Below are 109,223 nucleotides of genomic sequence, written 5' to 3'. Positions count from 1 at the left end.
CGCGACCACTTCGGGAGCCACTCCGAGCCGCTCGGCGAGGTGCCAGCGCAGTTCACGGGGCGAATGGTAGTTGTATGAGGTATCGATGAGGTGGCTGAGATCGATGTCCTGCGCATCACGCGACGTCGTCTGCTTCAGCTTTCCTACCTTGAATGTCGCTGCATCGGTGATGGGCGAACGGACGCCGCGGCGCCGGGTGTATTCGAACAACATGTTTTCTTGTGATCTTTCAGATTTTCTTGGTGTGCAGAACAACGAGCTTAGCTCCGTGTTCCGTAAGTCAGAGGTTTGAAGGGTGGGAGGGATGCCATCCTCAGCGAACTCGTCTCCCCAGAGGAGATCGTCGGGATGGCGGCGGACACGGCGCTCGATCGCCGATGGTGACGCCAGCCCCGAGGGCTGGCGCCGGGGGCGTCAAGCCGCCTGGAGGTTACCAGCCGAGTCCTTGCCGCTGCGCTTGTCGGTCTGGATCTCGTAGGAGACCTTCTGACCTTCAATGAGATTGCGCATTCCCGCGCGCTCGACGGCGGAGATGTGAACGAACACGTCCTTGCCGCCGTCATCGGGCTGAATGAAGCCGTAGCCTTTGGTTTCGTTGAACCACTTAACAGTGCCGGTATTCACGAATAGAACCTCGTATCGTTCGTTGACCAAAGACGTGCATCTGCTCGAGATACCCGGCGCCGGTCCTCTTTTACATTTGACGGGATCAGCAGGTCGTGAGACGTGCGATGCACGTTGCGTTCGGCTCACTGATGCCCGCTGTCCTCCATGTAGGCTGATTGTGCGGCGGCAACAAGGCACCCGGCTCGATCTTGCCTGCCGCACCGGCACGCTGCACTCTCATGGGACTCCGATCGGACCCCGTGTTTTTCGGTCCGCGACATGCATATATGGGACCTGTTCCAGGCAGTTAGGCGACGCAATTAGGCGGTTCATGGCGGGCATCTCGGTTTCCCTCGAAGGCGCGAACATCCAGCTCTCATTCCAGAAGGACGATCAGGCCACGGCCGTCGTCATGGATGCGCGGGCGGCCCGTGCGCTCGTGCGTGCGGTGGGACAGCTGCTGACCGCGATCGACGAGCCGGACGATGTCGACCTGCCGGACGATCTGAGCGACGAGGATATCGCCATGCTCGAAGTCACCTCGTCCGCCATCGAGGTCGGCACCGACGAGCAGGGACAGGCCGTGGTCGCCTTGCAGGCCGGGGCGCTTCCCCCCTTCCAGCTGCGCCTGACGGACGAAGAGGCCCGCCACGTGGTGACGAGCCTCTCTGAAATCCTCAGTGCGCCCCGGGACGTGCGCGCGTCACACGGGGATCACTAGACCCCTCGATCACATCCTGACGCCGGGGTCGGTCGGTCCGCCCGGCAGATAATCGGGCTCGGAGCCCGGCCCCTTCGGCTCGTCGACGCCGGGATCGTCGACAGGATACGGGGTCCGTGGTCCGGTCGGGCCGATATCCGGCCCTTCATCGGGCGGCAGCGGCGGCGGTGGCAGGTCACCGGGGATTCCGCCCGGCAGCGGCTCGGGGATCGGTAGGCCTGGATTGGCCATTCAGCGTCTCCTTCGCTTCTAGGTGGATCGCGCTTCTAGGTGGATCGCGTTCCGACGTTAAGTCGGTCGTCTTTCGGACCAACCCGCCCCGATCCTCGCCAGTTCCAGCAAAGCATGAATTCGAGCCTTGTGCTGCCGCCGTGGCTGCATTGCGCCTCGGCCCGCCCAGGAACCTGCCCCAGCCGCCACCGGTTCTTCCGCTACCTCTTTGAACACATGCGGAGATCTGCCATGGCCGACATCAAGCAGTCGAAGGTTCTCATCGTCGCGACAGACGGTTTCGAGGAAACCGAGCTCACCGTTCCGCTGCAGAATCTCAGGGGGGCCGGAGCGAGCGTCGTCGTCGCATCGCCGAAATCACGCGAATCGCGGGAATCCATTCGCGGCTGGGACAAGACCGATTGGGGCAAGAACGTTGCGGTCGACAAGGATCTCGAAGACATCGACCCGGCCGATTTCGACGCGCTCGTCCTCCCCGGCGGTCAGATCAACCCGGACAAGCTGAGGCTCGAGCCGAAGGCCCTGGAGGTGATCAAGGCCTTTCTGACGTCCGGCAAGGTCGTGGCCGCCATCTGCCACGCGCCCTGGCTGTTGATCGAGGCCGGTGCCGTGAAGGGCCTGAACCTGACCTCGTTCTCATCGATCAAGACGGACGTCATCAATGCCGGCGGCCAGTGGCACGACGAGGCGGTGGTGACCGACAAAGGGATCGTCACCAGCCGCAATCCGGGCGACCTCGACGCGTTCTGCGCCAAGATCGTCGAGGAGATCCAAGAGGGTAACCACGGCGCTCGCCAATTGGCCGCCTGACACCGGGCTTACGCTCCGCCCGCCCCGAAACGGGCGGGCTCTTCGACTCAGCCCCGCGATGACCCGACTTCGCCGGTGACTTCCAGCACCAGACCGGAGGAGAGCGGACGACCGTACTCGTCCTCGACATCCACGGTGATGCGGTGACTGCCGGCCGGGATGTCCCCGTCGAGACGTGCCACCCAGATATGGCTCGAGGGCTCCGCCTTCACCCAGGGTTTCTTCGCCTCGGGATAGCGGAGGTAGACCTCGTTCACGAACGGATCGGGGCGTCGCGTCCGCACCATCGCGACGGCCGGGCCGCTGCCGATCCGATAGGAGACCCGCGTGCGCGGGCCGCCGTCGAAGACGTTCACCACCAGATTGGTGGCGGAGAGGCTCTCTCGCGGCACCGGCGACCGCAGGGTCTGCATCGGCCGGTAATCGCGCAGGACCTCGCCCGCGCCGCCGCGATACTGGCTCTCCAGAACGATCCGCATCCCCTCGTCCGGCTCGCCCTGGGCCGGGCGGTAGCGGGTCGTGTAGCCGGCGCCGTCCACCGACAGGACATGAAAGCCATTCGGTGTTCCGTCGCGGCTGTCGGCCGAGGGGATCCCGGTGCGGGAAGAGGGGCCGCTCCACCACGAGCCCGAGACAGCGGTGAGGACGTGGTGATGGTGGCTCCCCGCGCCGCCCGCACGGGGATAATGATGCTCCGTCGTGTGAGTATGGCCGGCGAGGCTCAATACCGGGCGGTCGCCCAGAAGGTCCAGCAGGCGCTCGCGGTCCATCACGTTCTGGCGCGGATCGTCCGGGTTGAGGTCGGTGTAGAGCGGGATATGCATCGCGATGACCACGAGGCGATCCTTGGGCGTCTGCGCCAGCATGTTGGCGACGAAGGCGAGCTGGCGTTCGCCGATGCGCCCTTCGTAGCGCCCTACCCCATCGCCCGCCCCCGATGCGGCGCCGAGATAATGGACAGTGTCCAGCATCAGGAACAGCGCCTTGCCGTGGTGGAAGGCGTAGTACGGCGCTCCGTAGACCCGCTTGAAGGTCTCGCGGCTGTAGCGTGCGTCGGGCGCCTCGAAATTGAGATCGTGATTGCCGCCGATATGGAACCAGGGAATGCCGATGCGCCCCATGATGCGGTTCGAGCGGCCGTAGAACGAGAGATCGTCGAACAGGATGTCGCCCGTGGTCATGCCGAAGGCGGCTTTCGTCCCCAGGACGCGGGTCACCGCCGTATCGCGGACATGGCCGAGTTCCACCGGGCTCTCGGGCTGAGGATCGGTGAACAGGATCACCTCGAAGGCATCCGGTTCCGCCTGGCGCGACAACGCGAAATCGATGGAGGCGGGAAGCGGTCCCGTCGGGTCGATGCCCCGATAGCGCAGCCGCAATTCGGGCGGCGTCCCTTGCGGTTGGTGGAGGTAGCTGAAGCGCGGGATGTTGTTCTCGTCGCGCGGCAGGGCAAAGCCCGACGGCTTGACCACAAAGACGGTGTCGCCATCCGACACATCGAGGCCGTAGCGGCCCTGACGATCGGTGAGGACCACGTCCCGGCCGTTGGAGACGGCGACATCCGGGATGCCGATCCGTTCGCCGGAGACACTCTCGTAGACCATGCCCGTCGCACGCTCCGACGCCCGGGCGGAACTGGCCGACAGCGCCAGTGCGGCGGCGCCTGCCATGGTCTGGCGGCGGGTCAGAGCGGATCGGTCCATCATGCGAAAGCCTGTTGCAACGGGTCGGCCACACCGAACCACGTGCCTTTGACCATCGCGTGACGCTTCCGGCGAGCGTCGCCCGTTCAATGCGTGGCGACGGTCTTCTCGACTTTGGGCTTGGTCACGGCGGCCCCGGAGATCAACTCGCCGAGACGCTTCTGGTCGAGCCCGCGTGTCACGTCCACGAGGCGATCACCGGCGGGGGATTCGACGGCTCTCACGGGGATCGACCCCGTCGCCACCGGGTCCTTCATCGCTGCCACCGGCACGGCGGACAGCGCGGGCTCGCGTTGGAGGCGCATGGCCCAATGGGCGGCGGTGGAAAGCGCGGCAATGGCGACGATCGCCTTGGTGCCGTTGGTAAGAAGGCGGCGCATGAGGAGGAGCCCGAGACTACGCGGAGGAACCTGGCCGGTTCCCCGGCCCGTCTCACTTGTGCGTGAAGTCGGTAAACCAATCCGCTCAAGCACTCGTCCGGCACTTGTCCTGAAATGGCTCGACAAGCTGAGCGCGCAATGAGCGTGGGCCATCAGCCACGGCGACGGTTCCTGTTCCCCGCACTCGTGACACACCTGACGCGACCCGGCCCACCAGGCCTCACAGGATCGACGCAGAGAACTGGTCCGCATCGCCCCGTCACGGCAAGCCCTGCAGCCACGCAAGTCCGAGAGGGTTCGCGAAACCGTCGAACGCATTAGCCGCGGGGACCGCCGATGTAGACATCCTACACCGAGCCGGCAACCGATCCGGCTGCATAGGGCCCTTCCGCCGCAGGCTCGTCCGCTGGCGGAACACGGGACTGGATGGGATCGGCCTCGGCGAGGCTCGTCCATGTCGGCATTCCCGGCTCACGCCGGGGACAGCATCACTGCAGCGAAGAACGGTGAGGATATTCCCACCGCTCCGATCGAAGCGGGTTTCGACCGCGCTGCCTCATGGCACCGGGTTGGTGTTGGTCGGCGCTCGACGTCTCAGCTCAGCGAGCCGCAGAAGCGCTGGATGCGGGTGCAGGCCTCTTCCAGCGCCGTGTTCGACGTGGCGTAGGAGATGCGCAGGTTCGGTCCGAGGCCGAAAGCCGAGCCGTGAACGGCGGCGACACCCTCGGCCTGGAGCAGTTCCAGCACGAAATCCTCGTCCGATTCGATGACCTTGCCCGACGGCGCCTTGCGCCCGATCGTCTCCGCGCAGGACGGGTAGACGTAGAAGGCGCCTTCCGGCGTCGGGCATTTGAGGCCCTTGGTCTGGTTCAGCATGGAAACCACGAGGTCGCGGCGCTCATGGAAAGCGGCGCGGAAACGGGCGAGATGCTCCTGCGTGCCGTCGAGGGCCGCCACCGCCGCCCATTGCGAGATCGAGGAGGCGCCGGAGGTCTGCTGGCCCTGGACGAAATCCATCGCCTTGATGAGGTGCTCGGGACCGGCGGCGTAGCCGATGCGCCAGCCCGTCATCGCATAGGCTTTCGAGACGCCGTTCATGGTCAGCGTCCGGTCGTAGAGGCCGGGCTCGACCTGGGCCGGCGTGACGAACTCGAAATCGCCGTAGCAGAGGTGCTCGTACATATCGTCCGTGAGCACCCAGACATGAGGATGCCGCATCAGGACGTCGGTGATCTTCTTCAGCTCGTCGCGGGCATAGGCCGCGCCGGAGGGGTTCGACGGCGAGTTGAGGATGATCCACTTGGTCTTCGGCGTGATCACCCGCTCCAGTTCTTCCGGCTGGAGCTTGAAATCATGCTCCATGTCCGTCTCGGCGAAGACCGGCGTGCCGCCGCACAGCACGACCATCTCCGGATACGAGACCCAGTAGGGGCGCGGGATCACCACCTCGTCGCCGGGGTTCAGCGTGGCCAGGAGCGCGTTGTAGATGACGTGCTTGCCGCCGGTGCCGACGATGGTCTGCGACGCTTTATAATCGAGGCCGTTCTCGCGCTTGAACTTCCGCACGATCGCTTCGCGCAGGGGCACGATCCCGGAGACCGGCGTGTACTTGGTCTCGCCGCGACGGATCGCGTCGATCGCCGCCTCCTTGATGTGGTCGGGCGTGTCGAAATCGGGCTCACCCACCGACAGGCTGATCACGTCCATCCCGCCGGCTTTCAGCTCACGGGCCTTCTGCGTCATCGCGATGGTGGCGGACGGCTTCACCTTGGACAGGGCGTCGGCGAGAAAGCCCATGATGGTCTACTCCGATCACGTCAGATGGGCGCCGATACGCGCCTCTTCAAAAAGCGCGCGGACCCTAATCCCGGAGCTGTGAGCCGGCAAGGCTGCCGGACACGTCAAAGCGGCCACCCCTGGCGCGATGACGCTCCGGGATGGCCGCTTCGTACTGATGAGGACAGATGTGCCCTGAGGTCAGATGCCGCCGAAGACCCACCGGAGCTTCGACAGGAACCCTCCGCCGGATTTCGCAGCGCGGGTCGCCTCCGGCTCGTCCTTCTCCGCTGCGGAGGCCTTGTCCGCATGGATCAGCCCGAGGGCCGCCGTATCGGTGGTCTCGCGGTCGATGAGGATGAACCCGCCGGTATCGCGGTTCGCCGCGTAGGCATCGATGGCCACGGCGCGGTCCAGGCTCAGGGTCACGTCCGCGATGTCGTTGGCCACGAGGCGGGCGGCCGGGACGGGATTGCCGCTCTCGGGATCGATCCGCGTATGGATGGTCGTGACGGTGGCGTTCACCGTCACGGTGCCGATCTTCGCGAGCAGGGTGGCGCCGGGCAGGAGTTCGGTCTCGGCCGCCCAGAAGAGACGGGCGTCGAAACGGTCGCTCACCCGCATCGGGGCATCGGCCGTGACGATTACCGAACCGCGCGAGGCGTCGATCTCGTCGGCGAGGACCAGGGTGACGGACTGACCTTCCACGGCATGCGGCAGGTCGCCATCGGCGGTGTAGATGCGGGCGATGGTGGAGGTCCGGCCCGAAGGCTCGACGATAATCGCGTCGCCAGGGGCGACGCGGCCGCTGGCAATCAGGCCCGAGAAGCCGCGGAAGTCGGAGTTCGGACGGTTCACCCACTGGACCGGAAGACGGAACGGAGCGGCCTGCTCCTCGACCCGAACCGGCACTTCTTCGAGGTACTGGAGGAGCGGCGTTCCCGTGTACCAGGGCACGGCGGCGCCGGGCAGGACGACGTTGTCGCCGTTCTTGGCGGAAAGCGGGATGGGCCGGATCTCGGTGAAGCCGAGGGGCGCGGCGAACGCGTCGAACGCCGCCGTGATCTCCTCGAACTTGCCCTGCGACCAGCCGACCAGATCCATCTTGTTCACCGCGAGGGCGACGCGCTTGATCCCGAGCAGCGAGACCAGCAGCGCGTGGCGCCGGGTCTGGCGGGTGAGACCCTGCCGAGCGTCCACCAGGATCACGGCGACATCGGCCGTGGAGGCACCGGTCGCCATGTTGCGGGTGTACTGCTCGTGACCGGGCGTGTCGGCGACGATGAACGAGCGCTTGTCGGTGGAGAAGAAGCGATAGGCGACATCGATGGTGATGCCCTGCTCGCGCTCGGCCTGGAGACCGTCCACGAGGAGGGCGAGGTCGATCTCGGCGCCCTGGGTGCCGTGCTTGCGCGAATCGCGCTGCAGCGCCGTCACCTGATCGTCGAAGATCTGCTTGGTGTCATGCAGGAGCCGGCCGATCAGGGTCGACTTGCCGTCGTCGACGGAGCCGCAGGTGATGAAGCGCAGCACTTCCTTGCTCTGGTGGGCGGCGAGGAAGCTGTCGTAGCCGAAGGCTTCGGGTGACTGATGGATCGTCATCTTAGAAATACCCCTCCTGCTTCTTGCGCTCCATGGCGCCCGACCCGTCCTTGTCGATCACGCGGCCCTGACGCTCGGAGGTCCGGGCGGCCAGGGTCTCGCCGATGATCTCGGGCAGGGTCGCGGCATCGCTCTCGACGGCGCCGGTGAGCGGGTAGTCGCCCAGCGTCCGGAAACGCACGGACAGGTTCTGCGGGGTCTCGCCGGGGTTCAGGGGCAGGCGGTCGTCGTCGACCAGGATCAACTGGCCGTCGCGCTCCACCACGGGGCGGGGCTTGGCGAAGTAGAGCGGCACGATCGGGATCTGCTCCTGCTCGATATAGAGCCAGACATCGAGCTCGGTCCAATTCGAGATCGGGAAGACGCGCAGGGATTCGCCGCGCTTCTTCTTGAGATTGTAGAGGTGCCAGGGCTCGGCGCGCTGGCGCTTCGGGTCCCAACGATGCTGGGCCGTCCGCAGGGAGAAGATGCGTTCCTTGGCGCGGGACGCCTCCTCGTCGCGGCGCGCGCCACCGAAGGCCGCGTCGAACTTGTGCTTGTCCAGCGCCTGACGCAGGCCCTGCGTCTTCATCACGTCGGTATGGACTTCGGAACCATGGCTGATCGGACCGATGCCCCGGGCCAGGCCGTCCTGGTTGGTGTGGACGATGAGATCGAGACCGAGCTCCTTGGCGCGCTGATCGCGGAACGCGATCATCTCCTTGAACTTCCACGTCGTATCGATGTGCATCAGCGGGAACGGCAGACGGCCCGGTGCGAAGGCCTTCAGCGCCAGATGCAGGAGCACCGACGAATCCTTGCCGATCGAATAGAGCATCACCGGGTTCTCGGTCTCGGCGACCGTCTCCCGCATGATGTGAATGCTCTCGGCTTCGAGACGCTGCAGGTGAGTCAGACGCTCGGGCAGCGTGGCGGCCAGGGCGGTGGCGGCGCTCATCGGGCCATCTCCAGATTGCTGTTGCGGGGTGTAGATTCGAATGCGGCGGCTTCCTGGCCCGGCTGAACGTTCGCCTCGGGCTGGTGCACGTGGAGGCCGCATTCCTTCTTGGATTCCTGCTCCCACCACCAGCGGCCGGCGCGTTCGGATTCACCAACCTTGATGGCACGCGTGCACGGGGCGCAGCCGATCGAGGGGAAGCCGCGATCGTGCAGGACATTGTAGGGGATGTAATTGTCGATCACGAAGCGGTCGACATCGGCTCTGGTCCAATCCGCCAGCGGATTGATCTTGATGAGACCACGCACCTCATCCGCCTCCGCCAGGGGCGTATCGGCGCGATTGGCGGATTGGCCAGCCCGCAGGCCCGTCAGCCAACCGGCGGCGCCGTCGAGGGCCCGGCCCAGCGGCTCGACCTTGCGGAAGCCGCAGCAGGCCTGCCGGGCGGCGACCGAGTGGCGGAAGCCGTTGATTCCCTCGTCGCGGACGAAAGCCTCTTCGGCGAGCCGCTCCGGCGCATAGGCCTGGATGCGGATGCCGTAGGCCGATTCGGTCTCCGCCCATACATCGTAGGTCTCGGGAAAGAGCCGTCCGGTATCGAGCGTGACGATCTCGGTCCGCCCCTTGGCCATGGCGAGGGCGTGGGTCAGAGCCTGATCCTCGATGCCGAGGCTGGTCGTGAAGACCAGTCGGCCGGGGATCGCGGCTTCGATCGCGCGGATCCGGCCCCGCAGATCGAGGCCGGCCATCGTGGACGCGAGGTCCCGCGCCGTTCGTTCCAGGGAATTGCTCATCTGCGGTGCTCGATACGACTGCCTTAAAGATGCCTGCTTGTCTGACGCCTGAAATGTTCGCTATAACGAACGCTGTCAAGGCATAGCGGCCATCGCGGCGCGGCATTCCCACGCGGACGCCGCTATGGTTTGCAAAGGCGTGGCGACCGGATTGGTTGCCTGTCGAAGGAATATCCTTCTCAATTCGCCGGTCGACGTCGTGCCTCCGCGCACCTCGGCGCCGCCGATCGGAACTGCTTAGCGAGGTCAATATGGACGCGATCGATCTGAAGATCCTTGCACTGCTGCAGAACGACGCCACGCTGTCGATCGCGACGATCGGAGAGAAGGTCGGCCTGTCTCAGACGCCCTGCTGGAAGCGTATCCAGCGCCTCGAAGCCGATGGCGTGATCGACCGCAGGGTCGCGGTTCTCGATCCCGTCAAGCTGGGTCTCGGCCTCACCGTCTTCGTGTCCATCGAGACGTCGGACCATTCCCGCGATTGGCTCGAGCGCTTCGCCTCGACCGTCGCCGCCATGCCCGAAGTGCTGGAGTTCTACCGCATGGCGGGGGATGTGGATTACATGTTGCGGGTCGTTGTCGCTGATATGCAGGCTTACGACACATTCTATAAGCAGCTCATCGCCACCTTGCCGCTCAAGAACGTGACGTCGCGCTTCGCCATGGAAAAAGTGAAGTCGACAACGGCACTTCCGCTTCCGGCCGCTCCCTCGAACGGTCGTTTCACGCCAACCCTCTCGGTCGTGGCGGGAGAATAAAATTCTATATTGCGCTGCAAGGATAGGCAGCTCCTTCTACCCCGACGTCGTTCTGTAAAACGGACATCCCGTTGACAGCCGGCCTCTCAGGACGACATGGCTTACCGATGGCACGACAAGCGATCCTTCCCCAAACCGCCCCGTTCAACGACAGCGAACGCGCGAGCCTCGACTCGGTCCTCGGCGGAGCGACGCCGATCCAACGCGCCTGGCTCGCGGGCTTTCTCGCGGGGTTGGATGCGGCCGGCGGCCAGAATGCCGTGGCACCCGCAGCGCCGCCGAAGGCATCCGAGCCGTTGACGATCATCTACGCCAGCGAATCCGGCAATTGCGAAGCGCTGGCCGGCACCGTGGCCAAGCTGGCCAAGAAAAGTGGCTTTAAGCCGAAAGTGGTGGATTTCGCCGACCTCGACATCGCGACGCTGCCCGGCGCGAAGAACGTGATCGCCATCGCCGCCACCTGGGGCGAGGGTGAGCCTCCGGCCCGCGCCACCCGCGCCTATAACGAATTGATGGGCGACGGCGCCCCTCGCCTCGACGGCGTGAATTTCGGCGTGCTGGCGCTCGGCGACACCTCCTATGTGGAGTTCTGCGCCATCGGGAAGGCGCTCGATGCGCGGTTCGAGGCGCTGGGCGGAAAGCGTAGTGTGGACCGCGCCGATCTCGATCTCGATTTCGACAAGCCCGCCGCCGATTGGATCAAGAACACCCTGAAGGCTCTGGCGCCCGCGCCGAGCGCCGACAACGTCGTGGCGGTCGATTTCGCCGGCCGCGCCGCCGTCGAGGACGACGATGCCGAGCCGAGCCGCGAACCGGTCGTGGTCGAGGTGGTGGATCACATCAACCTCAACTCGTCGCTTTCGGACAAGGAGACGATCCACCTCGCGCTCGAATTCCCGGACGGTGCCCCCGCCTACGAACCCGGCGATTCGCTGGAGATCTACCCGGAGAACGATCCGGCCCTGGTGGAGGAGATCCTGAAGGCGACGAATCTCTCAGGGGACGAGAGCCTGCGCAGGGCGCTCCTCGCGGAGCGCGACATCACCACCTTGTCGGCCACCACGGTGGAGCGATTCGTGAAGGCGACGGGCCATTCCGAAGCGCAGAAGCTCATCGACAGCGGTGAGGTGAAAGCCTGGATCGAGGGTCGCCACCTCATCGATCTCATCGAGACCTTTCCCGCGACGTTCTCGGCCGAGCATCTCAACACCATCACGCGGCCCTTGCCGCCGCGGGCCTATTCCATCGCTTCCTCGCGCAAGGAAGTGGGCGACGAGGTCCATCTCGCCATCGTCGCCGTTCGTTACGACAGCCATGGCCGCTCCCGGTCGGGCGTCGCCTCGGTCCATGTGGCCGACCGGATCAAGAACGGCGCCAAGCTGCGGGTGAAATTGAAGCCGAACCGGCATTTCCGCCTGCCGCAGGACCCGGCCACCGACATCATCATGGTGGGTCCCGGCACCGGCGTCGCCCCGTTCCGCGCCTTCGTGCAGGAGCGCCGCGCCATCGAGGCCACCGGTCGCTCGTGGCTCTTCTTCGGTGACCGCCACTTTACCCACGACTTCCTCTACCAACTCGAATGGCAGGACGCCCTGGAAGACCGCTCGTTGACGAAGATCGACGTCGCCTTCTCCCGCGACCAGCCAGAGAAGATCTACGTGCAGGACCGCATCCGCCAGCACGCCAAGGAAGTGGTGGAATGGCTCGATGGCGGCGCCAGCTTCTATGTCTGCGGCGATGCGAACCGGATGGCCAAGGACGTGCGCAACGCCGTCGTCCAGGCCTATGCCGAGGTCAAATCGCTGAGCGACACCGATGCGGAAGCCGCGGTGGCGGCGCTGGAGCGAGCCCATCGCTACCAGCAGGACGTCTACTAGGGCGCGTTGTTCCTCCCCCGCTCAAATGGGGATGCACATGCGGCGCCCAAATATGAATTGAAAAGACCGGATCATCGCCATGGACGACCTGACTCCTCCCCGCACCTACGAGACCCCGCCGACGACCCGTCCGATCGACGAGGCCGACGCGGCCCGCGAGGCGGGCCTCGCGCATAACGAGCACATCAAGATCGCGAGCGGCTTCCTGCGCGGCACCCTGGCGGATGGCCTGCTCAAGCATGCCACCGGGGCGATCTCCGAGGATGACGGCCAGCTCGTGAAGTTCCACGGGATGTACCTGCAGGACGATCGCGACCTGCGCCCCGAGCGTACCAAGAAAAAGCTCGACAAGGCCTACAGCTTCATGATCCGCCTGCGCATTGCCGGCGGCGTCGTGACGCCCAAGCAATGGCTCGTCCTCGACAACATCGCCACCACCTACGCCAACGGCACGTTGCGGGCGACGACCCGCCAGACCTTCCAGTATCACGGCGTCATCAAGTCGAACCTCAAGCGGACCATGGCCGCCATCGACGCGGCCCTGCTCGATACCATCGCGGCGTGCGGCGACGTGAACCGCAACGTCATGGCATCGACGAATCCGGCCCAATCGGGTGCCCACAAGGCGGCATACGATCTCGGCAAGGCGATCTCCGACACGCTCCTGCCGAAGACCAATGCCTGGCGCGAGATCTGGCTCGATGGCGAGAAGGTGATCGGCGGCGAACCGGAATTCGAGCCCGTCTACGGCAAGACCTACCTGCCGCGTAAGTTCAAGATCGTCATCGCGGTGCCGCCGTCGAACGAAGTCGACGTCTTCGCCCATGATCTCGGCTTCATCGCGATCCTCGACAAGAAGAACAAAGTCACCGGCTGGAACGTCACGGTCGGCGGCGGCATGGGCATGACCCATGGCGAGCCGGACACGTTCCCGCGCACCGCCGATGTGATGCTGTTCTGCAAGCCGGACGAAGCGGTGCGGGTCGCCGAGGCGGTGATGACGGTCCAGCGCGACTGGGGCAACCGCAAGAACCGCAAGAACGCCCGTCTGAAATACACGATCGAGCGCTATGGCCTCGCAGCCTTCCGCGCCGAGGTGGAGAAGCGCTTCGGCAAGCCCCTCTCCGACCCGAAGCCCTTCACCTTCACGGGCAACGGCGACCGCTTCGGCTGGACCGAGGGTGACGATGGCCGCCACCACCTGACCCTCTACGTCCCATCGGGCCGCATCAAGGACGATCTCGGCGACGGGCCGAAGCTCCTGGCGGGCCTCCGCCGGATCGCGGAGATCCACGAGGGCGACTTCCGCCTCACCGGCAACCAGAATGTCATCATCGCCAACGTGCCGTCCGAGAAGCGTGCGGAGATCGAGGCGCTGGTGGACGAGTACGGGATGCAGAAGGGCGCCAGTGCCCTGCGTCGCAATTCCATCGCCTGCGTCGCCCTGCCGACCTGCGGATTGGCGCTCGCCGAGAGCGAACGCTACCTGCCGGACCTGATGACGGAACTGGAGGAGAGCCTCGCCTCGCATGGGCTGCAGGACGACGAGATCACGATCCGCATGACCGGCTGCCCCAATGGCTGCGCCCGGCCGTTCATCGCCGAGATCGGCTTCGTTGGTCGCGGCCCGGAGCGCTACCATCTCTATCTCGGTGCCGCCTTCGATGGTTCGCGCCTCGGCAAGCTCTACGCCGAGGACGTCAGCAGCTCCGAGATCAGGACCATCCTCGATCCACTCTTCGCGGCCTATGCGCAGGGCAAGACGGCGGGCGAGCGCTTCGGCGACTTCCTCATCCGCGCCGGCTATGTCGAGAAAACCTTCAACGGACCGGACTTCCATACGAAGACCGGCGCCCTGAAGGCTGTTGCCTGAACCGACCTTCCTCCGTGCATTGCTTCGCCAATGTTGCAGTGCACGGGGATTTGTCTTTACGGCCAAGCTCAGGTGGGGACCGAATATAAGTTCGAGACGCCTGAACTCTGACGCGGCTTAGCGGTTGATCTGGAGATTCGACCGGAGGCTGCGATGGCCAAGCACGAAATCCTGAATTTCTTCGAACATCGCCGCGACGGCGCCTGGATCTGCGTGAAGCCCTTCACGCTGACGACGAAGCAGACGAGCGTCGATATCCGGCAGGGCATGCGGTTCGATTACGGCAAGCGTGTCGGCGGCGTGGACCTGGCCGAGTATCTGGAACAGCTCGGATCGCAGTTCGGCTCGTAAACGCACGCCCGCGAGCCGGCCGCGATATGAGCGTCCGCTTCGGCCACGGCCCATGTGTATCGTGAGCCCGACGTTCGTTATTGCAGTCCTCTTCGACCCATCTCTTCGCGGGAACGCCGACGGTCCCGGCCTCCTGTCCGGAATGTCGTATCACTGACGGCGCGTAGGCCGCCCCGCAATCGTGGATCGTCGCCGTCAGCGATCCCTGGGCGGTAAAGACACGAGTGGCTCCGGACATCCCACGCGGTGTCCCGACGTGCGCCGGCCACCACCTCAAATCCATCGTTCATGATGGTCCGATGAGACCTTCCGCCGACCTCACCGTTTCTTGGATGAGCCGCTTCGATTTAGCGCTGGGATCATTCCTGCGCCGTTCATCTGTTCCGTGCGATGATCCACTGTTCAACGCCGTGTTTTTGACGGCTGGAGGCAGGAGATTTAGGGTCCGTTTATGACAATCACCGTCGACCCGTTGCAGGCGAGCCTGGAAGACGCGGCCCCCACGACACGATGCAGGATTCTGGCGACGGCCGAGCGTTTCTTTCGCGAGATCGGCTACCAGAAGACCACCGTCTCCGACATCGCCAAGACGCTCCGGATGAGCCCGGCCAATGTCTATCGGTTCTTCGAATCGAAGAAAGCCATCAACGAGGCGGTGGTCGAACGCGTCACCCGTGAGGTCGAGGCGCTGATCGCGGGCATTGCCGTGGCTCCCGGCCTCAGCGCGGACCAGCGGGTCGCGGAAATCATCCGGGAGCTTCACCGCGACTGTATCGAGCGCTGCAAGGACAACCCGCGCATCCATGAGATGGTGGAAGCCGCCATGACGGAGAGTTGGGGGGTGTGCCGGCACCATATCGACCGGATCGGCGCGGCATTGGAGCGGGTGGTGACGGACGGCGTCCGCAGTGGCGAGTTCCAGGTCGAGGATCCCGCGACCACCGCCGCGTGCCTGCACGTGGCGATCACGCGCTACTGCCATCCCGTCCTGGTGAGCCAATACCCCAATGCGCCGGCGCCACCCATCGACGCGATGATCGCCTTCCTGTTGCGGGCGCTCCACGAACCCGCCGGGACCACCACCCCGGTCAAGGCCAGGGAACCGGCCGAGCCGCTGTAGCGCGCCGAGATCATCAGCCCATCTCGGCGAGGATCGCCTGCGCCGCGGCGCGAGGATCGGCGCTCTGGGTGATCGGCCGGCCGACGACGATGTGATCGATCCCCACCGCCATGGCGGCCGCCGGCGTCAGAACGCGCTTCTGGTCGCCGAGATCGTCACCTGCCGGGCGGATGCCGGGCGTCACGATCAGCCGCGACGGGCCGATGGCGGACCGTACGGAGGCTGCTTCGACGGCACTGCAGACGATGCCGCCGATCCCGGCCTCGGCCGCCTGCCTTGCGCGCAAAGCCACCAGATCCGCGATGGGCATGGCGTAGCCCGCCTCGTCCGCGTCGGCCTGATCGTAGGAGGTGAGCACGGTGACGCCGAGGATCGTCGGCCCGCCCCGGCCGGCACCCCGAACGGCGGCGCGCATGGTCTGCGGATAGGCATGGACGGTGAGGAAGGTCGCGCCGAGGTCGGACAGCGCCCGGACGCCATCTTCCACGGTATTGCCGATATCGTGCAGCTTCAGGTCGATGAAGACCTTCAGGCCCGCTCGCGAAAGCCGCTGCACCAGGGGAAGGCCACCGGAATAGGCCAGCCGGTACCCGATCTTGTAGAAGGTCGCGGCATCGCCGATGCGGTCCACTAGCGCCTCGGCCTCGGCCGCGCTCGGCAGGTCGAGGGCGACGATGAGGCGGTCTCGCGGATCGAAGGCGGCGTGGGACATGGAGGGCTCCGGGGGATCGGGTGACGGATCGCCGCCACGGCGCTCCATGTCAACGCGGGCGGCCCGGTCACCCACGCGTCATCACCCGGGAAACCTCCTCCTTCAGCACCGGCAGCAATTCGGCCTCGAACCACGGATTGGTCCGGAGCCAGCCGTTGTTCCGCCAGGACGGGTGCGGCAAGGGAAGCACGCGCGGCCGGCGCGGCTCATCGAGAATGGTTCGCCAGTTGCGCACCATGGCGGTGAGCCCGCCCTCGACCCGGCCGAGATGCCAGGCTTGCGCGTATTGGCCGATGACCAGGATGAGCTCCATCTCGGGCAGGCCCTCGAACAGCGTATCCCGCCAGCGTTCGGCGCATTCACGGCGCGGCGGCTTATCGCCCCCCTTCGCGTCGAGGCCAGGGAAACACGCCCCCATGGGCACGATGGCCAGCCGGCTGGCGTCGTAGAAATCCGGCTCGGACAGGCCGAGCCACGACCTCAGGCGGATGCCGGACGGATCCATGAACGGGACACCGCTCTTGTGCGCCCGGTTCCCCGGAGCCTGGCTGGCGATGCAGAGACGCGCCGAACTCGAGCCCTGGACGATGGGTTTAGGCTCCTGCGGCAGGGGCGCGCCATAGAGCGGCGCGTCGCGGCACAGGCGGCAGGCGCGGAGGGACGCGGCGATCGATTCGAAGGAGGTCATGCGTCGTGACAGGTAGTATGAACAGGGGATCCTGGGAGTACGGGACGTGGGAACGAGAGGCCGCACCCCGCGCTTGAATCGTCTGAGGAGCCCACGACGACGGCCTCCCCCACGAGCATGCCCTACCGAGAAACACAGGGAGTACCCCATGGCCTTCATCACCGCGCAGGATGGCACCGGCCTCTACTACAAGGATTGGGGTCACGGGCGGCCCGTCGTGTTCCTCCACGGTTGGCCCCTCGACGCGGATATGTGGGAATATCAGATGGTACCCGTGGCCGAGGCGGGCTTCCGGACCATCGCGTATGACCGCCGTGGGTTCGGACGCTCGGAGCAGCCGTGGCAGGGCTACGATTACGATACGTTCGCCGACGACCTGAAGGCGGTGCTGGACGCGCTCGACCTCACCGACGTGACCCTGGTCGGCTTTTCCATGGGGGGCGGAGAGGTAGTGCGCTACCTGTCGCGGCACGGCAGCGACCGGATCTCCCAGGCGGTCCTGATCTCGGCGGTGACGCCGATGATGCTGAAGACCCCGGACCATCCCGACGGCGTGGATGCCGGCGTGTTCGAGGAGATCATCGACGGGCTGAGGATGGACCGGCCGTCCTTCCTCGCCAATTTCAACAAGGGATTCTTCGGTGCCGGCATGTTCACCTCGCCGGCATCGCCCGAGATGATCGCCTGGGCCGGCCAGGTCGCCATGCTGGCCTCTCCCAAGGCCACCATCGCCTGCGTGAAGGCCTTCTCCGAGACCGATTTCCGTCCCGACATGGCGAAGGTGACGGTGCCCTGCCTGATCATCCATGGCGATGCCGACCAGACGGTGCCGATCGACGTCACCGGAAAGGTCGCGGCCTCAGCCGTGCCGAGCGCGGAATTCGAGATCTACGAGGGGGCTCCACACGCGATCCCGCTCACCCATCACGAGCGTCTGACGACGGACCTCATCGACTTCCTGAGGCGCTGACGCCGCCGCGACTGGCGGAGGCCCGCTCTCGATCGGGCTCAGACCCCCTTCAACCCGCTCAGGTCGAGGGGCAGCGAGCGCAGCCTCTGGCCCGTCGCGGCAAAGATCGCGTTCGAGATCGCCGGGGCGATGACGGGCACGCCCGGCTCGCCGATGCCGGTCGGGGCAACGTCGGAGGCCACGATATGGACCTCCACCACCGGCATCTCGCTCATGCGCGTCGGCTCGTAGGCGTCGAAGTTCTTCTCCTGCACCACCCCGTCCGTCAGCGTGATCCTGTTGCGCAGCACGGAGGAGAGCGCGAAGCCCACAGACCCCTCCACCTGGGCGCGGATCACGTCGGGGTTGACGGCGATGCCCACATCCACCGCCGCGACGATGCGGTTGACCTTCACATGGCTCCCATCCGCCGTGATGTCGGCCACCATCGCCACGTAGGAGCCGAAGGATTCGTGCGCCGAGATGCCGAGGCCCTGCCCCTTGCCGCTACTGCGCTTGGCCCAATCCGCCTTCTCGGCGGCGAGCTTCAGGACGGCGGAGAGGCGCGGCGCGCCGCCGAGCATCCCGAGGCGGTAAGCCAGCGGGTCGGCCCCTGCGGCATGGGCCAGCTCGTCGATGAACACCTCCATCGCCTGCGCCGTATGGGTGTGGCCCACCGAGCGCCACCACAGGACGGGAACGCCCTCACGGGCGTTATGGACCTCGAACCGGTAGGCCGGGATGGCGTAGGGCGTGTCCGATGCGCCCTCGACGGTGGTGGAATCGACGCCGTTCTTGACCAGCATCGCCTCGAACGGCGAACCGATCATGATCGATTTGCCCACCATCCGGTGCTGCCAGCCGGTGACGGCGCCCTTGGCGTCGATCCCGGCCTTGAGGGTGTGGAGCACCATCGGGCGGTAATAGCCGCCCGCCATGTCGTCCTCGCGGGTCCAGACCAGATGGACCGGTGCCTTGCCGCCGGTCGCCTTCATGATGGAGGCCGCCTCGGCGATGTAATCGGCCGTCGGCGTCGCCCGTCGCCCGAACGATCCGCCGGCCCATTGGGTGTGCAGCCTGACCTTTTCGGCCGTCACGCCGAGGGTCGCGGCGGCGACCGCCTGTTCGATCGTCTGGAATTGCAGGCCGGCATAGATGTCGTAGCTGCCGTCGGATGCGCGCTCGATCGTGGCGTTCAGCGGCTCCATGGCGGCGTGGGCGAGGTAGGGGAAGGTGAATTCCGCCTCGATGACCTTGGCCGAACCGGCGAGAGCGGCGGCGGGATCGCCCTTCTCCGACGCGACGATTCCGGGGCGCTTGGCCGTCTCGCGATACTCGGCGAGGATCGTGTCCGAGGAGCGCTTCTCCGCAGCGCTCTCATCCCAGGTGACCGAGAGAGCGTCGCGGCCCTTCATGGCCGACCACGTATCCTTGGCGAGAACGGCGACGCCCGTGGGGATCGTCACCACGTCGATGACGCCCGGCACCGCCCGCGCGGCCTTGTCGTCGACCTTCGATACAATGCCGCCGAAACGCGGGGCATGCGCCACCACCGCCGTCACCTGGCCCGGCCGGCGGATGTCCATGGAATAGATCGCAGTGCCGTCGGTCTTGGCAGCGGAGTCGAGGCGCGGACGCTTCTTGCCGATATGGACCCATTGGCTCGGGTCCTTCAGCTTCGGCTGCTGTGGCACGGGCACCGCCGCGGCGGCTTCCGCCAGGGCGCCGAACCGCTCCTCGCGCTTCGAGGCGAGATGGCTGACCGTGCCGTTCGAGACCGTGATCTCGGAGGCCGGGACGGACCATTTCTCGGCCGCCGCGGTGACGAGCATCGCGCGGGCGGCGGCACCGGCCTTGCGAAGCTGGAACCAGGAATTGGCCACGGCGGTCGAACCGCCGGTCCCCTGGATCGGCCCCATCAGAAGGTTGTTGTAGAGCTTCGCATCGGCGGGTGCGAAGGCCACGCGCACGCGCGACCAGTCGGCATCGAGTTCATCGGCCAGGATGGTGGCGAGACCCGTCGTATTGCCCTGCCCCATATCCAGATGCTTGATCAGTACGGTGACGGTGTCATCGGCGGCGATCCGCACAAAGGCGTTGGGTTGAGCGGGGGCTGAGGAGAGGTCGGGCCCGGCCGCCGCGCGCACCGGCTTGGCGGGGTCGAGGGTGAAGCCGATCACCAGGGCGCCGGCCGCGACGCCGGCTCCGCCAAGGAAGGCGCGGCGCGACGGACGGGGGGCGGCCGCCTCGGATTTGGTCTGACGGACCTTCAGCATGGCTTCCTCCAGGGCGACGACGGCGGGCATTGCATGGGTTCAGGAGTGTGCCGGCCCTTGGGCCGGCCTTCGGTGCGGATCAGGCGAGGGAGCGCGCGGCCTCGTGGATCGCGGCGCGGACACGCTGATAGGTGCCGCAGCGGCAGATGTTGCCATCCATGGCACTGTCGATCTCGGCGTCGCTCGGCTTCGGCGTGGTCGAAAGCAGACCGATGGCCGACATGATCTGACCCGATTGGCAATAACCGCACTGGACCACATCGAGGCCGCGCCACGCGGTCTGGACCGCCTCCGCCACCCGCCCGGACACACCCTGGATCGTCGTGATCTTCGCCTCGCCCACATCGCCGATGCGGGTCTGGCAGGAGCGGACGGGCTGACCGTCGAGATGCACCGTGCAGGCGCCGCATTGAGCGATGCCGCACCCATATTTCGTACCGGTCTTGCCCAGATGATCGCGCAACGCCCAGAGGAGCGGCATGTCGGGATCGGCATCGACTTCATGCGACGCACCGTCGACATTCAGCTTCAGCATGACATCTCTCCGACTTTAAGTTCGACTACTTCTAAGTACTGAATCGACCTGGGAAATGTGCGCTTTCGCACACCAGGCGGGCAGCCGGATCGGGGCCTGCATAGGTGCCAGCGGAGTGAAGCCACGCGATTTAGAGACAAGTGTTCGGATCGCGGCAGGCCGTTCTTAACGTATCTGGCGCACCTTGTCCTTGTCGCTGCACCGACAGGCCGAGGTCCTTTCGACCTCCGTTTTCCCTCGCAAGATCCCCAAGACGGTGATGTCGGACCTGACAGCGGAGATGGTTCAGCGTGGACGCGGTCCTTCGGCACCGGAATCCGTTCGCCGCCGCAAAGTGGCCCGAGACATCCGTTCTGCACGCGAGCGGCTGACCTCGACGAACGGGCTCGAACGCGCTTTCGATTACGAGCTGCTCCGGATCTACGCCGAGTACCGCTCGGGGGCCGGGCTGACCCATGCCGTCCTGGGCCTCGTCATCGCCGGGGCGTCCTCCCTGTGGGTGCCGATTCCCGTCGCCCTGTCCTGGGCCGTCTGCCTGATCTGCGGCGTCGGCCTCTCGATGGGATTGACCAAACATTTCCTCCGGCAATCGGCGGACACCGTCTCGGTGAGACGCTGGCGCAGCGCCTTCATGTTGAGCGAGATCGTCCAGAGTTCGGCATGGGCCCTGATGATCCTCGTGGCCGCGCCCAGCGCCCGCATTTTCGTACTGTTCGGCCTCGTCATCGCCGCCGCGGTGGCCGCGATGCTGGCGGCGACCCTGCCCGCCGCCGCCGCCGCCGCGCTGCTCCCGCTGATCCTGGCGGCGCTCTCCCTGCTGGCGTTCTCGCAGGACATGGACACGATCCTGCTCGTCACCATGGTGGTCGGATCGCAGATCTTCTTCCTCGGGCTCGCCCGCCGCGTCTACGCGTCGGCCGTGGGGGCGCTGAAATCGCAGGCGGAGAAGGACGCGATCTTCATCGAACTCGAACAGGCGAAGGGCAATTCCGACGAGGCGCGGCGACGCGCCGAGGAGGCCAATCTCGCCAAGTCACGTTTCCTCGCGACCATGAGCCATGAATTGCGGACGCCGCTGAACGCCATCCTGGGGTTCTCGGAGGTGATGAAGAACGAGGTTTTCGGCGCCCACGTGGCTCCGTCGTACAAGGAATATGCCGGCGACATCCACGATAGCGGGATGCACCTGCTCAACCTCATCAACGAGATCCTCGACCTGTCGCGCATCGAGGCAGGGCGCTACGAGCTCAACGAGGAGGCGATCCAGCTCGCCCATGCGGTGGACGAGTGCCGCCACATGGTCGCCTTGCGGGCGCGTGGAAAGGGTCAGGCCTTCCACGAATTCATCGATCCCGCCCTCCCCCGCATCTGGGCGGACGAGAGGGCCTTGCGCCAGATCGTGCTCAACCTCCTGTCCAACGCGGTGAAATTCACGCCGCCAGGCGGCGACATCACGATCAAGGTCGGGTGGACCGCGTCGGGCGGGCAATATGTCAGCGTGAAGGATAGCGGGCCGGGCATTCCCGAGGACGAACTCGGCACGGTCATGTCGTCCTTCGGTCGCGGCTCCCTGGCGATCAAGACCGCCGAACAGGGGTCGGGTCTCGGCCTGCCCATCGTGAAGGGGCTGGTCGACCTGCATGGCGGCAACTTCCACCTGAAGTCGAAGCCGCGCGAGGGGACGGAGGTCGTCGTGATCTTCCCGGCGAGCCGCGTGATGGACACGCTGCCGGCCCTCAACCTCCCCGAGGAGGCGGATTCGGGGACGACCCTGCGCGGCCGCCGAAGCGCGGCCCGCGCAGCCTGAACCGGGCTGGAGCCGCGCGAAGTCGAGATCCGCGCGGCGGGTCGCGCCGGTTTATGCCTCGCTGCGCCCCGATACTCCCGCCTGGGCGAAGGTCGCCATGTCGCGATGGCAGGCGAGCGCGCCTTTCAGGAGACCGATGGCGAGGGCGGCGCCCGACGCTTCGCCAAGCCGCATGCCGAGAGCCAGCAGCGGCACCAGTCCGAGGCGTTCCAGAACCTCCGCATGGGCCCCCTCCGCCGAGACATGGCCGGCGAGGCAATGGTCCAGCATCGTGGGATCGATGGCGTGGAGGATCGCTGCGGCCGACGTCGCCACATAGCCGTCGATGACCACGGGGATGCGTTGCATCCGCGCCGCCAGGATGGCGCCGGCCATCGCGGCGATCTCGCGGCCTCCGAGGCGCGACAGCACCTGAAGCGGGTCGTCGAGATGGCCGGAATGGAAGGCCAAGGCGGCCTCCACGGCCGCGACCTTGCGCTCGATCCCGGCCGCATCGACACCGGTGCCACGCCCGACCCAATGCGCCGCCTCGCCACCGTAAAGCGCCGCGTAGATGGCCGCCGCGATGGTGGTGTTGCCGATTCCCATCTCGCCGAGGCCGAGGCAATCCGTGCCGGCGGCGATGGCCTCCATCCCGAAGGCCATGGTGGCGACGCATTCCTTCTCGGTGAAGGCCGGCCCTTCGCAGATGTCGCCGGTGGGAAGGTCGATGGCGAGGTCGAAGACCTTGAAGCCGAGGCCGTAAGCGGCACAGAGCTGATTGATCGCGCCGCCGCCCGCCGCGAAATTGTCGAGCATCTGGCGGTTCACCTCCGCCGGGAAGGCGGAGACACCGCGCTTGGTGACCCCGTGGCTGGCGGCGAAGACGCAGACGAGGGGGCGGTCGAGGCTGGGCTGGCCCTTGCCCTGCCAGGCCGCGAGCCATTCGACGAGGTTCTCGAGGCGACCCAGCGCACCGGCCGGCTTCGTCAGCAGCGCATCCCGCTCGCGCACCATCGCGACGGCATCCCGGTCCGCGCCCGGCACGGAGGCGATCAGGCGGCGGATGTCGGAGAACGGCGTCTGGTCGGAATGATCGTGGGTCGGGGGTGTCTGGGTCATCGCGCGAAACTTGCCTTGGGTCTCGGCGCGTCCGGTATGGCGGCCTGCCTGTGGGGCGAGCTATAACCAACGGGGCGCGAACGGTGAAGGCAGGCCTCCATGACACAAGGCCGGGATCTGGAACCGGAAGACACGTTTCCGGGCGCTTCGTTGGCCTACGATCTCGCTATGTGCCTGCGGTTCTATTCGAGGCTACCGGTGCCGCGCCTTCCCGGCGAGGGCGACCCGCATCGCTTGCCCGACTTCCGCACCCTGCCGCGGCTGCTGCCAGTGGCGGGTCTCATCCTCGCCCTGCCCTCCGCGCTGATCCTGCTCGTCGCCTGGGGGCTGGATCTCGGGCCGTTCCTGGCGGCGACCCTGGCCGTGGCGGCGGGGACGCTGGTGACGGGGGCGCTGCACGAGGACGGTCTCGCGGACGTGGCGGACGGGTTCGGCGGCGGCACGACGCGCGAGCGCCGCATCGAGATCATGCGCGACAGCCGGATCGGCGCCTATGGCGGCGTCGCCCTCGTCCTGACCCTCGCCCTGAGGATCGGAGCATTCGCGACCCTTCTCGATCGCACCGGGGCCATGGCGGCGATGGCCCTGCTGCTGGCCGCGTCCCTTTCGCGCAGCGCCGCGCTCGCGCCGATGGTGCTGCTCGGCCCCGCCCGTCCCGGCGGGGCGGGCGCGTCGGTGGGCGTGCCCGATCGCCGGACCATCGCAATCGTCGCGTCTCTTACCCTCGTCTTCGTCGCGATTGGCTGGATCGCCGGCTTGCCCGTCCTCGGGATGGTGCTGATGCCCGCCCTGGCGCTGGGAGCATCCCTCAGCCTCACCGCCCTGGCCCGCGCCAAGATCGGCGGCCAGACCGGCGACGTCATCGGAGCCTGCCAGCAGGTGGCGGAGATCGCGGCGCTTCTCGGCCTCGTGGCGACGGTCCCGCGCTGACCATGGCACTTTGGCGCTTGATCGCGACCCACGCCTGAGGGCATGGAACGGCCATGACCCAGCCTGTCGCCCCGAGGGCTTCGAGCCCCTGCACGAAGCTCTGCATTCTCGACGCGGCGACCGGGCTCTGCGAGGGCTGCGGACGCACGCGCGAAGAGATCGGGATGTGGGGCTCGCTGTCGGAGACGAAGCGGCAAGCCATCATGGCGACCCTCGGACATCGCCTCCGCGCCGCTTATCCACAGCGTGGGAAGGCCGTGGCCGGGCCATGATCTACGCCGCCCTCGCGATCCTTCTCGGCATCGTCGCCTTTCTCGTCCTCTCGGATGGTGAGAGCACGGTGGCCGGGCTGGACAAGGACCAGCTCGCACGCCTCGCCTTCAGTGGAACCCTGCTGACGATCTTCCTCGCCGGGTTCTGGCATCGGTTCAGCCAACAGATCGGCACCAACCTGAAGGCGCTGCTGTTCTGGGCCGCCCTCACCGTCGCCCTGGTCGCGGGCTACGCCTACAAGGAGGAGGCCGGGGATGTCGGCAATCGCCTTGTCGGGACGCTGCGGCCCGGCAGCGCCGTGACGTCTGGCGATGGAAGTGTCACGGTCAACCGCCGGGCGGACGGGGCTTTCTCCGTGCGGGCAGAGGTGAACGGCCGTGCCCAGGTCTTCCAGTTCGATACGGGCGCGAGTTCCGTCGTGCTCACGGCGGAGAACGCGGCCGCCATCGGGATCGCGCCGCCGGAATCCGACTTCTCGATCCGGGTCTCGACCGCCAACGGCACCGCGATGGCCGCCCCCGTCTATCTCGACAGCCTCACCGTGGGCACGATCACCGAACGGCGTGTCTCGGCCCTGGTGAGCCGCCGCGGCGCATTGTCGGGCAACCTCCTCGGGATGAGCTTTCTCGACAGGCTCGGCTCCTACGAGGTGCGGGGCGACCGGCTGGTATTGCGCCCGGTCCGATAGGGTGGCCCGCGCGATATCGACTTGAGCCCTGGTTTCGCGTCAGCCGTTCGAGGATGCGGACGCGCTCGACGGCGGGAATGCGTAGCGAAGGTAGGCCCGGACGAAGTCGGGCATCGACCCGGGGTCGATCTCGTCGCTGGACGCGACCGTGATGAAACCAGCCAGTTCCGGCTCGATCTCGGCGAGGCGATGGCGCTCCATGTCCTGCCGCAGTGTGTTTGCCTGATCGGGGAACGTCACGGGTCGCAGAAACGCCGCCTGGCTCTTTCCGCGAAGCAGAAGCCATCGGTTCCGCGCACCGGCCGGAAGTGCCATGCCGGTCTCCTCGACGAACTCGCGCTCCGCGCTGCCGGCCAGATCGACCGTATCGCCGTCACGCACGTCGTCGAGATCCGGCGTGCCGCAGGGGAAATAAGCCTGCCCGGCATTGGCCGTGTGAGCGCCCATGACACCGAGAAGCACGGCGCCATCCGACCCGTGAGGGGCAATGGCCGCGAAGGCGTTCAGCACGGTCGGGTCGGGCGAGCCCAGGTCCTTGTAGGTGATGAAGCTCGCGTAGGACGTCTCGAACAGCTCGACGGAACAGGATGCCCCTTCGAGCCGGCACGATCTCGCGAGGAGGACGCGTCCGTCGAACAGCCCGGACCGCGCGGCGCAGCGGCGACGCCAGTTCTCGGAGATGAGAGCCGCGTTGTCCCGCGCCCATTCCCATGCGAACGGCACCAGACGTGCCGTCACCCCCTCGATCCGCGTGAGGGTGAAGCCGTCAGACAAGCAAGGTCCCCTCGCTCATCACTACGGCCGAACCACCGATCTCGACGGATTGGAGGGCTCCGGATTCGATGACCAGTTGGAGCGCGATCTCGCTCGGTCGGCCCATGGCGACCCCCTGGCGGATCAGGACATCGTGCTCGCCGTCACCGAGAGGCTCGAACTCCATCATCACGCCGGCAAAGGCCGCGGCGGCGGACCCCGTCGCCGGGTCCTCCATCACGCCGAGATGCGGCGCGAACATCCGGGTCTGGAAGCGGAGGCCGAGGCCTTCCGGGTCGACGGCGTAGAGGTAGAGCGCCGTCTGAGGATCCAGCGTAGAGAAGGCGGCGAGGTTCACACGTGCCGCGTCGAGTTTCGCCCGCGTATTGACCGGCACGAACAGGAAAGCCGGCCCTGCCGTTTGCCGGCTCGGCACGTGGCGCCCAAAGCCGATATCCTGCGTCTCCAACCCGATCATCTGCGCGAGGAGCGTCGCGTCCGGTCCCTCGCCATCGTATTGCGGCAGGATCGGGAGCTTGAAGCGCCCACGGCCGCGCCCCTCGCCGGCCTCAACGACGCAGGCCACGGTGCCGATCGTCTCTTCGAGACCGAAGGCGGTGGCGTCGGTGAGTCCGGATTTCGCATCGTGCAACGCCAGCAGGATCGCCGCCCCGAGCGTCGGGTGGCCGGCGAACGGAAGCTCGCGCGTGGGCGTGAAAATGCGGAGGCGGGCCTTGTGGCGTGCCTCCGTCGGCGGAAGCACGAACACCGTCTCGGACAGGTTGAACTCGCCCGCGATCCGCTGCATCGCCGCGTCGTCGAGCCCTTCCGAATCCAGCACCACGGCCAGCGGATTCCCGGCAAAGGGCGTGTCGGTGAAGACGTCGAGGGTGACGAAGCGGCGGCTCATCGGCTTTTCCTTTTCGTTGACCATCAGATCGGCTCTACGGGAAACGTCTCGCTGGGTGCCACGAACTCGTCCTGCGCGTCGACGGTGAGGATCTCGCGCGAACCCGCCTCGGCCGTGCGGCGCAGGAGGCCGTAGACCGAAGCACCGGCCATGCCCAAAGCCAAAGCCGCCGAGCCGGTGCGGGCGTAATGGACGAGGAACAGGGCCGCGATGGCGTCGCCCGCGCCGTTCACGTCGAGGTCGAGGCGCGGCGTGCGCAGGCGCCAGAACAGGCCACCCTCCCCCGCCATCAGGTCGATGGACTCGGACGGGGTGTCCTCGGTGACCAGGGACGTCACCAACACGACGCGCGGCCCCAAAGCCTGGATCGCCGCCACCGCGGCCTTGGCCTCGCCGAGTGTGCCGGTAGGCAGGCCCGACAGGAAGTTCAGTTCGAACTGGTTCGGAGTGACGATGTCGGCGGCGGGCAGGGCCTGATCCCGCAGGAATTCAGGGATGCCGGGGCGGACATAGATGCCTCGCCCGGTATCGCCCATCACCGGATCGCAGCAATACAGCGCCTTCGGGTTGGCGCTCCGCACCGCCGCCACGGCCCGCACGATGGCGGTGCCGATATCGGCCGAGCCCATATAGCCGGACAGGACGCCGTCGCATTGCCCGAGCATGCCGCGCTCCGCGATGCCGAGCACGAGGTCCTCGATCATCGGCCCATCGAATACACGGCCGCGCCAGGCGCCGTAGCCGGTATGGTTGGAGAACTGCACGGTATGGATCGGCCAGACCTCGACGCCGAGCCGCTGCATCGGGAACACCGCCGAGGCATTGCCCACATGGCCGAAGGCGACGTGCGACTGGATCGATAGAATTCTCATCGGCGTATTCGGCCTTGCTTCGACGGGTGCGAGCGCGACGGGCAGCGTCGTAGCCGGTTTTGTCCCACGGTGCATTCACAACCGACGTGAGGCCCCCCTCGTGACGAGATCGACTCTTGCCGGAATCGCGGCCTTCCCGCACATCGGGCGCGACGAGCAGGGGCATCCATGGATTTCGAAGCGCTGAAGACCACGATCCTGACCTTCGTGGAGACGCACAAGGAATGGGCACCCCTCATCATCGCGGTGCTCGCCTTCTGCGAATCGCTGGCCTTCCTGTCGATCCTGGTCCCCGCCACGGTGCTGCTGGTGGCCATCGGCGCGCTGATCGGTGCCAGCGGTATCCCGTTCTGGCCGATGGTGATCGCGGGCGGTATCGGCGCCGGGCTCGGTGATTGGGTGTCCTACGAGATCGGCCGCTACTTCCAGCACGGCGCCAAGTCGATCTGGCCGATGAGCCGCTATCCGCAGATGGTCGCCAAGGGCGAGGATTTCTGCCGGCGCTACGGCGCCTGGGGCATCGTCATCGGCCGGTTCATCGGCCCGGCCCGCGCGGTGGTGCCGCTCATCGCCGGGATGTTCGAGGTGCCGCGCCTGCCGTTCCAGCTGGCCAATTGGAGTTCGGCCTTCGTCTGGGCCTTCGTCTGGCTCGCGCCGGGCGCGGGCGTCATCAGCTTCTTCAACTCCTGACGCCGCATGCGCCGGTTCCCGCCCGAACGCATCGTCTGCCTGACCGAGGAAACCGTCGAGACCCTCTATCTGCTGGGTCAGGAGGACAGGATCGTCGGCGTGTCCGGCTATGCCGTGCGGCCTGCCCGCGTCCGCAAGGAGAAGCCGCGCGTCTCGGCCTTCACCAGCGCCGACCTGCCGAAAATCCTCGCCCTGCAGCCGGATCTCGTCCTCGCCTTCTCCGACATGCAGGCCGAGATCGTCGCCGACCTCGCCCGCGCCGGAATCTCGGTCCATCTCTTCAACCAGCGCGACGTCGCCGGCTGCCTCGCGATGATCCGTACCGTGGGCGCTTTGGTCGGCGCCGGCGAGAAGGCCGACGCGCTGGCCCAGGGTTACGCCCACCGCCTCGGCGCCGCCGCCCTCGACAATGCCGGCCCGCCCCGCCTGAAGGTCTATTTCGAGGAATGGGACGAGCCGATGATCTCTGGCATCGGCTGGGTCTCCGAACTCATCGGCTATGCCGGCGGCGACGACGTCTTTCCCGACCTCGCCCGCCAGCCGGCGGCCAAGGACAGGATCGTCACCTCCGAACAGGTGATCGCCGCGCAGCCTGACGTCATCCTCGCCTCGTGGTGCGGCAAGCGGGTGAACATGGCGCGGATCCGCGAGCGGCCGGGCTGGGATGTGATCCCCGCCGTGGCGGCGGGACGTATCCACGAGATCAAGTCGCCTCTGATCCTGCAGCCCGGGCCGGCGGCGCTGACCGACGGGTTCGACGCGATCCGCGCCGCACTGGCGGGCGGGCAGGCTGCCGCAGGTGACAAGGGCGGGCCGACCTGATTCCCTGGCGGACCAGTCGATTCGAGACCGCACTCTCCCCAAGCGACGCCATCCCCAAGCGAAGCCATTCCCAAGCGAAGCAATGTCAGCAGCCCTCGCCCATCTCGTTCTGCCGCCGGACCGCCGGCAATCGGCGACCGCGCTCCAGGTCCAGCGCGGGGTCCGCCGGCTGTTCGCCGACCTCGGCCATGTGACGATCCCGGAATTCTCCCTCGCCAATGGCAGGCGGGCGGACATCATCGCCCTGTGCCCGGCCGGCCGGCTGACCATCGTGGAGATCAAATCCAGCGTCGCCGACTTCCGCGCCGACAAGAAGTGGCCGGATTACCGGGACTATTGCGACCGCTTCTATTTCGCCGTTCCCGATTCCCTCCCCGAAGGACTGACGCCCGACGAGGCCGGGCTGATCATCGCCGACGGTTACAGCGCCGCGATCCTGCGCGACCCGGTCGACCATGTGCTGAGCGGCGCCCGCCGCAAGGCGGTGACCCTGCGCTTCGCCCATTCCGCCGCACGGCTGCTTCACTCGCTCGCCGATCCTGGCGCGGTGCGGGAGGGGGCGCTTTAACCAAGCAGGAAGCTGCCCCAGTCTTGTCAGCCAGTTTCCCCCGGGATCGGCCTACCGCCCGCTTCGCCGCGCCGAGACCAGCGCCAGGGCGGCGAGATCCTTGTCGCCGTCGCCGTGGCTGACGGCGTCGATGAGGTTGTCGCGCAGCACGCTGGCGAAAGGCATCGGTACGCCGGCCTGACCCGATGCCGCGAGGGCGAGGCCGATATCCTTGAGCCCGAGCCTCAGACCGAAGCCCGGCGGTTCGTAGCGCCCGGCGGCGATGGATGCGCCGTAGCCCTTGTAGACCGGCGAGGCGAACAGCGTGTTGGTGAGAAGGTCGAGGAGATCGGCACCGGCGACGCCATGCCCTTCGGCGAAGGCGGCGGCTTCGCCCATGGCCTCGATGGCCGCGATCAGCATGAAATTGCCCGCGAGCTTCACCGCATTGGCCCGATACGGCTCGGTTCCGAAGGGCCAAGTCTTCGTACCGAGGGCGCCGAGCAGCGGTTGCGCCAGCGCGATGACGGCCGGGTCTCCGGCGACGACGATGTTCAGGGCACCGTTCTGTGCCACGTCCGGCCTGCCGAAGACGGGGGCGGCGATATAGGGCACGCCGGCCCGCTCGTGGATTGCGGTGAGCTCCTGCGCGAGCGCCACCGAGATCGTGCTCATGCTGAGATGCAGGCCGGGCCGCGTGCCGGAATCGAGAAGTCCGCCCTCCACGATCACCGAACGCAGGGCCGCGTCGTCGGCGAGCATGGTGATCGCCGCATCCCCGGTGAAGGCGTCCGCTGCACTACGCGCGACTGTCACCCCATCGAGACCGTCGGCGGCGGACGCGGTCCGGTTCCAGACCCTCACCCGGTGACCGCCCCGGACGAGGCTCTGCACCATGCCTCGGCCCATCCGGCCCAACCCGATCACGCCGACATCCATCCGAGGGCTCCCTGTGTTCGTCCCGGTTCAATGGCCGTTGAGAAATTCGATCATCGTGGCGTTGAAGCGATCGGTCGCTTCCATATGGACGAGGTGGCCGACACCCTCGAAGACGACTGCGCGCCCGTCCGGCATCCGGGCCGCCAGGCTCTTGGCATGGCCGGCATTGTCGCCCATGGCGGCACGCAGGTTCTCGGGTGCGAAGGGCTTGCCCGGTGCGTTGCGATCGTTTGCGCCCATGATGAACAGGGTCGGCGCGGCGATCAGCGGGATCTCGTGCACCACCGGCTGGCCCCAGATGATCTGGTAGGAATTGACGAAGGATTGGAGCCAGCGCGGATATTCGCCCGAACCCTTCACGCGCTCGCGGATCGCTACGAAGGGCTCGATCGCCGTGGAGGGCAGCGACAGCGCGTAATTCGTCATCAGCTGGCGCCGGTAGACGTCCGCGGTGACACCGCCCTCGATGCGAAGAAGCGTGTCGTTGGAAACGGGCGGGACGGTGAAGCGGTAATCCTCGAGACCGATCGGCGCTTCGAGGACGAGGCTGTTCACCCGGTTCGGCGCGTTTCGGGCAAGTCGGGCAGCCAGCATACCGCCCATGGAATGCGCGACGACATCGACGCGCGGGAGATTGAGCGCATCGAGAAGCGATACGGTTTCCGCCGCCATCACGTCGAAGCTGAACGGTCCCACCGGCTTCGACGATTTGCCGAAGCCGAGCTGGTCGGGGACGACCACGCGGTAGCCCGCCCCCGCCAGGGCACCGATCACCGGCTCCCAGTAACTCGACGGGAAATTGCGGCCGTGCAGCAGCAGAACGGTGCGTCCGTTCGGTGTCCCTGTCGGCGTGACGTCCATATAGGCGAGGCGCTGCCGCTCGTTGTCCCGCGTCAGGTCGAGAAACCAGACGGGGTGGGGATAGGCAAAGCCCTCCAGGCCAATTCCCAGGGGCCCGGCATCGTCGGCTCGCGTGAGAGAAGGCGTGACCGCCAGAAGGAAGCCGAGCAGGAAGGTCGCCAGACGCATGTGATCCCCGGTGGAACGCCTCGATGATGTCTTTGCGATCGATGGGTGACATAGGGCACTTGCCGAAGCGAGCAGGGATCGTTCACGGCTCTGTGCGATGACGCACGAGGCAGACCCTCTCAATAACGGTGGAGCCGGATCGCGGCCCGGCGCGAAACCCATGGATGGTCTGCCGGTGCGAGAGCGCATGCTTGCGCTTCTCGCCATCGGACTCGCCATGACCATGGCGGTACTGGACGGGGCCATCGTCAACGTGGCGCTGCCGGCCATGGCAAAGGATCTCGGGGTCAGTCCCGCTTCCGCGATCTTCGTGGTCAACGCCTTTCAGATCGCCGTGACCGCGTCGCTGCTGCCACTGGCCTCCCTCGGCGACATCCTGGGCTATCGGAAGGTCTATCTCGCCGGCCTCGTCGTGTTCGTCGCGGCCTCCCTGGCCTGTGCGCTGTCGACCTCCCTGCCTGGGCTCATCGTCGCCCGGATCGCCCAGGGGCTCGGTGCGGCCGGCATCATGAGCGTGAACATCGCCCTGGTGCGCTTCATCTATCCGCATCGCATGATCGGCCGGGGGGTCGGCAACGTGGCGCTCATCGTCGCCATGGCCTCGGCGACCGGCCCGACCGTCGCCGCCGCGATCCTCTCGGTGGCGACCTGGCCCTGGCTGTTCCTGGTCAACCTGCCCGTCGGCCTCGTGGCCCTGGCGGTGGCCGCGCGGACTCTGCCGGTGACGCCGGTGAGCGGGGCCCGGTTCGACATCCCGAGCGCGCTCCTCAACGCCCTCACCTTCGGCCTACTCATCATCGGACTCGATGGAATCGGCGAGGCGAATGGGCGCTGGCTCGCCCTTGCCGAGATCGCCGCCGGGCTCGCGGTCGGTACCGTCTTCGTCCTGTATCAGGCCCGGCTCGCGACACCCCTGCTGCCGGTGGACCTGCTGCGCATTCCTGCCTTCGCCCTGTCGATGGTGACCTCCATCGCCTCGTTCGGGGCGCAGATGATGGCCTATGTCGCCCTGCCCTTCTATTTCCAGGACGCGTTGCACCTCTCCGCCACCGAGACCGGTTTCCTGATGACGCCCTGGCCCATCGCCATAGCGATCACGGCGCCGATCTCCGGCCGCCTCGCCGACCGGTACGCGCCGGGTGTTCTCGGCGGAATCGGCTTGGCGCTCATGGCCGGTGGCATCGCGGCGCTGGCTTTGCTCCCCGCCGCCCCAACGCTCGTGGATATCGCCTGGCGGCTGACCGTCTGCGGCATCGGCTTCGGATTGTTTCAGGCACCGAACAACAAGGTGATCGTCACGAGCGCTCCGCGTTCGCGCAGCGGTGGAGCCAGCGGCATGCAATCGACGGCGCGGCTGACGGGGCAATCGCTCGGCGCGGCCCTCGTCGCCGTCATCTTCGGGCTGACCCATGCCAGCGGAACGGAAGTCTCCATCGGGGCAGCGCTCTGGTGCGCCTGCGCCCTGTCAGCGGCCGGTGCCGTCTCCAGCATCCTGCGGCGCCAGCCGACGGGCTGATCCCCCCAAACGCAGCCACCCATCGCCTGAGGCGTTGATCGACGAGGCTGCCAACGGAGGAAGACATTCATGGACATGAATCTGAAGGGGCGGCGCGCCCTGGTGACCGGCTCGACCGGCGGCATCGGCTACGGCATCGCCAAGGCCCTCGCCGAAATGGGCGCCACCGTCGCCGTCAACGGGCGCACACCGGACCGGGTCCGGGCGGCGATCGGGCGCTTGACGGAGGAGACCGGCACGACGGCGTTCATCGCGGCCCCCGGCGATATCGCCACGGCGAGCGGCGCGGAAGCGGTAGTGAAGGGTTTGCCGGAGGTCGATATCCTGGTGAACAACACCGGCATCTTCGAACCGAAGCCGTTCTTCGAGATCCCCGACGGCGATTGGCTTCGCTTCTTCGAGACCAACGTGATGAGCGGCATACGCCTCTCGCGGGCCTACACGCCGGGTATGGTCGAGGCCGGATGGGGGCGGGTCGTCTTCATTTCCAGCGAGTCGGGCCTGAATATCCCGGTCGAGATGGTCCATTACGGCATGACGAAGACCGCGCAGCTCGCCGTGTCACGGGGCCTCGCCGAGACGGTGGCCGGAAGCGGAGTGACCGTGAACAGCGTGCTGCCCGGGCCGACCCTGTCGGAGGGCGTCGCCGACTTCATGGCGAAAATGGCGAAGGATACCGGCGAGGTCGATCTCGACAAGCTGGGACGGGACTTCGTCGCCGAGCACCGCTCGACCTCGCTCATTCGTCGCTTGGCGACGGTCGAGGAGGTCGCCAGCATGGTCGCCTACATCTGCAGTCCGGCCGCCAGCGCCACCAGCGGTGCGGCCCTACGCGTCGATGGGGGAGTGATCCGTCACATCGCCTGAGCGCAATGCTCTCGGGTCGCTAGCGGACGCGCCGAAACTCACAGAGAGCCTGCCCGGCGCCACTCGAGCGCCGGGCCGCACCGGCATCAGGCCGACTTGAGATGGGCAGCGAGGTGCTTGTTCATCTCGAACATCGTGCACTTGTCCTTGCCGAAGACCTTCTTAAGCTTGTCGTCGGCCAGGATCTCGCGCTTGTTCTCGGGATTCTGGAGATTGTGCTTCTTGATGTATTCCCAAACCTTGCTGACGACCTCGCCGCGCGGAAGCGCTGCGGAGCCGACGACGGCCGCGAGTTCCTCGGAGGGCTTCAGCGGCTGCTGCAGCGCGTTGGGCTTAGCGGCGCCTTCAGCCTTCGGAGCAGCGGTCTTCTTGGCAGCGGCCGGCTTGTCGGCTGCCTTGGTGGTGGTCTTGGTTGCCATGAGTTCCTCCGGTTTTTGGCTTTGAGCGCCGTCACGCCCACGGCCAAGGGCCTCGGAGCGCATAGCTGCAACAACTAAGCGGTGCTGAGAGCGTTCCAAGAGGGAATCACGTAGACCCACCGCCCATCCACAGAAGGGACGGGGATAGCGGGGATATTGCAAGCCCACGAAGGCGGGAGCACGGACTTCCGTCCCGACGCGATCAGATCCGCATGACGGCCGCTCCCTCTATGATCGTCATCATGGACGACAGAGCGGCCCGGCGGCATCGAAACGGGCATCGTCCGAAAAACCTGTCGTCCGACAATGCGTTAGGAAGACAACCGAGTCGTTCCGAGGCCTTCGCTGTGCGGTTCGCGAGAGAAGCGCCGCATGATCCAGTGGTAAGGAGAGGATCGGGTCTGCGCCGGGTGGCAGGACGGTACGTCGCCGGACGACGCCACATTGCGGGAGCGTGCAATCTTTTTTCGTTCCTCCCCCGGAATCGCCGCATCTGCGCGATCTCGGAACACCGCCCAGACACGACAGAGAACGATCCCTTAAGCGCGACGAGGAACACTGAGGGTATGTTCATCGCAGCCATTGCCCTCGCCCTCGTCGCTTCCGGCGCGCTCCTCGCTGGCCTGACGGGACTCGTCGCCGCCGAAGGTCGGGTCGATACCGACACGCGTGGTGCCGATCTCGTCTGACCGGCATCGTTGCCAGCACACACGACAACGCCGCCGATGGGGGCTCCATCGGCGGCGCTTTTAGAATCCGTCAGTCGCGTCGCGCGGTTCTAGAATTTCCCGCCGAGGCCGACACTGCCGCCCGACCCCATCTGTGGGGCGAGCCCGCCGGAGCTCGAACGGCTGGTCGTTTCGCCCTCGATGTCCTCACGGCGAATCCGGCGCTCCGCCTCTGCCTGGGAGCGGGTCTGGCCGCCGGCCGATTTCGGCAGGTCCAGGCGCCGCGTCGGAGCCGTCTGGAGCGGCGCCCCATCGGGATCGACCTCGGCCGCCCGTGCGCGCTGAGCGCCGGGCACGGCACCGCGCATGGAGGGCGGAGGACCGACTTCGCTCTCAGGCATGACGCCACCGCCGCCGGACAATGCCTGGCAACCGCCCAAAGACGCTGCAAGAAGCGCCAGAGCGCAGGCTTTCGACGGGATACGCATCGACGAGTTCCTCAAAAGTATTCCACCTCAGTTCGCGCGGGTGGTTCGGCACGCTTGCGCGCATCTCTACGATGCACAAAAGGCGAAAACCAGACGATCACAGGGCTTTCGTCATACCTCGCGCGGCGGACAGGGAAAAATTCCGTGTCGGCGGGCGCCGGTTCGCCTGGACAGCTTCCGCGCTGCACGCCACCATGACCGCCACGGTCCGGTTCTTGCCAATCCGTGATCGGGACGAGCCGCTCCTCTGCCGATCGGTTCGCCGTCATCCACAACTTCGCCTTGGTCCGCTCTCATACGCCTTCCCACTCCATGCCAGGCGAGAACATCTCGGGATGGCCGAGGTCGAGCGGGAGCCGGCGACATGCTTCTTCGGGGAACGCACGTGTTCAGAACTGTCCGGCTGGTTGCCGCCGCGTCGATCACCCTTTGGGCCGCGGGAGCCGCAGCAGAGGGAACCGCTCCGGCTACCGGCGCGGCGAGCGACGCGTCTCCGGCCGCGCCCGCGGCACCCGCAACCCCAGTCTCGCCGCCGGTGCCGCCACCGCAGATCACCGCACCGGCACAGCCGGCGGCTGCCCCGCCCGTACCGGCCACAGGGACACCCGCGACGGTTCTGGATACCCAGGATTACGAGGGTGTGCTCGGCAAAGCCGTGCGCAGTTCCACCGGCGAGGATATGGGTCGGATCATCGACATCATCCTCGACAAGGATGGTCGGCCACGCGCCGCCATCATCGATTTCGGCGGCTTTCTCGGCGTAGGCTCGCGCAAGATCGCGGTAGACTGGCGCGCCATGCGTTTCTCGCCGGATGGTAAGCCGAGCCGCCTCGTCCTTCAGCTGAGCCGGAACCAGGTTCGCGTCTCGCCGGAATACAAGCCGGGCGATCCCATCGTGGTCCTCGGCCCGGCGAGCCCGAGCGTTCCGCCCGACGGCGACGCGGCGGCCGGCCAAGCGGCTCCGCCCGCTCAGGTGGCCCCTGCACAAGTCGCTCCCGCGCAAGTTCCGGCAGCGCCAGTCCCGGCAGCGCAGCTCCCTGCGGTTCAGCCCCCCGCCGCACCGACTCCGGCGGCTCCGGTTCAGGCTCCCGTCACGCCGCCGTCTACCCCTGCGGCCACTCCCATGCCAGACAAGCCGGCTGAGAAATCGCCGGACAAATGACGGCATCCCGCTCGCAGAATCGACGCGTCATCAAACCCCGCGAAGTGCCCCGGTCGGAATTCCGACCGCGAGGGGTTCCCCGGCGTGACGCCTATACCGAGATGCCGGGAGAGGCTTCGACCGACATGCAGGCCGTTTCGGTGAGAAGCAGCCGCGGGCTCGACGCCTTCGCGTTCTTCGTCGCGAACCTCCAGACCGGGTTCGGTCCGTTCCTCGCCGTGTACTTCACGCAGGCGCAATGGACGCAATCCGACATCGGTTTCGCCCTCACGGTGGGCAGCCTCGTCAGCCTGCTCGGTCAGGTGCCGGGCGGTGCTTTTGTCGATGCCGTTCGTTCGCGACGCTTCGCGGCGGGGCTCTCGGTCGTGGCGATCTCGCTCAGCGCCTTCGCCCTCGCCATGTGGCCGAGCTTCCTCATCGTTCTGCTCGCCATGGCGGCCCATTCGGCCGCGAGCTGCATCCTGACGCCGGCCATCGCGGCCATCAGCATCGGGTTGGTGGGTCATAAACGTGCCGGTGAACGGCTGGGGCGCAACGCGAGCTTCTCGGCGCTCGGCAACGCGGTCGCGGCGGCGTTGATGGGAGCTTGCGGCTACTACCTGTCGAACGACGCAGTGTTCTACCTCACCGCCTTCCTCATGATCCCGACCCTGATCGCGCTCTCGTTCATCCGTCCGGGCGCGGCACCGCTGCAGGCCCGCCAAGCCGAGGCGGTGGAGTCGGGGCCGAAGGAAAGCGCGCTGAAGGCCATCGTCACCAATCGCCCCCTCCTGTGCTTTGCCGCCTGCATGACCCTATTCTTCCTGGCCAACGCCGCCATGCTGCCTCTCGTGGGCAGCATGTTGACCCTGCGGGCCAGCGAAACCGCCACGGCGCTCATCGCAGCCTGCATCGTGGTGCCCCAGGTCGTCCTAGCGATTTCCGGCCCGGCGGTCGGGCGGGCCGCCGAGAAATGGGGCCGCCGCCCGCTCCTTCTCATCGGCTTTGCCGCCCTCCCGATCCGCGGCCTGCTCTTCGCCTATACCGACAGCCCCGAACTCCTCGTGGCGATCCAGGTCTTCGACGGCGTCTCGGCGGCCGTGTTCGGGGTCATGGTTCCCCTCGTGGTCTCTGACGTCACGCGCGGCACCGGCCGGTTCAACCTCGCCCTCGGTGCGGTCGGAACCGCCATGGGGATCGGCGCCGCCCTGTCGACGTCGCTGGCCGGAATCATGGCCGACCATCTCGGCAGCCGCAGCGCCTTCCTCGGCCTCGCCATCGTGGGTCTGGCGGGCTTCGCCCTCCTCGCCCTGATCATGCCGGAGACCCGTCAGGTGGAGCCGACCTGATGGGGTTACGGCATCGAATTCGCTTGCCGCTCAAGACCCGTTCAGGTTTCCTCGGTATAAGAGCGCAAGCTTGACGGCAGCCTGCAACGCTTGGACGAGATTTGCGTTGCGACCTATAGGTTCACGGTTCCGTGCTGCCTGCTTGCAGGGTCACGTCAGAATCCGACAGTTAAGAATGAGCACCGGGATGGTCACCCATATGGAAGACCTCTGCGTCTATGCCGACAGGCCCTTCGCCTTCGTCTCCCGTTACCTGAAGCGGCGGGCCCTTCCCCATCTGGTCATCCTCTGCGCTGTCCTTGGAGCCGTCGCTTTCTCCGTGAGCACGGATTACGCGCTGAAGGGCGTCGTCGATGCCCTGAGCAAGGGGCCGGATGCAGGCCTGATCTGGGGCGCACTGGCCGTCCTCATCGCCTTCATCGCCGCCGACAACATGCTCTGGCGCGTGGCGAGCCTCGTCGGATCCTTCACTTTCGTCGGTGTGACGGGCGATATCCGCCGCGACCTGTTCCGGCACATGACCGGGCATTCGCCGTCCTTCTTCGCCGACCGGCAGCCCGGAACTCTCGCCTCGCGCATCACCGCAACCTCGAACGCGATCTTCACGGTCGAGAACATGTTCGTGTTCAACGTGATGCCACCTTGCGTCGCGGCCTTCCTGTCGATCGTCTATATCGGCACCGTCAACCTCACCATGGCGGGCGTCCTGGCCGGCATCTTCGCCGCCGTCGTCATCCTGATGTTCAAGATGGCGGCTGCGGGAAAGCCGCTCCACCACGACTTCGCGGCCAAAGCCGCGAGCGTGGATGGCGAGATGGTGGATCTCGTCGGCAACATGCCGCTGGTCCGCGCCTTCTCGGCGTTCAAGCGGGAATACAAGCGCTTCGACGGCACCATCGGCGTCGAGATGCGGTCGCGTCGCTCCTCGCTGCTCTACCTCGAGAAGCTTCGGATCGTTCACGCGATCCTCACGGTCTTCGCGGTGCTCGGCCTGCTCTATTGGGCCATCACCATGTGGGAAGCGGGCCAGGCCACGAACGGACAGGTGGTCCTCGTCTGCACCCTCGGCATCCGTATCCTCGCCGCCACGCGCGACCTCGCCGTCGCCTTGGTGGATGCGACCCAGCATACGGCCCGGCTGTCGGAGGCCCTGCATACGCTGCTTCAGCCTCACGATCTGATCGACCATCCCGAAGCGATGCCGCTTTCGGGCACCGGGGCCGAGATCGAGTTCGATCACGTCGCCTTCTCGTATCCCGATGGCCGCGCGGTCTTCACGGATTTCAACGTCAAGATCGAGGCCGGGCAGCGCATCGGTCTCGTGGGCAAGTCGGGTGGCGGTAAATCGACCCTCTTCTCGCTGCTCCAGCGCTTTTACGAGGTCCAGAGCGGGAAGATCCTGCTCAATGGTCAGGACATTAACCGGGTGACGCAGGATTCCCTGCGCGAAGCCATCACGGTGGTGCCCCAGGACGTGTCGATGTTCCACCGGACGCTGCGCGAGAACATCCGCTACGGCCGGCCGGACGCGTCGGACGAGGATGTCTGGAAGGCCGCTGCGGCGGCGCATTGCACCGACTTCATCGAGGCATTGCCGGAGGGCTTCGACACGATCGTGGGCGACCGGGGTGTGAAGCTGTCCGGCGGTCAGCGCCAGCGCATCGCCATCGCCCGCGCCATCCTGAAGGATTCGCCGATCCTGCTGCTCGACGAGGCGACCTCGGCGCTCGACGCCGATTCAGAGGAGGCGATCCGGCACGCCCTGGCCAATCTGATGAAGGGGCGGACCGTCATCGCTATCGCGCACCGTCTCTCGACGCTGAAGGATTTCGACCGGATCGTGGTGCTCGAAGGCGGGCGCGTCATCCAGGACGGTTCGCCGGACAAGCTTACCCACCTCGACGGGTTCTACCGCGAGTTGATGAAGAAGGAATCGATGTCGATGGCGCTCGCCGCCGCTTGACCGATCAGGCGGGTGGCGACACACCGAACCCTTTGATCGCGCGGATGACCGCCGCCGCGCGATAGGGCTTCTGGAAGAACACCGCGCCGCCTACCATCCGGGGCGGGGTGTGAGAGAAGCCGGTGGCGTAGATCACCGGCAGGGCCGGACGGATGTCCCGCGCGGCTTCGGCGAGTTGCCATCCATCCATCGCCCCCGGCAGACGGATGTCCGTGAACAGGATGTCCACCGGGTCGCCACGCTGCAGGATATCGAGGGCGGTTTCTGCGGTGACAGCCGGGATCACGTCATATCCGACCTCTTCGAGATGGGCGGTGATAACGTCGAGAAGCATCACCTCGTCCTCCACGATGAGAATACGGACAGCGGACGCTGGATGGTGCATCGACGGCTCCGTTCGGATGAGACTCGGTTAGGATGCCCATGACGGCCACGTTCGCCGCCACCGGTCGAACCGTTGGCGCTCCCCGAGCGTCGCGGCGGGCCTGACGACCAGCATGAACGACCCGGGTGGAATCGGGAATCACCACAGCGTGGTCCGGCATCGAAGTGCCAGACCGCAACCGTGTTTCGCTACTCGACGACGAGCTTGTAGCTTTGGCCCGCCCGGATGACGGCACCCCGCTCCAGCTCGTTGAGGACGAGGAAGCGGTCGAGGGGACGATCGGGCACCACCATCCTGCGCGCCATCTCGTCGGCCGTATCGGCCGGCCCGGCGACGACGACCTGGATGCGCAGCGGGCGCAGGGACTTCACTTCGTCGGGGCCGACGCCGGACAGGCTCTCCGTCCAGCGACGGAACGCGCCATCGGGATCCGTGCTGCCCTTGGCGGCCATGATCATGCGGAAGGTTGTCTCCCCGACCCGGACAGCGGCGAGGCGGAAGGTCCAGTCCTTGCCGCGCGACATCGCCGTGACTGCGGAGTTGCCGGCGATCATCCGGTTCTCCACCGAACTCGCCTCGATGCTGTCGCTCCAGGTTGCGCGCAGCACCTCCTCCAGGCTCTGGCCGACATGGCTTTCGACCTGATCAAACAGAAGGCGACGGCTCCCCTCCCCGGTGGCGCCGAGGACGGCGTTCCGCGTGTTCTCGATCGTGAATCCCTCCGGTACCTCGAAGGCGATGCCGAGGCTCGGATGGAGGAAGCGGCGGCCCTTGACGATCCCGTCGCCCGGATTGTCGCCATAGGCGATGCCGTCGATGGCCGCGAGGTAGCGGGCACGCTCATCGACGCCGAGGCCGGGCGCGCCGATCAGGCGGGCGGCACGGGTGACGAGGTTGATCCGCTCGCTGGTACCGGGATGGGTAGCGAGCATGTCGGGCTCGCCGGCCATGCCCGTCCCGGTCTTCATGTTGGTGGTGCGATTGAGCGAGTTGAGGAACCGGCCCGCACCGAACGGATCGTAGCCGGCCCGCGCCAGGGTTCGGACACCGATCCCGTCCGCCTCGAGCTCCTGATCGCGGGAGAACCGGGCCAGGGCGAATTTCGACTGGTTCTGCAATTGGGCGCCGGTGGCCGGATCGTTGAGCACGTCGGCGACGACCCGGCTTACCAACTGCGAGCGCAGGGCCAGTTCGGTGCGCGCCGTGGCATGGCGCAGGGTGACGTGGGCGATCTCATGCGCCAGCACGGCGGCGATCTCGGACGTATCGCTGGCCAGCGCCAGCAACCCCCTCGTCACGTAGAGCCGGCCATTGGGCAGGGCGAAAGCATTGATGACCGGCGAGTCGAGAAGCGTGACCGCGTAGGTCTCCTCCGGACGGTCGGTGGCCTTCACCAGACGGTCGGTCACCTCCGTCAGCAGGCGCAGAGCCGCCGGCGAACGGTATTCCCCCCCGAAGGAAGCCACGAGCTTGGCATGGTCGGCATCCGAGGCAGTCCGCTCCCGGCCCGTGGTGCGGGGTGCCTCCACCGGGACCTTGATCGCGGCCGGCTGCAACAGGGCGCCGGTCTGGTCGGCGCCGCAGCCCACCAACAGCGGCAGGATGAGCGTCGACATGAGCAGGCCGCTTCGGCCAGCCCAGATTCCGCGATGTCGAGTGTGCCCCCCGCTCATTCCGTTCAGCGCCGAAGCGCCCGCTCCTCATCCAAAACTTCGATCATGTCTGCGCTTGCGATGTCGAGGGTGGGTCCGCGCCAAGACTCGACGACACCGCGAACGCGGACGAGGCGCCCGCGTAGCGTCGCCGCACTCAGACCACGTTCACGCAACTGGCGCCAAGTGCGCTTCGACACGGTGACCGTCAAGCCATCTTCACCCCGCTTGGCGAAATCCACGTAGGTCCGGGCCGACCGCTCGCCGACATTCACGACCCTCCCTTGCGCCACGATGAAACGACCGGTCGCTTCGCGCAACGCGCCACCCTCTCGGCCCTCACGCACGCCCGTGCGCCAAAGCCCCCTCGCCGCTCCGCGAGCCTCGGTTTCGAGGCTCAGCAGCGCCGGTCTGCACAGCGTGTCGCGTTCGCCGGCATCCACATAGGCAAGTCCCTCCGCGATCAGCCCACCGGCAAGGTCCACCGCCTCGTCGAGAACGGCCGCATCGACCTGCGCGCGTCCCCAACGGTCGGCCTCGCCGCGCGGCACGAGCTCCAGCGGACGGTCTCGATGCCGGAGAAGCCAGGCACGGGCCGCGCCATCATCTTCCACCGGCCAGCGAATGCCGCCCAGAATCGCGCGACTGCCCGATGCCAGGATCAACTCGCCGCGCTCGCCGACTCCCGTGAGCGCATCCTGTCGCGTCGAACCGGCCCGGCATTCAGGGACGACGAAGCGCGTCGCCTCGGCCTGCGCCGAACCGGCCAGGACCAGCGCGAAGTTCGCCCATCCAAGGATGCGTCCGATCCTCACGTGCTGAACCCTCACACCGCCCGGCTCCGAACCGCCCGCCATTGTGGGGCGTCGCGGTGCAGCAAAACAAGGAAGCGATCGATGGCGACGAGCGGTTTGCCCCGTTCTGCGGCCGGTTGGCCACACCGGTAGAGCTCTCGGAACCCGCGCTCGGCGTGAACGCGACAGCGCCGCCATGCCGTCTCTTGATTACCGTCCCGGCGGTTCCCAGCTTACGTAAATCGGCTGCGGGCCCCTCTGGCGGATGCGCGTTGACGCCTTCCGTGATGTCGGAGCCGATGCTTTCCTGCGTCTCGCAAAGCATCGACGGTCCCACATGGTCGACTTTCTCTTCATCGAATGGCTCGGCAAGCCTGTCTGGATGTGGCTCGGGTTCCACGCCCTGGTCGCCGGGCTGCTTGCCTTCGACCTCGGTCTGCTACATCGGGACAAGGACCACGAGATCGGGGTGAAGGAGAGCCTCCTTCTCACCGCGTTCTATTTCAGCCTCGGCCTCGCCTTCGGCGGTTGGATCTGGTGGTATTTCGGGGCACAGCCCGCTCAGGAATACGTGGCCGGCCTCGTGGTCGAGAAGTCGCTGTCCATGGACAACGTCTTCGTCATTGCGGTCATTCTCACCTCCCTGGGTATTCCCCGCGCGGCGCAGCACCGCGTTCTCGTCTGGGGCATTCTCGCCGCGGTGGTCCTGCGCGGGCTGATGATCGGGCTCGGCGCCGCGCTCGTGCACCAAGCCGCCTGGGTCCTGTCGTTCTTTGCTGCCTTCCTGATTTTCGCCGGGCTGAAGATGCTGTTCGGCAAGGAGGAAGAGGCCGGCGACATTCAGGACAACGCCATGGTTCGGGTGCTGCGCAAGGTGATGCGCATCACACCGGAGATGCACGGCCAACGCTTCGTCGTTCGGAAGCCGGATCCGCAGAGCGGCAAGTCCGTCCTCTGGTTCACCCCCCTTGCGCTCGGCCTGATCCTCGTGAACGGCGCGGACGTGATCTTTGCCGTCGATAGTGTCCCGGCGATTTTCGCGATCACCACCGATACGTTCGTCGTCTACACCTCCAACATCTTCGCGATTCTCGGCCTGCGCGCGCTCTACTTCGCTCTGGCGGCCATGGTCGATCGCTTCGCCTATCTGAAGACCGCGCTGGCGTTCATCCTCATCTTCATCGGGACGAAAATCGTGGTGGCCGACACGTTCGACCTCGTTCATGTACCGCCATGGGTGTCGCTTGTCGTGACGCTGGTGCTGCTGGCGGGCGGCGTCGCTTACAGCCTGTGGCGCACGCGGGACGCAGCCAAGGATGTAGCGAAGGACGAGAACAGGGACGCCGTGTCGCAACGCGCCTGAGAGCCGTCTTGAAGTTCGTCACCGGCACCTGTGCCGGTGACGTCACCGATGACTGCGAGGTTAACCGGTCTTCAAACTATGGGGCCGGACCGCTCACGTGCAGCGACGGATGCGGCGTCGAGCAATCACCGCGACGGTAATGCGGCCAGCAAGTCGCGCAAGGTCGTGATCGTCGAGGCATCGGCGACTCCATCCACGCGCGCCTGACGAAATCTGCGCTGAAATGCCGTGACGACCGCCTTGGTTCGACGATCGAAAACTCCGGTCACGGGTATGTCGTAGCCGTAGAGTGCGAACATGGCCTGGAGCGCTTCGATCGGCTGTCCGGTATCGCCCTCCGCGAAGAAGCGCCCGTCGCGGATGGGTGACGCCGGCACGTGATGTCCGATTCCGGCCGCGGCCAGTCGGTGCCAGGGAAAATGCTCGCCTGGATCTTCCTTGCGTTCCGGCGCCACGTCCGAATGGCAGAGGACGTGCCACGGTGCGATGTTCCAACGGGTAACGAGATCCTGGGACAATGCGATCACCGCGTCGATCTGCTCGGGCGGATAGGGCGGTAATCCGCCGACATGCCCGCCATTGACGATCTCGATGCCGATGGAGCGCGAGTTGATGTCTCGCTCGATTCCCGTCGTGGCGCGGCCCCATGTACCGGCCCCAGCGTGCCAGGCGCGGCGTGATTCCGGAACCATCTGGATCACCCGGCCATCTTCCAGGACCACGTAATGCGCCGAGACCTCGGAGATCGGGTTAGCGAGGCGCTGCAATGCGGCAGCCGCACTCTCCATTCCGGTATAGTGCAGGACCAGCATGGTCGGCGGCCCGTGGCGGCGCTCCCCGTGGTTGGGCGATGGCATCACACTGGTCGCCACCGGGCTTTCCGGTTTGGGCTTCATGCGGCAGTTCCTCCGTTCCGCCTCAACGCAAACGCCGCTCGGCGGCGATCCGGTCATAAGCGGCGTTGATCGCCGCGAGCCTTTCGGTCGCGATCGTCACGGCTTCGGGGGGGACGCCTCGAGCGATGGCGCGATCGGGATGGTTCTCCATCACCAGGGCGCGATGCCGGGCCTTCACCTCGGCGTCGCTCGCCTCATGGTCTAGATCGAGGACCAGATACGGATCGTCGGCGAGTCGTACATGCCGTGCCGCAATGCGTCGGAAGGCGACATCGTCGAAGCCGAAGGTCTCGGCCACGGCACGCAGGTAGCGCTCCTCTGCTTCATGGATCGCACCATCGGCCTTCGCGATGTGGAACAGGCCGTCGAGGACATCCTCCAGCAAAGCCGGTTCGTCGCGAAACGCCGTCGCCATCTGTCGCGCATAGGCCTCGAACCCGGCCGAGGTGCCCTTGGCGAGGTCGAACAGCCGTTGGACGCCAGGCCGCTCCCGCTCGCTGACCTGGATGACCTTGGCGAAGGCCTCGACCTCGGAAGGCGTCACCACGCCGTCCGATTTCGCCATCTTGGCGGCCAGCGCCACGAGGCCGGTGGTGAAGACGACATCCCTCGGCGTCGCGCCGAAGATCGCACCCTCCCGATCCACCAGGAAGTGACCGGCGACCCCGCCGACCAGACCGCCGATCGGTCCACCGATGGCCAGTCCGATTCCGGCGCCGCCGAGCTTGCCCCAGATCCCGACGGTCATGCGGAACCGCCTTGATGGGCGTGGAGGGCGAATTCGAGGGGCGAAACGAGAAAAGCGTGAGACAGCATCGGCATCGCAGAGGATCGTCGGCCGGTCATTCGCCGGCGCAGACCCGCATACGGCAAATGCCCCCGGCCCGTCTTGTCTCCACGTCATGAAAAAGGGCCGAGGCATGCGCCTCGACCCCGATGTTCTTCCCGTATGGAAAGATCTCAGCGGCAGTACACGTCGCCGTAGGCGTCGCGATAGGTGCCGTAGGGGCAGCGCGGGGCTGTGCCGGCGCCGATGATCGCGCCGCTGGCGCCACCGATGGCCGCACCGGCAAGAGCGCCGCCGGCCCGACCGGTGGCTGCACCGCCGATGGCAGCACCGGCCAAAGCGCCGAGGCCGGCGCCGCCGAGTGCACGATCCTGCGGCGTATTGCAGGCGCCGAGGGAGAGGGCGAGAGCCCCGGCGAGGGTAGCGGCAATGAGCTTCTTCATGGTCCCGAGACTCCCTTGTGCGTTTTCTGGCCCGGCTTATCGCCGTGGTGACCTTGCGCAACGTAGCTTAGCCATTCCTTTCGTGGAATGCACGTGATGGGGGAACGGTTCCGGCCAAGCTTTCCGTTCCGGCGAAAAACCCGTTAGTGATGCACGCCAGACACCTTGGGCCGCCCTCGCCGGATGCCCAGATGAGTTTAAACCGTTCGAGGAAGCCATGCTGCGAGCCACCGCCATCGTCCGCAAAGCCGCCATCCGCCCCGATTCCGTTGCCGATAGCGTCACGCTCGATCACGATGGTCGCCAGGGGGCGGCTGCGATCCTCAACGGCGCGGGTGGCTTGAGCTTCACCCTCGCCTTGTCGAAGCCGGCGCCCGTCGAGGACGGCGATGCCTTTCGTCTCGAAGATGGACGCTTGGTGACGATTCGCGCCGCGGCCGAACCGTTGCTCGAAGTGCGCGCCGAGAATCCGGCGCGCTTGATGCGGCTTTCCTGGCAGCTCGGCGGCAGTCACGTCCCGGCGGAGATCGGCGCCGACGTGCTCTATATTCCCGCGACTCCGGCGAATGCGGAACTCGTCCGTGGCCAGGGCTGCGCCGCGAACCCGGTCTCACGGGCTTTCAAGCCCGAGCGCGAGGCCCACGACCATAGTCAGTGCGGGCACGATCACCATCACGATCATTCTCATGCGCACGACCATTCGCATGCGCACGATCATCGTCATGACCATGCAGATCACGGGCACGCGCACGCTCATGGGAATGACGGCCACGCTCATGTGCATGGGCCGGATTGCAAGCACGATCATTAATTGGAACAGCCGAGGCAGACGTCAATCCGGCAAAGCCGGAGCCAGTCTCTTTGATGCGGACATGATGAAACCTGACGATATCCGCTTCTCGGTCGCGCCGATGATGGATGGTGCCAACTGAGGGAAAAAACGGAATAAACAGCAATGGCTTGCGCGAGATCCGCCGCGAGACGTACCATTTTTGTACCAAATCGCGGCGGTGAGAAAAAGTCGGTAATCGGAACACGGGTCGGCCCAAATTTATGACTCAGGCGACCCGGCGAACTGCCCCGGCGCGGTAGCTGACGAGCCGGTGATGCCCCTTCCACACGCGGCCATCGTCGAGCCGAACCGCAAGCCATCCTTTGGGCGCCACGGCGCGGCCCTGGATCTCCGAGACGGGCTTGAGGTCGATCACGACGCCAGGGTGTGAGCCGAAGTCGCCGACCTCGACGCGATCGAGGATGGCGAGAGAGGCGAAGCGGTTGCGGGTCATAGGTGGGTCTCCGTTGCCGATGACGTTAAATAGACCGATTAAATCGGGTGTGTCAACGGATATCCGCCGTTACTTCCATCATATCAGTCGCATGTCACGTCGGAACCGTCGATCGACGGAAGCGTTGCCGGATCTCCGAAACAGGGAGGTTCCATGTCTATTCAAGTTGCTTCGCTCTCAATGGGAGAAACCGCGTTAGCGGATATGCTCGTTATGGTGATGAAGATCCTCGTTCAGAATCCCGAGCACGCGAAAGTGCTACGGGAGGCCATCGATCATCACGCGAGCGCCTACGCCGTGAGCGGCGAGAACCCGGCTGGGTTCGTTGTATTCGACCATATCCGCAAGCAAGTGCCCGCGCTCCGCGGCGACGAGTAAGCGCAAAAAGACCCGCCTGAGCAGGCTCGGGCGGGCAAGGCGGTGCGGGTGTCGAGCCCGACGGGAGGTAGGCGCTTCCCGACTCCTATCCAGCGGATCTATCAGGCTGATCGGAGGCCACCGTTGCCGGGCTCGACAGGGACACTTTCAGCCGATTGAGCCCGCCGCGGGAGGCTGATCAGGTATCCCCAAAGATCCGAGATCCGGGCACTTGAAGGCGCCTCTGTCGCGAAATATGGATCGGACATGAGAACGATCGCTCGCGCCTCCGTTGCTTGTTTGGCCGCCTTCGGCCTTCACCTTTCCACCGCCTACGCAGGCGACTTCGTGCCATCCGGCAACCGAGGCGTTCTGAAGTCGAGTTTCATCGGATGCGGGAAGCTCGACGACCTCACGAAGGTTGCGCGTCTAATGGACGAAGATGACCGAGAGGCGCTTTCAAAGTTCGTCATGCGGAGCACGAACACTTGCCGGGTTGTCGAAGCCAGGACGACGGGCGTCGTCGAAAGTAACTCGGCATGGTCGTCCGCGACATGCTTACGGCCGAAGGGTGAGCCCGATTGCATTTGGCTCCCGATGGGACTCGTCGTCGCTCCGTAAGCGTCAGACCACGGACTTAAGAGCCCGCCAAGCTTTTGCCCCGCGCCGAAAAATTTGAGAAAAGGACTCAGCGGATGATACGCTTCGGCCGGATGGCTCGGTTTACCGTTGGCGTCTATGTATTCACCAGCTTCGCTCCAATGCCTGCACAAGCCGAACAAACAAAAACGCCAGCGATAGTCACTAAGATGCTGATGGATATAGAAAAGATTGGCGTATTTGCTGGCGCCGATCTTAAGCCTGCGAGCGTTGATTGCGTCCCCGTTGGAAAAGGTACGGCTTGCCTTGCTTCTTATGGGAGCGGAACGGCATTAACTATTGCAACAAAATCGCGTGAGATCGTCGCAAAACAATGGGTTATCACGAAGAGCACTAGCGTCACGGGGGATCAGGCGAAGGCAATGCTTGCCTTCATGATCGCCAACAATATCGTGCCGGACGAATGGAAGCGCGTGACTTCGCTTGGCGGCGATTGCCTCCGTGCGCCAAAAGCTGACGCGCAAACCCACGCGGTCAAATCAACGCGCGGCTCGACAGTTATCAGCTTCGAGCCGACCGGAACGGGATGCGTGGCGCAGAACGCCGATTAAGCCGCGGCGGCGAGATCCGTCGAGAGATTGACGCGATGCCGGCCGATCTCGCCGCGCTCGCGGTGGAACGTCAGGGCGTTGAGCGCGTGGCCTGAACGATAGCCGCCACCGTGGGCGTGCGCGTCCTTCGCCGCGATCGTGTTGAAGCTCTCGACGCGGACCGGGCCGATCTCGCAAGCGGTCTCGTGGTGAATGTGGCCAAAGAACATATGCTTATGCTTCGTCGCGCCCCAATCCTCGGCGCGGTCGGTCGCCATCATCATCGCCATCCGATCGGGCTTCATCGTGTGGCCGTGGGTCGCTCCGAGAAGCACGCTCCCCCACCGATGATAGAAGACGAGGCTCGGGTCTTCGTCGATCGTGATGCGCTCGTTCTGCTCATAGAAGAGCGAGAGGGCGGCCGTGAGCGCCGCGGTAGCGTCAGGGTCATGATTGCCGGGAAGGAACCGCACGACGACGCGCTCGTGCTTCTGAGCTGCCATCTCGATCATATCCATCGCGAGCCGGATGCCGGCCCGGAGTACCTTCGGCCATCGGCCGTCGACGTCGAGGATATGGCCCGACCGAGGCGTCATATTCTTCTGGTCGTTCATGTGGAAGAAGTCGCCGAGCCCGAGGATCAAGCCCGTCCGACTCGGCCGAGACTGCGCGATAAGCTCGCCGGCCATCTCGCGCGCGCGCGCGACGGCGATCTTGAGGTCGTAGCTTTCGCCGGTCTCGCGTCCCCACGAGTGCATCCCGATATGCAGATCGGGCAACGGGTAGAGCGTAAGAACGTCGTCGTCGGCCGCGACCGGCGCCGGGATCAGCGGCGCAACGCCCTGGTACTCCGCGAAGGCCGCCTTCACCGCGTCGAGAACCGACTCGGTCTTCCCGACGGCCGACGTCTTCACCCACTTCCCGACGACTCGGTTCTCCGGGTCGACGAAGGCCGAGATCCCCTTGACCTCGTGCCCGGCCGGGATCTTGAAGACCTCGCCGGGCTCGCGGGTTTGCTTCACCCACGCGCCGCCCGGTTCCTTGCTGGCGATCGACTTGATCGCGAAGCCGGGAATGACCGGGTCGAAGCCGGCAAGGCCGCGCTCGGCCGCACGCTTCAGGCGGTTGCGGAAGGCGTTTCGCGAGAGGCCGGACGCGCGAACGGCCGCCAGTTCCGAATCGTGCTGCCGGCGAAGCTCGACGGCGGCGCTCAGGATCTCGTCGCTCAGAAGGTTCGCGCTCATTTAACCTCTCGGCCTTGCGCCAGTTTGGTCGTCACGGTGTCTTCCTCGCGGGTGAGCTTCGCGAGAGCATCCTCGATCTCGCCCATCCGGCGGGCAAAGATCGGCTTGGCGGAATCCGGCGCCTTGTCGACCGTGCGCGTGAGGGCCGTCTTCTCGTTCCGAAGAAGCGCACGCTGAGATGTAATGTCTCGAAGCTGGCCTTCGAGAATCGTCACCTTCACGTCCGCGACGGCGCTGACGACCGTCGAGATTTTCCCATCGACGTAGGCGACTGTTGCGGGCAACGGCAGGCCGAGCGCGATGTAAGCGCTCCCGACGGCGGTAACGGCACCGAGCGCTTTCGCGACGGTGCCGCCGAAGCCGAGGATCGTATCCAGAGAGAACATTGCTCGGCCCCTTACCCGATGCGGCCGTTACGCGGCCGGCTTCTTCACGCCGCGGAGTAGGCCCGCAGCGAGAGTCGCGACGCCGACGATCACGCTCGTTGCCGTGACTGCGGTCGACGGGTCGGAAAGGAACAAGCCGAGTGCGGGATAACCGCAAGCGTTAGCGATCCCGCCAGCTGCCGCCATGACGCCGACGACGACGCCGGGGGTTGCGAGGAACTTCATCTTACAGACTCCAAAGGTGCGCCGGATACCGCCGACGCTCGGAACGCTGAGCCGAGCCGGCTAGACGCGCGCCGCCTGGACGTGCATCCAATCCATGTTCTTCGCCCGGCCGAGGGAGACCCAACCTTCGGCCTCCCAAATCTTCCAGAACTCGACGGCGTCGGGCTGCGCCAAGCGCGCCTTGTCCCGGCCCCACGCGAGTTGATTTCGCTCGGGGTCGAAGTCGATCGCGATGCCCCACGAGTGCATCGAGTAAGACGAGCCGCCACGCATTTTGCGGACGTTCAGGCACCCGCCGAAGAGATCGAGACCGAGCTTCTTCCGGGCCGCCTCGTCGTATGCAGAGGCGATGTTCGCGAACGCACGCGCCGCGCTGTCATGCACCTTCTCGTGCAACGTGATCTTGCGGACGGTGACGCCCTTGTCCCACGCAAGACGCATCGCGAACGGAAGCACGAGCGAGGTCTGATGCAGACCGACGCCCCCGAAGAACGTCATGCAGTCGCGCTGAAGAGGCCAAGGGCCACCGACTTTCGACGGCGGGAATGTCGGCAGATCCGCGCCACGAACGGGAGCCTTCTGTCCGGTCAGAGCCGCTTTGGTGAGCGGTCCGACACGACCATCAACGGCCAACCCCGAGTCGGCCTGAAACGCCTTGATCGCGTGTTCGGTGGCGGGGCCTGCCTTGCCATCGACGCCGAACTTGCCAATATCATAGCCTAACGCTTTAAGCGCCGCTTGGATCTCTGCAGTCTTCATTCTGGCCTCTTTGTTCTGAGGCCAGTTTTTCAAAGTCGCTGATCTTTGGCGGGACCGTTTTGGTCGCCCTCACTTGTCATCTATTCGTCAGAACCGCCGGAACCTTCAGAGCCGCCTTCGCTTCCCACGCTTTCGGCCGTGAGCGACGTCTTATAACCGGCGGAGTCTATAGAATGCGCAACGGTCTTAAGGTTGAAGAGGCCGTCCACATCTGGATCGTGATCGATGACGTCGAGCCGCGCTCCCGCGAAGATCTCAGGCCAGCCGGGTCGCGTGTCGGAGAACGAGACCTTCCCGCGCGTGAGCGCGCTCAACTGCGCCTCGGCCGCGCGCTCGGCTTCCTCTTGGGTCTTATAGAGCTTCCGGTCGCGGAACCGCGGCGTACCCGAGCCCTTGACGACCGACTCGCGCTCTCCGGTTTCCGTATTCTGCCACGCGGCCGACGCGCTCTTGTATGATCCACGCTCTGAGCCGGTCGCCGTCCAATCGGATTCGCCGATCTCATAGCAAGGGAAGACCGGCGCGGCGCCGCCGCTCGGGAGAGAGCCCGACCCGGCAAGGTTCATAATCAGCCGCCGATCGGCGACCTTGAAGTTCCCGCCGACGCGCTTGGCGAGCCGAGTCAAAAAATTGATGTCCGACTCGGTCGACTGATCGATATGGCCGATTTTGAACGACTTCAGGGTCGGGTGAACGATCGACGTCAGGCCGTTCTTCCCCGCGATCTGCTCAACGATCTCGCCGACGGTCTTGTCGTGGTAGGACCGCGACTTCGGCGATTTGATCTCGGTCGTCAGGCCCGCCGCCTTGGCAGAGACGAGCAGGGTTCGCGGCCGACCGCTCTTCGTCCAACTCTCGACCTCGTAATTCCCCATATAGACGAGGCCCGTCTCGGCGTACCCGAGCCAAATTTGCATCTTCGCGCCCTTCTTCGGCGCGGGGATCTGGCGGCGGTTGTCGAGTCGAAGTTCGGCCGCGTCCGATTTGATGCCTTCGTTATCCGTGACGGTGAGCCCGAGCAGCGGACCGCCTGACAGGAAGCCACGCGTGAGCACTGAGCCGCCGCCTTCGAGCGGCAGGCCGAAGGGCGCGGGGATGAGATTGGCCGTGATGTCCCGGCCGTCGAGCACGATGCGGGCGGCGGGCGTCACGACCAAATCCTCGGCACGTCCCGCACGACCTTCTTCGTCGGCGTTGCCGGAAGCTTCACGACGATTCCGGCGGGAAGGATCGGACCGAGGGCGGCGAGTCCGGGGTTCAGCGTAAGGATCTGCTCGGTCACGCCGTCGGTCGCTTTCCGCCGCCGCATGGCGACGATGTCGACGGTGTCGCCCTCGATCGTCGTCTCGGTTTCGGTCGTCATGCGTACTTCTTCAGTTCAAGCCGGAACTCGATCTTCAGCGGAGCACCGTCCGGCATGAAGACGGTTTTCCCCTCCGTCACGCCCTCGATCGCCCAGTCGCCGTAGTACCAGCCCGTTCCGTCGACGAGCACGAGCGGCACGCCGAGACCGGCTTGCGCGCGCATGGCGTCGAGTTGCCGAAGGCCGCCGCGATAGTGCGGGTGAAGGATGCCCGAGATCGCGACCTGGTCGACACCTGGTCCGATGTACTGAAGGGCCGGCGCGGCGCCGATCACTTCCTGCTCGGCCCACCGCCAGCGCGTCGAGCGCTCGAAGGCTTGGAAGCCTCCGTTCGCGACCGAAAAGCGATAGGCCCCGAGTGCCATTAGTACGTTACCGATCATATCAGTCGCTCAGAAGCCCGCGTTGCTCGGATTCCAGTTGCGCGAAGATCCGCATGACCTCGCGCCGCACGCTCGCGCCGATGTCGTGCCCCTCGGCAGAGTTCGCTTCGACCTTGACCGAAACCGACTTGTCTCCGAGATGGATCGTCTTCGAGGTAGCTGCGCCGCCGACCGCCTTCGCCATGGCCTCGGGCCGGGGCGCAATCGCCCTCCCCTCGCCTTCGGCCGGAACCCGACCGACCTCCGCGAGGCGACTCGTTGCCCCGTCCGTCGAGATCTGTCCGGCCGGCGCCGGACGGCCGATCGCGGCGAAGCCGTTTGCGGTCTCAGTCGCCGCCGCCTGTCCTGTGATCGCCGGCTGACCGACCTCGGCAAGACGGTTCAGGGTGCGGTTCGTCGTGATCTGTCCGGTCGCGCCGGGCGTGAAGATCTCAGGCCCCTTCTCGCCGACGAGGTAGGACAGGCCGCGGTTCACCGGACCGCCAGCCGCACGGGCGCCCGCGAGCTTGATCGAGGGAGTCGGCACGGTGACGCCGCCGATCTTCGAAGCCGGCGAAGAGCCCTTGCCCGCCGGCACCGAAGCGCCGTCCTTTTCGAGCGTGCGGAGCGTGTTGTTCGTCTCGATCCAGCCGGTAGCTCCCGGCCGGAAGATCTCAGGCCCCTTCTCGCCGACGAGGTAGGTCTTCCCGCGCGATACCGAGCCGCCGAGAGCGCGCGCGCCGTCGATCTTGACCTTCGCCGAAGGCGACTCGGTCAGTGCCCGCGCAACCTTGACGGCCGCGCCGTCGCCGGGCCGGGATGCTTCCGAGGACGGAAGAGTCGCCGAGACCTTCGACACGACGGCGGCGGGCTTCGCTACTTCAGCGACCGCGCTCTTTGGAGCCTCGGCAACCGCGGCCTTCGGAGCGTCCACGGCGGGCTTCCCCGCGTCGGCGATGGCGCTCTTCGGCGCTTCGGTGTGAAGGCGCCGGAACCAGTCGTTCGCATAGCCACCGCGGACGCGCTTGTTGAGGCCGCGGTCCTTCGGGCGCTCATAGTGATCGACATGGATGGCGGCGGCCTCGCCGGGCGTGCGAGCGTTCTGAGCGAGAGTCCACGCGCGCCGAGCGCCCGTGTCCGGCCCCTTCGTCATCTCCCAATAGGCGGCTTCGAGTTGCTGGCGATGGGTCGCGCCGATGACGTTGAGCCCCATGCCGGCCAAGATCTGCCGACGACGCGGCCCCTGCCACATCATTGAGCCGTAGGCCGCGCCGCGGTCTCCGTAACCGTGAGCCTTGAAGTTGTTCTCCCCCTGCTCGGAGCCGACGAAGCCCGCCGCCGCCGCCGGGCTCAAGCCCTTCTCGCGCCAGAAGTCGAAGGACTCCTTCGCGCCGGCCGTCAGATCGGCGCGCGCTCCGAAGGATCGGCCGCCGCTCTGATCGGCGACGGTACGCAACGCACCATCCCCAACCGACGCAGTCCGACGGGCCGCGGAAGCTGCCGCACGCCCAACGTCCGCCGAGGCGACCGAGGCGCCCGAACCGACCGCCGCCGCGCTCGCGCGCCCAACGCTCGCCGCCGCGCCCGAGCCGACCGCGTCGCCAGAGCCGGACGAGCCGGCGCCCGAGCCTGACGCCTCGCCTTCGCCGGTCTTCAGCGAAATCGTGCTCGCTCCCACGGCAGACAGAACGGATCGAAGCGTGTTCGCCTTCGTGATGGCGGCATCGAGCGACGCGGTGTCGACGACCGGGCGGGTCGTCGTGTCGAGCGATGCATGAAGCTGCCGCCCGGTCTTCGTGGCGGTGTTGCCGGCCGCCTCGATCTGAGAAGCGTCAACCTTGATCTCGAAGGGCTTCGCCCCTTCGGCGCCCGACGGCGAGCCCGCGGCGGCGACTGCCGAAGCGCCGGACTGCCCGAGGGAGCGGAGCGTATTGCTCGTTTCGATCCAACCGTTCGCGCCGGGCCGGAAGAGTTCCGGGCCGTTCTCGCCGACGAGGTAGGTTCCGCCGCCCTTGACCGGGCCGCCGAGGGCGCGAGCACCATCCACGCGAGGCGCGGGCGCGGACGACGAGCCGCCGCCCGTCGAGGGCGCAGATCCCCCGCCGAGGCCGATGGCGCCCTTCGCACGTTCCCACGCGGCCGAGACCGCGCCCGAAAGTGCCGCCGCCAGTGAGCCGGCCGCGTTCTTGATCCCTTCGACGATCTTGGCGATCAGCGAGGTTCCGGCGGCCATCCAGTCGAAGTTGACGAGCGCGTCGTAACCTTGCTTCGCGAGAGCCGTGGTCGCGCTGGCGAACTCGGTCCCGAGCGCGATGATTTTCGCGGGAAGCTTCGAGAGCGAATTGACGACGGCCGCCGCGCCCGCACCGGCTTGCTCGCCCCACGACGCCCACTTCTTCCCGCTCTCGTCGATCGGGCCGAGAAGCTTGTTGAGCCAGTCCCACGCTTGCTTGAGCCAGCCCGTCACCTTCTCGATCGAGCCCGCGGCTTCCGGCCCGAGCGCCTTCATGAAGGACTCGCCGAACGACGTGAAGAACGTGCCGAGGCCGCTCAGGTTGTTATAGACCCAAAGGCCGAGTGCGGTCAGGGCGGTGACGATCGCGGCAACCGCGATGCCAACGGGCGTGATGAGCGCCGCCACGCCCACGAAGGCGCCGCGGAGAAGCATGAGCGGCGCGGCGAGCAGCGCACGGCCGAGCGCGGCCACGGTGCCCGCCAAGGCCAGAAGAACGCCGCGAGCGCCGCCAACCGCTCCGAGAACGATCAAGCCGGCCGCGAACGCCCGGAGGCGAGCAATCGCCGCGACCGTCGTGACGGCGACGATGGCGCGAAGGCCGGATGCAATTGCCACGAGGCGGGTCGCGAGACCGAGCGTCGACGCGGTGCCGAGTAGGAGCAGCGACTTCGCGAGCAAGCCGACAACCCGAACGGTTGCGCCGCCGAAGATGAGGAACGGGCCGAGAGCGATGGCCGCGAGGCCGACCGCCGCACCGAAGCGGAGAAGGGTCGGGTTCGATTTGCTCAGGCCGTCGAGCGCATTCGTGATCGCCTTCACGCCCTTCGCGATATCGGGGAAGGCCGCACGCCCGAGCGTGACCGCGAACTTCTCGACGGCCGCGCCAAGCTCATAAACCGGCCCGACGATGCCCTTCAGGACGACGCCATACCGAGATTGCGCGTAGCCATCCGACTCGGTTTGGATGCCCTTCAGAAGCTCCCCGAGATCCGACTGCAGCACCGCCATGTATCGAGACACGTGGCGGCCTTCGAGGATCGTCGCCACGTCGCCGAGGCTGGCCTCGCCGCGATCGAGCTTCGCCTTCAAGTCGGTGAAGAACTTGGTGAGGTTGACGCTAGAGCCGGCCGCCGTGATCGATTCCTGAACGCTTTGGGCGATGGCCGATGCGTCGACGGCGCTTCCCGACTTCGTCAGAGCGCTCTGAACGAGCTTCGTCACTCTCTCGGCGAGCTTGACCGGCGAGTTCGCGAGAGCCTTGTCCTTCAGCAAGCCGTCGAATGCGCCTTTGAGCGATGACGCGTCGATGCCGTCAGCCTGAAGGCCGGCAATGATGTTCTGAGACGTCACCTTCCGATCGCCGCCGACATAGTCGGACCGCTTCATACCGATGCGTTCCATCGCGCCGAGCGCCTTCGGCGGCGTCTTGACGAGACGAACGATCGCGGACCGCATCGCGACGCCCGCGTCCGACCCAACCGAGCCGTTCTTCGCGAACGCCATGGCGAACGCGGTCGCCTCGTCGAAATTGATGCCCGCGGCCGACGCCGCGCCGCCGACGTAGCGATACATTTCGCCCATATCTTTGAGCGACGCCGTCGTCTTGACGGCCGCATACGTCATCCGGTCGGAGACCTGTTGCGAAGACTTCATTGCCTCGGCGTAGGTCTTCATCGGCATTTGGAACGAATTGATCGTCCGCGCCATCATGTTGCCGACCTCGGCCGGCGCCATTTCGCCGAGCACGGCGGTCGCAAGCGTCTGATCGATCGCGCCTTGCATTTGCTCGAAGTTGAAGCCGCCCTTCAGCATTTCGTTGCCGGTCTTAATGATCTCGGCAAGAGTCTGAGGATACTTCTCGTTCAGCTTGGCGGCTTGCGCTTCGAACTGTTTGCGCTGCTCGCCGCTGGCGTCGCCGAGCGCTTCGAGCATGTTGCCGGCCTTCTCAAACTCGAAGGCCATCTTGCCAGCGCCGAGCGCCAGAAGCCCGGTCGGCGCGGAAATGCTGGCGGTCGTCGAGCGACCGGCGGCGCCCATCCGCTTGCCGAAGTTGTCGACGCCCTTGCCAACCGTCGAGAACGACTTGGCGACGTCCGCGTTCATGGCGGAAACGCGCCGACCGAGGCCCGCAAGCCGCCGTTCGGCTGAAGTGATGGCGCCCGAAAATGACGGAAGGATGCTTCCGCCGATGTTGACGAAGACGCTAAACGCTTTAGCCACGGCGGTTCCCGTCACCCTTTCGCCGCCGCCGCATTCACGGCCCGGCGATAATCAATGGCGTCTCTGAGCCAGTCTTCGAGTTCGCCGACCTCCATTTCGAGGACGTCGGCGAACGTCATTGCACCGTGCGTCAAATCGAAGAGCGCTATCGCGGCTCGTCGAAGCTCCCTCAGTCCGACTGACGCCCCGTGAAAGCCTTGTGCTGCTCGCCGAGCTTGTTGGCGTCGACCTCGTCGAGTTCTTCGATCACGTCGGGCGAGACGTTGCAGAGCTTCGCCATCAGGAAGATACCGCGCTCGGCCTCGGAGCCCTTGAACTTGCTGGCGGCGATGCTGTCCTTCGTCTTCGGACGGCGCATCGTCAGTTCCTTGTATTCCATCGCGTCGACGGTCACGGGGAAGTCGAGCTTGATGGTCTTCTCGGAATCGGTGTCGTACTTAGCCATTTTTATTCGTATTCCCGCTGGATTAGGATTGACGCCGGACTAGGCCGGCGCCAGGTTCTCACAGGCCGATGGCGCTGCGAATACTTTCGAGAACGTCGTTGTCGCCGACGATCCGAATGCAGTTGTCAACGTCGATCTCGATAAGACGCTGACCGTCGATCGAAAGCTTGTAATAGCCGGCCGACATGGTGATCTCGTGCTTGCCGTTATCGCCCTCTTTCCACGTTCCCATTTCGGACTCGTCGAAAGAACCGATGAGGTCGACGACGACGGGAAGGGCCGCCTCGCCGTTGCGCTGGATGGCGCCGCGAAGCTGGACGCGGGTCGCCATGGTGTCGCCGAGGGCGACGCAACGGACGATCTCGGGAAGGTACTCGGCGAAGGTCAGCTTCGCTTCGAGGGCTTCCGTTCCCATGTCGAGTTGCTTCGGGGCGTTCATGCCACCGCCGCGGAACTCTTCGCGCTTCACCTTCACGGCGGGAAGCTCGACTTCTTCCACGCGACCGGCCCATCCCTGACCGTTCACGAAGGCGTTGAATGCTCTAAGGTGACGCGGGAGCATGGCCCGTTCTCTCTATTCGATCAGTTGAGGGAAGAACCGCGGGCGTGTATCGCCCGCGGGGTGTGGCTTACTTCGCGAAGATGTTCGCGATGTACTTGTCGGTGAGCGAAGACCGGAAGGTCAGGCGTTCGGCCGGATAGATCCCGCCGAAGTCGTAACTGAAGGTCGCGTGCCCGTCGGCGATGTCCGCGGCGGTGTTGAACTCTTCGTCGACCCAGCACTCGCCGCCCTGGATCGCGCCGCGGGTCTTCAGGCTCCGCAGGAAGGCGTTCACGCTCATGGTGACGTCCGAGAAGTACGTCTTCGTGATTCCGCGATCGACCGCCCAACGGTGAGCCTTGGCGATCGAGAGATCGACCATGTCGGCGGTGCGGGAGATCGACAGGAAGGTGAACTTCGGGTCGTCCGAGAGCGTGCGGTTGCCCCACAGGCGGAACCCGTTGTCACGGATCACCGTGGCAATGCGATTCTCGTTCAGGATGTTCGCGCGCGAGTTCTTACCGATCGAGTCGATCGGGCGACCGAGGCCGCCGACGCCCTTCAGTACCTTGTTCGAAGGCGACTCCCAGAAGCCGAACTGATCGTCGACCCACGCGATATGACCGGCGACGCGAGCGGATGCCGGCTCGTCGACATATGCCTTGGCCGTGGTGCTGAAGCCGCTCACCTTCGGGTCGACGAGGAAGATACGCCGACTGCCGAAGTCGCCCCGATACGCGAGGGCCGCCGTGTCCGTGGTCGAAGGGCCATCCGCGATAATGTGAGCGCGAAGCTCTTCCGCCACGCCGAGCAGTTCGGCGACGACCGGGTTCGCAAAGTCGTCGATCACGACCACGCCGGTTGCTCCGGTGCCGTCGCCCGAGATCGTCATCGTGAGCGATTCGGTGATGTAGTAGCCGAAGAAGTTGAAGACGATCGCAGTCACCTTGCCGTCGACGATCGTCGCCTTAGCCTTCGGCAGGATCGCATCGGGGCCGCCCCCGGCGAAGGAAACAGTCGCGGTGGTGTAGCCCGAACCCTGATTGCGGATGGCGGCTCGCTTGGCGGCGTTGATGCGCTGATGAGTGAAGCCGGGCGCGATGAGGATCATCGGGGATACGCCAAGCATGGACTCGGCCGCACGAAGCGCATGAACGCCAGTCAAGGCTCCGGTATCGGAGTCGACGCCGCCGACAACGAAGGCAAGGCCACCGCGCTCGGTCGTCGAATGTGGGACGCGAACGCCGACAACGAGGGCGCCGATCTGATCGAAGATCCCATCGAGGGCGCGCGGGCCGGTGCCCGTCTTGCCGAGACCGGCCATGTCGGCCCGCCGGTTGAAGAGCACCGGCACGTTGAGCGGGAATTTTACCGGATCGGCTTCGGGCGCCGTATAGACGAGGCCGATCACGGAAGACCTCACGGCCTGGATCGAACGCGGACCGGAGTCGACCGTGACCGTCTCGACGCCGTGAAGGAAATCTGTGAGCGACATGCGTAACCCCTGAAGAACTTTCAGGACGTTACCGAGCGGCCTTGGCAGTGTCGGGCCTGTTTTGGTCGCCCCTTAGAGGGCCGCGGCGGCTCGCCAGAAGTCGGCGAGGCGTTGCGGCGTCCAACCGAGCGCGTTGCGGATGACGTCGGACAAAGGGTGCGAGCGGAGAAACGTGATCGCCCCCGAGATCAGCATTTCGGCGTTGAACCGTGCATCGGCCGGGAGGTCGGAAATGAGCACGACGAGCTTCGCGGGAATGTCGCCGGTTCGCACGGCCGCCAGCGCCTCGGCCCGATCGATAACGCCATCGATCGCAAGCTGTTGAAAGAACTGGCGGTCGCTGATGACGTCGACGGCCTCGGGCTCGACGGGCGCATACGGCTCGACGGCGATATCCGAGCCGCCAGCCGCGGCGAACAAGGCGCACAACTCGCCGGCTTGTGGCGGGTACGGGGCGAACGTCGTCATCTCGACGTCGCCATCGGCGTAGACGTAGCAAGCCCGGTCCCCCTCGGGCGACGTCATCGTGATACGCATGTTAATAGCTCGCGTCCGCAATCCAATGGGTTTGCACGGTATCGCCAGCGGCAACCGACGCGGGCGATGAGACGGTGAAGCCGCCCGTACCGATATTCTGGACGGTGCCGGCAACGTTCGTGTTCGCGGTGCCGTTTCGGACAGGGGTCGACGTGGTGCCCGTTACCGGGTTGTAGAGCGTCACCGCTGGCGTTGCGCGCTTGCCGGAAGCAAACCGAACCGATCCGAGAGCAAGGCCAGCCGCGGCGGCTTGCGCTTGTTGCTGTAGAGAGCCGGCGTTAGTTGCAGCGCCCGGCGCGTCGTCGACGTTATAGCTCTTCTCGTAATAACGCTGACACATCATGAGATAGTCCGCGGGCGTGCGACGCTCGAAAGGCGAAGGAATGGCAGCCCCAACCGTGCCGATTTCCTCAATCTGCATTTCGCTAATCATTACCTTGAAGGCAACGTTTAACGGAAGATACACATTCCAATTGAGATGATCGTCGCCGTTGGTTCCGAATACCTTGTCCGTCAGGCTTGGAACGTCGAAGATATAAGTAAACCGCGTGTCGTTTGCGGTAAACGTTTGGTCGGCCGGGAAAGACACAATCGGGCACACGACTTGAGGGCTCGGCGTGCCCCCCGTCCCGAAATTCTGCCGCAGAGCGACGGGGTTCGGCATCGGGAAGTTGCCGCCCGAGCCGAACTTCCGCATATTGAAAGAGATTGCGACCCGCTTTCCGGCGAAAGTGCTTCCGCCCTCACAATAGAACTTGAGAACATTCAAGGTCGCGTCGGTCGGCACACCAGATGTTTGAGCCCTTAGCTTTGTCTTGCCGTCGCTATCGACAATCCGGTCGTATTGCATAGTCGCCCCGGCGCCGTTCATGACGCATTGCACCATGTCGCACACGTAACGATTATTATTGTTCGCGGCCGGGATGGACGTTCCTCTTTGCCAAACCTCGAAGGCACCATTCACGAAGCGGTTTCGACTGCCGAACTGCGCCGAGTTTGCGCCGTCCATGCGAACGAAACGGTCATTGAGGCCGGCATTCGCCACGGCCTGATCTTTTTGCGCGGCGGTCAAGGTCTGCGCCGCATCGAACCGAAGCCGGTTATTGATGGCCGTGTTTTGCGTGTCGAGGGCCGTCCCGACCTCGGCGAAGGTATCGCGTGAGGCCGCGGCGCCAGCCGTCAGCGCCGAGACGGTCGCCGACAGGGCGTCGAGCGCGTCCGACACTTCCTTCAGCGTGTCGCGCGCCGCGGTCGACCCGGCGGTGATAGCCGAGACGTTAGCGTTGACGGTTGCCACGCTGGCGGCGACGGCATCGATCGCGTCACTGACTTCCTTCAGCGTGTCGCGATTGGCCGGCGCTCCCCCTTTCAGGGCCGCCACGGCGGCGGCGAGATCGTTCGCAACACCGTCAATTGCGGTGCTCAGTTCCATGAGCGTGTCGCGCGACGCGGGAGCGCCGCCCTTCAGATCGGAGATCCGCGCGGCGATGTCTCGCGACAGTTCGGACACGCTTTCCGCAAGCTCGCCGGCCGTCACGCGGCTGTCCGCGACCGCGAAGACCTTGGCGAGGGTATCAGCGTTATCGTCCGCGCCGCCGAGGATTTCGCTGACGATGCTCGCGCGTCGAGCCGGGGTTAGAAACTGAAGCGAAGAGCTTTCGACGACCATCGCCGCCGGAAAGCCCTTCTCCACTTGGTCGAGCACGTCCTTAACGGCGGCGGCAAGATCCGCCACCGTCAGGTTATACCTCGCAATTAGAGCCTCGACGTCGATCCGGTTCCCCTCACGAAAGTCGTCGGCCAGCTTCTCGACGTCGTCGAGACGCCGATCAAGGTCTTCGTGGATGACGTTCTCTTTCACGAGAACGTCATCCGCTTCGGAAATGCGATATGTCGCGTCAAACTTACGCATTATTCCGGCTCTTTATGCAGACTTGCGAACGGTGATCTGCTCGACGTGGCACGGGATCTTATAGTTATTCGTATCGATGATGAGTTCCGGTTTGACCGCACTCACCGCCGACGTGAACGAGAAGGTCCATTCGACCTCGACGGCCGACTCCTGATCGACGCGGGTTTTCGCCCGGCCGGGCGCGACCGTGATCTTCGGCGCACCCGTTGGTGCCTTCACCGTCCCGTATCCGCTGCCGTAGCGGAGGGCGGCCTTCAGCGTATGCCGCGCGGAATCGTAGGCACCGACTAGTGCGCGAACCTTGATTTCGGTCGCGGTGCCGCCGAGGCCAAAGTCGGTTCCGATCCAGTCGAGATGACCCTTCGGGCGCGAGCAACGGACGCGACTGCCGATCGTGTCGATAATCGGCATCGAGTACATATTGCCGTGGAGCACGACCCGCGCCTCGTAGAGCGCTTGCGTGCCGCCGATGAAGGAAGCTCCCGCCTCGTCGTTGTCGAGTTTCCGCCAGCGGTTGCCGACGAAGATCTCGAAGGTCGCGGTCGAAGAGTTCGGCGCGAGGATCGAGGCGAGGATATCGATGTTCTCGATACCTCCCGACAAGTTCCACGAGCCGAGGCGAACCGTGAGATCGGAGTTATTGAACTTCGCATAGCGAAGGCGGAAGCAAATGTCCTTCGTGATGTCGGGGTCGAAATACTGCATGTCGGTCGTCGAGAGCAGCGTTCCGGCCGTGTAGCGGCTACCGTCCGCGGTCATCACGTCAACGTCGCCGACCGTGTACCAAACGACCGCCCACGGCCGAGCGCGGCCGTCTTCAGTGGAGAGCGGGCCGAGCATGGCCGGCTCGTCGAAGTCGAAGGACGTCCATGCCGGCCACGCCTTGAACTGCGCCTCCGTGAGGGTGACGGTCTGGACGGCGCGCGTCGGGTCGGGTCGGCCCGAGTTGTCGCACTCGCACACCGATGCCGTGATCGAGGCGCCGGCCCCCCACCGCTTGATCCCGAGGTCCGTCCCCGTGACCCAACGTTCGTTAGCCATCAGGAAGGTTTCGGCCTTCACGACGCCGCTAACGGTCTTTTCCTTGACGAGAAGCTTCTCGTAGCTTTCGAGGATCGTATCCTTGAAGATCTGCCGAAGACGCGTCGAGCCGACGATTTTCTTATTTGTCTCGATGATCGGAATTGCGGAGTAGAGCACGCCTTTCGCATCGCGGAACAAGCCGTTGATACTGTCACGGCCGCCGCCCTTCCAGAAGTTCGACGAGTTGCTGACGGTGAAGCCCGTCCCGTACCGGATGCGCGTGACCGACTTCGTGAGCGTCTTCACCGTCACGGTCTGAACGGACACGCCGCCGAGCGGCATGTCGCCCGAAGCCTTCGCAACCGAGAGGCCCGCGACTTCGGTATATGCCGGGCAGATAAGGCCCCGACCGACGTGCATCACGTTCGGGTCGTTCGGGTTGAGCAGGCTCAGCGCGACGGTCGACTCGGCTTCGTAAGCGAAGCGAATGCCTTCCTCGATCCGGGCGTCGAAGTCGACGTTCCCCTTCTGTGTCTCGGGATTCCAGTCCGAAAACTCGTAATCGAGGAAGTTGTCGGTGTAATAGGGCGCATCGTCGACCGGGAGGCCGAGCTTCGCCTTCACGTTCGCAAGGTCGTTCTCGATCGCTCCGATCGCGGCCATCGCGACGGGCGCCCCGGTCTTTGCAGCGACGGCCGCGAGATCGGCCCGCAGGCCGTCGATCGACTGGTTGATCTCGTCGAGATAGTTCACGATATCGGCGATCTGAGTGATCGCCGAATCGAGGCGCTTCGCCTTCGTGTCGTCGCGCATCGTGATCTTCTGGATACCCGAAGTCGTCACGAGGATTTCGGCGACCGCAACCGCGCCGGTCGGGGCGGCGGGAGCCGCGGGACGCGCCGCCTCGACGCTGGGGATGACCGACACGACGACTTTGCGGTTCTTGGTCCGATAGCCGTCATCGACCGACTGCTGAACGCCAGCATTCGGGTTCTTGGGATCAATGGCCCGCTCGTAATAGCGGTTTTCCATATTGTCAGAGACTTCGTCGCCCTGAGCGATCACAAGGCAGATAACCGAGCGGCCGGCGATGGTCGGGACGTAGGTCGCGACAGAGCGGACTTGCTTCTCTTCAAGCGCGTATTGCTTGCCGCCGTCGTAGACGCGACCGGCGGCGATATTCACGCTGACGCCATCGCCGACGGACGAGGTCAGCAATCCGGCATAGCACCGCCCGGCATAAAGAAGATCGCCAGTCGTTAGGGCGATCCCGGTTTGCGGGTACTGTCCGAAACGATCGAAGTCGACCGACTCCACACCCTGAGCTTCGTCGACGAGTGGCCGCCTATACATATTTCAATTGCCTCGTCTTTCGCCGTAGCGAGTGCCCCCTTCGAGGGCTCTGACATCGGCGTAAGTGAGCCTTCTCGTGGCCCTAAGAGACAGGGTGTTTCGGTCGCGCATCGCCTGAGCGTCGACGATTGCTTCCATGATCTCACGGACGACTGGTTCCGACGGTGCCGCGACCTTCCTTCCACGTGGAAGCTTCGTCATCGGGACTTCACGTGACCAATCGACGAGGAAGTTCGCCGTGTAGGCTGAACGCATCACGCGCGATTTGCCGACGACGTTTGACGGCCCGCGGGAAGCCAGCTTGCCCGGCTGATCGCTGAATTTCAGGGACGTGAAGCCGAAGGCGATGACGCTCGGAGCCACAAAGCGCCGGCCGCCTCTCCCTTCGGGCGTAAAGTGAGCGCGAGCGCCCTCGATCTGTTGCCGTCGGGTCTGGATCAAGGCGCCCCTCTCGCCGGGCGTGGCGGTCTCGCGCGTGAACGAGTCGGCGGTTCCAAGGCGCACCGCGAGCGTGTTCACGCCGACGTCCGAGGGCGCGACCGTTCGCGATCCGCCGCGACCGACGATCATGGCGGCTTGCTTCTGGACGGGGAGAATGATGCGCTCGCCGGGCGTGCTAGGATCGCCGAGCGGGATGATGCGAAGCGGCGTCTCGATCCCGTTCCGCATCAGCGTCGCAACACGCGCAAGCCGGGCGTCGGATCGAGCGAAGAGGCTGATGCCGACGAAGCGACCGGGTCGGCGCGGGATGATGAAAGGCGGCGCATCGTAAATGCGGATCTCGGGAAGCGCCTTGCGCCACTCCCGCTGCTCGGTCGCACTGACGGACGAGTCACAGAAGAAGCCGTGCCGCGGCAGATGGGCGCGAACGAGCTTCGCGTCGCGATATCCGAGCGCCATTCGCGTTCCGGCGACGGTCGTCTTCAGCGAGTGATAGAGGCGCGATTCAGCAATGACCGCACGCTTGCGCGAGAGCGGCCAGTCGTCCCGCCAGTAGTCGACAGAGAACGCCCACGCTAGGATCGGAAGCTCGCTCTCGGGGCACGTGAGCGGGTTCCAGAGCGTTCGAAGGGTCTCGGCGAGGGCGAAGGCATTGGGAAGCCTCCACGCGGCCACAAGCGCGACGACGCGCTCGAAGATCCCCGCGCTATCGGTGCTCAGATCCGTGCTTGCCATGGCTTACATGATCTCTGAGGTCACGGTCGGCGGCAGGAAGTACGGCGCGACCTCGGGAGCGGCGGCGTAGTCCCTCGTCGGGTTGTTCACGCGGACAGTGATGACCGGGCCGACATGCGCCGCGGATGCGATGGCCTCGCGGAATACGCCCGCGTTAATGCGATGGGACGATGCGCCGAGGGCGTTCAGAACGGCGACGGCTTTGGCTTCGACCTTCGAGCGGTCCGGCCCGCTCGGCACGTAGAGCGTCACGTTCGGGCGAAGCCGAAGGATCTCGGCCGAGAGCACCGTCACGACGTCGGTCGACTGCGCGCCGCCTTCCCACGAGAAGGCCGCCGCGATCTCGGCGAGAAGAGCGGGCTCGACGGTGCCGTCGCCGTCGCGCCCGAGAACGCGAAGCTCGACGCGGCCGGCGCCCCGATTGATCGGAAAGACGCCCTTGATCCGATCGGCGAAGGCGGTCCGAACCTTGTAGACGTAGCCGCCGGGCGTGAGGCCGACGTCGTTCAGTGCCTCGGGCGCGAGTTGCGCCCGGCTCCGAAGCTCTTCGTCGCTCTCATAGACTGCCGCCGCTCCCGTCAAACGGTTTGCCGGGACCAAGAGCTTCCGGGTTGTCCGGTGGAAGGTTTGCGTCAGATAGTCGAGGTCAGACTTGATTGCGAACGGTAGACGCAAAGAGTTCGCGGCGTCGTTCGTCGCCTGACGCAATAGCATGTCGCCATAGGCGTATGCCTGAAACAGAATAGCGACAGGGTCAGAGTCGATCGTTTCGGTATTGAAGACCGGCAACGTGGGATCTTGAGCCCGCGCGGCGTTCCAAAACTCCACGAACTTCGCCAGAAATTGTTTCAGGCGAGCTTCATAGGCGATAGGGATCAGCGAAGGCGGATCGAGGCGCGAAAAATCAAGCGTCTCGGCGGTGTAGACTGTCATTGCCTCTTCCTGACCGGAACTGGACGGGCCGGACCCGAGGCGAGCGTATCGTTGGCCGTGACGCGCGGGAGGCCGATTAGGTCGCGCCGTCGAGGATCACACGGCCGGTAGCGTCTTCCGCTTCCGAGTAATCGCCCAAATGCCCGCGCGGGAAGTAGACGCCTTTGACGTCGAAGATCGGGTTCCCGTTTGCGAGATCCGAGTCTTCGGACAAGAGCATCTGAACGACGCGGAATCGCGGTTCGGCCTTCAGGGCGCCCGCAATCGCCGCGTAAAACTCGATTAGGGTGAGATCGCTCACGCCGCGGTCGACGAGACGAGGAAGTTCCGACCCGAACTCACGGCGCATCACGCGCGAGCCGACCTTCGTGTTCACGATGGTATCGATCGACTGAAGCACTTCGGCGAAGCCCGAGATCAGCCGGCCGGTTCGTTTGTCGAAAGTCGCCATGTCCGAATCCTAAACCGGCGGCCCGGAGATCGCCGCGCCGGTCATGACGTTGCGGTGCTTGTGGTCGTCGCCGATGCTATGGCCGTTGTGCTTGACCTCGCCGCCATCGATTTCGAGGCCGTCGCCGCTCACCTTCAGGGTCACGCCGCCGATCTTTACGGTGAAGGTGTCGCCCTTCAGCGTCATCGTCCCTTTACCGACCGTGCCGGTGATGGCGTCATCCTTCATCACGAAGGTTCCGCCGCCGGCTTTGATCGTCGCGGTGCCCTTGATCTCTTGATCGCCCTCGGCTTGCGCCGACGCGCCGTCTTGCTGGCCTTCGCTCTTCTTCTTCCCGGTGGCGTTGAAGAGCAGAGCCCCGGTCTCTCGATCATAGGAGATCTCGGCGCCGGTTTTGAACGTCTTCCGCCATACGCCAGGTTTGTCGGTGCCGGCCTTTTCGTCGTCTTCCTTGTTCGTGTATGTCCCGGCCGGCACGACATGCCCGGTCGAGAACTCGCCGCCCTCAGACAGTAGCGTGACCTTTTCGCCGACTTCGAGGAAGTGCGTGTCGACGTCGCCCTTCGCCCGGCCGCCGCCAGCGGGAAGCCAGTCGGTCAGAATATAGTTGTCCTCGTCCTGCTCGTTCCCAAAGGCGACACGATAGACAGGCGGCTTGCGCTTATAATCGACTTCCTTGACGACGCCGTTCAGGCGAACGCCGTCCTGAGCCCGCCGATCGAGGTCGGTGGTCTCCGGGTCGCCGACGCCGCTCGTGCGGACATAGTCGCGAGCGAACTTCATGGGTTCCGCACGCCCTTGTCGCGCGTGATGAGCCGTTCCGGGCTCCCGCCGTTGATGATGAGGTCGACCGTGTCGGGCCGCGTGCCTGGATCGCGGACGCGCCAAGGCCGATCGTATGTGACGTGCCATGTCAGGCCGATCGCGCCGACGGGCCGCCGGACGCCTTCGGTGATGACGTCGACGTCAGTGTCGCCAAGCCGGACGCAAGCCGCCTCGAAGCCGGGAATGTCCCAATCTTCGAGCGCGGCCTCGATCTGCTCGGCAATGTCGTCGAGCTTGTCGTCGACCGTCTCGCCACCGCGGACGAGGGCTTCGACGACGATCTTCAGCTTCGCGCGCGCGAACGTGTCTTCGGCCTCGGCACCATAGTCCTTTTCGGGATCTCGGTCTTCGGTCCGCGTGTAAATCAGGATCGCGGGAAGCTCGTCGTCGTCGTCGAGGGCGACCGGGGCGATCCGGCTCGGGAAGATACGCGAACCCGCGGCCGTCCGATAAACGCCGTCCACGGGCGTCCTGAGCCGTTCCGTGAAGGCTTTGCGGATGACCTTGCGGGGATGGGTCATGCGCCCTCGGCGTCGTCTTCCATCAGGACGAGAACGACCATGCCGGTCCCGTCGGGCTTCGATTCCTGAACGCGGTAGCGAACGCCCTCAATCTTCAGGCGGTCGCGCTGACGGCCGCCCTTCACAAGATCCGACGACCGACAAAGGAAGGTCGGCCCGGTCGAAGTGAAATGCGCCCCGGTCTGCAATTGGTAGTCGTGGCCGGGCCAGCGGTTCGGGTTGAAGTTCGTGGCTTCGGCATCGAAGATGCCGAGCACGGTCTTCGGCTGAGCGTTGCCGTCGCGCGCGAAATACTCGGCCTCGATCCCGAAATCTCTCGGGTCGAGGAAGAGCATGAGGTCGGCGTCGGTCATCGCGCCCAAGGTCAGAGACCTTCGGCGCGAAGCGCGATTGCCGCGGCTACCTCGTCGACGGTCGGCTTGAAGCCGAGAACGCTCGCGAGAACGTCGATCTTCGGCGAGCCATCGGCCTCGAAGTCGGTCGCCTCGTCGAGCAGGTCCATCGTCAGAGCGACGACCGACACGCGGTCATCGTCGGCGGCGGCGTCGGGCGCAGAGGCGACCGGCGGGACCGGCGGAACCTCGTCGTCCTCGGTAGCTTCCGGCTCGGCGGGAAGCTCGGCCTCTTCGCCTTCGACGACCTCCACGCGACCGCGGAGCGCGCGAGCCTCGACGTCGTCGAAGTCGAAGATGGTGGAGCCCGGCGGGTAATATACCCCGCCGTGCTTGATCGTTACGAGCGTCGTGACTGTCGCCATCAGAGCACCTTCGCCGAGAGCGAGGCGTTCTTCCGGTAAGGGACGAGCAGGGGAGCCGACTGGCCGAGCATGTAGCGCTCGGACGGGTCTTCTTCCTCCCACGACTTCACGAAATACTGACGCGGCTGAAGGCCCGCCTTCAGATCCTTGATCGCGCCGAAGTGGCGCACGCCCTCGATCCCGGTCGAGAGCAACAGGACGGTTCCGGCCGGGAGGTTAGAAACCTCGATGCCGGTCTCCGGGTCGACGTGGGCGTCGTTGTACGCCCAAAGCCGAAGGGTGCCGCTGCCGCTCGTGAAGATCGCCACGAGCACGGCGCCTTCACCGCCGATGACGAGCGGGCCGAGCTTCACCTTCGCCTCGTCGAGCGCGCGGACGTCGGTGTTGAGTCGGGCCTTCATCATGAGAGCGGCGGCGGTCGGGAGGCCGGTCTCGTTGTCGATCTCGGCGAGCTTGCCGCGAACGACCTTCCAGACATGCATGTCCATCACGGCATCGGTCGGCCGGATGAACGACTTCTCGTAGACGGTCTGAGACCACTCTTCGAGGTCGTCGACCGGGTCGACACCTTCGACGTCCCACTTGTCGAGGCCGGTCAGCGTGATTGTCAGGGCCGGGTCACGACGGAAGTCGACGACCTTCTCCGGGTAGTTCTCGCCCTTGATGACGAGCTTGCCGGTCGTCAGAACCTCGGCGGCCATCACTTCGAGGCGGCGAACCCACATATCAAGCTGATCGCTCAGCGCCCAAGCCACGGCGCCGGCAAGGCGCTGCTCGGGGGTCAGGCTCCCGCCGATCTTCTCACCGGCCCGGCGCTTGAACTGTTTGTCGGGATTGAAGACCCGCTTGTCCTTGATATAGGCCGGACGGAAGCTCTCGGTCTCATACCCGGCTTCGAGGATGACCTTGCCGGCCACGGTCGGGGCGACGAACGGCGCGATGCGACGAGCGCCCTTAACGTGATCGAACATGATGGTCTCGGAATCCGAGACTTCGACCGTCGGGAAGAAGGCGTTCAGAAGAAACGCGGGGTTGGCGGGAAGCTCTTCGACCACGCGGTTCAGAGCATGAGTTGAAAACAGGTCCATTTTTGTCGAAGCTCTCTTTCGCGCAATGCCCCCTCGGGGCGCTAGGCGACCCGGTTGCGGTTAGGGATGCGGAACGGTGGTCTCGATGAAGATCGACTTGCCTCGGAAGGCATCGTCGATGCTGGCGGCGGTGTGACCGGCACCGATGGCGAGGGCCGACAGGTTGTAATGGCCCGTGATGTAAACGATCGCCTCGACGTCGCCCGAGGTTGCATCCACGGGCTCGCTCAGGATCGCGTCGGGCGTCTGAGAGCCGTCGGTCGCGGCGGCGACGCTCTTGAGATATTCGCGGTCGGCCGTGACCTTGCCGAGCACGGTTCCGCGCGGAAGAATGCCGGCGCCCGACTTGATCGTGACCTTGCGGGCCAGTCCGCCCTTGATAACGAGGTTATCGGGGACGAAAGTGCCCTCGATCTGCGCGTTCGCCGACATTTCCAAACTTCCTAGCTTCAGGCGAAAGCGAGCTTCCGCGCTTCAAGAATTGCAGACACTGCCGCTTCGTCGCCGCCCTTCGGCTCGGTCTTCGACACGGTCCGAACGCTCGCATTGAGGTTCGCATCGTCGTCGATCGCCTTCGCCCGGTCGGCCGCCTTGGCGTGTTCCCGTGTGACGATCAAAGCCTTGAAAGCGTCCACGGTGGAGCCTGTTTTGATCGCCTCGTCGCGCTCGGCCTCGTACCCGGCGACGGTCGCGCCATAGAGGGCGGAAACCCGGTCGCGCTCGGCGGCATTGGCGGTTTCGGTGGCGGCCCTCGTGGCGGCCTCGGTCGCGGCGGCGACGGCGGTGGCCTGATCGGCGGCGGCCTTCTCTTCGGCGGCCTTCACGGCGGCGTCGACGGCGGCCTTCATCTCGTCTTCGGTCGGCATGGTCGCGTTTTCCTGATGGGTGCCGCTCAGTGCGGCGGTTGAAAGCCCGATCGCGCTCAGCGGATCGGTTTGGCTGGCGAGGCTCGCCAGGGTCGACTCGAAGGTGCCGATCGCGTCGGCCATTCCCGCTTTCACGGCGGCCTCTCCGATCAGCACGTCACCTTTTCCGAAGGCGTCGAGAACGTGAGCGACGCTGACGCCGCGGTTGTCCGCGACGGCGTCGACGAAGACTTGAGCGAGCGCGTCGACGCGGGCCTTGATCCGGGCCTTGCCGTCGGTCGTCTTCGGGTCGCTGATTTTGTAGGGCGACTGCGAAGACACGAACTCGTGTCGGCGCACGCCCGAGCGTGCATCTCGCTCGCTCGTGTCGGAATAGGAGGCGCGCACGCCGATCGAGCCGACGGCCGCGCCCGAGCCGATCACGATCCGATCCGCGGCGCTGGCGAGCCAATACCCGGCCGACGCGGCGAGATCCCCGGCATAGGCGACGATCGGCTTCGTGCCTCGCGCCGCGCGAACGGCGGATGCAAGCTCGCCGACGCCGGCCGCCTCGCCGCCGGGCGTGTCGATCGCGAGCAGGATCGCGCGAACGTTCTGGTTATCGACGGCGACCTTGAAGTCGCGCATCAGCGATTCGTAGGACGTGGCGCCGCAAAACTCGGTCATGAGGTTCGCGCGCTTGAACATGGCGCCTTCGGCGTAGACGATCGCCACGCCGTCGCGGACCTTCGCCCGCTCGGACTTCTCCAAGGTCTCGGAGCGCATGGCTTCGAGCGCTTGCGGCGTAACCTCGTGCTCGCGCGCGGCGATTTCGAGCAGCGTCGCAAGGGCGGGCTCTTCCATCGCCCACGATGCGCCGATCGCGGCGTCGATGATGCGAACGGGCATGGCTCAATCCTTCTGAGAGCCGCCAGGGGCGGGCTCGGGCTTGTCGTTCGGTGCCGGCCGAGGCTTGGTCCCGTTCGGGTCGAGAATGGCCGGCTCAAGCCCGGCTTCGACGCGGGCCTTGTGCTCGCGCGCGCGCTGCTCGGTCTTCTGTTTCCAGTCGCCGCCGGTCCGGCGAAGCGTGACCTCTTCGAGCGTCAGGGCGCCGATCTCGACGCCAAGCTTCTCGCCCTCCCATTCCTTCACGGGGTCGAGAATGATCCCGGTTGGAGGAATCCACATGCTGCCGAGCCAAGCCGCCCGGCGAACCGGGCTCTCGAAGAAGCCGGGCGCCTCGATCAAGCCCGCGTTGATGGCGTCGACGATGAACCACTCATAGACCGGGTCGCAAAACGTCGAGATCAGCCATTCACGGCGCTCGTCGAAGAACTGAGCGGCCATCTCAAGAGCAGCGCGCGACGCGGAATAGGATGCCGCGAAGTGCATGATGAGCAGTTCATACGGGATGCTGAGCGCGACGCCGATCTGACGCACGACGGCCGAATAAAAGGCGTCGAAATTCGCATTCGCGCGGCCCGGATTGGCGGTAACGACTTCCTCGTCGGTGCCGATGCTGACTACCGCACCTGGTCCCATGGCGACCTCGTCGGCCCCCATGCCGGGCACGTCGGCGCCGGGCGGAAGACCGGAGTCGTCCTTCGTCTTCAAGAAGACCGTGAAGAAGCTCGACACGACGGCGGCCATAAGCTCGGCCTCCGAGTAGCGATCGAGTTGCTTCAGGATCTCGATGACGGGCGCGAGTTCGGGCACGCCCCGCGTCTGCTCGGGCCGGCGGCGGCGATAGACGTGAAGCGCCATCTGCTCGCCGGACTTCTCGCCGAAGGCGGGAATCTCGGTGTAATCTAGCGACGACCGAAGCATGTAGTCGCCCGGATGGTCGTCGAGCACGAAATACGAGACGGCCGCGCCGTCGCTATCGATCCTCACGCCCGAGCGAATATCGGCGTCGGCGGAAAGGGCGTCGGGCGTCGCGAGGCGGTCGGCCTCGATCACGGCGAGCGCGAGCGGCACGACGGCCGTGCGTTTGGCGCGGCGGCGCAGCACGAGAGCGTCACCGCTCTCGAAGGTGGCCTCGAAGATAAGGCCTTGAAGCTGATAGAAGTTTTGCGTCAGCGTGATATCCGCCGACTTCGACTTCGCCCAAAGGTTAAACAGCTTCTCGGAGCGACGCTCCCACTTGTCGGCCTGCTCTTCGGTGAGGCCGAGAAGTTCGCGGTCGATCGCGGCGCGGAGTTGAAGCCCGGTCCCGACGACGTTGCTCTTCGACGTAGCCGAGGCGCCGGTCGCGATGGGATTGTTGCGGATGAGGTCGCGCGAGCGGGCGCGCAACGTCGGCAGATCTCCAAGGGTGTCGGCGTCGGCCGAGCCCGGATAGGTCTGCCACGCCTTCAGCGAGGTCTTCTTCGACTTCGCGCCCGTGTATTGCCCGGCCATGGTGAGGGCGACGCGCGCCTGATACCGGCGAGCACCGTAGCCCGGCGCAACGGCCGTGATGGCGCGATCGAAGAAGTTCGGTGCGGGGATCTTCATTGCGGAATGATCCGCTGAACGCGGAGGCCGCCGCGCTTCTGGCGCGCGACCTTCTTTTCGAGGCGTTCGGCCCGAGCCTCAAGCTCGCCGAGCGGCGCGCGCCAAATCTCACGGTCTTTGACCGTCACGCGCGCGCCGCGCTGCTCAACCGCTTCGATCGCGGCGGCATTGTCGGCAAGTTGATCTTCGACGCTCTTCGCCATGGACAAAGCCTAGGCGTGGCGTGGCGACCTTCGGAGAGTGTTCCGGTCGCCCCTTTACGGCATTTCGCCGGTTTCGGTGCTGATCCGCTTTCGGCCGCGCGCCCGGAAGATCTCAAGGTCGTCGGGCGGGTTCGCCCCGGCGAGATAGAGCTTCACGAGAACGGCGATCGTGCCGGACACCTTGCTCTTCTCGTTTTCCATGTTGTGAACGTGGTCGTTCCCGTTCGTCGGGGATAGGCCGAGCGCCCGAGCCATCTCGATCGGTGTCAGCGAGCGACCAACCCCCCACTTCTCGCCGAGGGTCGCCCTCGCGGCTTTGATCTCGTTTCCCGTCATCCGGTACACCTCACCATCAACGACGGATATCAGTCGGCTTTCGCCGTCCGAACCGTCGCTAGACCCGAATGGTTAACCTAGTTCGCGCGGCCAGTCCATAACCCATCCGATTTACTCGGCTATGTCACGCCTGAACGCCGCGACTGCGAATCCTCGGCCGCACCGCCGCGGCCGGCGGCGCTGGATCTCGCCTTGCCTCGGGCTCGTGCGTGCCCGACCGAGCGACCGTGACCGGCGCAGCGGAATGCCGGGCCGCGAAAGCCTGTCGAAGAGCCGAAAGGCGACGGCTCATGTCGATCCCGAGCGAAAGACGTGCGGCAATAGCATAAACTCGGCAGTCCAACGGCTCGTTTCGAACCCGATCCTTCACCCATTCCTTCGTCGTGAAGCCACGTCGATCGACCTTCAGAACCGCTTTTTCGGCGGTCAATCCGTCGAAATAAGGCTTCTGATAGGGGTCACGGTCGGGGAAATGGCAGTAACCGGGACCGGGTTCCTTCTTCGACAAGCGTTTATAGTGGAGATCTTTCGCCTGATCGACGCCTAGAACGAAAACCGTCACCTTCTTCGCCGCGTTCTTCGTTCCTTTCGGCGGCCAAATCGGTCGACCGGGTCCGCCAATACCTTTAATTGCGTAGACCTTTCGGCCTAGTCTCGGCCGACAGAAGTCATAGACTTGTTGCGTGAAGTGACCGCCCGAGTCGATGCAAGCCGCCTCGGCACGCATCTCGATCCCGGCCGGATGACGGAATCCGCGCAATAGCGCGTGATCGAGGGACTCCCAAAACGCCGGGTTGTTCGGGTCGCCGTAGCGGACTGCGTAGTCGAGAGACCATGTCTCGTCGTCGGCGCCGAAGCCGAGCCATTCGATCTCGTAACGGTCATCTTGGATATCGACGCCAGCCACGACGGTTCCGACGGCGGTCGGGATCGGGTCTGCCTCATAGGGCTCCCGGCGATGCATCAGGCCATCGCCGTCGACCCGCTCGCCCTTCTCTTCCCACGTCTCGGCGAGGCGCGTGTTGACCCACGTCTTCAGCCGCTCAGGGTGAGGCTTCGCGAGCACGAAGTCGCGCGCCATGATCCCAAGGGACTGCCACGGCGAGGCGATGCGGTTGAGATGGAAGCCGGCATGACCCTTCACTTCCGGCCGGGTCGCAATCCAGCGACCGAGCCCGATCGCTTCGAGGCGTTCGGCTTCCGACCATGGATAATCGCAAACCTCGCCGGTCGAGGCGTCGACGGCCTCGCAATGATAACGGGCTTCCTCGGGCTTCCCTTCAGGCCACCGAACTTGCTTCCACTGAAGATGCTGCTCGTGAGCGCATTTCGGGCACGGCACGAAATAGCGGCGCTGATCCGATTCGAGATAGGCCGCTTCGATGCGGCTCGCGCCCTTGATCGTCGGCGTCGAGACGAGCGCGATCTTCCGATTCCAGAAGGTCGTGGTGCGCTCGATCGCCAGCGAGACCGGATCGCCTTCCTTACCGGCCGACGCGTCATAGCGATCGACCTCGTCGGCGAGAAGAATACGGATCGGGCGCGAGGCAAGAGAGGCCGGCGAGTTCGCGCCAGCGAGCGTAATATGCCCGCCCGCGAACTTCTTATGAAGAATAGTGTCTTCGGAGTCCCGAGAGTTCGCACCGATCTTCGCCGCGATGCATGGGGTGTCTCGGATCATCGTCGAGAGACGATCCTTCGAGAACGCTTCCGCCATCTGCAACGTCGGTTGCAGAATAAGCATAGGACACGGATCAAGATCGACGTGGAACCCGGCAATATTCAGCAAAGCTTCGGATTTGAAGCTCTGCGCCGAGACCATCACCGAAACTTGCTCGATATCCGGGTCGCTGAACGCGTCCATGACGCCGCGAGACGGCTCGACGCGGCTCGTCGACCATTTGCCGGGCTCCGCGGAGGCTTCCGACGAAAGCACGCGCCGATCGTCGGCCCATTCCGAGACCGTGAACTTCGGCGGCGGCGAGAACGACTGGCCGATAAGCTCGCGGATGCGCGCTCGAAGAGCGGCTTCGTGCTCGGAATCGAAGTCGTCGAGGATTTCGAGCTTCGAAGGGTCGACGTGCTCGCTCACTGAGGCGTCTCGGCGCTTCCGAAGCTCTTGATCTCGGTCAGAGCCGCGTGAATCAGGGAGTCGACCTCGGCGACGAGCTTCTTCGCCCGCTCAGGGTCGGACGCGTGAAGCTGAGCGTGCGGCCGGAACTTCGTCGGCACCGCGAGAAGGCGGGCGCGCGCGTTCGCGATCTCGTCGGACACGACCCGAGCGATCGTGTCGATCGGCGCGACGGCGCCAAGCTCGCGCGCAAGGCTCAACTCGGCCGATTTCGCCTTCGCGATCTCGTGGCGTTGCTTCGCCTCGTCGAGGCTCATGCGGCCCTCGCCGCTATCCTCACCCTTCTCGTCGCCGAAGACGTTCCCGCGCGTGCGGCGGGTCGCCCGAGCCTTTTTGATGAGCCAGGTATGAGCCTCCGCGGTGTCGATTTCCCACGCGACGCCCTTGGCGCCTTGCTTGCGCGTCGGAAGCCCTTCCTTGATCCATGTGTCGACGGTCGGAAGCGAGTAACCGAAGATCTCGGCAAGCTCGGCCCGGTTGACGATCTTCCCCATAGGTCAATCCGCGAGGCATAGGGCCATGGCGGCGCCAATCCCGACCGATGGAAGGTCAAGGGCGCCGAAGCCCGCCAGAAAGGCCGCCACGGTCATCAGGAAGAGCCTCAACGGCGGACCTCCGGGCGGCAGAGACGAAGGATCTCGCAAGCCGCGTCGAGCGCGCCGGGACGCCCCATGATGCGGAAGCCCTCGATCAGGGCGACGAGAGGCGCGTAAAGCATCACGCGAACCTCGCCAGGATGAGCGCGAATGCCGCGAGGCCCGCCGCCCAAAGCATCGTTTCGCGGAAGCTTCGGCGGTCGCCGCGCTGACGATCCTCACCGGCGGTTCCGGCGAGCACGAGCGCGAGTCCGCCGATGACGTGCGAGGCGATAAAGCTAAGCATCAGAGCAGGCCCGCCATATGAGCGAGGCACACGGCCACGACGAAGACGAAGAGGGCGAACGCCAACCCGGCGCCGATCGAGAGGGCGAAGGCGAGCATCATGATCCGCTCGACGAGGCCCGGCGCCGGATACCGGCGACTGCGCTGAAGGACGCGGCACATCAGGCGGCGACCTTCGAGGCGTGCCGACGCTTGGCGGCGAGAACGTTCATCTCGACGACCGCGAAAAGCTCGGCCCGTGAGGCGCAGTTGTAGAGCTTCCGGTCGGGCACGACGTCGAGCGCTTCGCTCACGTGGGCGCCGGGCCGGGGACGCATGTCCTCGACGGTGCGGCTCACGCGCCAAATCTCGCCGCCGAGCCGATAGATCGCGTCGACCTCGTTCGGATAGCGGACGTCGTCGAAGACCACGAAGGGGAGCCGGCGATTGCTGAGGGCGGCGGCTTCGGTGTCGACCCAAAGGTCGAGATCCATGCGCTCGCGGCCCCACGTGTGGCCGAGTTCGATCATCGCGTGCCGAGGCGTGCGGCCGTTGAGCAGAGCCGACGGGGTCTCTTTCAGGTCGCCTTCGACCATTCGCTCGATCAAGGCGTCGTCGGCTCCGCGGTAGCGAAGGAACGTGCGGAACATAGCCTTCAGCGCACCGGCAAACTTGCCTCGTGCGAAGCTGTATTTCTCGATCAGATGGTCGGCGACGGTGGATTTACCCGATCCGGCGACGCCCGTTAGGCCGATCACAAGCATTCATGCGGCTCCGCTACTTCCCGAAGCCGGTGTCCCACGAGTTGCCAATCGTTTAGGGGTCGTTTTGGTATCTCTGAGCGAGCAAGCCGCGCGTTTCTGCTCTCGCGGCTCAGCAAAGCCGGATTGATGACGAGTCATAAATCGAGCAAAAAAAGTTCGTATCTGGCCGACTGTCGAAGTCGCGCGTCACCCGCACCCGGCGGCCCCCCGGAAGGACCCTAAAGGTTGCCCAAATGTCACACTGAGGCATAGAGGCAACGACTGTTGCCCGAATGTCACGTGACACTCAGGTTCGACTGTTGCATTTCGGTTCTGTCAACCCCGATACTGGGGTTTTTCAAGCAAAACCGAAGATATTTCGCAATAAAAGCGCGATCAATACATGGGTTAGTCTTCGAACCACGCCACGAGGTCTGTCCCGAGGGTCGGCATAGGCACGCTCGGCAGGAAGTAGCGCATCGCAGGCTTCCCTCGACGCTGTAGACGCATCTCCGCGCCCTGGATCATCTCGGCCTCGATCAGTTCGCCGAGCATCGTGTCGACCTCCCTCATGCTCGGCTTCGGGTTGAACGCCCGGCACACGTCCGTCTTCGTGGCGCCTCTCGTGCCCGCCTTCCTGACGATCGCAACGATACGCTCGTGACGATCAAGCCCGCTCACGATCCGCTTCGGCTTCGGCTTCGCGCTTTGGATCTCGCTCACGATCGCGTCTCTCGCCATCATGGGTTCACGAGAGGCGAGAGCCTTCATCACGTCCTCTCTGAACGTCTTCCACATGCCAGCGCGTAGGCTGGCGAGGTTCGCCCCTCGCTCCACATGGCGCCGCATCAGCGTCGAGATCTGAGCCACCGCACGCAACTCCCGGCTTCTCGCCTCCGCTGTCGTCACGCTCTCCCGCTCCGCAATGGTCTCCGAGAGGCGCAGCATGTGTGGAGCGACCACGGACAGGAAGCGATCGGTCTCGCTCTCCCTTGGCTTGGCGAACCGTCGGCTCTCGGGCTTCGCCCCGAATACCCTGACCTCGACGCCATCCCTGACCGGGAAGATCAGCTTCTTCGAGGCGAGAGCCCTGACGATCTCCGGTCGATCGAGCAGGAAGACCGACTCAAGGCAATCGGCCTCGAAGACCGAGAGAGGGATGCCTTCCGGCGGGATCGATGAAGCTCGGTCCGTTACCTGACGGATGATCCGTTGCCAGTCCCCACGAAGCCGACGGACGGCGGGAAAAACGGGCATCGTCGCCCCTCCGAGAGTTAGCGCCTATATATAGATAGATAGGAGGGGGAACTTCCTACCGATCTATAAACGTTCTCTTTTTACCATCTCACCCTATTATATATAGGATCTATGTTCTAACCCCTTTTTCCGCGAAGTTAGAGAGGGTTAGCGCAGTCCGTCCGTTCACGGAATTGCACCGGATTTGCGCTAACTCCCCACCCCATTCCCTGACTAACCCATCCGACGCTATCGGTCTCCTAATCCGTCAACCTTTCGGAAAGCACGGTTGACAGGGGCCGTGAACTCGCCTTACACGTTGGATATGACGGATGAGCATCCGTCGCGGCCTTCAGAAGGCGAACCCGAAAATGACGATGACCCAACCCACGCGGGGCGATGCCTCCGCGTCACCGATGGCGCTTGGCCGCTATCCTGTCGCTCCCGGCTTCAAAGAGGTCGGCGGCACTTCCGAGGCGGCGGCATCGTCGATCTCGTCTCGCTCCGCGATCCTCCGCGCTGGCGTGCTCCGCACCTTGCGTCAGACCGGCAACCTGACGGCCGACGAGACCGCCGGCTTCATGGGCGAGTCCGTGCTCTCGATCCGGCCCCGCTTCTCCGAACTGCTCGGCCTTGGCTTGATCGCTAAGACCGGCGAGCGCCGTCCGAACGAGGGCGGGCACAACGCGATCGTTTGGAAGCTCTCCGAGACGGGCAACCGGGCATGACCGAGTTCGTCATTCTCCGCGCTCGCCTTTGGGGCGCCACCGACGGCCGCAACTCACCGCCGGCCCATATCGCCGAGATCGAGCGCGAGACGCCTCAGTTTCTCGTCGGCTACCTCGTGAACGAGGAAGGCAAGCGCGACGTCGTTCGCGTCAGCCTCTATGACATGCGGCCGGGCTTCAAGCCCTCTGTCGAGGGACGCTCCCAATTCGGAACGGGCAAGTTCGCGAAGCCCCGCGAGGTCGCTCGCTTCCCGACCTTCGAGCAAGCCGCTCAGGCCCTCGCCGTCGCACGGCAAGCGTGGGCGTCGGTTCCCGAGTTCGATGTTCTCAACCTTCAGTCCGCCGTTGCGAGCCGGAAAGAAGCCCTCACCGCCGAGCGTAAGCGCATCACGGCCGAGATGGCGGTTCAGCTTGAGCCGCTGACGCTCGGCCTCAACACGGCGCTCGGCAACCTGAAGGCCGCAACCGAAGCTCTGACCGAGCGCCGGAACGCCGACATGCTCGCGGCGATCCAGCCCGCGCGAGAGGTAGCGTGATGCGCCTCCCCCGTGCCGCCGAAGAACTGATCGATGACCTCGCTCGCGTCATCCACGACACGGACGACGATCGAGAAGGGGCCTTCCCCGACCACGACGAAGACGACGGGCAACGCTCTCCCGGCGGCTATATCCGGCTCGTGAGCCGCGACGTCGTCGAGATGCGCCGGGCTCAGGCCCGCGCCGTTCTGAGCTACCTTCTCAAGCGAGCCGCGTGATGAGCCACGAGAACGTTTCCCCCGAAGAGATCGCCTTCCTTCGCCTCGCCACCGGCCTCGAATGGAAGCGCACCGCCTATAAGAATTTCGGCGCCTGCAACCTCAAGCGTCCGACCTACCCCTTCGCCCTGAAGCTCGTCGCACGCGGCTTCATGGTCGAAGACCCGAGCGCGCACTTCGGCAGGATGCGCGTCTTCCGGGTCACGAAGGAAGGCTTCGCGTTCATGGGCGTGCCCCGCCCGAAGCGCGCCCTTCTCGATCTCGTCCCCGAGCCCGCTCCGGTGAGCGAGCCCCTGGATCTCGCCGCCTAAGCCCTCAAGCAACCTTTCAGATCAATCGCAAGACTACCCGCGAGCGCGGGACCGGGGAAGCTATGTCTATTCACGAAACGACCGTGATGCTCGTCGACGCCCTGTCTTCAATCGAGCAACTGACGAGGGACGACTTAGGTTTCGACCCGATCGTCGTTCACTCCACCGCCGCCGATGCCCTCGCCGACTTCCACGCGGGCAACACGGACGCCGCCCGTTCCGCTGGCGATATCGTCATGCGGTTCGCGGCCGACTCGGTGCCCTTCGCCCTCGTCCATGTGACCGGCGCCCTTCCCCACCGCCCCCGTGCGGAATGCGCCATTGCGAACGAGATCATCGCTCTCGCTCGCACCGCCGCTCTCGCGGGCTTCGACCTTGGCGGCGCTCTCGCCGAGATCGGTTCCCTTCGACCCATCGTCGTCGCCGCGTAGCAAGCGGCCACCGACCCAACCCCTTCCCAACCCCTGAAGCCTTCAACCCCGCCGTCGCGGGGAACGGGAGACCTATGCCGTGAAGACCACGAAAGCCCGCCTTCTCTCCACCTATCGCGCCGCTCGCCGCAACATGGCCCGCACCTTCCTGAAGGTCGGCCTCGAAAAGGCATGGCCCGCCGCGTGGCAGAGAGCAATCTTCGGATCGACCCGTGACCTCGCCGCCGTGAAGTCGGTCGTTCGCGCCTCGACGCCGAACGTCGATGTCGTCGCCACCGCCGACGTGCAAGCCGAGGCCGTGAAGGTCGAGCCGGCCGTTCTGACGGTCGTCGCCGACGAGGTCGATCCCATCCCGCCGGCCGCTGACGCCGAGCCCGTCGCTCTGAAGAAGCCACGTGCTCGCAAGCCGGCCGCTCCGAAGGCCGAGACGCCCAAGGCGCCCCGCAAGGCCGCCGCCAAGGCTCCGAAGCCCGAGACCACCGCCAAGGCTCCCGCCGCCCCGCGCAAGCGCGTCGCGAAGGCGAAGGCCGCCTGAGCCCTCCCCCTTTCACCCCTCCCCCACGAGAGAACGAAAAAGCCATGTCCACGAAGAGCCAAGCCGCCAACGAGTTCATTCAAGCCGGCGCCTGTTACCTCGCCCGCAAGCGCATCAGCGCCGGCCACGGGTCGAGCCTCCGCAAGCTGATCCGCGGGCACCGCATCGCCCTCGGGCTCCGTCCCGAGCGGATGCCGACGAAGCGCGCACCGATCTTCGTCCCCGGCCTCGGTGAGTTCCCGTGCCGCCTTCACCCGACCAAGGGCTTCCGCTTCGGCGGCGCCGTCTGATCGACCTCCCCGCACCGTAACCGAAAGATCCCCGATCTATGGCCGCATCCGCCGCCCCGGCCGTCGACGCTTCGAGCGTCGCCGCCGATCAGTTGAAGGCTTTCATCGAGCGCATCGAACGGCTCGAAGAAGAGAAAGCCGGTCTCGCTGGCGATATCAAAGACGTTTACGCCGAAGCCAAAGGTACGGGCTTTGACGTGAAGGCCCTCCGCAAGATCATCTCTCTTCGGAAGAAGGATCACGCCGAGCGTCAGGAAGAAGAAGCCATCCTCGAACTCTACATGCAAGCGATCGGGATGGCCTAACGGCTCGCTCTGATCTTCTGAAGCCCGGCCGTGCGCTCGCCAATAGGCGGCGCCGGCCCCATCAGTGGCGAAAACCCGATGATCCTCGTCTATCTGACTTGTGCGTCCATTCTGTCCGCGTCGCCCGGATGCCGAGAGCATCGCGTTCCGATCGTGGAGCCCTTCATTCCGACAGGTTGCGCCGCGCGCATTCAAGAGACCATCGCGGAGAAGCAACCCCTCCACGAAGGCGAGCGGGTCATGCGCTACGGATGCGAGCGCCGTCGCCACCGCCTCGAAGCGGAAGCCGGCCATGAGTGATCGCGACGACCTTCACGCCGAGATCCGGCGCCTCCGCGACCGGCTCGATCTACTCGAAGAAGAGAACCGCCAGCTTCGCGAGAACGCGAAGCTGACGTTTCAGGCCCCGGCCGAATGGCGTCTGACGAACAAGGAGAACGCGTTCTTCGCCGCGCTTCATCAGGCCCGCGGTCAGGTTTTGCCCTTGGAGCGCATCCTCGTCGCCGTCTACGGGAACGAGGTCGACGTGAGCGACCGCATCGTGTCCGTGATGGTCCTAAAGCTTCGGAGGAAGCTTCAGCCTTTCGGGGTCGATATCCGAACCGCATGGGGCATCGGCTACTCGCTGGCGGTGGATGACTTCGATCATCTGCCGACGATCCCGAAGCTAAAGGCTGTGGCATGAGCGGCCGGCGCGAGCGCATCAGGGAGAAGATCCTTGCGCGGGTCGTCGAACGGCCCGGCCCTCTCGAAACCCCGTGCAAGATCTGGACGGGGCCGACTTCGGGAGAGACGGGCCGCGGCGCCGGTTATCCCCGGATGAACCTCGACGGCGGCACGGTCGCCGTTCACCTGACAATGTGGATCGTCGAGAACGGACCGATCCCGCCACGTAAACAGATAGATCACAAATGCCGGAACCGGCTTTGTGTTGAAGAAGCTCACCTCGAAATGGTGACGCACAAAGAGAACATGCGTAGGCGCGACGCAAGCCGCCTCGCAATTAGGTGCGACGACACTTCAAATGTCGTTTCTACGCGAGCCGGCGCCACCGGCAATATTCAGGCAATAGCCGCCTAAACCCGAGATTATCATGTCGAAGTGCAATTGTGCTGCCGCCTCGTGCGGTGGCAACGGCGAAGCCGTGTCCCAACGCGTAATCTCCGAACTGTATGAGCGGGTCGACTTCCAGAAGGAATCGATCGACGGCCTCCGCGAGACCCTTCACGAGGTCATGCGAGACCGGGACTCGTGGCGGGGCGTCGCCGAATGGAACGGCCGGGTCAGCGGGAACTACGCCGCCGAGGCGCAGCGGGCCGAACGGGCAATCCGCTCGTGCGAATCCGCGCTGATGGAAGCTCAGGCGCAGCGCGACGCGCTTCAGGGTGCAATCGATCTCGGCTTCAAGGCCGCCACTGCCGCGACGATGACGCGACTGGAGATGGCGGCCCATCTGCGCCCGTTCACGACCGAGCATCGCGCTCAGTACGTGCATTCGGCGTGGAGCAAGCCCGAGGTCTCCGAGATCCGTTCGGGGCCGCTCCCGTGAGGCGGACCGCCCTCGCCGCGCTGATCGTGGTGGCGTTCGCCGCCCCGGTCCGCGCCGACGGTTTCGAGGGAGTTCGCGCCCTCGTCGATCGCTACGCCGCCAAGCATAGCGTTCCGCGCCGGATCGCACATGGAGTTGTCAGAACCGAGTCCGGCTATCGGTGCGGCGCGCGCAACCCGAGCGGCGCCGCCGGGCTCGGGCAGCTCATGCCGGCCACGGCGCGAGAGCTTGGCGTCCGCAACCCGATGGACTGCGCTCAGAACCTTGACGGGGCGATGCGCTATCTCCGCAAGGCGCTGAACCGCGGCGGATCGGGATGCGCTGGCGTGTCGCTTTATAACCTTGGGACGGCCGCCCGGCCGCGATGCACGTCCTACGGCCGCCTTGTGATGGCGAGGGCGGGAGATCGAAGTAGCCCACGCCTATAAGACCGCGAGGAAGACGTTGGGTGCTCCGGCGGGTTCTGATATCGCGTTGATATCAGAATGGAACTTGCACCGGAGCGCTCAAAGTGGCCGAACAGCCTGCTATGAAGAAATTGGAAGCTCACTGCGCGCGATGCAGTGGAATACGAAGCTGCATCGTCGAAGCCGAGGTCAAAAAATCCAAAGAAATCGAGGACACAGTATATTACGAAGATTGGCAAATATTGAAATGTGAGGGCTGCAAGTACACATTTCTCTTAAAGTCAAGCTACAATAATTGGACTAGTCGCCCTGTTACAGATTGGCAGGGGGAGGTGGAATGGACGTTTGATAAAGAACAGAAGTATTGGCCTCCTATTTCCAAAAGAAAGCGCCCTGAATGGCTAATTAAACGCAAGCTTGACACCGAAGATAACCACCGCTTGTATGAAGCGCTTACCGAGACTTATACGGCGATCGATAGCGATCTTCATATGCTAGCTGGGATTGGTATTCGAACATCATTTGAAATAACATCGACGTTGATTGGGATCGAAGCTCGCAATTTTGGTCAGATACTAAATGAACTCATTACTAAAGACCTAATTAAGGCGGCGGACAAGGATAGATTGGGTGCCTTAGTAAATGCAGGGAATGCTTCTGCCCATAGAGGCTGGACGCCCGATCATAAAGATCTTAATATACTGTGTGAGATACTTGAACACTTTATACATGACGCTATTTTAGGCCCAATGAGACGGGCAGAACTCGACGAACATGCGAGAGCTATCAACGCCCGAGTTCCACCTAAGCCTAAAGGCGCATAAGACGTCGGAGCAGACCAGACGACGGACGGCGTCGACAAAACGACGGACTTTTCTATCCGATCAACGGATGTTCCATCCGTCATATCCGTTGACACACCCGATTTAATCGGTCTATATAACTCTCGTCGCCGCCGACCACGGCGACCCGCTAATGGCCGCAGGCGGCCGGATGCGGCCGGGAGTAGGGAAGAATGGTCATCTTCTCGGTTCATCTCCACCGACACAGAAAAGGCGACTGGAAGCTGAGCTTCACAATCGCCTTCCCTGGATGGTGGTAGCGCAATGAACCGGAGCCGGCGGGTAGCTTCCGCCGGCTCCACTCCCGGTCAATATCATAAGGGCCGCCCGGTTCCAACGGCGGGAGACGATCTCCCGTCGAGGCACACGACCGGAACGTAAGGAATGCCTACGCGTTTCAACCAACGGTTAACCAAACCGTAGGGGATCGCCGTGGCAAAAGTTCCTACTGCCTCAGAAAATGCACGGACTGTTCTTGATATCTATAAACATTTCGGAACTAGATCGGGAGAAGTTCTTCGTGACAACAACTTCGTTGCGGTTGCTGCGAGGAACAATATCCGAATGGATGACATAGCCGCTGGATTAAAATATGCCTACGATCAGGGATGGATCGAAGAAGGTCTGAATGGAAGTCACAAGCTGACCGGCGCCGGATTCGCTCAGGTCTAAGGGACCAAATGCAAGGCGTCTGTCAAATCTTCGAGATCGCGCGTTCGAAGTGGTCCCCGAACCGGGCCGAGACGACGCCTTGCACGCTCCCGAACATATCCCACTGTTGCTTGATATCGACGGCCGCGCCGCGAAGGATGCCGAGCACTTCGAGCGGCTTCCGCTTCTTCGAGCGGCGTCGCACGATCAGAACCTGGTTTCCGCTGCTCGACAGGATTTGGAAGGTCTTCTTCTTCTGGCCGTCGACGCGCGAGAGCTTCCGGCGCACCACCTTGTGAGTCGGGTATTGCCCGATCGAGCCATACGGCATGATGAGCAGGCCGCCCGAGGCGACCCGGCCCCGTCCGTCGTGCTTCCCGCGGATGCTCAGGCCCCTCTCGGGCGGCTTCGCTCGACCGGCCCCGACGACGTGTCGGTCCATGTATTTATCGATCGAGCCGACTTCGGCCGACATGCTCGACGGCGTGGCTGGCGTGATCCGAATCCCTCGCGGCACCCACGAGTTTCGGAGATGAAAGGTCGAAGGAACCTGAGCCTTCAGAAGGGTTTGCGCGTCCTTCGCGGTGAAGGTCAGAGCCTTCGCGCCGGCCAGTCTCGCCTCGCCTTTGAGGGCGGCGAGCCGCCGAAGGTCGCGCTTGTCGAGGGTGACGTGAAGCTCAATCGCCACGGAGGCGCTTCCTGATTTCGGCCTCGACGAGATCCGCCAGCGCTTCGGGCGTCGGCGCGCGCGGGTTCAGAACCTCGAAGCCTAGGGCGTTCAGTCGGGCGTGACGCGCTTTCTGCTCGGCCGATCGGGAGCCCTTCGCCGCCTTCAACTCGATCGAGATGAGGCGACCGCCCGCGAGATAGACGCGGACGTCAGGCTCGCCGGCCGTCAGGCCCGTGACCTTCGCCGTCATGCGCTCAGCTTGGGATCTCTTCGCGGCGGCCATGTCGCCGGCACACGTCAGCGGGAGCCCGGCCGATTCCATTTCGTGAAGTCGCGCGACGACCTCCGCTTGAAATCGCCACTCGGGAATCCGGTTCACGACACGAGTTTTCATGTCGAAAAACATACCGAGACAGTTACAGTTCGAAGAGACTGAACGGATCTCCATCCGTCGATAAGCTTAGCAGGCGACGGAAATCCTTGACGACGTCCGTCGGCCCGATCATATCCGTCCCGCCACCGGAAAAACGGTGCTTGGCTCCGATCGCGGGGTCATCCTCGGGATAACAATCGTGAGTGACTCCTACCTCGACGACCTCGCCGACGCCCTAGAAGAGGGCGCCCTTGCTGACGGCATCAGTCTCGGGCCGACCGATTGCCTTCACTGCGCCTCGGCGCTCAAAGCCTACGCCAAACACCGATCACTGAAGCTTCACGTTGTCGCCGCCTACACCGCCGCCGTCGTCGCCATAGGCGCCGCCCATTACTATCCGAGCGTCTTCATCCGAATCGACGTCAACAAGCCGACCGAAGCCCGCCTCAATACCAGCACGAGGGAGGCCGAACTTCCGGCATCCCTCGCACCGTCCGATCTCCCCTTGGGCGCGCGCCTTCTCAACTGACCTTCCGACGCCTCGGCGCTTCGGGCTTGAAGACAAACCGAGCGCCGGGCGGCCCGCCCTTCGGGCTCTGCCAAAGCTTGATCTCGATATCGTTCGCGTTACCGAGCATCGTCAGGATATCGTCGAATCGCCGCGTATCGACGCGGCCGTTCACGAGCCTCGTCAGCTTCGTCTTCGTGATGCCTTCCGGCCCGGCAAGCTGAATATGCCGCTTCACGTCGAGGTATTCGCGTTGCCGCTCATTGTCGGCAAGACGGCCCTGAACCTCGTCCATTGCGCCTTCGGCGCAGAGCCACGCCAGTTCGAAGCCCCACTCCAACGTGTCGCAATCGATCACGGGCGCCGTCGGGTTCATGCCGATCGCCAACACGGTCGCGAGCTTTTGAGCGTTCTCGGCGAGACGGTTATAGATCGGATGCAACTCGGGCGGCGCGACGTCGGCCTCGTCGTCGCACTCGTTACAGAGCGCGTACCATAGCGCCTCGGCCTCGCCGACGAACGGGATATTCACCGGCTCGATCTTCGTGGTGCCGTCGTGAGTCGCGCCCGAGAGGTTGCCGCCCTTGGGCGTCATGATCTCGTGGCACATATCGACGATCGGACGCGGGACCGGGAGCATCTTCGACGGCGGCTTCGAACTTCTCGGCCGCGGGCCGTCGACGCTCATGACGATCATGCGCGCGAGAAAGCCGTCAGCCACGCCGCCCGACGACATGCTCGACCAAAAGTCGATCGGCGTCGACGTGCCGTAGACGGCGACGTTCGGGTTATAGATCTTCGTTCCCTTCTCGCCCGCATAGTCGGCGCCGTTGAAGTACGTGCTCGCGCTTGAATAGAACTCCAAGAGATAATCGCGGATTTGCTTCGTGTGAGTGCCCGCGCGCCGGTCATAAATATCGCGCAACATGGAACCGAACTCGTCGAGCAAGTAGAACGTCGAGGGGGATTGCTCGACTTGCTTGCGGAGCGCCGAGCCGGACATGATCTTCGAGCCGCCTAGGAGCCGATCCATTCCGTGCTCGTGGAAGAGCGCAAGGATGCACTTGCGGGCGTGATCTTTACCGAAGCCCGAGGCGGCGAGGTTCGCGATGTAGAGGTTCGTCCGAAGGTGCGTCGGCGAATCGTACCAGCGGCCGGCGAGCGCACCGACGGCGGTGAGCGCGGCGCCGAGCGCGAGCACGCGGGACGGCTTCTCGGAGCAATTCACGATCCAGTCGATCATCTGACCGACGAGGCCGGGAACGTGGGTGAGCGCTTCGAGCTTCCGATATCGTTCAAGCCGCCAGTCCGCGGTCGCCGGTCCCGAGGCTTCCGGCGCGGCGGCCGGCTCGAAGACGTCGTCCTCGTCGTCGTCTTCGGGAATATCGGCCATCATCGCCGCCAGGTTGCCGCCCACAAGGGTCGGCCGCGGCGGTGAAACGGGCTCAGGGGCCGGTTCGGAGATCTCGGCCACCGACTGAGGCACTTCGACCGTCTCGGCCGCTGGCGGCTCGCTGGCGAGCCGCGAAGGGGCATTTGCGCCGGGCACGAGGTCGATCTTCACGCTGAAGTCATAGCCGATCCATTCGCCGAGCCATTTGGCCGCCGTATCGATCTGGCCTTCGCTCAGATCGCACGCCGCGAGCACGACGTTCAGGGGCGTATAGGCCCGGCCGCCGTCACCGAAGTCGCGGATGCCCTTCGGGTCGAAGCTCAGATTCAGCTTCCGCTTGTTCGTGGGCGTGCCGGTGCTCGACGGCCGCCAGAACGGCACGCCGCGCCATCCGCCGCCCGACTGCCGGATGAGCCGGGGAAGTGCGAGCTTCGGAACCCACGCGTCGAGGTTCGCGAGCGCGTCATCGTTCAGGCGCCGGAAGAAGTCGGTCGATTGCGACGCCGAATCGCGAACGACGCCATCGAACTCGAAGGTTGCCTCGGCCTTATAGCCGAGCGGACGAAGCGCCTCGGCGATCACGTCGGCAACGTCGTCGGGAAGCTCGGGAAGCTCGGAGAGCGGCGTGTCGAGCAGCGTGCGCGCCGTCATCCAAACATAGGGGTTGCCGGTGCGCGGATGGATCGAGGGCGGGAGCACCGATTGCTTCCCGTCGGCGAGAAGGTCGACGGCGCCGATCCCGTCGATCCTGAAGGCCCTCGATCGGATCTTCGAGGTATCGCCGCGAAAGCATAGGGTCAGGCCCTTGGCGCCCTTCTTCGCGACGTTGGCGGGCGGAAGGGCGGCCATGACATGCCCGACGGCCTCTTCGAGATCGATATCGACGAGCACGAGCCCGCGACCGCACGCGACGCCAACGCCCGCGTTCGGCCACGACGCCCACGCCTTCGCCTGGAAAGCCGGCGGGAGCGATCCGCAGAACTTCGACCATCCACGCATCATGCGCCACTCGGCGCCGTCGAAGGTGCCGGGCACCTTGTCGCCCGGCACGATCGGCAGGGCGGAATACCCCTGAGCGAGAAGGCTCGGGCCGGATTCGCGAAATGGCGTCATTTCAGAACGGAGCCGCTTGCGAGAGAAGACGGGCGCGCATCCGGTCGCCGAAGGCGTTGAGCACGGTCTTCAGGAACCGAATCCATTCCTCTTCCGTCAGTTCGGCGAGGCTGAACTTCCCGATCGACTCGAGATAGGCGCCGGCCTCTTCGCCGGCCTCGCTCAGAGAGAAGGCTTCCTGTTGAGTGAGGTTCTTCGCTGGCATGTGAAAGACGGTCTTCCCTAAGCTCAGACAAGTCGGGTCGTCGCACGTCCACACGATGCGCTTCCCAAATTTCGGGGTGTAGCCGAGGCCGACGGCCTGACGGCGGCAGATCCCGCAACACACGGGTTCGTCGTCGAAGGGGATCGTCATGCGGCGAGGTTCCCGGCGCTAGGTTGATCGCGTGTCGCGAGCTTCCGACCGCAGATCTTCCAATACCGGCCGTCGGCCTTGATCCTGATCTCGGAGGTCTCGCGAAGCTCGTCGATACGCTCAAGCGTCTCGTCGATCGTCATGGGCGTCGGCATGGCGCCGCCGTGGTCCCGCCAGAACTTAGCGAACGAGTCGCGCGCGTAACCGTCGTGTTCCGGGCAGATCCATTCCTTGTGAACGACGATCCCGCAAAGGTACTCGACCCGGATGCTCGCGCGGCTCCCCGGCTTTTCGTGCCGATAGAAGGTCCGCTCGGAGACCGGCACAAATTCGGCGGTGCTCTTCGAAATGATCGGCACCGTCGCGGCCGTTGCGGTCAGCTTCTCGTCGACGCTCCGCTCGAAGACGTGACCGCAATCCGGGCACTCGCGGAGGCCGGCAAGGATGAGCGAATGGCATGTCGGGCATTCCTTCACGGGCGCATCGCCCTCGCCCTTGCCGGGCTTCTTAACCTCAACCGCGTCGACCGGACCGTGACGGCGCACGTTCCCGGCAAAGTCGAGCACCAAGCAATCGGCCTTCCCGTTGCGGATCGAGGCGTCGATATCCGGGCCGATGCAGCGCGTTCCGCGGCCGACCATCTGGACATAGAGCGACGTCGAAAGGGTCGGACGAAGCATGGCGACGAGATCGATTCGAGGATCGTTGAAGCCGGTCGTCAGAACGTTGGCGTTCGTCAGAGCTTGGTACTTCCCGGCCTTGAAGTCGCGAATGATCCGGTCGCGCTCGCCAGCGGAAAGCTCGCCGTGGATGGTCTCACACGTGAAGCCCTGACGGCGGATCTCCGCGGCGACGTCGTGCGCGTGAGGCACGCCCGAGCAGAAGCAAAGCCACGCGCGCCGGTCGCGGCCGTAGGCGATGACCTCTTCGACGGCGGCCTTCGTCTTTTCGAGGTCGTCGACCACTAGCTGAAGCTGTTTCGCGTTGAACTCGCCGCCGGACCGCGACACGCCTTTGACGTTGATCGTGTTCGCCGTCGCCTTCGAGATGAGCGGGACGAGAAAGCCCCAATCGATCAGGTCACGAATCGAGACCTCATAGGTCACGGCGTCGAAGAGCCGGTCGTCGCCCTCGTCGAGCCGGCCCGAGTCGAGGCGATAGGGCGTCGCCGTCAACCCGAGGATCAGCATCTTCGGGTTGATCGCCCGCAAGGCGGTGATGAACTTGCCGTACATCGTCTTTGCGTCAGGCGGGATAAGGTGCGCCTCGTCGACCATCAGGACGTCGACGTGCCCGATATTGGCGGCCTTGCTGTAGACGCTTTGGATGCCAGCGAAGAGGATCTGAGCGTGCGCCTCGCGGCGGCCGAGCGAGGCGGAATAGATGCCAGCCGGCGCCCACGGCCAAAGGCCGATCAGTTCCTTGTAATTCTGAGCGATCAGTTCCTTTACGTGCGTGATCTGGACGATCCGCGTCGTGCGCTCGGCCTCGTGAAACTCCTTCATCGTCTGAGCGATGACGAGCGACTTCCCGGCGCCCGTCGGCAGGACGAGCAGCGGGTTGCCGGCCGGGTTCTCGCCCCAATACGAATAGAGCGAATCGATAGATTCCCGCTGATAGGGACGAAGAACGAGGCTCAATGGATGCCTCCGTTCCAGCCCTTCAGATGAGCGCGACCGATGCGGATCGCTTCCAAGAGCTTCGGCGTAAACGAGATCCAAGAGTCTCCCTTCAGATCCTCGTCGGTGTTGCCGACGTGAACCTCCGGGTCGAAGGTGTCCTTCGTGGCGAGCCCGAGATCGAGAAGAAGGGCCGGAAGCGTCTGAGGGCCGATCCCGCCGACGTTGACGACATAGGCCGCCAGCGCGACGACCTCGGCGGGAACGAGCACGTAACCTTCGCGCTCGATCGAGAACTTCGTCGCGCGGGCTTTTTCGAGGATGGCGCGAGCCTCGACGAGGGCGGCGTCAATGTCGGTTTTTGGGCGTCGGCGGAAAAACGAGAACATCACGCGGCCTCGAAAAACGAAGGTTGAATGACGATGCGGGGAAGAAGGACGCGCGGCTTGCGCGTCCTCACGAGCTTCGACAGGGGTCGGGCGCCCGTGATGGATTCGAGCCGGTTGCAGCAGTCGGCGAAGAACTGCGCCTCGCGCTCGACGCCGATGACGCGCGCGCCTTCCTCGATCGCCGCCTGAAGCGTCGAGCCCGAGCCGGCGAACGGCTCCAAGACGAGACCGCCCCTCGGCGTCACGAGCCGCACGAGCCACCGCATGAGGTCGACCGGCTTGACGGTCGGATGCTTCGACCCGGCGCGATCGGCCTTCGACGCCTTGGCCGAGTAGAAGAACCGGCTCACGCCCTCAGCGTACTGATCGAAGGCGTCGACGACCTCGATCGAGCCGTCGTGCAAGACGTTCGCGGGAAAGCGATCGTCGTCTCCGTAACGGCAACCGCCGATATTCACGGCGCCGAGGCCGTAGGCGAGCACGTTCTCTGCCACCGTACCGACGAGAGGCTTGCGCGCCAGGACGATCGGCTCCCACGCGGGCTTTAGGGCGGTGCCCCATCCTTCCCACTGGCGAGCCGCCTCGGTCGCGGCGCGAATGCTCGTGTCGCGAGCCGTGAACCGGACGTCGCCGAAGCCGGGCGTCTCGCCCTCATAATGGCCGATGACCTCGGCGCCGTTCCACGCATCGCCGGCCGTGCCCTTGCGCTCGGCAAGCCGGTTGAACTCGGCGTCCATCTCGTCGCCGAAGCCGAGCACGGTCTTCAGCGTCGCCCACTGCTCGGGCGTCGGGAGGTTCGGTTGCGAGTCCGTGTCACGCGCCGCCCAATGGTCGATCAGCCGGGCGTTGCATCCGCCGAAGTGCGGGACGAGATGCCGGGATTTGAGGCCCTTCGCATCCATGGCCGCGCGAACGAAGCGACAGATCCGGCGCGTCGGCTCCCGGTCTTCGGTCCGGCTCTTGTCGATCCCCTTCGCGACGTCGTGCGACTTCGGGAAGCCGGTCCCGTAGAGCCATCCAAGCTGATCGCGGATCTCGAAGCCCGAATCTTCGATCGCAATGGCGAGCCGGTGATACGTCCGCGTGCCGCTGAAGGCGACGACGTGCCCGCCGGGCTTCAGGACGCGGAAGACCTCAGACCAAAACTCGACGGCGAAGGCGGTCTCGCCCGTGTCCCATTGCTGACCGAGGAAGCCGGCCGACGCGCGGGCATAGGCGCCCGACGCGCCGCGCTCGTCCTTCCCCGGTGCCGCGCCGGCCTTGCCGAAACGCTTGACGATCGAGACGAGCGCATACGGCGGATCGCACACAACGGAGTCAATCGAGCCATCGGCGAGCGTCTTCAGGACGTCACGGCTGTCGCCGTGGTGAACCTCCGCGCGACCGTTGAAGAAGGTCCGCGCGCTCATGCGTAGACCTCGACAAGGTCGCGTTCGCGCTCGGCCGGCGCGGAGCGCTTCACCGTGTAGGCGCATTTCGCCGAACGCGGCGTCGAGGCGCGGACGAAGACGACGCGGCAACAGGCCGGGCAATAGCTCTTGCCGGGAGCGACCGGGTCGCCGCAAACGATGAGGGACAAGCCTTCGCCCGAGACGGGATAGCGGCACTGACCGGCGCGGGCATCGAACAAAGAGACGGGCATCACTCGGCCTCGGTTTCGGGAGCGGGGAAGGGAGCGGCCACGCCCGAACCGTCGACCCACGTCGACCCGTCGGCGAGGCGGTAAGTCACTGTCGCGGCGTCCTCGTCGACTTCGACGACCTCGCCGGGCACGAGGGCGGGCAAGTAGAGATGCGCGCCGCATCCCTCCCGCTGCTCGTCAGGGGTGAGCGGCTTCACCCACCGGGCGCACGAGAACGTCGCGTTCTCCAAGCGCTCGGCGGTGGCGTGGAGGCATGTCCGGCAATTCGCTCGCGCGAACGCGCCCTCGTGACAGATCGGCTTGTGGCGGCAGAACCCGCACTTGAAGGCGACCTTCTTCTTCGGATCTTCGTGGAGTTTGGCGGGCGGTTCGTGAAGCGTGATGATCCGCTCAGCGCGCGAGAGAAGACGCATAGCGTCTTCGTGGTCGGTGACGATCCGCTCGGCGTAAATCTTGCCGGTATTTTTGTTTCGCAGCATGTAATAGCCGCGATCGTATCCGAGAAGATGGCAGTAAATGTTAAGCTGAACGTAATGCGAATAATAGCCGACGCGGACGCTCTGCGCCTTCTCTACCGGCTTATAGTATTCTTCTTTCGCCGACTTGCATTCGACGACATGCCACGTCTTCGGCGCCTCGCGAAGACCGAGCACCTTGCCGTCAATCTTGCCGCGAACGAAGCCGAAGACCGCCGAAACGCGCTCCTGCCGGCCCTTCTCGTCATGTTCGATGACCTCGCATCCGATCATTCGGAGCGAGTTGAGAAGGCGGCCTTCCTCGACCTCGCCGGTCTCGAATGTGATCGCCTTCAGGCCGGTGATCTTCTCGGGCGCCGAGGCCCAACGGAACGAGTACCAGAGCGATCGGTCGCACTCTTCGCCGAGCGTCGAGACCGAGATGCCGAGCCCTTCATAAGAGTTGCTTCGCGCCGCCGCATACGCCTCATAGATGGCGTCAACGGTGAGGGAGAGCGGGGGCGGGATCGCGACCATCGGGCAAGCCTCGGGCGTTCGCGCCGAAGAGGCGCGTTGCGGCCGGTGAAGGAATGAGGGTGCCGGGTTTGACCTATGCCGCCCGGCGGAAGGTGAGAGCGCTAGGCGCGAAGCCTGAGCGCTGACGTCAGGAGGGCTTCTTCCAAGGGAGCTTGGAACCGCCACTGGCAGAGTTAGCGGCCGGGCGGGTCGGGGCGCTCCGCGGGGTCGCGGCCGGGGTCGCGGCGGGCTTGCTCTCGGGCGGGGTCGGGGCGCCTTCGTAAAGGTAGCCCTTCACGACGTTGCGCGTGCGATCCTCGCCGTTCCGGCTCTTGTATGCCTCGATCGCTACGCGTGCGAAGAACGGCTTATACAGAAGCTCGTCGGTGTCGGAGACGCCTCGCACGCCGGCCGCCTTGATGAGATCCTGAAGAGCCTTCTGACCGATTGCCTGAGCGGTCGCGTTCTCATGGCGGATATTGATCCGCTCGAAGATGGACTTGCCTTCGAACTCGCCGGACACGACCTCGGCCTTATACTCCAAGAGCGACCCGGTGCCCTTCGAGTTTGCCCGAACGTCGGCCTCGACGATCTGAAGCTCATAATCGCCTTCGGGCATCGGCTCGAAGTCGGGGGTTTCGATAACGTCGTCAACACTGAGAGAAAAGCCAAGATCGGCCACTGTTTAACGCTCCGGTATATCGGGGGGTGTGATGCGGTTTATCCGACGTCGGCTCAAGCGGCCGGCGCTAGATACTTGCTCAGCGCCGCGTAACCTTCGCCGCGCTTGTAAGGGAGGTCGGACGGCATGTTGAAACGGTTCTTCGCGATGAAGCCGGGCCGCTCTTCGACGTAAATGACGCGCTGACCGCCGCCTTCACCGTGGGTCACGGTCTTATTGAAGCCGGCCTCGACCTTCTTCAGGCTCACGCGATAGTTCAGGAAGGCGATCAGATCGGTCGACGCCTCGATCAGATCCGCGGCGCGCTTGTGAAGGTTGACGCGATAACGGTGATAGGGATCGGTCGTCGGCGAGTCGAAGCGGCCGATCTCGCAATGACCGAGCAGGATGACGGTCATCGCCTTGTCGCGACGAAGGGCGGTGAGACCTTCCAAGACCTCGCGCCACACGTTTTCCGCCTCGACGTAGCCCTTCCCGAAGCCGGGGTCTTCGATCGAGCGCCAGTTGTTCCGGCGGCACGCCTCGCCCCACACGGCCGCTTCGAGTTCCGAAACGGAGTCGATCACGAGGGTTTTGAACTCGTGCTCTTCGTTGTAGAGAGCGCCAATCGCCTCGATGACCTCACCGAAGGACTTGATCCCCTCCCATCCGTCGAGAGCGACGTCCGACGGCGCGCTTTCGCCGTCGAACTGAATCCAAACGGTAGCCGGGAACTCCGCGGCGAGGGAGGTCTTCCCCACGCCAGGGACGCCGTAGAATAACGCGATGGGCGAAGTGCTCGTCTTGAGCTTCTTCAGACTGGATAGGGAAACGGCCACCTTTGACTCCTCAGTGGACTACTTCAGTTCGGGCGGGGTTTTTGAGCGCCTTCACCCATGCAACGCGATCTTTCAGCGAGTATCCAATGCCGAGAGTCGTGCTGATCTCGAATGAGAATTGTTCGGTCTTCTTCCGAATACGAGACAGGAATACGTCGATCGTCTTTCGGCCCGGAAGCGATCCGCTGCCGCCGTAAAGAAGAGCAATCATCGAGTCTTTCGTCACGACGTCGTTCTTCAGTAGGGTGAGCACTATGGTTCTTTCACTCGGCGTTAGTTTCCACTCAGAGGGAATGGCAAGATCGCGCTGGACGAGTGTTGAACGAAGCTGCTCGTTCTCCGCGCGAAGTCGTGTAATCTCTTCACGATCACATGATGCCGAGTTCATATCGCTCTGCCGCGAGAGACAAATTCGTTGTACTAATACCGACGGCCGCTTGACCCGACGACACAACCGATTTAATCGGTCTTTAAGGGGCGCCGGCCTCGGTTTTGGTGAAGATGTCTTAACCGTGGAGATAGGGCGGTGTCAACGGATATAACGGATATAACGGACCACGAGCGCCCAAAAAAAGTTTCTGATCCGGGGAACCAATCCAAGGTTGGCGGATTTGACGGATCGGCTAAGGGCCATCCGTTAGGGAGACAGAGAATGCTTGCGAGACTTGTACACGTGGAGAACTACCGGATGGCTGGCCTCGAATTGCTGAAGAAGCGCATAAGAGAGCGCCTTGCAAAACTAGAGATGTCAGCAAATGACGCCAGTCGGCGAGCCGGTTTAGGTCTCTCGTATGTCAATGATCTCCTAAGCGGCAAATCAAAGAACCCGGTCCCCGCTAGATTACAGCAATTAGCCGACGTCTTAGATTGCGATTTAGATTATTTAATGGGCAACGTTGACTCTCCCCGCCAAGGTCTAAGACTAATAGACACCGGAAGATCGGAGACCATGCAAATAGGCATGGGTTTAATGCCGGTTTATAATGTTGCGGAACTTGATGCCGAGGGCTTCTTTAAGCCTGAAGAAACGGCGATGATCGATGTTCCAGTTAGTTCAAAGCATCTCGCGACCGGAATATACGGAATCGTTGTGCCGGACGACTCCATGTCTCCGCGTTACCTCTCGGGTGAATATGTGATCGCGCAACCGAGCCGGCCCGCTTCGAGCGGTGGCTTCGCGGTTCTGCGTATGAAGGACGGCCGCGTTGCGATCCGTCGCCTCGATAGCATTCGGTTTGATAAGGTTGTCGCGTCTACGCTCGACGGTTCGGACTCCCGCGAGATCCTTCGCGGGGATATCGAGGCGATTCACCGGATATCGGGCTCGGCTGAGCTTACCGCCTAATGATGTGCGGCGGACCGTCCGTCGCCATCCGTTATATCCGTTGACTTCCTAGAAGTATGGGTTTACGGTCCGTTGCATTCCACCGGGAGCAACGGACGTGTCTCGTCAAGCAACCGCTATCCAGTTCGAAACCTACGGCGGCGGTCTCGTCGATCTTCTTGATCCGAGCGCCGAAAGCTTCACTCTTGAAGATGTCGCGCGGTCTTTATCCAGACTTTGCCGCTACAACGGGCATTCTCAAGAGTTCTATTCCGTGGCGCAGCACTCGTGCGTCGTCGCGGATTTGCTCCCCGAAGAGCATCGCATTCACGGCCTTCTTCACGACGGTCGCGAGTTCGCCGTTGGCGACATGGCGAGCCCGGTAAAGCGTGCAATCGCAATGCGTTGCCCGAGCTTTGCTGACGCCTTCCGTGCGATCGAAGAAGGCATCCACGCCGCAATCTATGAGAAGGCCGGCATCGCCCTTCCCTCTCCCGAGGTCGAGGCGCTCGTGAAGCGTGCCGACCTGATCGCGCTCGCGACCGAGCAGCGTGAAATCATGCGCTCGCCGAACGACTGGGCTCTCCCCTTCCCGGCCGCGCCCCGGCGCATCCGCGCCGTCGACTCGACGGCCGCCTATCTCATGTTCGCCGACGCGCTCGCCGAGTGCGGCGTCCTCGTCGAGACGATCCGCCGGCCCCGCGCCGCCTAACCCAACCCCTTCCCTCGTCAACCGATGCGCCGGGCCAAGCCCGCGCGCCTACAGGGCTCACCGATGCGCCTAACGATCTCGCGCGCCGATCTCGGCGATCTCATGAACCGCGGTGGCGCCTCGGCGCCGAAGATCACGACGATCCCGGTTCTCTCAAATGTGCGGCTTGCTGCCGTCGGTTCAACCTTGCGCGCCTCGACGACCGATCTGGATCTTCAGGCCGACGCCGTCATCTCGGCGAACGTCGAGGCTCCCGGCACGGTCACGGTTAACGCTTCTTCGCTCAAGACGATCGTCGACCGGCTCCCGAGCGGTGCCGAGTTGACGCTCTTCGTCGAGAAGAATGATCTGATCGTGAAGGCGGGCCGCACTCGCGCGCGGCTCCCGATGCTCCCGGCCGACCTCTTTCCCTCTCTCGACTTCGACGAGAACGGCGAAGCCGTGAGCTTCAGCCTTTCGGGATCGGACCTTGACCGGCTCTTCTCTCGTCCCTCGACGGCCGTCGCTAAGGACGCGGCCAGGTTTTACCTTGAAGGCGTCTTTCTCCACGTCGGCGGCCATGCCGAGCCCGAGTTGAGGGCGGTCGGGACGAACGGTCACATTATGATCGTGACGGGCGTCGACTTGCCCGAAGGCGTCGAGCAGATCCCCGGCCCCAACGGCGGGCGCGGCGCCATCGTCCCGAGTGCAACTGTTGCACTGGCACTCAAGCTCTTCCGCTCCGAGGAAGAGGTCGGTGTAACCGTCTCGCGCTCGAAGATCGCCTTCAGGGGCAAGGCGACGACGCTGATCTCGAAGCTGATCGACGGCACCTATCCCGACCACGAGCGGGTCATCCCGAAGGTGTCGAGCAACCGGATCTCGCTCGACCGAGCATCATGCACGGCCGCTCTCGGCATCCTCGAAGCCTTCATGACCGGCGACTCGGGGAACAAGATCGAGTGCGGTCCTGACGATGAAGGGCTCGCCATGGCGGCCGGCGCCGCTGAAGGCGACGGGTTCGCGGTGGCGGTCGCCGACTTCGCTGGCAAGGTGCCGAACTTCGGCGTCTCGTCCCGCTACCTCCGCACGATGCTCGCCGCGTTCGGCTCGGAGATCGTGACGCTCTCGATTGAAGATCCCGGCAGTCCTGTTCGCGTCTTCGCCGAGAAAGAGCCGCGCACGGTCGGCGTCGTCATGCCGATGCGCGTCACGACGAGCCTTCTCGCCGCGGAGCGCCGATGAGCCGGCGCGCTTGGTTCGTGTGGCGTCAGACTTCGACCGGCCAGTCCGGCGCCCTCTACTTCGACAACCTCCCCGGCCCCGACGGTCTCGCCTACGGCCCGAAGATCCTTGTGACCCACGAACTTCGCGGCCTCGACCTCGCCGACGTGCTCGCGAAGCGCCTCGGTCTCTCCGAACTCGCCCGTCGCTTCCCGGCGCCCCATGAGGCGCCGCAGGCTGAAGGATCTCGGTCTTGAGCCGCCGCAACCCTGATAAGCGCAAGCGCCCGGCGACCATCACGGTCCCCGATCGCGTCGGCCCGCACGTCCGACTGCTCTTCACTGAGATGCGTCGGCAAAACGTCACGTATGACGAGGTCGAAGAGGGCTCGGGCGTTCGCCGGGCCGCACTGAAGGCGTGGCGGCATAAGAACCGGCCGAGCCTGGAATCGATCGAGGCCGCTCTCGGCTTCCTCGGCTTCGACCTCGTCCCGATCCCTCGGGCGAAGGTTCTGCCGGCCGAGATCGTTGCTGAGATCCGCGAGGTCGCGGCCCGGCTCGATCTCGATATGCCCGCGACCGTGAAGCTGATCGTCGAGGTCGTCGCCGGCATTCACGCGCGCTTCGGCGAGGTCGCCACCGACGAGGCGCCGACGGTTGCCGAGGCCCCGCCCCGGCGCCGCTCCCGGCTCTTCCCCCATCCCGATCAATGTTCGCTCTTGGAGATCGCGAATGTCGTTCACTAACGCAACGCTCACCGAACGCATGGCGTCGCTTCTCGCCGGCCGCGGCGTCGACCTCGACCGGATCGACCATGTCATCTGCGCCCTGATCGAGGCTCGCTTCTCGTCGCGGGAAGTGACGCCGTGCCTCGACGCGGCCGTTAGCATGGCGAAGGGCTTGCTCGCCAGCTCGGGGACCGCGGCATGAACACGGTCTTCCTTCTCATGGCGCAGTACGGCGGCCGGGCGATCATCCCGATCGAACTCGTCGCTCAGGATTACTTCTCGCATCTCAACGCCGAAAAGCTCGTGCGTAAGATCGGAGCCGGCGAGATCGCCATTCCGCTCGTGCGGATCGAGGAATCTCAGAAGTGCGCGAAGGGCGTCCACGTTGCGGACCTCGCCGCATACATCGATAAGCGCGTCGAGGCGGCCCGAAAGGAATGCCGTCAGTTGAACGGGTGAGCCAAATCGCCAGCCCGAAACGAATGTGGGGCGCTTTGTGGGTGCCCGCAAAAAAGCCGCCATTTGCAGCCCGCCGATAGGGCGGAGAAGCAATCCGTAGAACTCAACAGATAGCCAATACAGGCATTGGCAGCTTAACCCTACTGCACAGGCCGCAGAAATTTGTTTGGTATGGACGAACAGGAAACAACTGACAGGGAGCCGATGATTGTGCTCCGCATTATTCCCCTTACGCCTTATGCTCGTTACGATCACGCCATCTTGACGGAGAAAAAATTACGATGATTGTCCGCGCCACATTAAAGTCGGGTCCAAGTAAAAGCCAACCAAATCTATCGATCGACATTACCCCTATAACCGTATTCATAGGGCCAAATAATTCGGGTAAGAGTCAAATACTAAATGAAATAAGCCAAGAATGTCGAAGCGGGGAACGTTGGGGAAATCGTCATCTATTGAATAGTTTAGAATTTTCTAATTTGGGAGAGAGCGAGGCGGAGAGGTACTCAAAATCCATTATTTTAGAGGGCAGCCATTATAACACCGGGTCTAAAGACATAGTATATGCCTCGGGGTCAACAGAAACCAAAAAAGTGAATAAGCATAGTTTACTGCGTTCTTTAATATATCCAAATGAAATAGAAGTCCGCAAACATTTTATCGAATTTTACCTTGCAAAACGGGTGATGTTTCTAAATGGAGAGGACCGCGTTAAGTTAACAGATCAACAGCCAGGAGGAGAACTGCAACACCCTAGAACTAGCTTTCAGCACTTGTTTGTTAACGATGAACTGCGCCGTAAATACAGCAACATCATCTATCGAAGCTTCGGACGCTATGCTGTAATTGACCCGATGTCACCACTAGGTTCGCTCACGCTCCGTCTCTCTAAGGTTGCCCCTCCCTCGCCGGAAGTTGAGCGGGGACTGGGAAATGCCTCAGTAGCGTTCTACGGCGCAGCGGAATATGTATCTCAGGCAAGTGACGGGATCAAAGCGTTCGCTGGTATAATGTCCGAAGTTTTAGCCGGAGATCCAAAAATTCTCCTTATCGACGAACCCGAAGCATTCCTCCATCCTGCACTTGCATATAATCTTGGTCGAGAAATATCGCAGTCGGTGACAGAGGTAGACAAGCGATTATTTGTATCAACTCATAGTTCTCAGTTTTTGATGGGCTGTATACAATCGGGTGTTCCAATCAATGTTGTCAGGCTTACATATCGTGACGGCGTAGCAACAGCACGACTTTTACCGAACGAGGAGATCGTTCGTTTGATGCGGCACCCCCTACTTCGCTCGGCAAACGTACTATCCGCCTTGTTTTACGAAAGTGTTGTGGTCACGGAATCCGATACAGACAGGGCTTTTTATCAAGAAATCAATGAGCGGCTGCTTCAAACAAATAGAGGCATAAATAACTGCTTGTTTCTAAACGCGCAAAACAAGCACACTATTCCTTTTATCGCCACACCACTACGTAGTCTTGGAATACCCACTGCCGCAGTATATGACGTCGACTTTATCGATGACGGGGGGAAGGAGGCTGCTCGGTATATGGAAGCCGCCGGCATTCCGGAATTGTTGCGCCAGGGATACAATACAAATCGCTCGCAGATATCGAGCGCCCTGCGTCAGGCCAATCCTTCGTTCAAGACTGAGGGCGGAATTAATGTTCTAGAGGGTTCTGTTAAGACGGCCGCGAGAAATTATTTTGATATTATGGACAGTTACGGTTGTTTTGTCGTGCGTGAGGGGGAAGTCGAGTCGTGGTTGAAGGAATTAAACATTAAGGGCCACGGATCACCATGGCTTTTAGGTGTATTTGGAAAAATGGGAGAAGACCCAGGCTCGGAAGATTACATAAATGCTGCCTCTGACGATGTCTGGAAGTTTGTTGATGAGATTGCGGAATGGCTATTAAATCCCCACCGCAATGGCATGCCCGATTGAAGGGTAACCGCCGCTATAAGATGATCACCCTATACGGTCTGGTACCCTTAGCGGCCCAGATAATGGCGGAGGGAGCCTCCGCCAAACGCTAACGTTCAGTGCAGAAAATTTGCAATCGCTGAATAATGCCTTGTCACAAACTCAACTACCGAATTTAAAAATCCAAGTGATTTAACATTCTTAAATCGCGGAGCGAACTTATTCAATATCTTTATACAGACGCCGGCAAGAATTACACCTGCAGAAAGCCCCGTAGATATGGTTGCGTTTGCAAGTGCAAAAGCTGTATATTCTACGACTATTCCAGACATTGACGCGAATAGATTATTTAGGCTGGATAACAAAGCCGGAACTACTGCATGTGCCTGCACAATATCATTTAACACCGGCCCCGTCATGTCACGCAGTCGTTTGACTATTTCATTGTCGATCACATTACTGCTGGCATTAAGTTCGAGAGCAAGAGCGTCTGCTTGTTGAACAAGAGCATCACCGTCGACAAGATTACTATCTAATTTATCAGATGCGGCTAGGTAATTGTTCCATTCTTCAAATTGTCCCAACAGTATTGATGTCGTTTCAATAATATGCTCAATACGAACAGCATCTAATTCATTTAGCTCCGTGCGCGTAAAACTTAGTACTCTCTTGATAAGTTGCATATTGACACCGATAGACTCAATAGAGCAGTCTATCATCAAAGCCGATAAAGAACGCTGGAAATTTCTAATTGTTTTGAGAAATCTTTTATCTACATTGGAATTTGAATCAAAGTCTAGTATTAAATCGTCTAGTTGCAATACTACTTCTGCTCTTACCCTGTCGGCGGCATCAAAATCTATAACTCCGTTTAATCGCTTCGCATTGTCGAGCGTAATACGACCCTCGGTAATTTTTACCCGTATTGGAGCCGGCATCTCTTGAGGTATTGCCGGCTCTCTATAGACTTCATCAAACGAGCCCCGACCCAATCTTTTCAATTGGAAGACGGCAGCTTCCAGCTGCTCTGTAACCAATGCAAATTCGTGTCTTGAATCTAAGTGCTTTCGTACATCGATTCCTCGAACAAACAAAAACAGACCGGATTTCATATCTCCTAAAAAATATTCCACTAATACTGCTGCATCATTAAATTGTTCGTTAGTAATCAATCCGACTACGGCCCGGAACTCATCGCCGACATAAGCCTTATGTCGGAGCGCGAGAGGGTATGAATCCTTATTATTTGACATTCGATAAGCTTCATTCACAGCCCACTCCGCTAAATAGTTAGCGGCGTTAAAGCCATTCTGAATCAAAGTTATAATCGCTGCTTTTGCTTCTAAATAATCATCTTGATGTGCCATTCTTTCCTCGTCCTGCCACGTGTTAGATAAATTTGCTGAAAATTATCTTCGCAGAATATTTTATATAAGATAGCTGGAATATCAATTCGCAACAGCTTTGCAAAAGGATACGGCAGCGCTTCCTTCGACCGCCTTACAGGCAGACATACAGCATATGCCCTTACCAGCGAATAAGGTGTAAGGGGGCATCCGCCGAATTAAGGATCAAGGGACACATGAACTTCGCCGAGCAGGCGGCCGAGTTGCACCGCCTCGAAGCCGTGGCGCTCAGCCTCAGCCTCTCTGACGATCAGTATGAAGCAATCCTTCGGGACGTCGACGCAACAAGCAAGGCGTTGCCCGATGACACGCCCGCGTGGCGCCTCGCCGAGATCCGACGACGCATCCCTGAAGCCGCACGATAGAAACCCGGTCCTGTCCCATCCCGACGGCCGCTCTCGATCGCCTGAGCCGCGCCACGAGTCGCGTCGGTGGTCGGGGCCTGTCTTGCATCATCCGCTTGTGCGGGCCGCCCTGATGGCCTTCTGCGGCGCTTATATCGTCGACGTGCGGGACGTCCCTCGACCTACTGGCGAACCCGGCGAAGGCGGCGAATCAGTTTCGCTTTGACAGCCCTCACGTGACGGTCGTCGCTCGGGTACTTCAGCGCTGAAAAGAACCGAAGCGCTTCGGCGGCTAGAGCCGCATCGGTCGGTCCTAGAAATGCGCCGTCGCCGGTCGGCGCCTCTAAGTGTTCTGCAAGTTGCACTTCATACGGCGCTGACGGTTGCACGTTCGCCTACCTCCGGTTCGTTAAGAAGGTTTATTGTCCTTCCCCTCCCCGTTCAATCCGAAAAGGTTCCTATCCACAGCGAATTAGAACGAAGAGAGAACGAAAGAGGAACAACGGAGAACGTTGTTTCACTGTTCCGGTGCGACAGCAAGCCACTTCCAGCCGTCGTATTTATCTTTCGCACGCCGCACGTGCGCGTATCGCTGAAGGCTCTGCCAGGAGCGATGACCGGAGACCGCCGCCGCGAGCGGCACGGTGGCGCCCATCTCGAAGAGGCGGGACACGCCCTCGTGGCGCAGATCGTGGAAGTGAAGATCCTCGATCCCGAGCAGCGCGCAAGCCCGTGTGAAAGAGATTGAGATGGCGTCCGTCGAGTAAGGGAAGATCTCGCCCTTCGAACGTGGCATCGAGCGAATCACGGCGAGGGCTTCCGGCGGCAACTCGCACCACACGTCATTGCCGACCTTCTGGCCGGGGTTCTTCATGTTCCGCACCATGACGCGGGACGCTTCCTCGTCGAGGTCGTCCCATTTGATTCGGATGATCTCTTCCTGTCGACGCGTCGAGAAGAGCGCAAAGACGATGATCTTCACCATCGGGAGGGACGACGGCCGGCGGTGCCGAACGCCCTCGAAATGCGTCAGGATGCGATCAAGCTCTTCGAGCCTCGGCCGGCGAGTGCGCTTGCGACTGCGCGCCTTCAGCCCGAGCCGTTTGCTGACAGCCATCGCATCGCGCATGGCGCCTTCGTCGAGCGGGTATCCCCACGCGGGACGGGCGACGGCGAAGATCGCGCTCAGATGGGAGAGATAGTTGCCGACGGTTTGCGCCTGGACGTTCTGAGCGAGGCCGTGGGCAAAGTCGACGATGTGGTCGCTTCGGACCTCCGAGCATCGGAGCGCCGCAATCGCGTGCTTCTTGATTGTTCGGAGAACCTGAGCCTTCGTCTTGCCGATCTGTTTGATCGTCGTCTCCACGTACCGATCGATAACCTCCGAGAGGGTCGGGTCGGCGCCCTTCAGTTTGGCAAGCCCGCCGGGCGAAGAGAGTTCGGTCTCGCGGCGTTTGATCCAAGCGACGGCGGCAGTTCGGCGGTCGAAGGTTTGCGATTCGTGGTATGAGCGGCCGTCCTGCATGACGCGGACGCGAGCGGTGAAACCGGAAGTGCCATCCTTGCGCTTACGCGTTGTTATTGAACCCATTTTTCGATCCTTTTGGTACGGGGCTCGGCGATTTGGTACTTCGTACCAAACGGCCTAACAGAACCGACGGATATAACGGATAAACGACGGATACAAGCACCTATGGATCTCGCTCAAACCATTGAAAAACCGAAAAAACCCTATGATTTCAGCGACGGACGGTTTTCCGTTGCGCCGATGATGGATTGGACCGACCGATACTGCCGGTCGTTCCACCGCGTCCTGTCGCGCCGTGCACGTCTCTATACCGAAATGGTAACGAGCAACGCCGTTTTGCACGGAGATAGGGAGCGTCTGCTCGGATTCTCGGATGCGGAACATCCTGTAGCGGTCCAGCTTGGCGGTTCGGTGCCTGCGGATCTCGCTGCGGCGGCCCGTATCGCGGAAAGCTTCGGCTACGATGAGATCAACCTGAATGTCGGCTGCCCGTCGGATCGGGTCCAGGATGGACGCTTCGGCGCTTGCCTGATGCGGGATCCGACTCTCGTGGGGGAATGCGTGGCCACAATGAAGGCCGCGGTTTCGGTGCCGGTCACGGTGAAATGCCGGATTGGGGTGGACGATCAGGATACCGAGGTCGCGCTCGATTCCCTGGTCGATGCCGTGGAACGTGCGGGTGTCGATGGGCTCATCGTTCACGCCCGCAAGGCGTGGCTGCAAGGTTTGTCGCCAAAGGAGAACCGTGATGTCCCCCCCCTCGATTACGAGCGTGTGGCACGGCTGAAACGGAACCGTCCTTCCCTGCCGATCGCCATCAACGGCGGCATCGCCACGATCGAGGAGACGCTGAACCAACTGAATGCGGTCGACGGCGTGATGATGGGCCGCGCGGCTTATCACGAACCCGCACTTCTGTTGGATGTGGATCGCCTGGTCTTCGGCGAGGAGACCCCGGTCGCGGATGCCTTCGAGGCGGTGGAGGCGTTCTTGCCGATCGTTGCCGGGGCTTTGGCGCAAGGTATCCGCCTGCACTCGCTGACCCGCCATATGCTCGGATTGTTCACTGGGCGCCCGGGGGCCCGCGCCTACCGCAGACACCTGTCGACCTTCGGCACCCGGGCGGATGCCGATCTTTCGACCCTGCGCGAAGCGGTGGCTCACGTCTCCAGAGAGATTCCCGAAGGAGCAGCGGCCGCCCAGGCGGCCTGAGCCACAGGGCTCTTAACTGTCAGACGCGCGCTCGAAGGTGACGATGCTGCGGGTCTCACCTTCCTCGGTCCAGTTCGGCATGACACGCCAAGGGGTCAGGACACGAAGGCGCGTGTCGACGATCTCGAAAGATCGCGTCTGTTCGGTTCCGACCCACGACGGGTTCCAAGCGGCGTCGAGCTTGGCGGTCCACTGGTTTCCCGTGACAGTGAAACGCCCAGTGTAGGAGACCATCGTATCGAGAAGAGCCGCGCGCTCTTTATCGCTGAAACAAGATGAAGGCCCCCTCCCCTCGGACGCGAAAGAAGGGATCCCTATGGCCGGAAGCATCTTTCCTGAGGATGCCGGACCGGCGGTCGAGTTTCTTCAGGTCGGCATGAGGTCGTAAGCGTCCGGGTTTTCGCTTTGGGTTGTGATGCGGTCTCGGTGATTGGTGCTGGGGCGTTGGAGGTTGGGACCTGGACATGACAAAGCCCGCGGCGTTTATGGCGCTGCGGGCTGTGTGGTGTGATGTGTAGGATTGGTTGCGGGGACAGGATTTGAACCTGTGACCTTCAGGTTATGAGCCTGACGAGCTACCGGGCTGCTCCACCCCGCGCCAGGGTGTCTGCGGGCATGTGTAATGCCGGCAAGGTAGTGATCGTTGTGAGGGGATGCATACTGTTCTGTGCAGGTCTGGCGGCGACCGACTCTCCCGTGTCTTGAGACACAGTAC

At 64.2% G+C, this 109,223-nt stretch carries 125 protein-coding genes, 1 tRNA gene and 2 pseudogenes (1 of these 128 running past the window's edge); 50 read left to right on the top strand and 78 right to left on the bottom strand.

All coding sequences use genetic code 11. From position 1 onward, the window contains the following. Both RQI43_RS18895 and RQI43_RS18890 read right to left on the bottom strand, forming a co-directional pair. Window positions 1-213 carry the 5' portion of a hypothetical protein gene (locus tag RQI43_RS18895; protein ID WP_056428857.1) on the bottom strand. It extends 18 nt beyond the left edge of the window, so only the first 213 of its 231 coding nucleotides appear in the window; the start codon lies at window positions 211-213; the stop codon falls past the left edge of the window. A gap of 201 nt (window positions 214-414) precedes the next feature. Further along, window positions 415-624: a cold-shock protein gene (locus RQI43_RS18890; RefSeq protein ID WP_026175704.1), complete on the bottom strand. Its 210-nt coding sequence runs from the start codon at window positions 622-624 to the stop codon at window positions 415-417. A 313-nt stretch (window positions 625-937) separates the two neighbouring features. On the opposite strand from RQI43_RS18890, the gene RQI43_RS18885 reads away from it, so the two are divergent. Continuing rightward, a complete protein-coding gene (locus tag RQI43_RS18885; protein ID WP_056428856.1) occupies window positions 938-1,327 on the top strand; it encodes a hypothetical protein in 390 nt (129 codons plus the stop codon). A gap of 9 nt (window positions 1,328-1,336) precedes the next feature. Here the strand turns inward: RQI43_RS18885 and RQI43_RS18880 are convergent, their stop codons facing one another. Further along, window positions 1,337-1,558 carry a hypothetical protein gene (locus tag RQI43_RS18880; RefSeq protein WP_056428854.1) on the bottom strand — a complete coding sequence of 74 codons (222 nt, stop codon included), beginning with the start codon at window positions 1,556-1,558 and terminating at the stop codon, window positions 1,337-1,339. A gap of 231 nt (window positions 1,559-1,789) precedes the next feature. Here RQI43_RS18880 and RQI43_RS18875 point away from each other — a divergent pair, with 231 nt between their 5' ends. After that, window positions 1,790-2,368 (top strand): type 1 glutamine amidotransferase domain-containing protein, encoded by a 579-nt coding sequence (locus tag RQI43_RS18875; RefSeq protein WP_311276217.1) that lies wholly within the window; start codon window positions 1,790-1,792, stop codon window positions 2,366-2,368. Window positions 2,369-2,415: 47 nt separating this feature from the next. Here the strand turns inward: RQI43_RS18875 and RQI43_RS18870 are convergent, their stop codons facing one another. The 6 genes from RQI43_RS18870 to RQI43_RS18845 form a co-directional block, all read right to left on the bottom strand. After that, window positions 2,416-4,074, bottom strand: a complete 1,659-nt coding sequence (locus RQI43_RS18870; RefSeq protein ID WP_311276216.1) for a calcineurin-like phosphoesterase family protein — start codon at window positions 4,072-4,074, stop codon at window positions 2,416-2,418. Window positions 4,075-4,157: 83 nt separating this feature from the next. Then, entirely contained in the window at window positions 4,158-4,451 is a 294-nt protein-coding gene (locus RQI43_RS18865; RefSeq protein WP_056428847.1) for a hypothetical protein, read from the bottom strand. 594 nt (window positions 4,452-5,045) lie between these two features. Then, on the bottom strand, window positions 5,046-6,248 hold the full coding sequence (locus RQI43_RS18860; RefSeq protein ID WP_311276215.1) for a pyridoxal phosphate-dependent aminotransferase: 1,203 nt from the start codon (window positions 6,246-6,248) through the stop codon (window positions 5,046-5,048). A 180-nt stretch (window positions 6,249-6,428) separates the two neighbouring features. Beyond that, window positions 6,429-7,829 carry a sulfate adenylyltransferase subunit CysN gene (gene cysN / locus RQI43_RS18855; protein WP_207412545.1) on the bottom strand — a complete coding sequence of 467 codons (1,401 nt, stop codon included), beginning with the start codon at window positions 7,827-7,829 and terminating at the stop codon, window positions 6,429-6,431. Window position 7,830: 1 nt separating this feature from the next. Further along, the gene (cysD, locus tag RQI43_RS18850; protein WP_056428839.1) at window positions 7,831-8,766 is read right to left on the bottom strand and encodes a sulfate adenylyltransferase subunit CysD; all 936 of its coding nucleotides are present in this window, start codon (window positions 8,764-8,766) and stop codon (window positions 7,831-7,833) included. After that, window positions 8,763-9,560 (bottom strand): phosphoadenylyl-sulfate reductase, encoded by a 798-nt coding sequence (locus tag RQI43_RS18845; RefSeq protein WP_311276214.1) that lies wholly within the window; start codon window positions 9,558-9,560, stop codon window positions 8,763-8,765. The genes cysD and RQI43_RS18845 overlap by 4 nt, the downstream gene beginning before the upstream one ends. Before the next feature lie 251 nt (window positions 9,561-9,811). Between RQI43_RS18845 and RQI43_RS18840 the strand changes: the two genes are divergently transcribed. The 5 genes from RQI43_RS18840 to RQI43_RS18820 all read left to right on the top strand — a co-directional run bounded on the left by RQI43_RS18840 (window position 9,812) and on the right by RQI43_RS18820 (window position 15,539). Continuing rightward, window positions 9,812-10,318 carry an Lrp/AsnC family transcriptional regulator gene (locus RQI43_RS18840; protein ID WP_018042510.1) on the top strand — a complete coding sequence of 169 codons (507 nt, stop codon included), beginning with the start codon at window positions 9,812-9,814 and terminating at the stop codon, window positions 10,316-10,318. A 107-nt stretch (window positions 10,319-10,425) separates the two neighbouring features. Further along, window positions 10,426-12,195: a flavodoxin domain-containing protein gene (locus RQI43_RS18835; RefSeq protein ID WP_311276213.1), complete on the top strand. Its 1,770-nt coding sequence runs from the start codon at window positions 10,426-10,428 to the stop codon at window positions 12,193-12,195. Between the two features lie 79 nt (window positions 12,196-12,274). Continuing rightward, window positions 12,275-14,068, top strand: coding sequence for an NADPH-dependent assimilatory sulfite reductase hemoprotein subunit (locus RQI43_RS18830; protein ID WP_056428826.1), 1,794 nt, complete (start codon window positions 12,275-12,277; stop codon window positions 14,066-14,068). A gap of 153 nt (window positions 14,069-14,221) precedes the next feature. Beyond that, complete coding sequence (locus RQI43_RS18825) at window positions 14,222-14,419, top strand: hypothetical protein (RefSeq protein WP_056428824.1); 198 nt, start codon at window positions 14,222-14,224, stop codon at window positions 14,417-14,419. Between the two features lie 451 nt (window positions 14,420-14,870). Next, window positions 14,871-15,539 carry a TetR/AcrR family transcriptional regulator gene (locus RQI43_RS18820; protein WP_311276212.1) on the top strand — a complete coding sequence of 223 codons (669 nt, stop codon included), beginning with the start codon at window positions 14,871-14,873 and terminating at the stop codon, window positions 15,537-15,539. 13 nt (window positions 15,540-15,552) lie between these two features. Here the strand turns inward: RQI43_RS18820 and pyrF are convergent, their stop codons facing one another. Together pyrF and RQI43_RS18810 are read right to left on the bottom strand one after the other, a co-directional pair. Then, window positions 15,553-16,251 carry an orotidine-5'-phosphate decarboxylase gene (gene pyrF / locus RQI43_RS18815; RefSeq protein ID WP_311276211.1) on the bottom strand — a complete coding sequence of 233 codons (699 nt, stop codon included), beginning with the start codon at window positions 16,249-16,251 and terminating at the stop codon, window positions 15,553-15,555. A 67-nt stretch (window positions 16,252-16,318) separates the two neighbouring features. After that, window positions 16,319-16,939: a uracil-DNA glycosylase family protein gene (locus RQI43_RS18810; protein ID WP_311276210.1), complete on the bottom strand. Its 621-nt coding sequence runs from the start codon at window positions 16,937-16,939 to the stop codon at window positions 16,319-16,321. Between the two features lie 148 nt (window positions 16,940-17,087). On the opposite strand from RQI43_RS18810, the gene RQI43_RS18805 reads away from it, so the two are divergent. Further along, window positions 17,088-17,909 carry an alpha/beta hydrolase gene (locus RQI43_RS18805; protein WP_311276209.1) on the top strand — a complete coding sequence of 274 codons (822 nt, stop codon included), beginning with the start codon at window positions 17,088-17,090 and terminating at the stop codon, window positions 17,907-17,909. A 38-nt stretch (window positions 17,910-17,947) separates the two neighbouring features. Here RQI43_RS18805 and RQI43_RS18800 read toward each other — a convergent pair whose 3' ends face one another. Together RQI43_RS18800 and RQI43_RS18795 are read right to left on the bottom strand one after the other, a co-directional pair. Beyond that, window positions 17,948-20,164 (bottom strand): xanthine dehydrogenase family protein molybdopterin-binding subunit, encoded by a 2,217-nt coding sequence (locus tag RQI43_RS18800; protein ID WP_311276232.1) that lies wholly within the window; start codon window positions 20,162-20,164, stop codon window positions 17,948-17,950. A 79-nt stretch (window positions 20,165-20,243) separates the two neighbouring features. Beyond that, window positions 20,244-20,699 carry a (2Fe-2S)-binding protein gene (locus tag RQI43_RS18795; RefSeq protein WP_056428807.1) on the bottom strand — a complete coding sequence of 152 codons (456 nt, stop codon included), beginning with the start codon at window positions 20,697-20,699 and terminating at the stop codon, window positions 20,244-20,246. 259 nt (window positions 20,700-20,958) lie between these two features. Between RQI43_RS18795 and RQI43_RS18790 the strand changes: the two genes are divergently transcribed. Then, complete coding sequence (locus RQI43_RS18790; protein ID WP_311276208.1) at window positions 20,959-22,506, top strand: HAMP domain-containing sensor histidine kinase; 1,548 nt, start codon at window positions 20,959-20,961, stop codon at window positions 22,504-22,506. 51 nt (window positions 22,507-22,557) lie between these two features. Here the strand turns inward: RQI43_RS18790 and cobT are convergent, their stop codons facing one another. Further along, window positions 22,558-23,607, bottom strand: a complete 1,050-nt coding sequence (gene cobT, locus RQI43_RS18785; RefSeq protein ID WP_056428803.1) for a nicotinate-nucleotide--dimethylbenzimidazole phosphoribosyltransferase — start codon at window positions 23,605-23,607, stop codon at window positions 22,558-22,560. Window positions 23,608-23,706: 99 nt separating this feature from the next. Between cobT and cobS the strand changes: the two genes are divergently transcribed. The 3 genes from cobS to RQI43_RS18770 are packed head-to-tail and all read left to right on the top strand — an operon-like array spanning window position 23,707 to window position 25,498. Further along, window positions 23,707-24,537 carry an adenosylcobinamide-GDP ribazoletransferase gene (gene cobS / locus RQI43_RS18780; protein ID WP_311276207.1) on the top strand — a complete coding sequence of 277 codons (831 nt, stop codon included), beginning with the start codon at window positions 23,707-23,709 and terminating at the stop codon, window positions 24,535-24,537. A gap of 53 nt (window positions 24,538-24,590) precedes the next feature. Next, entirely contained in the window at window positions 24,591-24,809 is a 219-nt protein-coding gene (locus RQI43_RS18775) for a DUF1289 domain-containing protein (protein ID WP_311276206.1), read from the top strand. Further along, a complete protein-coding gene (locus tag RQI43_RS18770) occupies window positions 24,806-25,498 on the top strand; it encodes a TIGR02281 family clan AA aspartic protease (RefSeq protein ID WP_311276205.1) in 693 nt (230 codons plus the stop codon). The genes RQI43_RS18775 and RQI43_RS18770 overlap by 4 nt, the downstream gene beginning before the upstream one ends. A gap of 39 nt (window positions 25,499-25,537) precedes the next feature. Here RQI43_RS18770 and RQI43_RS18765 read toward each other — a convergent pair whose 3' ends face one another. Genes RQI43_RS18765 through pdxY form a run of 3 tightly spaced genes read right to left on the bottom strand, consistent with a single transcriptional unit; the run spans window position 25,538 to window position 28,033 of the window. Further along, on the bottom strand, window positions 25,538-26,272 hold the full coding sequence (locus RQI43_RS18765; protein WP_311276204.1) for an NUDIX hydrolase: 735 nt from the start codon (window positions 26,270-26,272) through the stop codon (window positions 25,538-25,540). Continuing rightward, complete coding sequence (locus RQI43_RS18760; RefSeq protein ID WP_311276203.1) at window positions 26,265-27,161, bottom strand: PhzF family phenazine biosynthesis protein; 897 nt, start codon at window positions 27,159-27,161, stop codon at window positions 26,265-26,267. The genes RQI43_RS18765 and RQI43_RS18760 overlap by 8 nt, the downstream gene beginning before the upstream one ends. Before the next feature lie 23 nt (window positions 27,162-27,184). After that, on the bottom strand, window positions 27,185-28,033 hold the full coding sequence (gene pdxY / locus RQI43_RS18755; protein ID WP_311276202.1) for a pyridoxal kinase PdxY: 849 nt from the start codon (window positions 28,031-28,033) through the stop codon (window positions 27,185-27,187). 168 nt (window positions 28,034-28,201) lie between these two features. On the opposite strand from pdxY, the gene RQI43_RS18750 reads away from it, so the two are divergent. From RQI43_RS18750 to RQI43_RS18740, 3 genes are all read left to right on the top strand, one after another. Beyond that, entirely contained in the window at window positions 28,202-28,723 is a 522-nt protein-coding gene (locus RQI43_RS18750) for a DedA family protein (protein ID WP_056257668.1), read from the top strand. Between the two features lie 6 nt (window positions 28,724-28,729). Next, on the top strand, window positions 28,730-29,545 hold the full coding sequence (locus RQI43_RS18745; protein WP_311276201.1) for a cobalamin-binding protein: 816 nt from the start codon (window positions 28,730-28,732) through the stop codon (window positions 29,543-29,545). An 82-nt stretch (window positions 29,546-29,627) separates the two neighbouring features. Beyond that, window positions 29,628-30,113, top strand: a complete 486-nt coding sequence (locus RQI43_RS18740; protein WP_056143956.1) for an MmcB family DNA repair protein — start codon at window positions 29,628-29,630, stop codon at window positions 30,111-30,113. A 51-nt stretch (window positions 30,114-30,164) separates the two neighbouring features. Here the strand turns inward: RQI43_RS18740 and RQI43_RS18735 are convergent, their stop codons facing one another. Next, entirely contained in the window at window positions 30,165-31,031 is an 867-nt protein-coding gene (locus RQI43_RS18735) for an NAD(P)-dependent oxidoreductase (RefSeq protein WP_311276200.1), read from the bottom strand. Between the two features lie 27 nt (window positions 31,032-31,058). After that, complete coding sequence (locus tag RQI43_RS18730) at window positions 31,059-32,060, bottom strand: alpha/beta hydrolase (RefSeq protein ID WP_311276198.1); 1,002 nt, start codon at window positions 32,058-32,060, stop codon at window positions 31,059-31,061. Window positions 32,061-32,247: 187 nt separating this feature from the next. Here RQI43_RS18730 and RQI43_RS18725 point away from each other — a divergent pair, with 187 nt between their 5' ends. Together RQI43_RS18725 and RQI43_RS18720 are read left to right on the top strand one after the other, a co-directional pair. Then, window positions 32,248-33,576 carry an MFS transporter gene (locus RQI43_RS18725; RefSeq protein ID WP_311276197.1) on the top strand — a complete coding sequence of 443 codons (1,329 nt, stop codon included), beginning with the start codon at window positions 32,248-32,250 and terminating at the stop codon, window positions 33,574-33,576. Between the two features lie 69 nt (window positions 33,577-33,645). Then, window positions 33,646-34,443: an SDR family NAD(P)-dependent oxidoreductase gene (locus tag RQI43_RS18720; RefSeq protein WP_311276196.1), complete on the top strand. Its 798-nt coding sequence runs from the start codon at window positions 33,646-33,648 to the stop codon at window positions 34,441-34,443. 86 nt (window positions 34,444-34,529) lie between these two features. Here RQI43_RS18720 and RQI43_RS18715 read toward each other — a convergent pair whose 3' ends face one another. Then, window positions 34,530-34,862 (bottom strand): SWIB/MDM2 domain-containing protein, encoded by a 333-nt coding sequence (locus RQI43_RS18715; protein ID WP_056428766.1) that lies wholly within the window; start codon window positions 34,860-34,862, stop codon window positions 34,530-34,532. Between the two features lie 566 nt (window positions 34,863-35,428). On the opposite strand from RQI43_RS18715, the gene RQI43_RS18710 reads away from it, so the two are divergent. Further along, window positions 35,429-35,551, top strand: coding sequence for a hypothetical protein (locus tag RQI43_RS18710; RefSeq protein ID WP_311276195.1), 123 nt, complete (start codon window positions 35,429-35,431; stop codon window positions 35,549-35,551). 89 nt (window positions 35,552-35,640) lie between these two features. On the opposite strand, the gene RQI43_RS18705 is transcribed toward RQI43_RS18710, so the two are convergent. Then, window positions 35,641-36,018 (bottom strand): hypothetical protein, encoded by a 378-nt coding sequence (locus RQI43_RS18705; protein WP_056428763.1) that lies wholly within the window; start codon window positions 36,016-36,018, stop codon window positions 35,641-35,643. Between the two features lie 385 nt (window positions 36,019-36,403). Here RQI43_RS18705 and RQI43_RS18700 point away from each other — a divergent pair, with 385 nt between their 5' ends. The 3 genes from RQI43_RS18700 to RQI43_RS18690 all read left to right on the top strand — a co-directional run bounded on the left by RQI43_RS18700 (window position 36,404) and on the right by RQI43_RS18690 (window position 40,471). Then, entirely contained in the window at window positions 36,404-37,180 is a 777-nt protein-coding gene (locus RQI43_RS18700; protein ID WP_311276194.1) for a PRC-barrel domain-containing protein, read from the top strand. Next, a complete protein-coding gene (locus RQI43_RS18695) occupies window positions 37,177-38,508 on the top strand; it encodes an MFS transporter (protein WP_311276193.1) in 1,332 nt (443 codons plus the stop codon). Before RQI43_RS18700 ends, RQI43_RS18695 begins: the two co-directional genes overlap by 4 nt. Window positions 38,509-38,707: 199 nt before the next feature. Beyond that, window positions 38,708-40,471 (top strand): ABC transporter ATP-binding protein, encoded by a 1,764-nt coding sequence (locus tag RQI43_RS18690; protein ID WP_056428957.1) that lies wholly within the window; start codon window positions 38,708-38,710, stop codon window positions 40,469-40,471. Between the two features lie 4 nt (window positions 40,472-40,475). Here the strand turns inward: RQI43_RS18690 and RQI43_RS18685 are convergent, their stop codons facing one another. The 3 genes from RQI43_RS18685 to RQI43_RS18675 all read right to left on the bottom strand — a co-directional run bounded on the left by RQI43_RS18685 (window position 40,476) and on the right by RQI43_RS18675 (window position 43,365). Beyond that, complete coding sequence (locus tag RQI43_RS18685; protein ID WP_311276192.1) at window positions 40,476-40,856, bottom strand: response regulator; 381 nt, start codon at window positions 40,854-40,856, stop codon at window positions 40,476-40,478. 188 nt (window positions 40,857-41,044) lie between these two features. Next, complete coding sequence (locus tag RQI43_RS18680) at window positions 41,045-42,472, bottom strand: M48 family metalloprotease (protein WP_311276191.1); 1,428 nt, start codon at window positions 42,470-42,472, stop codon at window positions 41,045-41,047. 62 nt (window positions 42,473-42,534) lie between these two features. Beyond that, window positions 42,535-43,365 (bottom strand): DNA-binding protein, encoded by an 831-nt coding sequence (locus RQI43_RS18675; protein ID WP_311276190.1) that lies wholly within the window; start codon window positions 43,363-43,365, stop codon window positions 42,535-42,537. Window positions 43,366-43,639: 274 nt separating this feature from the next. Here RQI43_RS18675 and RQI43_RS18670 point away from each other — a divergent pair, with 274 nt between their 5' ends. Continuing rightward, window positions 43,640-44,665 carry a TerC family protein gene (locus RQI43_RS18670; protein WP_311276189.1) on the top strand — a complete coding sequence of 342 codons (1,026 nt, stop codon included), beginning with the start codon at window positions 43,640-43,642 and terminating at the stop codon, window positions 44,663-44,665. A gap of 125 nt (window positions 44,666-44,790) precedes the next feature. Here RQI43_RS18670 and RQI43_RS18665 read toward each other — a convergent pair whose 3' ends face one another. The 3 genes from RQI43_RS18665 to RQI43_RS18655 form a co-directional block, all read right to left on the bottom strand. Beyond that, complete coding sequence (locus RQI43_RS18665) at window positions 44,791-45,561, bottom strand: N-acetylmuramoyl-L-alanine amidase (RefSeq protein ID WP_311276188.1); 771 nt, start codon at window positions 45,559-45,561, stop codon at window positions 44,791-44,793. Between the two features lie 22 nt (window positions 45,562-45,583). Beyond that, complete coding sequence (locus RQI43_RS18660) at window positions 45,584-46,309, bottom strand: TerB family tellurite resistance protein (protein WP_056428741.1); 726 nt, start codon at window positions 46,307-46,309, stop codon at window positions 45,584-45,586. Between the two features lie 212 nt (window positions 46,310-46,521). After that, window positions 46,522-46,791, bottom strand: coding sequence for a hypothetical protein (locus RQI43_RS18655; protein ID WP_018042474.1), 270 nt, complete (start codon window positions 46,789-46,791; stop codon window positions 46,522-46,524). 217 nt (window positions 46,792-47,008) lie between these two features. On the opposite strand from RQI43_RS18655, the pseudogene RQI43_RS18650 reads away from it, so the two are divergent. Beyond that, window positions 47,009-47,437, top strand: a pseudogene (locus tag RQI43_RS18650) (urease accessory protein UreE); the annotation flags it as partial. Window positions 47,438-47,477: 40 nt separating this feature from the next. Continuing rightward, on the top strand, window positions 47,478-47,723 hold the full coding sequence (locus tag RQI43_RS18645) for a hypothetical protein (protein ID WP_311276233.1): 246 nt from the start codon (window positions 47,478-47,480) through the stop codon (window positions 47,721-47,723). Between the two features lie 126 nt (window positions 47,724-47,849). Here the strand turns inward: RQI43_RS18645 and RQI43_RS18640 are convergent, their stop codons facing one another. Next, window positions 47,850-48,077, bottom strand: a complete 228-nt coding sequence (locus RQI43_RS18640; protein ID WP_311276187.1) for a hypothetical protein — start codon at window positions 48,075-48,077, stop codon at window positions 47,850-47,852. Between the two features lie 153 nt (window positions 48,078-48,230). Between RQI43_RS18640 and RQI43_RS18635 the strand changes: the two genes are divergently transcribed. After that, entirely contained in the window at window positions 48,231-48,455 is a 225-nt protein-coding gene (locus tag RQI43_RS18635; RefSeq protein WP_311276186.1) for a hypothetical protein, read from the top strand. A gap of 674 nt (window positions 48,456-49,129) precedes the next feature. Beyond that, on the top strand, window positions 49,130-49,645 hold the full coding sequence (locus RQI43_RS18630) for a hypothetical protein (RefSeq protein WP_311276185.1): 516 nt from the start codon (window positions 49,130-49,132) through the stop codon (window positions 49,643-49,645). Here RQI43_RS18630 and RQI43_RS18625 read toward each other — a convergent pair. The 33 genes from RQI43_RS18625 to RQI43_RS18465 all read right to left on the bottom strand — a co-directional run bounded on the left by RQI43_RS18625 (window position 49,642) and on the right by RQI43_RS18465 (window position 80,347). Continuing rightward, on the bottom strand, window positions 49,642-50,868 hold the full coding sequence (locus RQI43_RS18625; RefSeq protein ID WP_311276184.1) for a hypothetical protein: 1,227 nt from the start codon (window positions 50,866-50,868) through the stop codon (window positions 49,642-49,644). The genes RQI43_RS18630 and RQI43_RS18625 overlap by 4 nt on opposite strands. Continuing rightward, window positions 50,865-51,254: a hypothetical protein gene (locus RQI43_RS18620; RefSeq protein ID WP_311276183.1), complete on the bottom strand. Its 390-nt coding sequence runs from the start codon at window positions 51,252-51,254 to the stop codon at window positions 50,865-50,867. The genes RQI43_RS18625 and RQI43_RS18620 overlap by 4 nt, the downstream gene beginning before the upstream one ends. Before the next feature lie 27 nt (window positions 51,255-51,281). Continuing rightward, on the bottom strand, window positions 51,282-51,479 hold the full coding sequence (locus RQI43_RS18615; RefSeq protein WP_311276182.1) for a hypothetical protein: 198 nt from the start codon (window positions 51,477-51,479) through the stop codon (window positions 51,282-51,284). 60 nt (window positions 51,480-51,539) lie between these two features. Then, window positions 51,540-52,238: a peptidoglycan-binding protein gene (locus tag RQI43_RS18610; RefSeq protein WP_311276181.1), complete on the bottom strand. Its 699-nt coding sequence runs from the start codon at window positions 52,236-52,238 to the stop codon at window positions 51,540-51,542. 80 nt (window positions 52,239-52,318) lie between these two features. Continuing rightward, a complete protein-coding gene (locus RQI43_RS18605; RefSeq protein ID WP_311276180.1) occupies window positions 52,319-53,389 on the bottom strand; it encodes a contractile injection system protein, VgrG/Pvc8 family in 1,071 nt (356 codons plus the stop codon). Beyond that, window positions 53,386-53,601 (bottom strand): tail protein X, encoded by a 216-nt coding sequence (locus RQI43_RS18600; RefSeq protein WP_311276179.1) that lies wholly within the window; start codon window positions 53,599-53,601, stop codon window positions 53,386-53,388. Before RQI43_RS18600 ends, RQI43_RS18605 begins: the two co-directional genes overlap by 4 nt. Next, complete coding sequence (locus tag RQI43_RS18595) at window positions 53,598-53,984, bottom strand: phage tail protein (RefSeq protein ID WP_311276178.1); 387 nt, start codon at window positions 53,982-53,984, stop codon at window positions 53,598-53,600. Before RQI43_RS18595 ends, RQI43_RS18600 begins: the two co-directional genes overlap by 4 nt. A 1-nt stretch (window position 53,985) precedes the next feature. Continuing rightward, window positions 53,986-58,302: a phage tail tape measure protein gene (locus RQI43_RS18590; RefSeq protein ID WP_311276177.1), complete on the bottom strand. Its 4,317-nt coding sequence runs from the start codon at window positions 58,300-58,302 to the stop codon at window positions 53,986-53,988. A gap of 286 nt (window positions 58,303-58,588) precedes the next feature. Further along, entirely contained in the window at window positions 58,589-58,864 is a 276-nt protein-coding gene (locus RQI43_RS18585; RefSeq protein ID WP_311276176.1) for a phage tail assembly protein, read from the bottom strand. Window positions 58,865-58,922: 58 nt separating this feature from the next. After that, window positions 58,923-59,426, bottom strand: a complete 504-nt coding sequence (locus tag RQI43_RS18580) for a phage major tail tube protein (RefSeq protein ID WP_311276175.1) — start codon at window positions 59,424-59,426, stop codon at window positions 58,923-58,925. A gap of 67 nt (window positions 59,427-59,493) precedes the next feature. Beyond that, window positions 59,494-60,900 carry a phage tail sheath subtilisin-like domain-containing protein gene (locus RQI43_RS18575; protein ID WP_311276174.1) on the bottom strand — a complete coding sequence of 469 codons (1,407 nt, stop codon included), beginning with the start codon at window positions 60,898-60,900 and terminating at the stop codon, window positions 59,494-59,496. A 72-nt stretch (window positions 60,901-60,972) separates the two neighbouring features. Next, window positions 60,973-61,437, bottom strand: coding sequence for a hypothetical protein (locus RQI43_RS18570; protein ID WP_311276173.1), 465 nt, complete (start codon window positions 61,435-61,437; stop codon window positions 60,973-60,975). 1 nt (window position 61,438) lies between these two features. Continuing rightward, entirely contained in the window at window positions 61,439-63,349 is a 1,911-nt protein-coding gene (locus RQI43_RS18565; protein ID WP_311276172.1) for a hypothetical protein, read from the bottom strand. A gap of 12 nt (window positions 63,350-63,361) precedes the next feature. After that, on the bottom strand, window positions 63,362-65,590 hold the full coding sequence (locus tag RQI43_RS18560; protein ID WP_311276171.1) for a hypothetical protein: 2,229 nt from the start codon (window positions 65,588-65,590) through the stop codon (window positions 63,362-63,364). A gap of 138 nt (window positions 65,591-65,728) precedes the next feature. After that, complete coding sequence (locus tag RQI43_RS18555; protein WP_405030660.1) at window positions 65,729-66,901, bottom strand: phage tail protein I; 1,173 nt, start codon at window positions 66,899-66,901, stop codon at window positions 65,729-65,731. Window positions 66,902-66,904: 3 nt separating this feature from the next. Then, entirely contained in the window at window positions 66,905-67,834 is a 930-nt protein-coding gene (locus RQI43_RS18550; RefSeq protein ID WP_311276170.1) for a baseplate J/gp47 family protein, read from the bottom strand. 76 nt (window positions 67,835-67,910) lie between these two features. Next, on the bottom strand, window positions 67,911-68,285 hold the full coding sequence (locus RQI43_RS18545) for a GPW/gp25 family protein (protein WP_311276169.1): 375 nt from the start codon (window positions 68,283-68,285) through the stop codon (window positions 67,911-67,913). A gap of 9 nt (window positions 68,286-68,294) precedes the next feature. Beyond that, complete coding sequence (locus RQI43_RS18540) at window positions 68,295-69,068, bottom strand: hypothetical protein (protein ID WP_311276168.1); 774 nt, start codon at window positions 69,066-69,068, stop codon at window positions 68,295-68,297. Beyond that, window positions 69,065-69,631: a hypothetical protein gene (locus RQI43_RS18535; RefSeq protein ID WP_311276167.1), complete on the bottom strand. Its 567-nt coding sequence runs from the start codon at window positions 69,629-69,631 to the stop codon at window positions 69,065-69,067. The genes RQI43_RS18540 and RQI43_RS18535 overlap by 4 nt, the downstream gene beginning before the upstream one ends. Next, window positions 69,628-69,984, bottom strand: a complete 357-nt coding sequence (locus RQI43_RS18530; protein WP_311276166.1) for a head-tail joining protein — start codon at window positions 69,982-69,984, stop codon at window positions 69,628-69,630. Before RQI43_RS18530 ends, RQI43_RS18535 begins: the two co-directional genes overlap by 4 nt. Window positions 69,985-69,995: 11 nt before the next feature. After that, the gene (locus tag RQI43_RS18525) at window positions 69,996-70,388 is read right to left on the bottom strand and encodes a hypothetical protein (protein WP_311276165.1); all 393 of its coding nucleotides are present in this window, start codon (window positions 70,386-70,388) and stop codon (window positions 69,996-69,998) included. Further along, window positions 70,388-71,476 carry a major capsid protein gene (locus RQI43_RS18520; protein WP_311276164.1) on the bottom strand — a complete coding sequence of 363 codons (1,089 nt, stop codon included), beginning with the start codon at window positions 71,474-71,476 and terminating at the stop codon, window positions 70,388-70,390. The genes RQI43_RS18525 and RQI43_RS18520 overlap by 1 nt, the downstream gene beginning before the upstream one ends. Before the next feature lie 60 nt (window positions 71,477-71,536). Next, window positions 71,537-71,908, bottom strand: coding sequence for a head decoration protein (locus RQI43_RS18515; protein WP_311276163.1), 372 nt, complete (start codon window positions 71,906-71,908; stop codon window positions 71,537-71,539). Between the two features lie 17 nt (window positions 71,909-71,925). Beyond that, window positions 71,926-73,230, bottom strand: coding sequence for a S49 family peptidase (locus tag RQI43_RS18510; protein ID WP_311276162.1), 1,305 nt, complete (start codon window positions 73,228-73,230; stop codon window positions 71,926-71,928). Between the two features lie 3 nt (window positions 73,231-73,233). Then, window positions 73,234-74,817 carry a phage portal protein gene (locus RQI43_RS18505; protein ID WP_311276161.1) on the bottom strand — a complete coding sequence of 528 codons (1,584 nt, stop codon included), beginning with the start codon at window positions 74,815-74,817 and terminating at the stop codon, window positions 73,234-73,236. Continuing rightward, window positions 74,814-75,020: a hypothetical protein gene (locus tag RQI43_RS18500; protein WP_311276160.1), complete on the bottom strand. Its 207-nt coding sequence runs from the start codon at window positions 75,018-75,020 to the stop codon at window positions 74,814-74,816. The genes RQI43_RS18505 and RQI43_RS18500 overlap by 4 nt, the downstream gene beginning before the upstream one ends. A gap of 54 nt (window positions 75,021-75,074) precedes the next feature. Continuing rightward, window positions 75,075-75,356, bottom strand: coding sequence for a hypothetical protein (locus tag RQI43_RS18495; protein ID WP_311276159.1), 282 nt, complete (start codon window positions 75,354-75,356; stop codon window positions 75,075-75,077). Window positions 75,357-75,480: 124 nt separating this feature from the next. Beyond that, a complete protein-coding gene (locus tag RQI43_RS18490; protein WP_311276158.1) occupies window positions 75,481-77,292 on the bottom strand; it encodes a phage terminase large subunit family protein in 1,812 nt (603 codons plus the stop codon). A gap of 152 nt (window positions 77,293-77,444) precedes the next feature. Next, the gene (locus RQI43_RS18485) at window positions 77,445-77,981 is read right to left on the bottom strand and encodes a terminase small subunit (RefSeq protein ID WP_311276157.1); all 537 of its coding nucleotides are present in this window, start codon (window positions 77,979-77,981) and stop codon (window positions 77,445-77,447) included. Window positions 77,982-78,204: 223 nt separating this feature from the next. Next, window positions 78,205-78,369: a hypothetical protein gene (locus RQI43_RS18480; protein WP_311276156.1), complete on the bottom strand. Its 165-nt coding sequence runs from the start codon at window positions 78,367-78,369 to the stop codon at window positions 78,205-78,207. Beyond that, on the bottom strand, window positions 78,369-78,530 hold the full coding sequence (locus tag RQI43_RS18475; RefSeq protein ID WP_311276155.1) for a hypothetical protein: 162 nt from the start codon (window positions 78,528-78,530) through the stop codon (window positions 78,369-78,371). The genes RQI43_RS18480 and RQI43_RS18475 overlap by 1 nt, the downstream gene beginning before the upstream one ends. Next, complete coding sequence (locus RQI43_RS18470) at window positions 78,530-79,111, bottom strand: hypothetical protein (RefSeq protein ID WP_311276154.1); 582 nt, start codon at window positions 79,109-79,111, stop codon at window positions 78,530-78,532. The genes RQI43_RS18475 and RQI43_RS18470 overlap by 1 nt, the downstream gene beginning before the upstream one ends. A gap of 387 nt (window positions 79,112-79,498) precedes the next feature. After that, complete coding sequence (locus RQI43_RS18465; RefSeq protein ID WP_311276153.1) at window positions 79,499-80,347, bottom strand: hypothetical protein; 849 nt, start codon at window positions 80,345-80,347, stop codon at window positions 79,499-79,501. A gap of 311 nt (window positions 80,348-80,658) precedes the next feature. On the opposite strand from RQI43_RS18465, the gene RQI43_RS18460 reads away from it, so the two are divergent. From RQI43_RS18460 to RQI43_RS18400, 13 genes are all read left to right on the top strand, one after another. Next, window positions 80,659-81,054, top strand: a complete 396-nt coding sequence (locus RQI43_RS18460; RefSeq protein WP_311276152.1) for a hypothetical protein — start codon at window positions 80,659-80,661, stop codon at window positions 81,052-81,054. Next, window positions 81,051-81,590, top strand: coding sequence for a hypothetical protein (locus tag RQI43_RS18455; RefSeq protein ID WP_311276151.1), 540 nt, complete (start codon window positions 81,051-81,053; stop codon window positions 81,588-81,590). Before RQI43_RS18460 ends, RQI43_RS18455 begins: the two co-directional genes overlap by 4 nt. Further along, window positions 81,587-81,808 carry a hypothetical protein gene (locus RQI43_RS18450; RefSeq protein ID WP_311276150.1) on the top strand — a complete coding sequence of 74 codons (222 nt, stop codon included), beginning with the start codon at window positions 81,587-81,589 and terminating at the stop codon, window positions 81,806-81,808. The genes RQI43_RS18455 and RQI43_RS18450 overlap by 4 nt, the downstream gene beginning before the upstream one ends. Beyond that, window positions 81,808-82,119: a hypothetical protein gene (locus RQI43_RS18445; protein ID WP_311276149.1), complete on the top strand. Its 312-nt coding sequence runs from the start codon at window positions 81,808-81,810 to the stop codon at window positions 82,117-82,119. The genes RQI43_RS18450 and RQI43_RS18445 overlap by 1 nt, the downstream gene beginning before the upstream one ends. Window positions 82,120-82,181: 62 nt before the next feature. Next, complete coding sequence (locus tag RQI43_RS18440; protein WP_311276148.1) at window positions 82,182-82,550, top strand: hypothetical protein; 369 nt, start codon at window positions 82,182-82,184, stop codon at window positions 82,548-82,550. Between the two features lie 79 nt (window positions 82,551-82,629). Beyond that, on the top strand, window positions 82,630-83,085 hold the full coding sequence (locus RQI43_RS18435) for a hypothetical protein (RefSeq protein ID WP_311276147.1): 456 nt from the start codon (window positions 82,630-82,632) through the stop codon (window positions 83,083-83,085). A gap of 44 nt (window positions 83,086-83,129) precedes the next feature. Further along, window positions 83,130-83,375 carry a hypothetical protein gene (locus tag RQI43_RS18430; RefSeq protein ID WP_311276146.1) on the top strand — a complete coding sequence of 82 codons (246 nt, stop codon included), beginning with the start codon at window positions 83,130-83,132 and terminating at the stop codon, window positions 83,373-83,375. A 38-nt stretch (window positions 83,376-83,413) separates the two neighbouring features. Further along, complete coding sequence (locus tag RQI43_RS18425; RefSeq protein WP_311276145.1) at window positions 83,414-83,680, top strand: DUF2312 domain-containing protein; 267 nt, start codon at window positions 83,414-83,416, stop codon at window positions 83,678-83,680. A 292-nt stretch (window positions 83,681-83,972) separates the two neighbouring features. Next, complete coding sequence (locus tag RQI43_RS18420) at window positions 83,973-84,365, top strand: helix-turn-helix domain-containing protein (protein WP_311276144.1); 393 nt, start codon at window positions 83,973-83,975, stop codon at window positions 84,363-84,365. Then, on the top strand, window positions 84,362-84,760 hold the full coding sequence (locus tag RQI43_RS18415; protein ID WP_311276143.1) for an HNH endonuclease signature motif containing protein: 399 nt from the start codon (window positions 84,362-84,364) through the stop codon (window positions 84,758-84,760). The genes RQI43_RS18420 and RQI43_RS18415 overlap by 4 nt, the downstream gene beginning before the upstream one ends. A 64-nt stretch (window positions 84,761-84,824) precedes the next feature. Then, a complete protein-coding gene (locus tag RQI43_RS18410) occupies window positions 84,825-85,229 on the top strand; it encodes a hypothetical protein (RefSeq protein ID WP_311276142.1) in 405 nt (134 codons plus the stop codon). Continuing rightward, complete coding sequence (locus RQI43_RS18405; protein ID WP_311276141.1) at window positions 85,226-85,657, top strand: lytic transglycosylase domain-containing protein; 432 nt, start codon at window positions 85,226-85,228, stop codon at window positions 85,655-85,657. The genes RQI43_RS18410 and RQI43_RS18405 overlap by 4 nt, the downstream gene beginning before the upstream one ends. Window positions 85,658-85,740: 83 nt before the next feature. Then, entirely contained in the window at window positions 85,741-86,460 is a 720-nt protein-coding gene (locus RQI43_RS18400) for a DUF4145 domain-containing protein (RefSeq protein ID WP_311276140.1), read from the top strand. 712 nt (window positions 86,461-87,172) lie between these two features. Here the strand turns inward: RQI43_RS18400 and RQI43_RS18395 are convergent. Continuing rightward, window positions 87,173-87,817, bottom strand: a complete 645-nt coding sequence (locus RQI43_RS18395) for a hypothetical protein (protein ID WP_311276139.1) — start codon at window positions 87,815-87,817, stop codon at window positions 87,173-87,175. Further along, entirely contained in the window at window positions 87,807-88,247 is a 441-nt protein-coding gene (locus RQI43_RS18390; protein WP_311276138.1) for a hypothetical protein, read from the bottom strand. The genes RQI43_RS18395 and RQI43_RS18390 overlap by 11 nt, the downstream gene beginning before the upstream one ends. A 124-nt stretch (window positions 88,248-88,371) precedes the next feature. On the opposite strand from RQI43_RS18390, the gene RQI43_RS18385 reads away from it, so the two are divergent. Beyond that, window positions 88,372-88,701, top strand: a complete 330-nt coding sequence (locus RQI43_RS18385; RefSeq protein ID WP_311276137.1) for a hypothetical protein — start codon at window positions 88,372-88,374, stop codon at window positions 88,699-88,701. On the opposite strand, the gene RQI43_RS18380 is transcribed toward RQI43_RS18385, so the two are convergent. The 11 genes and pseudogenes from RQI43_RS18380 to RQI43_RS18335 form a co-directional block, all read right to left on the bottom strand. After that, window positions 88,694-90,655, bottom strand: a complete 1,962-nt coding sequence (locus tag RQI43_RS18380; RefSeq protein ID WP_311276136.1) for a DUF3987 domain-containing protein — start codon at window positions 90,653-90,655, stop codon at window positions 88,694-88,696. The two genes, RQI43_RS18385 and RQI43_RS18380, sit on opposite strands and share 8 nt — an antisense overlap. Window positions 90,656-90,688: 33 nt before the next feature. Next, window positions 90,689-91,186 (bottom strand): annotated as a pseudogene (locus tag RQI43_RS24580) (bifunctional DNA primase/polymerase); the annotation flags it as partial. A gap of 1 nt (window position 91,187) precedes the next feature. Continuing rightward, window positions 91,188-91,541, bottom strand: a complete 354-nt coding sequence (locus RQI43_RS18375) for a DUF6511 domain-containing protein (protein WP_311276135.1) — start codon at window positions 91,539-91,541, stop codon at window positions 91,188-91,190. Further along, window positions 91,538-93,181, bottom strand: a complete 1,644-nt coding sequence (locus RQI43_RS18370; protein WP_311276134.1) for a DEAD/DEAH box helicase family protein — start codon at window positions 93,179-93,181, stop codon at window positions 91,538-91,540. The genes RQI43_RS18375 and RQI43_RS18370 overlap by 4 nt, the downstream gene beginning before the upstream one ends. Further along, window positions 93,178-93,549, bottom strand: coding sequence for a hypothetical protein (locus RQI43_RS18365; protein WP_311276133.1), 372 nt, complete (start codon window positions 93,547-93,549; stop codon window positions 93,178-93,180). The genes RQI43_RS18370 and RQI43_RS18365 overlap by 4 nt, the downstream gene beginning before the upstream one ends. Continuing rightward, a complete protein-coding gene (locus RQI43_RS18360) occupies window positions 93,549-94,958 on the bottom strand; it encodes a DNA methyltransferase (protein WP_311276132.1) in 1,410 nt (469 codons plus the stop codon). Before RQI43_RS18360 ends, RQI43_RS18365 begins: the two co-directional genes overlap by 1 nt. Beyond that, window positions 94,955-95,191 carry a hypothetical protein gene (locus tag RQI43_RS18355; protein ID WP_311276131.1) on the bottom strand — a complete coding sequence of 79 codons (237 nt, stop codon included), beginning with the start codon at window positions 95,189-95,191 and terminating at the stop codon, window positions 94,955-94,957. The genes RQI43_RS18360 and RQI43_RS18355 overlap by 4 nt, the downstream gene beginning before the upstream one ends. After that, window positions 95,191-96,183 (bottom strand): PD-(D/E)XK nuclease family protein, encoded by a 993-nt coding sequence (locus RQI43_RS18350; protein ID WP_311276130.1) that lies wholly within the window; start codon window positions 96,181-96,183, stop codon window positions 95,191-95,193. Before RQI43_RS18350 ends, RQI43_RS18355 begins: the two co-directional genes overlap by 1 nt. Window positions 96,184-96,310: 127 nt before the next feature. Continuing rightward, window positions 96,311-96,844, bottom strand: coding sequence for a DUF669 domain-containing protein (locus RQI43_RS18345; RefSeq protein WP_311276129.1), 534 nt, complete (start codon window positions 96,842-96,844; stop codon window positions 96,311-96,313). Window positions 96,845-96,897: 53 nt separating this feature from the next. Beyond that, a complete protein-coding gene (locus tag RQI43_RS18340; RefSeq protein ID WP_311276128.1) occupies window positions 96,898-97,662 on the bottom strand; it encodes an AAA family ATPase in 765 nt (254 codons plus the stop codon). A 10-nt stretch (window positions 97,663-97,672) separates the two neighbouring features. Next, on the bottom strand, window positions 97,673-98,050 hold the full coding sequence (locus RQI43_RS18335) for a helix-turn-helix domain-containing protein (protein WP_311276127.1): 378 nt from the start codon (window positions 98,048-98,050) through the stop codon (window positions 97,673-97,675). A gap of 300 nt (window positions 98,051-98,350) precedes the next feature. Here RQI43_RS18335 and RQI43_RS18330 point away from each other — a divergent pair, with 300 nt between their 5' ends. From RQI43_RS18330 to RQI43_RS18295, 8 genes are all read left to right on the top strand, one after another. Next, on the top strand, window positions 98,351-99,007 hold the full coding sequence (locus RQI43_RS18330; RefSeq protein WP_311276126.1) for a LexA family transcriptional regulator: 657 nt from the start codon (window positions 98,351-98,353) through the stop codon (window positions 99,005-99,007). Between the two features lie 97 nt (window positions 99,008-99,104). Then, window positions 99,105-99,698 (top strand): hypothetical protein, encoded by a 594-nt coding sequence (locus RQI43_RS18325; RefSeq protein WP_311276125.1) that lies wholly within the window; start codon window positions 99,105-99,107, stop codon window positions 99,696-99,698. Between the two features lie 63 nt (window positions 99,699-99,761). Next, the gene (dnaN, locus tag RQI43_RS18320; RefSeq protein WP_311276124.1) at window positions 99,762-100,922 is read left to right on the top strand and encodes a DNA polymerase III subunit beta; all 1,161 of its coding nucleotides are present in this window, start codon (window positions 99,762-99,764) and stop codon (window positions 100,920-100,922) included. Beyond that, window positions 100,919-101,158 carry a hypothetical protein gene (locus RQI43_RS18315; protein WP_311276123.1) on the top strand — a complete coding sequence of 80 codons (240 nt, stop codon included), beginning with the start codon at window positions 100,919-100,921 and terminating at the stop codon, window positions 101,156-101,158. Before dnaN ends, RQI43_RS18315 begins: the two co-directional genes overlap by 4 nt. Then, window positions 101,155-101,646, top strand: a complete 492-nt coding sequence (locus RQI43_RS18310) for a hypothetical protein (protein WP_311276122.1) — start codon at window positions 101,155-101,157, stop codon at window positions 101,644-101,646. The genes RQI43_RS18315 and RQI43_RS18310 overlap by 4 nt, the downstream gene beginning before the upstream one ends. Next, window positions 101,633-101,830 carry a hypothetical protein gene (locus RQI43_RS18305; RefSeq protein WP_311276121.1) on the top strand — a complete coding sequence of 66 codons (198 nt, stop codon included), beginning with the start codon at window positions 101,633-101,635 and terminating at the stop codon, window positions 101,828-101,830. Before RQI43_RS18310 ends, RQI43_RS18305 begins: the two co-directional genes overlap by 14 nt. Next, on the top strand, window positions 101,827-102,087 hold the full coding sequence (locus RQI43_RS18300; protein ID WP_311276120.1) for a pyocin activator PrtN family protein: 261 nt from the start codon (window positions 101,827-101,829) through the stop codon (window positions 102,085-102,087). Before RQI43_RS18305 ends, RQI43_RS18300 begins: the two co-directional genes overlap by 4 nt. Before the next feature lie 281 nt (window positions 102,088-102,368). Continuing rightward, on the top strand, window positions 102,369-104,039 hold the full coding sequence (locus RQI43_RS18295) for an AAA family ATPase (protein ID WP_311276119.1): 1,671 nt from the start codon (window positions 102,369-102,371) through the stop codon (window positions 104,037-104,039). A gap of 95 nt (window positions 104,040-104,134) precedes the next feature. Here RQI43_RS18295 and RQI43_RS18290 read toward each other — a convergent pair whose 3' ends face one another. Then, complete coding sequence (locus RQI43_RS18290; protein WP_311276118.1) at window positions 104,135-105,385, bottom strand: hypothetical protein; 1,251 nt, start codon at window positions 105,383-105,385, stop codon at window positions 104,135-104,137. A 215-nt stretch (window positions 105,386-105,600) separates the two neighbouring features. Between RQI43_RS18290 and RQI43_RS18285 the strand changes: the two genes are divergently transcribed. Continuing rightward, entirely contained in the window at window positions 105,601-105,789 is a 189-nt protein-coding gene (locus RQI43_RS18285) for a hypothetical protein (protein ID WP_311276117.1), read from the top strand. Between the two features lie 496 nt (window positions 105,790-106,285). Here RQI43_RS18285 and RQI43_RS18280 read toward each other — a convergent pair whose 3' ends face one another. Then, window positions 106,286-107,359: a site-specific integrase gene (locus RQI43_RS18280; RefSeq protein WP_311276116.1), complete on the bottom strand. Its 1,074-nt coding sequence runs from the start codon at window positions 107,357-107,359 to the stop codon at window positions 106,286-106,288. Between the two features lie 102 nt (window positions 107,360-107,461). Between RQI43_RS18280 and dusA the strand changes: the two genes are divergently transcribed. After that, window positions 107,462-108,508 carry a tRNA dihydrouridine(20/20a) synthase DusA gene (gene dusA / locus RQI43_RS18275; RefSeq protein WP_405030661.1) on the top strand — a complete coding sequence of 349 codons (1,047 nt, stop codon included), beginning with the start codon at window positions 107,462-107,464 and terminating at the stop codon, window positions 108,506-108,508. 12 nt (window positions 108,509-108,520) lie between these two features. On the opposite strand, the gene RQI43_RS18270 is transcribed toward dusA, so the two are convergent. Together RQI43_RS18270 and RQI43_RS18265 are read right to left on the bottom strand one after the other, a co-directional pair. Further along, complete coding sequence (locus tag RQI43_RS18270; protein WP_311276114.1) at window positions 108,521-108,838, bottom strand: lipocalin-like domain-containing protein; 318 nt, start codon at window positions 108,836-108,838, stop codon at window positions 108,521-108,523. A 191-nt stretch (window positions 108,839-109,029) separates the two neighbouring features. Further along, a tRNA-Met gene (locus tag RQI43_RS18265) sits at window positions 109,030-109,106 on the bottom strand. Between the last annotated feature and the right edge of the window lie 117 nt (window positions 109,107-109,223).

Origin of the sequence: Methylobacterium sp. WCS2018Hpa-22, assembly GCF_031843785.1 — a bacterium.
GTDB lineage: Bacteria > Pseudomonadota > Alphaproteobacteria > Rhizobiales > Beijerinckiaceae > Methylobacterium.
This window is presented reverse-complemented; position numbering and strand designations above follow the sequence as displayed.

Coding starts and splice junctions, on each gene's coding strand:
- RQI43_RS18825 (WP_056428824.1), top strand. CDS start 14,222: ATGGCCAAGCACGAAATCCTGAATTTCTTCGAACATCGCCGCGACGGC.
- RQI43_RS18875 (WP_311276217.1), top strand. CDS start 1,790: ATGGCCGACATCAAGCAGTCGAAGGTTCTCATCGTCGCGACAGACGGT.
- RQI43_RS18315 (WP_311276123.1), top strand. CDS start 100,919: ATGAGCCGGCGCGCTTGGTTCGTGTGGCGTCAGACTTCGACCGGCCAG.
- RQI43_RS18760 (WP_311276203.1), bottom strand. CDS start 27,161: ATGAGCCGCCGCTTCGTCACCCTCGACGTCTTCACCGACACGCCCTTT.
- RQI43_RS18555 (WP_405030660.1), bottom strand. CDS start 66,901: ATGGCAAGCACGGATCTGAGCACCGATAGCGCGGGGATCTTCGAGCGC.
- RQI43_RS18680 (WP_311276191.1), bottom strand. CDS start 42,472: ATGTCGACGCTCATCCTGCCGCTGTTGGTGGGCTGCGGCGCCGACCAG.
- RQI43_RS18470 (WP_311276154.1), bottom strand. CDS start 79,111: ATGCTTGTGATCGGCCTAACGGGCGTCGCCGGATCGGGTAAATCCACC.
- RQI43_RS18600 (WP_311276179.1), bottom strand. CDS start 53,601: ATGACGACCGAAACCGAGACGACGATCGAGGGCGACACCGTCGACATC.
- RQI43_RS18305 (WP_311276121.1), top strand. CDS start 101,633: ATGTCGTTCACTAACGCAACGCTCACCGAACGCATGGCGTCGCTTCTC.
- RQI43_RS18715 (WP_056428766.1), bottom strand. CDS start 34,862: ATGGCAACCAAGACCACCACCAAGGCAGCCGACAAGCCGGCCGCTGCC.
- RQI43_RS18860 (WP_311276215.1), bottom strand. CDS start 6,248: ATGGGCTTTCTCGCCGACGCCCTGTCCAAGGTGAAGCCGTCCGCCACC.
- RQI43_RS18750 (WP_056257668.1), top strand. CDS start 28,202: ATGGATTTCGAAGCGCTGAAGACCACGATCCTGACCTTCGTGGAGACG.
- RQI43_RS18645 (WP_311276233.1), top strand. CDS start 47,478: ATGCGCACGACCATTCGCATGCGCACGATCATCGTCATGACCATGCAG.
- RQI43_RS18670 (WP_311276189.1), top strand. CDS start 43,640: ATGGTCGACTTTCTCTTCATCGAATGGCTCGGCAAGCCTGTCTGGATG.
- RQI43_RS18295 (WP_311276119.1), top strand. CDS start 102,369: ATGATTGTCCGCGCCACATTAAAGTCGGGTCCAAGTAAAAGCCAACCA.
- RQI43_RS18420 (WP_311276144.1), top strand. CDS start 83,973: ATGAGTGATCGCGACGACCTTCACGCCGAGATCCGGCGCCTCCGCGAC.
- RQI43_RS18805 (WP_311276209.1), top strand. CDS start 17,088: ATGGCCTTCATCACCGCGCAGGATGGCACCGGCCTCTACTACAAGGAT.
- RQI43_RS18660 (WP_056428741.1), bottom strand. CDS start 46,309: ATGACCGTCGGGATCTGGGGCAAGCTCGGCGGCGCCGGAATCGGACTG.
- RQI43_RS18280 (WP_311276116.1), bottom strand. CDS start 107,359: ATGGGTTCAATAACAACGCGTAAGCGCAAGGATGGCACTTCCGGTTTC.
- RQI43_RS18440 (WP_311276148.1), top strand. CDS start 82,182: ATGTCTATTCACGAAACGACCGTGATGCTCGTCGACGCCCTGTCTTCA.
- RQI43_RS18390 (WP_311276138.1), bottom strand. CDS start 88,247: ATGGAGATCCGTTCAGTCTCTTCGAACTGTAACTGTCTCGGTATGTTT.
- RQI43_RS18375 (WP_311276135.1), bottom strand. CDS start 91,541: ATGACGATCCCCTTCGACGACGAACCCGTGTGTTGCGGGATCTGCCGC.
- RQI43_RS18770 (WP_311276205.1), top strand. CDS start 24,806: ATGATCTACGCCGCCCTCGCGATCCTTCTCGGCATCGTCGCCTTTCTC.
- RQI43_RS18695 (WP_311276193.1), top strand. CDS start 37,177: ATGACGGCATCCCGCTCGCAGAATCGACGCGTCATCAAACCCCGCGAA.
- RQI43_RS18595 (WP_311276178.1), bottom strand. CDS start 53,984: ATGATCGGTAACGTACTAATGGCACTCGGGGCCTATCGCTTTTCGGTC.
- dnaN (WP_311276124.1), top strand. CDS start 99,762: ATGCGCCTAACGATCTCGCGCGCCGATCTCGGCGATCTCATGAACCGC.
- RQI43_RS18705 (WP_056428763.1), bottom strand. CDS start 36,018: ATGCGTATCCCGTCGAAAGCCTGCGCTCTGGCGCTTCTTGCAGCGTCT.
- RQI43_RS18460 (WP_311276152.1), top strand. CDS start 80,659: ATGAGCATCCGTCGCGGCCTTCAGAAGGCGAACCCGAAAATGACGATG.
- RQI43_RS18745 (WP_311276201.1), top strand. CDS start 28,730: ATGCGCCGGTTCCCGCCCGAACGCATCGTCTGCCTGACCGAGGAAACC.
- RQI43_RS18690 (WP_056428957.1), top strand. CDS start 38,708: ATGGAAGACCTCTGCGTCTATGCCGACAGGCCCTTCGCCTTCGTCTCC.
- RQI43_RS18580 (WP_311276175.1), bottom strand. CDS start 59,426: ATGCTCCCGCGTCACCTTAGAGCATTCAACGCCTTCGTGAACGGTCAG.
- RQI43_RS18350 (WP_311276130.1), bottom strand. CDS start 96,183: ATGGTCGCGATCCCGCCCCCGCTCTCCCTCACCGTTGACGCCATCTAT.
- RQI43_RS18500 (WP_311276160.1), bottom strand. CDS start 75,020: ATGGCGAAGAGCGTCGAAGATCAACTTGCCGACAATGCCGCCGCGATC.
- RQI43_RS18520 (WP_311276164.1), bottom strand. CDS start 71,476: ATGGACCTGTTTTCAACTCATGCTCTGAACCGCGTGGTCGAAGAGCTT.
- RQI43_RS18625 (WP_311276184.1), bottom strand. CDS start 50,868: ATGAGCGCGAACCTTCTGAGCGACGAGATCCTGAGCGCCGCCGTCGAG.
- RQI43_RS18360 (WP_311276132.1), bottom strand. CDS start 94,958: ATGAGCGCGCGGACCTTCTTCAACGGTCGCGCGGAGGTTCACCACGGC.
- RQI43_RS18725 (WP_311276197.1), top strand. CDS start 32,248: ATGCTTGCGCTTCTCGCCATCGGACTCGCCATGACCATGGCGGTACTG.
- RQI43_RS18590 (WP_311276177.1), bottom strand. CDS start 58,302: ATGAACGCGGACGTCGCCAAGTCGTTCTCGACGGTTGGCAAGGGCGTC.
- RQI43_RS18675 (WP_311276190.1), bottom strand. CDS start 43,365: ATGGCGGGCGGTTCGGAGCCGGGCGGTGTGAGGGTTCAGCACGTGAGG.
- pdxY (WP_311276202.1), bottom strand. CDS start 28,033: ATGAGAATTCTATCGATCCAGTCGCACGTCGCCTTCGGCCATGTGGGC.
- RQI43_RS18575 (WP_311276174.1), bottom strand. CDS start 60,900: ATGTCGCTCACAGATTTCCTTCACGGCGTCGAGACGGTCACGGTCGAC.
- RQI43_RS18510 (WP_311276162.1), bottom strand. CDS start 73,230: ATGCCCGTTCGCATCATCGACGCCGCGATCGGCGCATCGTGGGCGATG.
- RQI43_RS18565 (WP_311276172.1), bottom strand. CDS start 63,349: ATGCGTAAGTTTGACGCGACATATCGCATTTCCGAAGCGGATGACGTT.
- RQI43_RS18720 (WP_311276196.1), top strand. CDS start 33,646: ATGGACATGAATCTGAAGGGGCGGCGCGCCCTGGTGACCGGCTCGACC.
- cobS (WP_311276207.1), top strand. CDS start 23,707: ATGACACAAGGCCGGGATCTGGAACCGGAAGACACGTTTCCGGGCGCT.
- RQI43_RS18455 (WP_311276151.1), top strand. CDS start 81,051: ATGACCGAGTTCGTCATTCTCCGCGCTCGCCTTTGGGGCGCCACCGAC.
- RQI43_RS18735 (WP_311276200.1), bottom strand. CDS start 31,031: ATGGATGTCGGCGTGATCGGGTTGGGCCGGATGGGCCGAGGCATGGTG.
- RQI43_RS18475 (WP_311276155.1), bottom strand. CDS start 78,530: ATGTGCCGCGTCCTTCAGCGCAGTCGCCGGTATCCGGCGCCGGGCCTC.
- RQI43_RS18540 (WP_311276168.1), bottom strand. CDS start 69,068: ATGAAGTTCGCTCGCGACTATGTCCGCACGAGCGGCGTCGGCGACCCG.
- RQI43_RS18835 (WP_311276213.1), top strand. CDS start 10,426: ATGGCACGACAAGCGATCCTTCCCCAAACCGCCCCGTTCAACGACAGC.
- RQI43_RS18880 (WP_056428854.1), bottom strand. CDS start 1,558: ATGGCCAATCCAGGCCTACCGATCCCCGAGCCGCTGCCGGGCGGAATC.
- RQI43_RS18840 (WP_018042510.1), top strand. CDS start 9,812: ATGGACGCGATCGATCTGAAGATCCTTGCACTGCTGCAGAACGACGCC.
- cysN (WP_207412545.1), bottom strand. CDS start 7,829: ATGACGATCCATCAGTCACCCGAAGCCTTCGGCTACGACAGCTTCCTC.
- RQI43_RS18655 (WP_018042474.1), bottom strand. CDS start 46,791: ATGAAGAAGCTCATTGCCGCTACCCTCGCCGGGGCTCTCGCCCTCTCC.
- dusA (WP_405030661.1), top strand. CDS start 107,462: ATGGATCTCGCTCAAACCATTGAAAAACCGAAAAAACCCTATGATTTC.
- RQI43_RS18685 (WP_311276192.1), bottom strand. CDS start 40,856: ATGCACCATCCAGCGTCCGCTGTCCGTATTCTCATCGTGGAGGACGAG.
- RQI43_RS18545 (WP_311276169.1), bottom strand. CDS start 68,285: ATGGCGACTTTCGACAAACGAACCGGCCGGCTGATCTCGGGCTTCGCC.
- RQI43_RS18790 (WP_311276208.1), top strand. CDS start 20,959: ATGTCGGACCTGACAGCGGAGATGGTTCAGCGTGGACGCGGTCCTTCG.
- cysD (WP_056428839.1), bottom strand. CDS start 8,766: ATGAGCGCCGCCACCGCCCTGGCCGCCACGCTGCCCGAGCGTCTGACT.
- RQI43_RS18730 (WP_311276198.1), bottom strand. CDS start 32,060: ATGCGTCTGGCGACCTTCCTGCTCGGCTTCCTTCTGGCGGTCACGCCT.
- RQI43_RS18800 (WP_311276232.1), bottom strand. CDS start 20,164: ATGCTGAAGGTCCGTCAGACCAAATCCGAGGCGGCCGCCCCCCGTCCG.
- RQI43_RS18515 (WP_311276163.1), bottom strand. CDS start 71,908: ATGTCGGCGAACGCGCAGATCGAGGGCACTTTCGTCCCCGATAACCTC.
- RQI43_RS18330 (WP_311276126.1), top strand. CDS start 98,351: ATGGCTGGCCTCGAATTGCTGAAGAAGCGCATAAGAGAGCGCCTTGCA.
- RQI43_RS18845 (WP_311276214.1), bottom strand. CDS start 9,560: ATGAGCAATTCCCTGGAACGAACGGCGCGGGACCTCGCGTCCACGATG.
- RQI43_RS18465 (WP_311276153.1), bottom strand. CDS start 80,347: ATGCCCGTTTTTCCCGCCGTCCGTCGGCTTCGTGGGGACTGGCAACGG.
- RQI43_RS18635 (WP_311276186.1), top strand. CDS start 48,231: ATGTCTATTCAAGTTGCTTCGCTCTCAATGGGAGAAACCGCGTTAGCG.
- RQI43_RS18480 (WP_311276156.1), bottom strand. CDS start 78,369: ATGCTTAGCTTTATCGCCTCGCACGTCATCGGCGGACTCGCGCTCGTG.
- RQI43_RS18865 (WP_056428847.1), bottom strand. CDS start 4,451: ATGCGCCGCCTTCTTACCAACGGCACCAAGGCGATCGTCGCCATTGCC.
- RQI43_RS18810 (WP_311276210.1), bottom strand. CDS start 16,939: ATGACCTCCTTCGAATCGATCGCCGCGTCCCTCCGCGCCTGCCGCCTG.
- RQI43_RS18620 (WP_311276183.1), bottom strand. CDS start 51,254: ATGTTCTCTCTGGATACGATCCTCGGCTTCGGCGGCACCGTCGCGAAA.
- RQI43_RS18530 (WP_311276166.1), bottom strand. CDS start 69,984: ATGACCGACGCCGACCTCATGCTCTTCCTCGACCCGAGAGATTTCGGG.
- RQI43_RS18820 (WP_311276212.1), top strand. CDS start 14,871: ATGACAATCACCGTCGACCCGTTGCAGGCGAGCCTGGAAGACGCGGCC.
- RQI43_RS18640 (WP_311276187.1), bottom strand. CDS start 48,077: ATGACCCGCAACCGCTTCGCCTCTCTCGCCATCCTCGATCGCGTCGAG.
- RQI43_RS18430 (WP_311276146.1), top strand. CDS start 83,130: ATGTCCACGAAGAGCCAAGCCGCCAACGAGTTCATTCAAGCCGGCGCC.
- RQI43_RS18885 (WP_056428856.1), top strand. CDS start 938: ATGGCGGGCATCTCGGTTTCCCTCGAAGGCGCGAACATCCAGCTCTCA.
- RQI43_RS18710 (WP_311276195.1), top strand. CDS start 35,429: ATGTTCATCGCAGCCATTGCCCTCGCCCTCGTCGCTTCCGGCGCGCTC.
- RQI43_RS18610 (WP_311276181.1), bottom strand. CDS start 52,238: ATGAAGACTGCAGAGATCCAAGCGGCGCTTAAAGCGTTAGGCTATGAT.
- RQI43_RS18775 (WP_311276206.1), top strand. CDS start 24,591: ATGACCCAGCCTGTCGCCCCGAGGGCTTCGAGCCCCTGCACGAAGCTC.
- RQI43_RS18585 (WP_311276176.1), bottom strand. CDS start 58,864: ATGGCTAAGTACGACACCGATTCCGAGAAGACCATCAAGCTCGACTTC.
- RQI43_RS18495 (WP_311276159.1), bottom strand. CDS start 75,356: ATGACGGGAAACGAGATCAAAGCCGCGAGGGCGACCCTCGGCGAGAAG.
- RQI43_RS18550 (WP_311276170.1), bottom strand. CDS start 67,834: ATGACAGTCTACACCGCCGAGACGCTTGATTTTTCGCGCCTCGATCCG.
- RQI43_RS18630 (WP_311276185.1), top strand. CDS start 49,130: ATGATACGCTTCGGCCGGATGGCTCGGTTTACCGTTGGCGTCTATGTA.
- cobT (WP_056428803.1), bottom strand. CDS start 23,607: ATGACCCAGACACCCCCGACCCACGATCATTCCGACCAGACGCCGTTC.
- RQI43_RS18570 (WP_311276173.1), bottom strand. CDS start 61,437: ATGCGTATCACGATGACGTCGCCCGAGGGGGACCGGGCTTGCTACGTC.
- RQI43_RS18485 (WP_311276157.1), bottom strand. CDS start 77,981: ATGGGGAAGATCGTCAACCGGGCCGAGCTTGCCGAGATCTTCGGTTAC.
- RQI43_RS18615 (WP_311276182.1), bottom strand. CDS start 51,479: ATGAAGTTCCTCGCAACCCCCGGCGTCGTCGTCGGCGTCATGGCGGCA.
- RQI43_RS18525 (WP_311276165.1), bottom strand. CDS start 70,388: ATGGCGACAGTCACGACGCTCGTAACGATCAAGCACGGCGGGGTATAT.
- RQI43_RS18365 (WP_311276133.1), bottom strand. CDS start 93,549: ATGTTCTCGTTTTTCCGCCGACGCCCAAAAACCGACATTGACGCCGCC.
- RQI43_RS18505 (WP_311276161.1), bottom strand. CDS start 74,817: ATGAAGATCCCCGCACCGAACTTCTTCGATCGCGCCATCACGGCCGTT.
- RQI43_RS18270 (WP_311276114.1), bottom strand. CDS start 108,838: ATGCTTCCGGCCATAGGGATCCCTTCTTTCGCGTCCGAGGGGAGGGGG.
- RQI43_RS18415 (WP_311276143.1), top strand. CDS start 84,362: ATGAGCGGCCGGCGCGAGCGCATCAGGGAGAAGATCCTTGCGCGGGTC.
- RQI43_RS18870 (WP_311276216.1), bottom strand. CDS start 4,074: ATGATGGACCGATCCGCTCTGACCCGCCGCCAGACCATGGCAGGCGCC.
- RQI43_RS18535 (WP_311276167.1), bottom strand. CDS start 69,631: ATGACCCATCCCCGCAAGGTCATCCGCAAAGCCTTCACGGAACGGCTC.
- RQI43_RS18740 (WP_056143956.1), top strand. CDS start 29,628: ATGTCAGCAGCCCTCGCCCATCTCGTTCTGCCGCCGGACCGCCGGCAA.
- RQI43_RS18830 (WP_056428826.1), top strand. CDS start 12,275: ATGGACGACCTGACTCCTCCCCGCACCTACGAGACCCCGCCGACGACC.
- RQI43_RS18665 (WP_311276188.1), bottom strand. CDS start 45,561: ATGAAGCCCAAACCGGAAAGCCCGGTGGCGACCAGTGTGATGCCATCG.
- RQI43_RS18355 (WP_311276131.1), bottom strand. CDS start 95,191: ATGCCCGTCTCTTTGTTCGATGCCCGCGCCGGTCAGTGCCGCTATCCC.
- RQI43_RS18300 (WP_311276120.1), top strand. CDS start 101,827: ATGAACACGGTCTTCCTTCTCATGGCGCAGTACGGCGGCCGGGCGATC.
- RQI43_RS18335 (WP_311276127.1), bottom strand. CDS start 98,050: ATGAACTCGGCATCATGTGATCGTGAAGAGATTACACGACTTCGCGCG.
- RQI43_RS18795 (WP_056428807.1), bottom strand. CDS start 20,699: ATGCTGAAGCTGAATGTCGACGGTGCGTCGCATGAAGTCGATGCCGAT.
- RQI43_RS18290 (WP_311276118.1), bottom strand. CDS start 105,385: ATGGCACATCAAGATGATTATTTAGAAGCAAAAGCAGCGATTATAACT.
- RQI43_RS18425 (WP_311276145.1), top strand. CDS start 83,414: ATGGCCGCATCCGCCGCCCCGGCCGTCGACGCTTCGAGCGTCGCCGCC.
- RQI43_RS18445 (WP_311276149.1), top strand. CDS start 81,808: ATGAGCCACGAGAACGTTTCCCCCGAAGAGATCGCCTTCCTTCGCCTC.
- pyrF (WP_311276211.1), bottom strand. CDS start 16,251: ATGTCCCACGCCGCCTTCGATCCGCGAGACCGCCTCATCGTCGCCCTC.
- RQI43_RS18285 (WP_311276117.1), top strand. CDS start 105,601: ATGAACTTCGCCGAGCAGGCGGCCGAGTTGCACCGCCTCGAAGCCGTG.